We start from the raw sequence: 115,343 nt of genomic DNA, 5'->3' as shown, positions 1-115,343 counted from the left end.
CTACCCCTACGGCAACACCGTGGTAGTGAACGGCTCCGAGGCCACCCTGGTGATCGATCCGTCGCTCGAGGTCACGCACGATCCAGCCGGCGCCGATGCTGTGATGATCAGTCACGCGCACGAAGACCACATCGCCGGACTCAAGCATTTCGACTGTCCGGCCCATGTGCACACCAAAGATGTCGAGGGCGTCCGCTCACTGGCGGCGATGATCGACGGATTCGGCCAGCCGGCGCAGCAGCGCGAGGCGGTCGAACAGCACATCCTCGACCAGTTCGACCTGCCGACGGGCAGACCCGATGCCGTCGCGATCGAGGGTGATCACACTTTTGATCTCGGCGACCTCAGTGCAACACTCATCCATCTGCCCGGGCACACCGCCGGGCACTGCGGAGTCCTGATCGAACCGATCGGATTCTGCTATGTCGCCGACATCGACCTCACCTCATTCGGCCCGATGTACGGCGACCTCGGCAGCAGTCTTGACGATTACCTCACGTCGATCGAGACGGTGCGCGGTGTCGAGGCACGCTGGTACGGCACCTTTCATCAAAAAGGCGTCATCGACGGTGCAGCCGACTTCCGCCGACGCCTTGACGACTTCGCGGCGGTCATCCATCGGCGGGACGACCGGCTCCTCGAATTCCTCGCCGAACCTCGCACTCTCGGCGACATCGTCGAGCACCGGCTCGTCTACCGACCACACGTGTCGATGCCCTTCGTCGACGCGGTCGAGAAACGCACCGCAACGCTCCATCTCGAGCGGCACCTTCGTCGACATGATGTGATCGAAGTCGAACCCGGACGGTTCGTCCGCGCCGGAGGGAGGCACATCCGATGACCACAGGCGAGCAGGAACGCGTCGACAATCTACTCGACGCCCAACGCCATGCGGAGGAGCTCTTCGAGGCCGTCACAGCGCGCGGACTGATCCGGCCCGGAGTCGGCGAGCGGGCACTGTCGGACGAGATTCGCGATCTGGCGAACGAGATGTTCGGTGTGACTAAGCACTGGCACAAACGCATCGTCCGGGCCGGAGAGAACACCCTCGAAACCTTTCGCGCCAATCCGCCCGACCGCATCATCGCCGACGACGACATCCTCTTCCTCGACTTCGGTCCGATCTTCGAGGATTGGGAGGCCGATTTCGGCCGAACGTACGTGCTCGGCGAGGACCCGCTCAAACACCGTCTCGCTGCGGCACTTCCCCGTATCTGGGATGCGGGCCGCGAGTACTTCCGTGCGCATCCCGACGTCACGGGAGCCGAACTCTTCGACCATGTCGTCGAACTCAGCGAGCAGGACGGCTGGCACTTCGGGGGTGAGATAGCCGGGCATCTCGTAGGCGAGTTTCCCCACGAGAACATCTCGGGTGACGACATCGAAAGCTACGTTGCGCCCGGCTCATCGGGGCCGATGCGTCGACGCGACGCCTCGGGACGCGAGTGTCATTGGATTCTCGAGGTGCATCTCGTCGAACCGGGCCGCCAATTCGGGGGCTTCTACGAGGAGCTTCTCGACCTGCCGTGACAGGCAGGTGTTGTGTGCGGGGAATGAGACTACTTCCCCACTCTCGGTGACCTTGTGCATGCTGTATTCCCCGACAGGGTTTGCAGCGTGTCCACCGCCTCTCGACGGTAGTCACCATGTCCAGTGCCGTTCGTGGCACCACGCGTTACGACGACCGCTTCTCCACCGCTGTCACGTCGAAGAGAGACTGGCCGGTCTCTCCGCTACCGCTACCGGCGCGTGAACACCACTCGGCCTCGCGGGCTCGAGCGATGCCCTGATTCATCTTGCGGTGTCAGGGATTAGGACACTGTCACGATGTCGTCGGGAAGAGGCTTTCGCTTTTTGGATGGGAATCCACACTGGAGTTGAACCAGCAACCGGTCATTCGAGAAAATGACTGCTCTACCAATTGAGCTAGTGTGTTCAGTCGACTGAGGATGTGCTCTTCCGTGCGGTTCCGAGCCTTTTGGGATCGGAATGCCGCACACCCTCGACCTTTCGGATGTCGGTCCTACTTGATCTCTCGCGTCTCGACGAAGCCGCCACGCCCCGTCTCCACGTCCGTGGAACACGCCCTTGACTGAACAATCTCGGACTGACGTTCCTTCCCTCGCCGCAACATTCGTCGCTACTGACCACACCTGGCTGGTGTCGGGTCACCGATCGGCTCTCCCGGCTCACACCGTCAGATCGCTTCGACGTTGCCTCCGCCCTGGGGCGAAGGTTCCGGCTCGGAGTGCATGGGGTACCGGGACTGCTCCCGGCGACGGTTGTCACCCGCCTTTCACCGGATCACTCCGGCTTATGCGCCATGCCGCACAAGTTTATTCGATTCAATTGTCAAACGTCCTGCGTCCGAACGGGTGTCGGTCGACCCGCACGGCGCGAGACAACACTCTATGGACCGCAGTCGCGCCGCACAACAGGTTTTCGTCGACCATGCGCCGGTAGTGGCGACGCCGACTCAGCCCTCATAGCACCGCCCACCGACAATTCCCGAACCTGAAGACAGGTTATCCACAGGCCTCTTACCAGCGAAAATAGACCTTGAATCGAACACCTATTCGTGTATTTTGGAGTCATGACCGATTCGGTGATCAGCCCCGCCGTCGCCCACACGGATGCCGCTTTCGACACTCCCACCCTCGTTGCTGCGCTGCGTACTGCGACGGACCTGGTGCGCGAGTTACTCACCGCGCACAGCGAAGACTCAACCGTCGTCCATGGCACGGTGCGCCAGTTGGTCGAGCTGCGCAATGTGACCGATCACCAACTCGCCGCACATACCCACGCATTGGGTCAGCTCGGCGTCGATAAACGCTACGGCCGCAGCATGATCGAGGAACTGGCAGCGGTAGGCCTGGCGCCCTCGGAGACCCATCGGCTGGTGCGCATCGGCCGCGCAATCGGCAGTTTGGGAACTGTCGACGGATACGCTGCCGACGGCGCATTCTCCGCCGCACATGTCGACGCCATCGTGCGCGGATTGGCCCACATCGAACAACGCAGCGCCATTTCCGTCGATGCCGACGACCGCCGCGCGTACGCGTCAGCACTTGCCTCCCAGGCTTTCTCGGGCGCGAACCCCGCCGACATCATCGACTACGCCCGCACGCTCGGCAATGTGCGCGCCGACTCCACAGGTGGGCTGCCGCCTTCCGAAGACCGCACGATCAACTCGCTCACCGCCACCAAGGTCGACGGTCGCCTGCGGGTGAAAGCCGATCTCGACACCGTGGGCGGCGAGAAACTGTTGACCGCCATCGACAGACTCTCGGCACCCGCACCCCAACCCGATGGCTCCCGCGATCTCCGCGGGCCCGAACAGCGATATGCCGACGCCCTCGAGATCATCCTCGATCTCGCGACCGGGAGTGCAGGTGCCGAATCGTCACCGAACAGTGACGGCGACACGGTAGTCAGCACGTTGTTCACCGGCCTGGCCTCGCCTACCCAGCTCGGGTTGACCATCCCGGCGGCCACGCCTGAACTTTCATCGCTGCCGTTCATGGGGGCGGTCAGCCAAGCAACCGCACGGCGTCTCGCGTGTGACGCCGACGTCACGGTGATGATCACCGACGGCGAAGAAGTTCCACTCGCGGTCAGCCGGACCAAACGTCTGTTCACGCGACCGCAACGGCGTGCCCTCACCAAGCGCGACCGGTGCTGCATCACATGCGGAGCACCCGCGTCCTGGTGCCGGGCACACCACATCGTGCATTGGGCCGACGGCGGCGACACCGACCTTGACAACGCCGGACCATGAACCTCGACAATCTGCCGGCCGCAGCATGATTCACCATATTCCCTGACCCGTAACACCACATCTATCCCGCCATCAATCGCACACTCGCCTCGCACCCGCCAACGACATCGGGACCGCGCACGATCGTTGAGAACTTCATACCGGAGGACATGGCCCCAAGAGGTGGGGCATCCGGCCACTACGTGTTGGGTGCCCCACCGAGATCACTCGTTGAGCGGTCGGCGCCGCCCGCCAGCGCATCGAGGCGCTCCCGTGCCCGCATCTGCCCGTCGGAGGCGGATTCGAGAGCGACGACGGCGGCGTCCCGCTGGGTCACCGCTGTATCGACAACACGTTGCGCGAAGCGCAGTTCGTGTTCGGCACCCGCAAGTTCCGCGCGCAGTCGTCTGACGCGATCCGCGAGATTGGCGACGGACTGCTCGGCGTCGTCGAGGCTGCGCTGCGCTACGTCGAGTTCAGCGGTGGCCGACACTACGTCGGCAGCGAATCGATCGAGCACTGCTCGGGCTGCGGCGAGCTCCGCCTCGCGGGCCTCGCGCTCACGAACCTCCGCCGGACTTTCTCCATCGCCGGTATCTGTCAATCCGTCGCTGGTGTCATCACTTGAGTCCGCACTCTCAACCGTCCTACCGGTGATGGGCTCAGCTGAATCGGAAAGCGCAGCCGAATCCGAGGGCGCAGCGGAGTCCGTGAGCGCCACCAACCCGGCTGGGCCGAACCCGCTGTATTCCATTGCGGATACTGCTCTTCCGCGCTGCAAGAGTTGCGCCGCCTGCTCGTCGCCGATGGCAGCGCGCAGCGTCGCGATGGCTTCTCTCTCGAGAGCCGCGCTCATGGGAGCGCCGATATCGGCGGCGAACGAACGCAGTCGCGTCATCGCCTCCCGCACAACGTCTTGTCGTCGTGCAGAGAGTTCACGCAGAAGTCCTGCCGACGATCGGCGCTGGGCCTGACGAAGTTCGTCGGCGACGGTCAACACCGGGTCGAATTCTGTGGGCGATCGGCGTATCCACTGATTCAGCAACCAGGCGACCCGCGTGGGCTTTCGCGCCCGCGAGATCTCGCGGGCGAGTTCGGCATCACCCTCCGCCCGCGCGGAACGTGCCAGTTCGCGCCGTCGTGCGACGAAATCTACTGGGGCGCAACCATACAACTCGTCGAGCGCGTCGTCGAGGTCCATGCAACGCTCCTCAGATGCCGAACTCGATGATCGCCCGCTCACCGAACTTTCGGAATCCCATCCGCTGTAGCAGTGGCGATGACGTGGCGGTCTCTGCATGGACGAGTCCGAGCGAGGCACCCCGACCTCTGGCATCGTTCAATCGGGCGACGATCGAAGCCCTGTACACACCGAATCCCCGATAGGCAGGGAGCACAGCGCCACCCCACATTCGAGCGACTTCACCCTCGAGTGTGTAGCCACCCGCGCCGGCCGGCTCGGCGCGGGCGGAGGCGTAGGTGGCGGTGTGGGCAACGAACAGGCCGGGCGGGGTCTCGGCGATCGATGGATCGTTGAGGATGGGCGGCGGGAATCCCCATGCATCGAGCGATATCTGCGCGAACTCGGCGACACCGTTGTCCGTGTCGACTCGCCTTGCCTCGACGCAGGGCGGCACCGGAATCTGTGCCACGATCTCGGGCGCCGTTTTCATGGCGACGATGTCGCGAACTGCGATCGTGACGGCGTCGCGCCGGTCGAGCTCGGCATCGTCGACGCCACCGAATAGTCCCGGAGCGCGTGTGAAACGCAGGCGATTGGCGTCGAGCTTGCGACCGTGGGCTGCGGCTTGGTCGAGCACCGCAAGTGGATCGCGTTGTGCGCCGTGGTAGTTCAGCAGTGTGGCGATCCCGTCGAGCACGTAGAACTCGTATCCGTCGATGTCGACGTGGTGTGAGCCGACCGGATGCCACGAGGATGTCCACCGTATCGATTCAGCGCGCACGCGCTCTGGTGTCCACATCACCAGACCAGCGTGCCACAGCAGAGACATGCAGCTCGCGACGTCTCAGTTTGAGAGAAATCCTGAATCATTCCAGAATGCGTTGCATACTGACTCACGTGTCTCCCACGCCGGAGTACGCAGATCAACTGCGTGCAGCCGAACTTCGCGTGACCCGCCCGCGGGTCGCGGTGCTGCAGGCCGTCAACACCCATGCGCACGCCGACACGGAGACCATCTATCTCGCCACGCGTTCGACACTGCCCGACGTCTCGCGTCAGGCGGTCTACGACGTGCTCGGTGCGCTGACCGAAGCCGGACTCGTCCGACGTATCCAGCCATCGGGTCTCGTTGCGCGTTACGAGGCCCGGGTCGGCGACAACCACCACCACACCGTCTGCCGCTCGTGCGGGGCGATCGCCGACGTCGATTGCGCCGCGGGGGTCACCCCGTGCCTGACCGCATCCGACGACAACGGCTTCGTGCTCGACGAGGCCGAGGTCATCTACTGGGGCCTGTGCCCCGACTGCACATCCACACCGGGGTCACACACGTGATCACAGCCCGTATCACCCACAACCGGAAGGAAAACAGTGTCTGAAGAGAACACTGCCCAGGAGCACCCGCCCATCGGCGAGGCCCAGACCGAGCCAGCCGAATCAGGTTGCCCGATGCACATCCGGCCCCCGGTCGAGGGCGGAGGCAATCAGCAGTGGTGGCCCGAGAAGCTCAATCTGCGCGTGCTCGCACACAATCCGCAGGTGATTCGTCCGCGTGAACCCGACTTCGACTACGACGCCGCGCTCGCCGACCTCGACGTCGAGTCGCTCGTCAGTGATCTCAAGGACGTGATGAAGGACTCGAAGTCGTGGTGGCCTGCCGACTTCGGTCACTACGGACCCTTCTTCATCCGTATGTCCTGGCATGCTGCGGGCACCTACCGGGTCGAGGATGGTCGCGGCGGAGCCGGTACCGGTATGCAGCGTTTCGCTCCCCTGAACAGCTGGCCCGACAATGTCAGTCTCGACAAGGCCCGACGACTGCTGTGGCCGGTGAAGAAGAAGTACGGGAAGGCACTCTCGTGGGCTGATCTCCTGGTTCTCGCGGGCAACGTTGCACTCGAAGACATGGGCCTGCCGACCAAGGGCTTCGCGTTCGGGCGGCCCGACGAGTGGGAAGCCGACGAAGTCTACTGGGGCGCCGAGTCGGTATGGCTGGGCACCAACCTGCGCTACCAGGGCGGCAAGCGTGAGCTCGAGGAGCCGCTGGGCGCGACCACCATGGGCCTCATCTACGTCAATCCCGAAGGCCCCGAGGGTGTTCCGGACTATTTGGCGGCTGCCGCCGATATCCGCGAGACATTCGGCCGGATGGCCATGAACGACGTCGAGACCGCAGCATTGATCGTCGGCGGTCACACCTTCGGTAAGACGCACGGCAATGGCGATGCCGAACTTCTCGGACCCGAACCCGAGGCCTCGCCGCTCGAGCAGATGGGCCTCGGCTGGAAGAACCCCCAGGGCACCGGGGTCGGCAATGACGCGATCACCAGCGGCCTCGAAGTGACCTGGACACACACACCGACCAAGTGGGACAACAGCTTCCTCGAGATCCTGTACGGCAATGAGTGGGAGCTGTTCAAGAGTCCTGCCGGTGCGAACCAGTGGCGACCGAAGGATGGTGGCTGGGCCAACTCGGTACCCGTCGCGCAGGGCAATGGCAAGACCCATCCATCGATGCTCACCACCGACCTGACGATGCGTTTCGACCCGATCTACGGTGAGATCACCCGGCGCTGGCTCGACCACCCCGAAGAACTGGCCGAGGAGTTCGCCAAGGCATGGTTCAAGCTGCTGCACCGCGACATGGGCCCCGCCATCCGGTACCGCGGTCCGCTCGTTCCATCGGAGACCTACATCTGGCAGGACAACGTCCCCGCTGCCGAGGGACCGCTGATCTCCGACTCGGATGCCGACAGCCTGAAGTCCGCGATCCTCGAAACCGGTTTGAGCGTTTCGCAGCTGGTGGCGACCGCGTGGAAGGCCGCGTCGACCTTCCGTGGCAGTGACTATCGCGGCGGCGCGAACGGCGGACGACTTCGACTGCAGCCGCAGCTCGGCTGGGAGTCCAGTGAGCCTGACGAACTCGCGCAGGTGATCAGCAAGCTGGAGTTGGTCGCCGAGCAGTTCAACTCAGAGCCCGGTACCAAGGTGTCGTTCGCGGATCTGGTTGTTCTCGGCGGGGCTGCCGCGATCGAGAAGGCCGCCAAGGACGCGGGCTTCTCGGTGACCGTGCCGTTCACGCCGGGGCGGACCGACGCGACTCAGGAGCAGACCGACCAGGACTCGTTTGCCTACCTCGAACCGAAGTACGACGGGTTCCGCAACTACGAGGGCAAGGGCAACGAACTGCCCGCGGAGTACAACCTCGTCGACAAGGCCAACCTGCTGACCCTGTCTGCGCCGGAGATGACTGTTCTGGTCGGTGGCTTGCGCGTGCTCGGCGCCAACTACAAGAACTCGTCGCTCGGCGTGCTGACGACGAAGCCCGGCACCCTGACCAACGACTTCTTCGTCAACATCACCGACATGGACGTCGAGTGGTCACCGTCGTCGGCCGACGACGGGACCTATGTCGCCGTCGATCGAGAGTCGGGCGAACAGAAGTGGACGGGTTCTCGGGTCGATCTCGCGTTCGGCGCCAACTCCGATCTACGGGCGCTCGCCGAGGTGTACGCAGAGGACGACGCCAAGCAGAAGTTCGTCGACGACTTCGTCGCAGCGTGGGCCAAGGTGATGGAGCTCGACCGCTACGACCTGCACTGATTCGTTCGATCACACTGGTGTTGCACCCCGCGGAGATCGTCCGCGGGGTGCATCCCTGCTTCCAGCCGCGAGGGAGCCTTACGCTATGACCCGACACGTCGGGCAGGTCACCCGTACTCGCGCGTAGCGCAACGATTCGACACAATCGTGCGGGGCCGCTGTTTCCGCAGTCACACATGCCGCACTCACGCACGTGACGCAGACGGGGCCCACACCGCGAAGACACGTGCGTGGCACGGTCCGCAGCCAATGGCGCTGCGCACCGCGTCACGCCGGGGTCTTCGCACGGCGAGCGGGGGCGCTGCCGACGAGCAGTTCGAGAAGAGAAGGGAGTCGGTGATGTTCACGCGCATTGCCATCGTGAACCGAGGTGAGGCCGCGATGCGACTCATCCACGCCGTCCGCGGATTGTCCGCCGAGACAGGTCAGCCCATCGAGGTCGTTGCCCTGCACACCGACGTCGACCGCAACGCCACATTCGTTCGCGAAGCCGACATCGCATACAACCTGGGCGCAGCAGCCGACCGCCCCTACCTGAACTTGAAGGTGCTCGAGCACGCGCTACTCGAGACCGGCGCCGACGCTGCATGGGTCGGCTGGGGATTCGTCGCCGAGGACCCGCTCTTCGCTGAACTGTGCGACCGCATCGGCGTCACCTTCATCGGTCCATCCGCCGAAGCGATGCGCAAACTCGGCGACAAGATCGGCGCAAAGCTCATCGCCGAAGAGGTCGGCGTTCCCGTCGCCCCGTGGAGCCGCGGGGCCGTCGACACCATCGACGACGCACTCGAGGCCGCCACATCGATCGGTTACCCGCTGATGCTCAAGGCGACCGCTGGCGGTGGTGGCCGCGGCATCCGCGTCATCACCAGCGACGACGAGCTGCGTGATGCGTTCGACCGCACCCGCGACGAAGCCGCTCGCGCCTTCGGCAGCGGCGTCGTCTTCCTCGAGCGCCTCGTGACCGGCGCCCGGCACGTCGAGGTCCAGGTGATCGCCGACGGTCAGAGCACCGCATGGGCACTCGGTGTCCGCGACTGCTCGGTGCAGCGTCGTAATCAGAAGATCATCGAGGAGTCGGCCTCGCCGGTTCTCGCGCCCGAACAGGTCACCGACCTGAAGTCCTCGGCAGAGCGGCTCGCCGTCGCCGTCGGCTACCGTGGCGCCGCGACGGTCGAGTTCCTCTATCACCCGGGAGAAAAGCTCTTCGCCTTCCTCGAGGTCAATACCCGCCTGCAGGTGGAGCACCCGATCACCGAATGCACGACCGGAATCGACCTGGTCCGCGCACAACTCCACGTCGCGTCCGGTGGTCGACTCGACGGCGATCCTCCAGCCGAGCGCGGACACGCGATCGAGGCTCGCCTCAACGCAGAGGATCCCGACCGCGATTTCGCACCGGCGCCCGGTCGCATCTCGCGACTCGAACTGCCCGCCGGACCCGGCATCCGTGTCGACACCGGCGTCAGCGCGGGCGACACCATCCCCGCCGACTTCGACTCCATGATCGCCAAGATCATCGCCTACGGCGCCAATCGCAACGAGGCTCTCGGACGCCTGCGTCGCGCCATGAGCGAGACCCGCGTCGTCATCGAGGGCGGTGCGACCAACAAGAGTTTCGTTCTCGAGCTCCTCGGCCAGCCAGCGGTCATCGACGGCAGCGCCGACACCGGCTGGATCGACCGTGTACGCGCCGAGAACGGTCTGGTGGTCAACCGCCATTCGGCCATCGCACTGATCGCCGCTGCGATCGACAGCTACGAGGAAGAGGAGGCCGTCGAGCGTCAGCGTCTGCTGTCGACGGCGTCGGGCGGTCGCCCACAGGTGCAGCATGAAAGTGGTCGCCCGCTGGATCTGAAGCTGCGCGGCGTCGGGTACCGGGTTCGCGTCGCACGCATCGGTGCGAGTCGATTCCGCGTCGCCATCGAGTCCGGCACAGATACCTACACGGCAGACGTCGACATCGAGCGTTTCGACGAGCACGCCGCACAAATGGTGCTCAACGGGGTGCGCTATCGCCTCGTCACAGACACGCACGGGCCCATCCACCTCATCGACGTCGACGGCGTTGCCCATCGCGTCAGCCGCGACGAGGGCGGTGTCGTCCGCTCCCCCGCACCTGCTCTCGTCGTCGCAACGCCCCTCGCTGTCGGCGACGAGGTCGAGGCCGGAGCACCCGTGCTCGTGCTCGAGAGCATGAAGATGGAGACCGTGCTGCGTGCGCCGGTCCGCTCGCGCCTCAAGGAATGCTCGGTATCGGTCGGCTCCCAGGTCGAGACGGGCGCGACACTGATGCGGCTCGAGCCGCTCGTCGACGACGAAGACGCCGACGGCGCAGCAGAGGCGTCAGCAGAGAGCGTCGAACTGGAGTTGCCCGCGGTCCCGGGCAACATCGACTCCGACGTCAGGACCACGCGCACGCAAGAGGATCTGCGCAGTCAGCTCCTCGGATACGACGTCGACCCGCACGACCGGTCACGACTCCTCGACGACTATCTCGCCGTTCGTCGTGAGGTCCGCGCTTCGGGTCGTCGACCGATCGCCGACGAACTCGAGTTGCTCACGGTGTTCGCCGATCTCGCCGAACTGAGCCAGAAGCGTCCACCGTCGGGCTCGACCCCCGGGTTCGAGCACGTACACAGTTCGCGTGAGAACTTCCACACCTATCTGCAGAGCCTGGACGTCGAGCGCGACGGGCTGCCCGAGGCTTTTCACGAGCAGCTCCGGCACGCCCTCAGGCATTACGGGGTCACCGAACTCGACCGAACTCCCGAACTCGAGGCCGCGGTCTTCCGCATTTTCCTGACACTGCAGAATCCAGCCGCATCGGTCACCGTCATCACGACGCTGCTCCGCGAGTGGTTGGGCGAGCCGACGCCGCGCGACGAACTGCGCGAGGACATCGGCTTCGCGCTCGACCGAATCGTGGCCGCGACGCAGGTTCGCTTCCCCGCCATCGCCGACCTCGCGCGCGGCGTGATCTACGCCTGGTACGGCCAGGCGATGCTGCTGCGCGACCGCGCCCGCGTGTACACCAACGTGCGTAAGCACCTCAAGTACCTCGACGACAACCCAGACGCCGCGGATCGTGACGAGCGCATCGCCGAGATGGTGCGCAGCACCGAACCGCTTGTTCGCCTTCTGGGACAACGCATCCAGCGCAGCGGAACCGACAACACCGCCATGCTCGAGGTGCTGACCCGCCGCTACTACGGCAACAAGGGCGTCGACATCGTCTCGACGCAGACAGCGCAGGGCACAACGTTCGTCGTGGCTGCACGCGACGGCGCCAGCGTGGTCTCGGCAGCTGTTCCGTTCGCCGAACTGGCCTCGGCAGCAAGCGGACTGATCGAGCTCGCCCGTACCAATGCGTCCATCGCCGCGGACATCTATGTCAGTTGGGAAGACCAACCCGACGACTTCGATGCGATGGCGGCAGCGCTGCACGAGATCGTCGCGGCATCGCCGATGCCCGGTCAGGTGCAACGCGTCACGTTCACCGTCGCCGGTCGCGGTACCGCAGTCATGCACCACCACTTCACCTTCCGACCATCGGCCACGGGCATGGTCGAGGAACGCCTGATCCGCGGCCTGCACCCCTATATCGCGCAGCGGATGCGCATGGAGCGGCTCCGCAAGTTCGATCTGACGAGGCTTCCCTCGGCAGACGACGAGGAGATCTATCTGTTCCGCGCCGTCGCGAAGGACAACCCGGCAGACGACCGTCTGATCGCCTTCGCACAGGTCCGCGATCTCAGTTCACTGCGTGAGAACGATGGGCGGCTCCTCTCGCTGCCGACCGCGGAGACCGTATTGGCGTCGTGCGCCGACTCCATCCGCCGCGCCAAGCGCGGCCAGAAGCGTGCAGCCAACACCAACCGCATCATCATGTACGTGTGGCCACCGATCGATGCCTCGGAAGGCGATCTCGCGACCATCGCCGACCACATCAGGGGCACGACCGCCGACGTCGGACTCGAAGAGGTCCAGTTGATCGCTCGACGCCGCGACCGTGATACCGGTCAGCTGCGCAAGGTCTCGATCCGCTTCTCCGTCAACGCAACCGGCGGGTTCGACGTGGCGGTCGGCGAACCGTCGACCGAGCCGATCGAGCCCGTCGATGAGTACCGCCAGAAGGTTCTCAGCGCCGCTCGACGCAACACGGTGTACCCGTACGAGCTGACCGACCTGCTCGGCGACTTCCGCGAATATGACCTCGACGCCGAACAACGTCTGGTCCCAGTGCAGCGCCCGAAGGGCCGCAACACTGCAGCGATAGTCGCAGGCGTCGTGACGACGCCGACCGAGAAGTACCCACAGGGCATCACGCGCGTGGTGCTGCTCGGTGACCCGACGAAGTCGCTCGGTGCGCTGTCTGAACCCGAGTGTGCACGCGTGATCGCAGCGCTCGATCTCGCCGAGGAGATGAGGGTCCCCCTCGAGTGGTACGCACTGTCATCGGGCGCACGTATCTCGATGGATTCCGGCACCGAGAACATGGACTGGGTGGCGCGTGCACTGAAGCGGGTCGTCGAGTTCACACAGGACGGCGGCGAGATCAACATCGTCGTCGCGGGTATCAACGTCGGCGCCCAGCCGTACTGGAACGCCGAGGCCACCATGCTGATGCACACGAAGGGCATCCTCGTGATGACCCCTGACTCGGCCATGGTCCTGACCGGCAAGCAGTCGCTCGACTTCTCCGGTGGAGTCTCCGCGGAGGACAACTTCGGCATCGGCGGCTACGACCGGGTGATGGGCCCGAATGGCCAAGCGCAGTACTGGGCACCGAATCTCGGCGCTGCACGCGACGTGCTGATGTCCCACTACGACCACACCTACGTGATGCCGGGTGAGCAGACACCGCGTCGCCTCATCACCGCCGACCCGGTCGACAGGGACATCTCCGATTACCCCCACGTTCTCGCGGGAAGCGATTTCACCACCGTCGGAGAGATCTTCTCGAAGGAGATGAACCCCGACCGCAAGAAGCCGTTCGACATCAGGACGGTCATCCGAGCAGTCGCCGACCAGGACCACCAGGTACTCGAACGCTGGGCAGGAATGGCCGACGCCGAGACCGCGGTCGTCTCCGACGTCCACCTCGGCGGGGTACCGGTGTGCCTCGTCGGGATCGAGTCACGCGAGGTCTCCCGCCGCGGCTACACCCCGACCGATGGCCCGGACACCTATACCGCGGGCACGCTGTTTCCCCAGTCGTCGAAAAAGGTTGCCCGAGCCATCAATTCGGCGAGCGGGAACCGACCCCTTGTTGTTCTGGCGAATCTGTCCGGGTTCGACGGATCGCCGGAGTCGATGCGCAAGCTGCAGCTCGAGTACGGCGCAGAGATCGGCCGTGCGATCGTGAACTTCCGCGGCCCCATCGTCTTCTGCGTCATCTCGCGGTATCACGGTGGAGCGTTCGTCGTCTTCTCCAAGGCGCTCAACCCCAACATGACCGTGTTGGCGATCGACGGATCGTTCGCCTCCGTGCTCGGTGGCGCGCCTGCCGCCGCCGTGGTGTTCGCCGGTGACGTCAACAAGCGGGTAGACGCTGATCCGCGTGTACGAGAGATCGAGGCACGATTGGCACAGGCATCCGGCTCCGACCGATCGACACTGAGCGCCGAACTGGCCGACGTCCGCCAGTCGGTGCGAGCCGAGACAATCAATGCCGTCGCTGCCGAGTTCGACGCCGTGCACAGCATTCGTCGCGCCGTCGAGGTCGGTTCGGTCGACGCCGTGATCGACGCCGCCGAGCTGCGCCCGAGGATCATCGCAGCGATCGAGGGCAACTCCTCGTGGTCGCATCGCCGACACGAGGCCGACGACTCCGAGCAGGTTTCCACCGGCTCGGGATCGGAGAGCTAGCGCCCGGCACGCCCACCTGCTCGACGCGGGGCCGGTGGTCGGGACGATCCCGTCTACCGCCCCGCAGTCGCGCGGTGGGACTCAGGCTCCGTCTGACCCGGTCTCGCCCGCACCGGCACGCACGACGAATCGTCGAACACGCTTGCGTAGATTATCGATTCGCATGCCGCGCACCATCTCTCGCTCCTTCCCGGCGATCGCCGACGACGGCAGACGATGAACATTGCGCGAACACTCGAAATGCGAGCAGATGAGTGTGCCGAGGGTGTCTCCTCGACGACCTGCCCTGCCCACTCGACGTGCCGTGAACAACAGGACGTCATTGGGAAGCGACACGTCCTCACACAGCGCGCACAGAATTCGTGTGCGCGGCGGCACCGCGCCCGCCCGCAGGCGCAGCCCGACAAGTTGTGCCGGCGCGGCGCCCGAATCATCAGCTGGAACGTCGAGACCGTCCGCGAGGTCGACGACGAGGTAGCCGATCGACGGAGTCCTGGGATCTCGCCATCCCAGGAACTCGAGCCGATCCCAGTCGAGTGCATCGAAGTCGTCGGGCAGGCGGAGTTCCCTCCGCTCCCGCACCGACGCGTTGACGAGGGAAGTGCGCAGTTCGTTTTCGGAGATATGTCGCATGAAGAAGTCACCTGTTCGTGAGAGGCCACGCCACACCGGCGCGGAAAGCACAGTCATGTCGCGATGAATCGGCCACGCGCTCACCGGTTGGGCGAGTGCGTGGTCACAGGTGACGGCTATCTGTTGTCGGCGTACACGCCGACAACCTCCTCACGTCGCGCAGTGCGCACAGATGATGCGGACACGCTCTCGAGTGTGCCGCCCACCGACGACGGAAGTCAACGAGATAAATCGTCGACTCCCGTCGACGCATCACGTCACGACAGTGGCCTTCGTGCCCGACGGCACCGCGTGATCGCTCGCCGGGCGCCCGCCACCCATTGTGACTATGCTGGCGTTTTCCCGACGGCCGGTGCTGGCAGCGACGCCCCGACCGCCCCGCCGGGGCCGCCCGCGGAAGGAGCACCCGTGTCGATCGAGTCCGGAGCACATGCCAGACCCGCTGCGTCCGGCCGCCCGCCCGGTCATATCCGGTTGACCTCCCACAGTGGTGGCGTCGATGCCCCGCCGATCACATGGGGCGCGGCCACAGCGTCGGAGCGCGGACCTGTCATTGCCACCACCACGACCCGTGGTCATCGCAACGTCGTGGGCACCCACTCGGGCTCGTACAGCGTGTATCGCGCGCTGGCGGTGGCCGCCGGAGCACTCTCGCGCGAGCACCGCGCCGACCTGACGAATACGTCGCCCACCGATGTCGTCGGGCCCTACCCCCAGTGGAGCGACCCCGGGGCCATCGTGAGCATCGACCCGTGGGGCGCGACCATCGCCGAGTCGTTTCCCGACCTTCTGGCCGCCGGATACGACATCCGGCCCACCATCGCCATCACGAAGGCCCACGTCATCCTCCCCGAGATCGCAGAGGCGATCGCGAAGGGACGACTGGTTCCCGACGACGAGACCCTGCTGCCCAACGGTGCGGCACTGGTGACGAAGGCCGCGGTCGAACCGGTGTGGTACCTCCCGGGGGTCGCCGAGCGTTTCGGTTGCAGTGAAACCGAATTGCGTCGCGTTCTGTTCGAGGAGACCGGCGGGATGTACCCCGAGTTGGTGACGAGGTCGGATCTCGACGTGTTCCTCCCGCCCATTGGTGGGCAGACTGTCTACATCTTCGGCAACGCGCGCGACCTCGCCGACCCGACCGTTGAGCTCACCGCCCGGGTGCACGATGAATGCAACGGCTCGGACGTGTTCGGCTCCGACATCTGCACCTGCAGGCCGTATCTCACCCACGCCATCGAGGAGTGCATTCTCGGCGCACAGCGCGGCGGTGTCGGCTTGGTGGCGTACTCACGCAAGGAAGGACGCGCACTCGGCGAGGTGACGAAGTTCCTCGTCTACAACGCGCGCAAACGCCAGGTCGGCGGCGACACCGCGGATCAGTACTTCGCCCGCACGGAATGCGTTGCGGGAGTGCAGGACATGCGCTTCCAGGAGCTGATGCCCGACGTTTTGCACTGGTTCGGAATCACCAAGATCGACCGACTGGTCTCGATGAGCAACATGAAGTACGACGCCATCACGGGCTCCGGCATCGACGTCGGCGAACGCGTCGACATCCCCGACTACCTGATCCCCGACGATGCGCGCGTCGAGATCGACGCGAAGACGGCAGCGGGTTACTTCACCAGCGGCGCGGTTCCCGATGCCGACGAGCTCCGCAAGGCGAAGGGCCGGGGTCTGACCACATGACGCCGACCCACGCGAGCTCGACGAAGCCGACCGTCGATCCACTCGCTGTCCTGCGCAGCACAGACACGATCCGCCAGCGCGCCGGCACGTTACTCGCTCGAGCTCGCTCCGGTGATTCCCGCTGGTTCACCGTCGACGACAACGCGATCGGCGCAGTTGTTCGGCTCGTCGCCGACGTCACTCGCTCTCGCTACCCCGACCTCGACATTCCCTTCCACAGCAGATGGCGCCACTTCGAGGCAGCGGGCGTCGACAGAGTCGGCACGCTGGCTGAGCGCATGAGCGAGATGAGCCGAACCCAGCGGATACGCACGCGCATCGACCTCGCGGTCGTCAGTGTGTTGCTCGACGCCGGCGCCGGTCCCGAGTGGCACTACGACGAGCCGGGAACGGGCCTGCGCCTGGCCCGGTCGGAGGGTCTCGGCGTCGCAAGCTTCCACGCGTTCACGCGAGGGCTCTTCTCCGGAATGGTCGACGATCCGTTGCGCGTCGACGCCGCAGGCCTCCGCGCACTGACCTCCGATCGACTCGCCGAGGCATTTCAGGTGTCCGGCGACAATCCCCTCGTGGGTGTCGAGGGCAGGCTCGGGCTGCTCCACCGGTTGGCCGATGTACTCGGGGCGAACCCGAGCGCCTTCGGGGCAGATGGCCGTCCCGGCGGACTCGGCGACGCGCTGGCAGACGAGACCGGCGGTGTCGCAGCGGGCGATATTCTTGCCCTCCTATTGACGCACTTCGCGCCGATCTGGCCGTCCGACAACAAGATCGACGATCACCCGCTCGGGGACTGCTGGCGTCACGCCGACGTCGACGGCGTCGGCGATACCGCCGGATGGATGCCATTCCACAAACTGTCGCAATGGCTCGCCTACTCGTTGCTCGAGCCATTCGGCGACGAGGGCATCGCGCTGACCGGCGTCGACGACCTGACCGCGCTGCCCGAATACCGTAACGGCGGGCTGCTGCTCGACACCGGGGTCCTCGTTCCGCGGCCTGCGCAGTGGACAACGCGCGAGTGGCGTGTCGACGACGAGTTCATCGTCGAGTGGCGAGCGCTGACCGTCGCGCTACTCGACGAACTCGCGCCACTCGTCTGTGCGGAGCTCGGACTCGATGTGGGAAGCACTCCCCTTGCCTGCATTCTCGAGGGCGGCACGTGGGCGGCGGGCCGCGAGCTCGCCGCCCAACGGCGACAAGGACTTCCACCACTGCACATCATCAGCGACGGCACCGTATTCTGACCGACACGGACGAGAAGAGCAGACATATGAGCGGCACACTGCACCTCATCGATCACCCGCTGGTCGAGCACAAGCTGACGTTGATGCGCCAGAAGGAGACGTCGACCAACGACTTTCGACGCCTCCTCGACGAGATCTCCACCCTGATGGCCTACGACGTCCTCGCCGACATCCCGATGCACGAGATCAAGGTCGAGACCCCGATGGAGGTGACGACCGGCAGGGTCATCGACGGCAAGAAGCTGGTCTTCGCGTCGATTCTGCGTGCCGGGACATCGATTGCGGACGGAATGCTCGCCGTGGTGCCGGGCGCTCGGATCGGACACATCGGGCTGTATCGGGACCCGAAGACGCACATCGCCGTCGAGTACTACTTCAAGATGCCCAAGGAACTCTCCGAACGCGACGTCGTCGTAGTCGATCCGCTGCTGGCCACCGGACACTCCGCGATCGCGGCTGTCGACCGGATCAAGGAGTACCAACCGCGTTCGATCCGTTTCGTCTGCCTGCTCACCTGTCCCGAGGGGGTGAAAGCACTGCACGACGCTCATCCCGACGTCTCCGTGTACGCGGCCGCCATGGACCGCGAGCTCAACGACGACGGTTACATCCTTCCCGGACTCGGCGACGCCGGCGATCGGATCTTCGGCACCCAGTGAGGACTCGCCGCACCCGACCGTGAGTACGCTTTCGCGGTGAGGACAACGTTGCGGTGAGGACGTGGTTGCGGAGGACATCGTTAGAGCGCCACCAGGTCGCCATCTACCTGTGTGCGTTCGTCGCGGGCGGCCTCGCCGGAACGCTGACCTCACGAGTTCCCGCGGTGGCCGAACACCTCGTGACACCGGCGCTCGCGGCGCTGCTCTTCCTGACTTTTCTGCAGGTACCCGTGGCGGGGTTGGTGACCGCGTGGCGTGACTGGCGTTTTACCCTCGCGCTTGTCGCCATCAATTTCGTGGCCGTCCCCGCGGTGGTCGCGGTGCTTGCCCTCGCAATGCCTGAATCCGATCCCGTTCGACTCGGCATGTTGATCGTTCTGCTCTGCCCCTGCGTCGACTACGTGATCGTCTTCAGCGGACTCGCCGGCGCCCGCAGCGATCGACTGCTCGCCGCGACGCCGCTGCTGCTTGTCGCCCAATTTCTGCTGCTGCCCGTCTATCTCACGATGATCGACGGCCGGGGATCGGTCGACACCATAGACCCGACGCCTTTCGCGGTGGCCTTCGTGTCGCTGATCGTCGTACCGCTGATGTGCGCGTGGGCAGTCCAGTGGTGGGCACACAACAGCACGGCGCGGGAGGCGACGGTGCGTCGGCTCGAGATCGCCATGGTGCCTCTGATGGCGTTGGTTGTGGCACTGGTCGCCGCGTCGCAGGTGGCTCGGCTCGGCGCCGACCTCTCGACAGTCGCAGGCGCGTTGTGGATCTACGTGGTGTTCCTCGTGCTCATGCCCGCGATCGGGTGGATCATCGGACGAGCCCTCAGGCTCGACACGGGGTCGATCCGGGCCGTCGCCTTCTCCGGAGCGACACGAAACTCGTTGGTGGTGTTGCCGCTTGCGCTGTCGCTGGACGAGGGTGCCCGACTCGCGGCCACCGCGGTGGTGGCCCAGACAGCGGTCGAACTGGTCGGGATGGTGGTGTTCGTGCGGGTCATCCCGCTACTCATCCGCGCTCGCTCATATCCGCGGGAGCGGTGACCGAGCATCGCCTCTATTTATGGGGCACGTCCGCGGAAAGTCCACCGTCCATGACGAATTCGGCACCGGTCGCGTACGACGATTCGTCACTGGCGAGGAAGACCACAAAGGTCGACACCTCACTCGACTCCGCCGCGCGTCCGAGCGGCACCTTGACCATGTCCTCGGGCAAACCCTCCGTCATCGGCGTCCGGACCAGGCCTGGATGGATGGAGTTGACCCGCACGTTGTGCGGCGCGAGCTCGAGAGCCGCCGACTTGGCCAGTCCACGCACCCCCCACTTCGACGCGACATAGCCGTGCGCCCACGGACTACCACGCAGCCCCTCCACCGACGACACGTTGATGATGGAACCGCCCCCCGCGGCGATCATCGGATCAGCCACCGACTGGATACCGAGGAACGTGCCCGTCAGATTGACGTCGATGATCTGCTTCCACTTGTCCAGGCGGAACTGCTGGACCGTCGAGCCGTTGACGATGCCCGCGTTGTTGACCAGAACGTTGACCTTGCCGAAATCGTCGACAGCGGTGGCCACCGCGGCCTGCCAGTCGTCGGGCGAGGTGACATCGAGGCGCACATACCGCGCGGATTCTCCGATCTGAGCCGCCAATGCCTTGCCCTCGTCGTCGAGGATGTCACCGATGACCACCTTGCCGCCCTCGGCGACGAGCGCTCGCGCATGCTCAGCGCCCGTACCGCGGGCGCCTCCGGTAATGATTGCCACCTTGCCGTCAACACGTCCCATGGCGACACACAGTACCTGCTGAGAGCCTGAATGAGAACACGTTCTACCAAGATCTCCCCGGTCATGTTCTACTGATATGGACATCAGTCCGGACAGATGTACACCACACTTCCAGGAGGCATCGACACATGACGATCAGCGTCGCTCTCGTCGGCACCGGCAACGCGGGGAAGCTCGCGCTGACCCAACTCATCGACGACAGTCGTTTCGACCTCGTCGCCGTCTGTGTACACAACCCGGACAAGGTGGGCATCGACGCCGGGGTGCTCGCAGGTGTCGGAACCACCACAGGCATCGCCGCGGTCGACGATCTGGACTCGATCATCGCGCTGTCGCCCGATGTCGTCGTCTATTGCGCCATGGGTGACACGCGCCCGGTCGACGCCTTCAACGACGTCGTCGCGCTCGTGTCGGCGGGTATCGACGTCGTCGGCTCCGCGCCGGGCGGATTGCAGTATCCCTGGGGCGTCATGCCGGAGAAGGCGATCTCCGCGCTCGAGAACGCAGCGCGTGACAACAACGCGAGCGTCTTCGTCACCGGGGTCGACCCCGGCTTCGCCAACGACCTCGTCCCATTGGTATTCGCAGGCACATGTCAGCGAATCGACCAGGTCCGGTGCATGGAGATCGCGGACTACGCGACCTACGACGGCGCCGAGGTGATGTTCGACGTGATGGGCTTCGGCAAACCCCTCGACGAGACACCGATGCTCTTCCTCCCCGGAATACTGGGACTCGCATGGGGAACGACGATGCAGATCCTCGCCGCGGGCCTCGGGATCACCATCGACGAGATCCTCGAGCAGCACGAGAGTGAGCCTGCACCAGAAGAGTTCGAGATCGCGGCCGGGGTTGTCGAGAAAGGCACCAGGGCCGCGGTGCACTTCGAGATCATCGGCATGTCCGCGGGGCGGCAGGCGGTGGTGATCGAGCACGTCACCAGGCTGCGTGGCGACCTTCGCCCCGACTGGGCTCAGCCGTCGCAACCAGGTGGCTGCTATCGCGTCGAGATCGTCGGCGAACCGTCGTATCGCGTGGACATCATGCCGACGAGTGCCAAGGGCGACCACAACCACGCAGCCATCGTGGCCGCCATGGGACGCATTGTGAACGCGATACCCGCAGTCCACGCTGCCCCCGCGGGCATTCGCACGACCCTCGATCTGCCGCTGGTGACAGGCGACGGCGTGTTCGTCGGCGCGGGCGCCCCGAGTGACGGGGCTGCGCTCCGGTAAGTTGACCCCCATGAGCGAGCAGAGCGCCAGTGACCGTGAGTGGAAGGCCTTCGAGGTCGAGGTAGCCGACAACGTTGCCGAGGTGCGCCTCATCGGCCCGGGCAAGGGCAATGCCATGGGACCCGATTTCTGGCGCGAGCTTCCCGAGCTCGTCGAAGGACTCGACGCCGACGACGAGGTCCGCGCGATCATCATCACCGGCTCGGGCAAGAACTTCTCCTACGGCCTCGACCTTCCCGCGATGTCCGGCCTGCTGGCACCTGCTCTCGCCGATAACGCGAAAGCCAAGCCGCGCACCGACTTCCACAACACGATCCTCGACATGCAGCGGGCCATCAACGCGGTCGCCGATTCCCGCACTCCCGTCATCGCCTCGGTCAGCGGGTGGTGCATCGGCGGCGGCGTGGACCTGATCACCGCGGCCGACATCCGGTACGCGAGCGACGATGCCAAATTCAGCGTCCGCGAGGTGCGGGTGGGCATGGTGGCCGACATGGGCAGCCTCGCACGCCTCCCGGCGATCATCGGCGACGGCCACATGCGCGAGCTCGCCCTTACCGGCAAGGACATCGATGCGCGACGCGCCGCCGCCATCGGGCTGATCAACGAGGTCGCCCCGACGCCCGACGATTCGCTCGCTCTCGCGCGCACCACCGCAGCACAGATCGCGGCGAATCCTCCGCTCGTCGTCCAGGGTGTGAAAGCAGTCCTCGACCACATGCGTTCGGCGGCAGTGGCCGACAACCTGCGGTACGTCGCCGTATGGAATGCAGCGTTCCTGCCCAGCAACGATCTCACCGAGGCGATCACCGCGGTCTTCGAGAAGCGGGATCCGAAGTTCAGCGGGTCGTGACCCGGTTGATTGTCACCGCACTGCCCGACGGCGTCGCGGCCTAAGCGTGGTCGCCGGTGACCAGTGAGAACACCGGAATCAACCTGTCGGTCCGCCGTTCATAGAGGTCGAAGTTCGGCCATGTCGCGCGCAGCACCTGCCACGCCTGCGCGCGCTCGTCTCCGTCGAGTTCGTGCACCGTCGCCGTCGATGTCACGCCGGCGTGGCGCACACCAACGGTGTCGGCGGCGCGGAGGTTGTACACCCACTGCGGGGTATCGGGCCCACCGAAATACGAACCCGCTACCAACCACCCCCTCGCAGTGGGGGCGGCGAGTAGCGCCGTGGCACGCTCGACACCGCTGCGGCGTCCGCGCACGATCAGTGTGACGTGTGGGAGGCCTGCGATGTCGAGTAACCCGTAGCGCTGGCATGTGATGGCCGCAATCACCTTGTCGCACTTCACGATCTGCGGAAGATACCTCGGCATCCAGGGAATGGATCCGATCTTGATCGCCAGCGGAGTCAACAGGCCCATCCAGTCAGTGTTCCACGTCGGTCTCCCGGTGCCGTGAGGTCGTACGGTTCGGAACCCGGAGCGATCGCACGGCGCGCGTGCCAGAGATCCTCGACCTCACCTATGTCGACCTCGCCCATGTCGACGTCGCGTATGTCAATGTCGTCGTGCACACCTGTGAGCGGAGGCAAGACCCAGACGTGGGGTCGGGTCGACGATGGTCGACATGAACCACAACACCTGCACACCGCGCCCCTCAGACGAGTCCGGCAATGCCGCCGATCCGATCCCCGACATCGAGACCTTCAAGCTTCCGTTCGACACGACCGAGCAGTTGCGGCAGCGCTGGCGTGCACTCATGGGACCGCTCGGATTCAGCGAATCACGCCTCTGGGTCGGGATCGCCGACGGTGACCGTATGGCGCCCGGGGTGTTGCCCTACCTGGTTCTGCCCACCGTGCCAAGCGCCCGACTCATCGATCTGTTCATGCCCCAACTACTCGAGGCGACCGACGGGGTCACTCGCCTGTCGCTTGCCTTCCTGCTCAGTCGCCCCGGTTCCGACGGCATCACCCCTCGCGATCTGGGCTGGGCGCGGCTCCTCGTCGACGCAGCCGGACGGCTGGACGTACCCATTCATCCGACGCATCGCGCCAACGACGTCTCACTCGTGACCATTCCCGTACCCGCCGAAAGCGCCGCATGAGCGAGTAGTTTCGGGACGGGAGGTGCCATGACAACCGAACCGGGCACGCGTCGCGTCAGCATCGACGGAGGCCAGAGTGGTGCACGTATCCGCGTTGACGCCGACGGTAGGACTTCCGAGTTCGACGACGGCCCTGTCTACACTTCACGTCCGGTCGTCGAACAGGTCGCCGAGATTGCGCGTCGTGCGCTCGCGAACGCACCCGTTCGCCCGACAACGTTGGCGGTCGGGGTCTCGGGATTGACTCCCGAGCAGTCACGTCCCGAACAGTTGTTGGCCTTGACCACCGACCTCGGCGTGGATTCGGTGTTCCTGGTGCATGATTCGGTGTCGGCCTATCTGGGTGCCAACGGCTTCGACCACGGGGTGGTCACCGCCGTCGGCACCGGCGTGGTGACGTTGGGCGTCGGACAACTCGGCACCGCGCGGATCGACGGATGGGGGCACCTCATCGGCGATGCGGGCAGCGCGTACTGGATCGGACGTGCGGGACTCGACGCGGCGCTGCGCTCATTCGACGGGCGCGGCGCCGCCACCACTCTGCAACGCGCAGCGGAAGACGAGTTCGGCCCGCTCCCGGAGCTGTACATGCGTTTGCAGGCCGCACCCGACCATGTCGCCTCGATCGCGGGTTTCGCGCGCACCGTCGGCCGTGAAGCCGACGGTGGCGACCACATCGCCGCAGGCGTTCTCCGCGATGCGGCCGCAGAGCTCGCCACATCGGTGATCGCGGCACTACGGCGCACCGGATGGCACGACGGCGAGTCGGTTCGCGTGAGCTGGATGGGAGCTGTTCTCACCCGCAACGACATGATCCGGAACAACGTGAGCGACGAGATCGCTACGCGCGCACAGGGAGCCGTCGTCCGATCACCACTGGGAACCTCACTCGACGGCGTCGCACGGGTTGCGGACACTCCGCCGGGCCACCCGCTCGAGAGTGAGATCTACCGCGCCGGGTGACCGCAGGAAGACATCGTCAGCTCAGCGTGCCGCCCGACATCGCTCGCCTCACCGAGACGAAGTGAATGTGGGTTCGGCGGACGAGAGATTGACGGTTCCATCGAGGAAATCGGTATCGGTCCCGTTGCCCGGCCCCGACGACGTCGACATGAAGGTGGCCGTCCACTCGACGCTGCCGTACACCTTCACGCTCGTGAGGTCGTCGTAATCCTGACTGATGTTCAACCGGCTGATGTCGGTCGGCTTGCTCCAGCGGACACTGCCCGGAACCACAGACTGATACAGCGACTGCGAACATCCCGGCTTGTCCTGGGACGCATCCGCCTGCGTGGAGCCGGCACAGTTCGTGAAGTAAGTATCGAGGGCTGTCGCGACGGCCTTCGTGCCCTGATCGCTCAGCTCGGTCTTCAACGAGGTGAAGGACGAGTAGGTCGGACCAAGCGGGAAGTCTCGTGAGCTGTCGGCCTTCACCGAGAAATTCGGGTTGCCCGAACCCCACTCAACGGGACCCGGGAATACGTACACCTTGCTGTCCTTGCTCACGTCGACGCCGAATGCTGTCAGCTGCGGAACACGCGCGTTGTCGACGTCGATGGGAATCGTGCCATTGTCCACAGTCCACTTGCCGTCGGACTTCTTGAGCATGAAATCGATGTCGGCGTTGCGATCGCCGAACTTGTACGTGGCCTTCACGGTGGCCATCGTCGGCAGCGATGTCGAGGGTTCGCGGACGTTGATCTCCGAGATCTTGGCTGCCGCCTGCTGCTTCTTCAGTACCTCGTCGGTGAGCAACTTATCCGACGGCGGCGTACGGACGACACTCAGCGCCTTCTTGGCGTCACCGGCAGAGAGCCCCTCGAGGTAGGTCTGGACAGCGGCCTTCGGTGAGCCGCCCGGACCCGAGTCACCCGTGAACACGACGATCAACGTCGTCACGAGCGCGATGATCACCACGAGCACACCGACACCGATCCCGATGAGCAGGAGACGCTTGTTCTTCTGCTTCGCCTGTGGCGGTACTCCCCCCGCCATCGCAGGCTGGGCGCCCCATGCGCCTTCCGGTTGCTGTGCGTAACCCTGCGGTTGTCCGAACTGGGGCTGCCCGTACTGCGGCTGCCCCACCTGAGGTTGTCCGTATTGCGGCTGCCCCACCTGAGGTTGCCCGTACTGGGGCTGACCGTACTGGGGCTGACCGAACGACTGCTGGCCGCTGGACGCGTCGACCCCTTGCTGCGGTTGCCCGCCGAAGTTCACTGTGGGGTCGGCCGCACCGGTCGGTGCCGACTGCCACTGCTCGTATCCGCCCTGCCCGTATCCCGACTGCCCATACCCGGGCTGCGTCACGTTCGGTGCGGCAGCGCCCGATTGCGCGGGACCCGACTGGCTGTGGTCCGGCCGGCCGGGATCGGGGTGCGAATACTGCTGCGGCTGAGCTGGTGGCGTCGACGACCCCTGCTCGGGCGGGTGACCGGATTCGCCCGGCGAGCCCTGAGCGGCCGGCTCCCCTGGCCGAAACGGATCGTGCGGATAACTCACTGCGGCATCTCCCCTTGTCTGTGCCCGCGGGCGGCCACTGTGGCTTGTCGCTCTCGCTGTCGGGTCGTCGGAATCGGACTTACCTTAAACGAACATGAGCGACCAACAGTGGTCGGGTCGGACCAGCGAATGACGGCTACTCAGCTGTCATCGCTCAGGGTCACTACTCACGGTCACTGCTCGGGTTCACCGACTCGGTGAGCGTCGCCGCCAGCAGACGCGCGAAGTCGGCAGGGTCGTCGAGTTCGCCGCCCTCAGCGATCAACGCCATGCCGTAGACGAGCTTCGCGGTGGTGGCGAGCCGGGAGTGGTCGGCGTCGGCCTTGAACGCAGCATTGAGCCCACTGACCAGCGGATGATCGGGATTGAGTTCGAGCGCGCGTTTGGTCTTCGGCAGTTCCTGACCCGAAGCGCGATAGAGGCGCTCGAGCTGCGGCGACATCGAGTAGGTGTCGCCGACGAGACATGCAGCCGACTCGGTGAGGCGGTGCGAGAGCCGTGCCTCGCTGACGTCGGCGTCCAGCGTCTCGCCGAGCCAGCCGAGCAATTCTTCGAACTCGGTGTCGCGGGCATTCGAGGACTCCTCGGAAGTACTCGAGTCGCCGTCGATGTCGTCGAGATCCACCTCGCCCTTGGCGATCGAACGGAACGGCTTACCGTCGAACTCGACGCCACTCGACACCCACATCTCGTCGACGGGGTCGTGCAGGAAGAGCACCTCGATGCCCTTGGCCCGGAACGCCTCCATGTGCGGAGAGTTCTCGATCTGCTGACGCGACTCACCCGTGAGGTAGAAGATCGACTTCTGCGCCTCGGGCATCCGGCCGACGTAGTCGGCCAACGAGGTCAGTTCGTCTGCGCCACGGCTGGTCTCGAACGCAGATGCCTTGAGGAGGGCATCACGGTTGTCGATGTCGTTGACGAGCCCCTCCTTGAAGACCCGTCCGAAGTTGTCCCAGAAGGTGCGGTAGTCGTCAGGTCGGGAGGCGCGCATCTCGTCGACTGTCGAGATGACCTTCTTGGTGAGTCGACGACGGATCGCCCTGATCTGTCGATCCTGCTGCAGGATCTCCCGGGATACGTTGAGCGAGAGATCGGCGGCGTCGACGACGCCCTTGACGAAGCGCAGGTACTCAGGCATCAACTCGTCGCAGTCGTCCATGATGAACACGCGCTTGACGTAGAGCTGGACGCCACCCGTGCGTTCGCGCATGAACAGATCGAACGGCGCCTGCGACGGAATGAACAGCAGTGCCTGGTATTCGAACGTTCCCTCGGCTTTGAGGGTGATGATCTCGAGCGGATCGTCCCACGCGTGCGCGACGTGGCGGTAGAACTCCTTGTACTCCTCATCGGAGACCTCGTCACGCGACCGCGACCACAGGGCCTTCATCGAATTGACGGTCTCGGTCTCTGTGGTGGTCGTGGTGACCGGCTCGTCGCCCTCGTTCTCTGCGGGCGTGGTCGTCGTCTTCTCCACGTCCATACGGATCGGCCACGCGATGAAGTCGGAGTAGCGCTTGACGAGTGCTCGCAGCTTCGTCTGGTCGGTGTAGTCGTAGAGATGATTCTCGGCGTCCGCGGGCTTGAGTGTCAGCGTCACCGACGTTCCCTGCGGTGCGTCGTCGACGTCGGAGATGGTGTAGGTACCGTCGCCCGTTGACTCCCAACGGGTTCCGGTCTGCTCGCCGGCCTTGCGGGTGACGAGCGTGACCTTGTCGGCGACCATGAACGTCGAATAGAAGCCGATGCCGAACTGGCCGATCAGCTCTTCTGTCGCCGCAGAATCCGAGGCCTGCGCGAGTTTGGCACGCAACTCGGCGGTGCCAGAGCGAGCGAGTGTGCCGATGAGTCCGACGACCTCGTCGCGAGACATCCCGATGCCGTTGTCACGCACGGTGAGGGTGCGCTCGGAGCCGTCTTCGTCGCCGGCGTGTGGGTCGAGCGTGATGTGCAGATCGGAGGTGTCGACGTCGAGATCCTTGTCGACGAGCGATTCGAGCCTGAGTTTGTCGAGCGCGTCGGACGCGTTCGAGATCAGCTCCCGCAGAAAGCTGTCCTTGTCGGAGTACACCGAGTGGACCATCAGGTCCAACAACTGTCGGGTCTCTGCCTGGAACTCGCGGGTTTCCGACTGAGTGCTCATCGTTAGCCTCCGGATCAGTACGACTGTGCGTGTGTTGTCTGCCGATTCGATGCCGTCACCACCCCACACGAGGCGTGCCGCGACGACGTCAGGATTTTACCGACGGTGCGCGCAGTACCCTGAGGAGGGTCGGCACGCCTGGAGCAGTATCTCCAGGCGTCACCGACGTCAACGCCCGCCGCCCCACCGAGTCGCAGAAAGCGAAGCATGTCGACGCCGCGCATCATGTTCGTTCACGCACACCCCGACGACGAGTCGCTGTGGACGGGTGGCCTGATCGCTCGCCAGGTGGCCATGGGCGGCGAGGTGGCGGTGGTGATGTGCACGTGGGTATCGGGCACTCCACGGCACCGCGAGTTGCTCGATGCGCTCAAGGAGCTCGGTGTACCCGACGAACCGATCCTGCTCGACTACGCAGACCTGAAGGTTCCCGAGTCGGCGCCGGGCCGCGAACGGCTCTGCGATGCCTCGTTCGATTCCGAGGTCGCCGAATTGGCGTCGCACATCCGCCGATATCGCCCCGATGTCCTCGTCACCTACGACCCCTACGGGATCTATGGGCACCCCGACCACATCAGGGCCCACCGACTGACGTGCGCGGCAGCGGATGCGGCGGCGACCCCGACGCTCTACCGTGATTCGGCTCCCGCATGGCAGGTGCGCTCCCTGTACTTCGCGACCATCGCCGACTGGATGGTCGACGCACTCGCCGACGAACTGTTCCCGCGGCTGGAGCCGGGCGACTTCCCCGGAACGCCGACTCAGATGTTGGGGCTCCAACTGGATGTCTCGGAATGGATCGGGCACAAGGTGCGTGCCATCGAATCACACAGGACAGAACTCGCCAGAAGGTCGACCGTCGCGTCGTTGATGAGTCTGCCGCGCGCACAACGTGATCTGGCATTGGGCACCGAATGCTACATCCGTCGGGATCTCACCGCCGACGGCTGCGACATCTGAGACAGAGGCCGCCCGAGCCGGTCCGCTGATTCAGGCGAGTTCCCTGACCGCAGACCGCAACCCGCTCGCGCGATGTACCCGACGAGCAACGGCCTCTGCCAACACGTCTCTGGTTCCGACGATCCGGACTCGCGTGCGCGCACGCGTGATCGCGGTGTAGAGCAGTTCACGCGTCAGCAACTCCGACCCCGCGGGCGGTAGGACGATGGTCACTCCGCCGAACTGACTTCCCTGACTACGGTGAATCGTCATGGCATACGCGGGGGTGACGTCGGGAAGTTGCACCGGCGCGATGAGCCGTTCCTGCGAGCCGCGGCGGAAGGCGACCGCGAGACGGTCGGAATCGGTCTCGTCGTCGGTACGGACCACCACCCCGCAGTCACCGTTGAACGTCCCGGTCTGTCGATCGTTCGACGTCACGAGAAGCGGCTCCCCGACCGACCACGTCAACGTATCGAGATCGACCCGCGGGTGACCAGGCACCTCCGACAACCAGTCCGCGACACGTCGCTGCCACCCGCGCACACCCCAGAAGCCTTCGCGGTGGGCGCACAGCACCCGATGCGCGTCGAGCGCCGACAACGCAGCGGCGACGTCCTTGCCGGCGCTCGCGACGTGAAGGGCCCGCCCCCACGTGACGATGTCGTCGTGAACTGCCTCGAGATCGTCCGGCGCGACGAGCTGTACGTCGTCGATGTCGGACGACGTGACCAGGTCGACGACATCGTCGGCGTCGCCACGATTGACCGCATCTGCCACCCGGGAGATCTGCCCGCCGAACCGAAACCCTCGGCGCAGCGTCACCACTCCGTCACGGAGACGGGCTGAGTCATCGTCGCTCATCTCGATCGACGGATCGAGCGGGGTCGTGGGCGATCCCGGATGCGATCTTCCCTGCGAGCCGCGATCGACGAGATCGGCAAGCACCGCACCCGCCTCCACCGAGGCGAGCTGGTGGGGATCGCCGACGAGGATCAGACGGGCATCCGAGCGGACAGCGTCGATCAGTCGGCTCATAGCGGTCATCGACAGCATCGACGTCTCGTCGACGACGATCACGTCATGCGGCAGTTTGTTGGCTCGGCCGAAACGTGGCGTCGAACCCGGCCGCCAACCGAGCAGACTGTGCACCGTCACCGCCCGCACCGAGGCGGGCAACGTCGCATCGAGGTCGACCGATGCCTGCAGCTGGGCGGCCGCACGGCCGGTGGGCGCACACATGCCGATCCGGAGGTCGCCGCCTGACAGGTTGTCGAGGACGGCGAGAATCCGCGCGACAGTGTAGGTCTTGCCTGTACCGGGCCCTCCGGCGAGAATCGATGTCCAGTGCGAGGCGGAGACCTCTGCGGCGAGCCGTTGCCGGGGTTCTGAGGTGCTCTCGGCAAACACCCGGTCGACCTGCGCGCGCACGTCGTCACGGTCCACATCGGGCGCGCCGGACGCACGCTGGGCGAGGGTCTGACGAATCGACTGCTCCTGACGAAAGTACTTCTGCAGATAGACCAGCGGACCATCGTCGGAGTCCATCACCACGACGGGACGCAGGGTCGACCCGTGTGCGCCGCCGACCAGCGGGGAGCCGCGCAGATCTGTGAGCATCTCGGCTGCGTCGGGTAGACGCAGCGACTGTGCTCCGGGCAGTTCATCAACCGTGCCGAGGGCGAAGCAGGTCGATCCGAGGCGCACAGACCGTACTGCGAGCGCGGTCGCGACCCTAGCGGCGTCACCGACCGGCTCACCGCACATACGGACGATCCGCGACGTGATGTGCAGATCGGAAGCAGCGAGAAGTCCTTCAGCGTTCGCCTCGGCGAGAATGCCGTCGGCGTCGTGGACGCGCCGGGCATCGTCAGCCTGCAACAGGTCCGGGGTGTCGGCAGTCATCGATCTTCCCCTGTCTCGAAGCCCGCGAGCAGGTCGGACAACTCGGTCACCAGCCCGGTCGGGACGTTCCACTCGTACACACCGCAGCCGGCCGGGGTGTCCTCGCCGACCATCCCACGGACGAAGTGGTATTGCACCGGCCCCAAGTGTTCGGCCGGCCGGTACCCGGGCAACCGCCACCGTAGATATCGGTGCAGCGCAACGGAATAGAGCAGCGCCTGCAGCGGATAGTGCGCGCCGATCATCTCGGCGGCCATGGCATCGGCGGTGAAGTCCTCGGCACTGAGCTCGCCAGGGCGTAGCCGATTCGTCTTGTAATCCACCACCACGTAGCGGCCTTCGGGTGTCCGCAACACCGAGTCGATGCTGCCTGTGAGGTAGCCGCGAAGAGCACGGGTCGGGATCTCGGCGAGCGTTGCCGCGTAGGCGCGCAACCGATCGTGAGTGGGGAGATGACGCTCCACCAGCGCCGCGACGTCGGACAGGACTGCCGCAGCGGCGGACACCGACGAGGAGTTGCCGAGTGGGAACTCGAAGTCCAGTTCGGCCAACCGGTTTCGTGGTGTGATCGACCACAGGGTGCCCCCAAGCGACGCCAACGGTGTCGTCAGCACGGCGCGTAACGCGGTGGAGAGCTCGTCGACGTCGACGTCGAGTGCGTGTCGAGCCGCAGACGTCGCACAGAGCTCGCGTACGTGAGCGTCGATGTCGGGCGCAGCGGTGTCGACATACTCGAGTACCTCGTGAACAAGGGTTCCGAACGCCGCTCCGTAGGGCATGCCGTTCATCAGCGACGGAGTACCACCAGCAGGCTCTGGTACCGGTGCAACCGCTGAATCGGTCGCCGCGTAGGGATCGTCGGATGCGACAACGTCTGCGGGATCGGGCGGCTCGTCCGTGATCAGTCCGCTGTCGGCGACCGAACCCATGTCGGGTTCACTCCCGGTCGTCAACATCGGGTGGCGGTGCGCGACACCGGCGATCAGAGCCGAGTACGACGTGCGACGCCACTGCTGGTCGATCGTGCGGGTGAACCGCGCGACGTCGAGTTCGGGTCGCCGGGCGTCGCTGTCCGGCGGAGTCCACGGCGGGGCCGATGAGGCCTGCGCGTGCTCGACGCTGATCGAGACGGGCGGGTCTGCGGCGAGTGCGCGCAGCGTCGACACACACGTGTGATCGTCGGGCACGTTGACCGATGTGGGCAGCACTGTGGTGTCGGACCCGTGCTCTGCTCCGGCGCGCGACTGCGGGCGGCCGAAGACCAGCCGATGCAGCGGACTCTTGGAGGTGTTGAACGACGGAGCCCAGTGCACCACGACCTGCGACGCGGCGCGCGTCAATGCAACGTAGAGCAGCCGCAGGTCCTCCCCCGCCTCCTCGTCGTTGCGCCGCGCGATCCTCTCGCCCCAGCCCCGGGTTCCCTCGCCCCCCACGTCGAGATGCCGGTGACCGGTGTCGTCGTGATAGCGAAAGGTCTTCGGTTTCGAGACGCGTGCGGCATCCCACCCGAACGGCACGTACACGATGGGGAACTGCAGTCCTTTGCTCGCATGCACGGTCATGATCTGCACGACGTGGGTGTCGCGGTCGAGTCGTCGGGTCTGGTCTTCGTGACGTCGCCACTGCGAGACATCGGCAATACGGTCGGCGAGCCATTCCACCACGCCGGCCAATCCGCACTCGGTCTCGACGACATGCTTGTTCACCAGCGACGCCACCTGGAGCAGATCGGTGAGTGCGCGCTCACCGTCTTCGATACCGAGCACTCGCGCAGCGACATTCCCGCGCGCGAGGAGACGTTGGGCGAGCGCCGCGAACCCTCCGTCGGCGAACACGCGGCCGAGTTCGGCGAACGTCGACGACAACTCGGCCAGCCGGTTGTCCGAGGCTGTCGCGAGTTGCGCTGCCTCCCAACCGATCAGGGGCGTCAGAGCAGCGAGTCGAACTCGATCAGCGCGGGCCGGTTGCTCGATCGCACGAATCACCCACAACCAGTGCAGCGCACCGATCGTGCGGAAGACACTCGTCCCTGTGCCGACCACGGAAGCGATGCCCAATTCGGCCAACGCCCGCTGCAGCGGCTCGATGGTGCCGTTCGTCCGAACGAGAACGGCGATGTCGCCCGGGGTGACCGCACGAGGTCCTTCGCCGGTGTCGAGCCTGGCGTCGGACGCGAGTAACCGTGCGATGTCGTTTGCGACGTCGGCCGTGATCGCCGCTCGTACGTCGGCGACCGCCGGGAAGCCGCTCTTCCCACGGATTGTGAAATCGCTTCGGGACAGTGCACGAACCCGGAGCGCGGGCGTCCCCGAGATCCGGCTCCCGGATCGTGCCGCGCGAACCGGGTGCACCGTGATCGATCGATCTCCGAGACTCGCACCGCCATAGATGCGGTCGAGTGCGGAGACGAGGTCGGCGTCGGAACGGTGATTGGTGTCAAGGGCACGAAGTGAATCGGCAACCTCCACGGCGGTGAGGTAGCTGCGTACCTCGGCCCCGCGGAACGCGTAGATAGACTGTTTGGGGTCGCCGACGAGCACGAGGCGACGGTGGCCGTGGAAGCAGCGACGCAGGATCTCCCACTGAAACGGGTCGGTGTCCTGGAACTCATCGACGAGTACCAGCGCGAACCTGTCCCGGATGCGCTCACACGCCTGCTCACCCACTTCGGGGTCGGTGACGACACGGTAGAGGATCATCTGCAGGTCGTCGTACGTCCGTACGCGCGCGAGCCGTTTGCGACGCTCGACGCGTCGGCGCACCTGCTCGCAGAACTGCACGCGTCGGGACGCCGCCGACGGCTCGGTGCCCGCACCGTCCGCTGCGTCTGCGGGTTGCGGTGCCAACGGGACTCCCGCGCTGCGAACGGCCTCACGCGCAATCGTCATCGCCTCGCCGATGGAGAAGGGTGGGCGGTCCTGGTCACCCGCGAACCACGACAGGTACAGGTCGAGCGCCGTCTGCTCGACGATGTCGTCGGTGTCTTCGACGACGTCGTAGATCAGTTCACGTTCGCCGAGGAATCCGAGAGCCTCGAGCATCCGGTTGCAGAAGGTGTGGGTGGTCGCAATCGTCGACGCGTCGAAGTCGGAGAGCGCCTGCACGAGACGTGCGCGGCGCACCGCTATCTCGTCCGGACCGCCGGACAGCACCGCGCGCAACACCGGGTCGTCGTCGTCATCGCGATCGACGGGGGCGCGGGCCGGATCGAGTGCCGTGACGAGCTCGGCGAGCCGCGCACGCATGCGCTCGCGCAGTTCAGCGCTCGCCGAGCGACTGAAGGTGACCAGGAGTAACTCGTCGATCGGGAGGCCCTCGGCGATCTGGCGGGCCGCGACACCGACGATCGCATACGTCTTGCCCGTCCCCGCACTCGCCTCGAGAACCGTCGTACCCGTGGGCAACGGCGCTGCGACGTCGAAAGGTTGTGGCGCCGTGCCGGTTGCGGCCGACGACGTATCGGTCTCGGTGGAGGTATGTGTGTCGGTCATGTCATCGTCTCGTGGTCGAGCAGCGGATCCCAGAGCACGTGTGCGAGGACGGTGAACAGCGGCGCGTCGGGATCGACCGGCGCGGTGAACTCGGCCGGAACGCGCTCGTCGGTGACGGATCTCCGCAAAATCTCGTCGAAGGCGATCGACGACGTCACGTCGGCGCCGAACACGAACCGCAGATAGGTGTCGGTGCCCGCGCCGAACATCCCGTCGAAGCTACGTCGTGCGATCTCCAGCGCCGCATCCGGCCGCACGCCTGCACGCACCTTGGTCGCGTATTCCTCCGCGGGTTCGAGTGGCAACGGGAGCGGTGAACGGAGTCCCATATCGCGCATGCGTACGAGGTCGTAGAGCACTGCGCTCGCGTTCTCGGGCGCGGTGAGCATCGACTGCGCAACCGTTCCCGCGGTGCCGCGACCGACGACGAACGCCGAGGGCGGCGCTCCCTCGGTGGCGGACGATGCGGCCAGAAGCAGTAGTCCGAGCCACGCGGTCATACGCTGTTTGGCCCGCACCCGCGAATAGGTCGCGGTGACGGTCGTGGTGCCGAACGGCGAGTTCTCGACGATGTCGGCGATGCTCCCGTGCACACGACGACCGTCGGGCAACGTGACGACGATGTCACGGGTGACCGGCGCCTCGGTCCGGACCGAGGCCACCGCGTCGTACACCCGTGAGACCGCGGCGGAGATCTCGACCAACTCGCGACGTCCGAACTCGTAGGGCGGCAGGTTACCTCTGCGCAGTTCGGCGGCCTGACAGGAGACGAGATCGTCGCCCGCGAGCATGTGTTTCAGGAATCGGTCACCGACGCCCCATTTGTCGAGGGCGTCGAGCTCGACGTCCAATTCGTCGGCGTGCGCGCGATCGTCGTCGGGCATGCGCGCACCTAGTCGCTGGCGCACGAAACCCTCGATGGGGTTGGTCAGGAATGCGACGAGATCGCGCAGTTCGATGTCGGCGGGCTCCGGATCTGCCACCACGACGTCGGACAATCGCGCCGATGGCTCCGCGTCTGCGTCGAGGGCCTGTGCGCCCGCGAGTAAATCGGCATCGAAGCTGAAGGGACTCGAGATCGAGCCGAGTGCACCGGGAGTGAAGTTCAACCGATCGAATCCGTGCAGAGTGTGCGCGATGACGACGTCGGACGGATCATCGAGGCCACGAAGCGTCGCCACGCTCTCGGCGAGTTCGCTGACAACCACGGCGGGCGGGATGCGGCTACCGCTCACCGGATCTGCGCCGTTGTAGAAGACGAGCAGCGAATCACGGGCCGCACCGATGGCGTCGAGGAACAACTGTCTGTCCTCATCGCGTGGATTACGTTCTCCGACAAGTGGATCGCAACCGAGCACGTCGTCGCCGTCGGTGCGTTGGGCGCGAGGGAAGGTATCGGCTTCCACCCCGAGGAGCACGATCACGCGATGGGGCACCGAGCGCATCGGAACCATGGTGCACACCGTGAGTTCGCCGGTCCGGAAGTTGGCGCGAGTCGGGCGTCCCGCGACCACACCCGCCACGAGGTCGCGGATATCGGCCAGCAGCAAGTCTTGTGAGTCCGACGCGTCGTCGTCGAGGGCATCGCTGATCACGCGGACTGCCTGTGCCCGTTGCCATTCGTCGCCGGGGTCAGTGAGGGTGAGACGATCGACGACGTCGATCAGGGTGCGCTGCCATGCAGCACGGGAGGCTTTCCCGGCCATGCGGTCGACGACGGACGCGAGTCTGTCGATGAATTCGGCGAACCTGCCGACCAGGTCGATCTCGGTGCTCTCCACACCTGCCAAGGGCAGCGCGGTCCCCAGCCATTCACCGTCGGCCTCCTCGGCGACGGCCCCGAGAGCAATGCGATCGACTCCGCTGCCGAACGTGCCTTGCCGAAAACCCGACAAGCCGAATCGGGCACGCTCATTCTCGCCGAGACCCCACCGAATATTGCTGTGTGCCAGCCATTCCCGGACCATGTCGAGATCCTCGTCATCCATGGCGAAGCGTGAACGCACGGGCGAGCGGCCGAGCAGGTCGACAACGTCGCCGGCCGCCGCCCTCCCCGCGGCGAGTTCTACGACGGACGCCACGACGTCGAGGACGGGATTGGTCTGGCGCGGCCCGCGGTCGGCGAGCCGGACGCGAAGATCGAATGCCGGATGGTCGAGACCCGATTGGCCGAACGCACCGCGGATCAGCGGGGCGAACGCCTCGACGTCTGGGCACATGATCAGGACATCGCGCGGCTCGAGTGTCTCATCGTCGGCGAACAGGTGCAGCAGTCTGTCGCGCATGACCTCGACCTGGCGCTCGGCGCCGTGACAGGCGTGGATCTCCAGCGACGAGTCGGCTGCGGCACTCGCCGCGTGCACCGTGTCGTCGCGGAGACCGAGCTGCAGCTGACGGAGCAAGGACTGCGGACGAGCGTTCTCCCCGACCCCTGCCTCTTCGTCAAACGCAGCCTCGTGGTGAATGTCCTCGTCGACGATCGCGGCGATGCGCTGTTGGAGTTCCTGCACGTCGCGCGAGAGGCCTGCGAGCAGAGGATGATCGACCTCGGGAACCGGACGGTCGGCGCGTCGGAGCACCCGCTCGCCGGCTGTCCACTCGGCAACGCCCGTGCGTGCGTCCGAGCGCGCAACCGACGCCCACAGTGCGGGAGAAGGATGCGGCAGGAAAAGGTGCACGTCTCGCTCGTGTGCCAGCGCCGAGAGGATGAGCCGGAACGACTCGGTGACGCGGGTGGTACCGAACACACTCACGCGTTCCGGAAGATCGACGGAATCCGGGTCGGTGCGCACCCGTGTGCACACGTCGTCGAGGAGCAGAGCGGGGTGGTCGACGCCGATCCGTGCACGCACAGCCCTCCAGAACCGCGCCTGCCACGCCATGTCTTTTGCGAGCGCCGTCCCGGTGCCGTCTGTGTCATGCCCGGCCGCCCACGCGACCAGCATGGCCGGTCTCTGCCGGCCGTAGCGGTCGAACAGGTCGGCGAGGTGGCGGGCGGTGGCGAAGCGTCGTCCGGTGCGCAAATCGTTGTCGCTCGTCGCTGACCTGCGGGAACCGGAGGCCGTCGCGGAACGATCAGCGCCGAGGTGGCGCGCGATGATGTCGAGCGCGGGGTCGTTGATGTTCTCGTCGAGAACAGCGAGGACCTGCCACACCATGCGTGCGGGATCCCACGGGTCGTGGCGGCCGAAGGGGCCGCTGTGCGATGAAGATGTGGTCCGGACGGCATCCACGACTGCCTCACTCAGCGCTGCCGGTGACGAGAAGTCGATGTTCGCGGCGATCCCGTCGCCGCGACCGGCACCGGCTCCGAGAGTGGTTGCGAGACGCTGGGTCAGCCACCGTTCGACACCACGCGCGGGCACCGCGACGACCTCCGTCGCCATCGGATCGGCGAGCGGAACTCGCAGCACCTCGGCGAGTGCCTCGGCGAGCGTGTCGCTGCACTCGGCACGGTGAAGAGTCAGCACGGACAGCTCCCGGCGCCGCTCAGTTGGCCGGGTGCATCGGCACCGGTTGCGTGCGATGTCCCTCGAGAACGGCGCGGCCCTCGTCGGAGATGGGGCGCGGCCGACCTGTCCTCGGGTCGATCGTGACGACCGTCGTCTCGGCGACCGCGCAGACCTGGCCCGCGGGATCGGTCAAGACGCCCATGAGTGTGTACGACGACGTCCCGATCCGTGAGACGCCGGTCTCGATGGTGACCGGTTCGAAGGAGTACATGAGCACCGCGCGGAACTCGATGACCTGGCGTGCGACCAGAATCGGCAACACCGTCGAGGTTTCCTCGAACCATGTCGCGAACGTGCGCACACGACTCTCCTCGAAGAGCCGGGCGAACTGCACATTGTTGACATGTTCGTTGACATCCATGTCGCCCCAGCGGAGCTGCAGAGAGACCGCGGTGGCGCCCGAGTGCGGCACATGACCAGGACTCGTGGACACTGCCCGGTCGGTGGCGTCGGGCGAAACAGTGGTATCTGACACGTTGTGCAGCCTATCGGGCTGGTCCGACACCAGACCTGGGTGCGTCTCCTCCGCCAGACCTCGGTGCGTCTCCGCCACGCGCAGCACCCGTCTGCGAACATGACGCGTCGGGACACACCGTGACGATCTGACCCGTCGGCGGCGGCGACTCCGTAGACTCCCTCTCCGGGGAGAGACATTGCAGGGGGCCGCGACCCGCCCGGCACGCTTGTTTTTGGGGGATGTGTGAACGTTGAGACCCGCCGTCTACGACTGCGACCGGTCGAGCCGACCGACGTCGATGCGCTGGTGTATCTCGACTCCGACCCGGAGGTCATGCGGTTCGTCTCGGGCGGTCGACCGACGCCGCGCGCGCAGATCTCCGATTGGGTCATCCCCCGAGCACGAGCCGAACTGCGCACCGGGCGCGGCGGGATGTGGGTCGCCATCGATCTGCGCTACCAGTCGTTTCTTGGTTGGGTGCTGCTGCGCGCGCCACGCCACAGCCAGCGCTCGGAGATGGAGCTGAGCTACCGGTTACGCCGCGACACATGGGGCCGCGGCCTCGCCACCGAGGCATCGCGCGCAGTTGTCGGGCTCGCGTTCGACCGGTTGCACACCGAGCGCGTCTTCGCCAGCACCACGCTGCGCAACTCGGCGTCGAGACGAGTGATGGAAAAGCTGGGCATGCGGGTGTCGAGCGTCCGGGCGGGCGGAACCTCGCAGTTCTGGACACCAGGCGGCATCGACGACCTCGACCACGGAAATCGTGAACACGCGGGCGAACTCGAGTACGAACTGCTCATCCACCATTGGGCAGCGCTGATCATGCAGGCCAACGCACGTCATCACCCGCCTGTAGACCTTCCCGCATGACGGCATGGTCGTGCCCCGCGGGGACGACCGGCTGCGGAGTTCCGCACCAACCGAAGGCTCACCGCGACCTTCGACCGATCATTGACTACCGTTGAGAGGTGCGCGCGTCTGCGCGTCGTCCCAGCAATGCGCGAAGGAGATGTTCTCGATCATGAGCAGCCCCGCTCCGACAGCCCCCGCCCGTCCCCGTGTCGTCATCATCGGCTCGGGATTCGGCGGATTGTTCGCCGCGCAGCGACTCGGCAAGGCCGACGTCGACGTCACGTTGATCGCAAAGACCACACACCACCTCTTCCAGCCCATGCTCTACCAGGTCGCAACCGGCATCGTCGCCGAAGGCGAGATCGCGCCTGCGACACGCGTCGTGCTGCGTAAGCAGAACAACACCGCAGTCCTCATGGGTGATGTATTCGAGATCGACCTCAAGAATGGTGTCGTCAAGTCCCGATTGCTCGAGCGGGTCACCGAGACGCCGTTCGACAAGCTGATCATCGCCGCGGGCGCCGATCAGTCGTACTTCGGCAACGACCAGTTCGCCGAGTACGCGCCCGGTATGAAGACCATCGACGACGCCCTCGAGCTACGCGGTCGTATCCTCGGCGCATTTGAGCAGGCCGAGCTCTCCGACGACCCGGCCGAGCGTGACAAGCTACTCACGTTCGTCGTGGTAGGGGCCGGACCAACCGGCGTCGAACTCGCCGGGCAGATCGCGGAGATGAGTGACAAGACCCTCAAGGGCACCTTCCGCAACATCGACCCCACCCAGGCGAGAGTGATCCTGCTCGACGCCGCGCCCGCCGTACTCCCGCCCATGGGACCCAAGCTGGGCAAGAAGGCTGCGCAGCGCCTCGAGAAGCTCGGTGTCGAGATCCAGCTCAACGCGATGGTCGTCGACGTCGACTACGACGGTCTCGTCGTGAAGGAGAAGGACGGCACCACGCGTCGGATCGAGTCGCAGTGCAAGGTGTGGTCGGCCGGTGTGCAGGCCAGCCCCCTCGGGAAGCAACTCGCGGAGCAGTCGGGCGTCGAACTCGATCGCGCCGGACGCGTCAAAGTGCTCGCCGACCTGTCGATCCCGGGGTACCCGGATGTGTTCGTCGTCGGCGACATGATGTCGGTGGAGGGCGTGCCCGGGATGGCGCAGGGTGCGATCCAGGGCGGCAGGTACGCCGCAGACTGCATCAAGAACGAATTGAAGGGCCAGACCCCCGACCAGCGCAAGCCTTTCCACTACCACGACAAGGGTTCGATGGCGACGGTCTCTCGGTTCTCCGCTGTGATGTCGGTGCCGATTCCCGGGACAAAGAAGCGGTTCGAGACCGAGGGGTATTTCGCGTGGGTGGGCTGGCTGGCACTACACCTGGTCTACCTCGTGGGCTTCCGCAACCGCCTCAACACGCTGATCAACTGGTTCTTCGCATTCAGTACGCGCGGTCGTACGCAACTCGCCGTCACCGAGCAGCAGGTCTACGCACGCACCGCCATCGGGCACCTTTCCGAACTGGAGAACAAGCCCGTGTACGAGGTCGAAGGCGAATCAGCGGGCGAGAACGATCCTCAAGACACAGAGACACCGAGCAAGACCGACACCAAGGCCAGCTGACGGTCCGGTCACGGCGCCATCGTGACGAGTTCCAACTCGTCGACGAGGCGTCGTGTATCCGCAACGCTCGCACCCAGCGCAGTAGCGAGTGATCCTCCAGACGCCAGCGACAAGCGGGCCGCGAAGGCCTCCGGGTCGACTTCGTCGCCGCGCGTGTCGGGAAAGCGGAACACGCTGCTCGCCGCGCGCAGGCCAGAACGATGGGCGGTCGAGCCGACCCCCAGTGCCACTCGATGCCGCAGTGCCGGCATCCCATCGACGTCGACGTGCAGCCCGCCCTCCCAGCGTCCGCCTGCATCCTTGTCACCGAGATCCGCCGAGCGCCCGATCTGCACATCCTCGGCCAGCGTGAGGATAGCGTCGTCGGACATCGCGACCACTACCTGTGAACGGTGATCGGCACCCGCGGCCACAACGGTCGGTTCGGGGTGCAGGTGTAGTCGGGCACGCGCGCCGAGTTCGATGTGCCACGACATCGTCGAGTCGACACGTCGACTCGACGGTAGAGCGATGGTCGCAGCGACGCTCCCCAGGTCGAGATGTGCCCCCGCTTCGACGATCACGCGGACCTCGATATCGTCGCCGCCGAGCGGCGTTGCCGCGGTCCCGATGAGATGTGCTGCCTGCGAACCGGTTTGACGGACCGCCAAGCCGCCGGATGCCCGGTGCCGGAAGCGGCGTCCCGGCTCGACGACGATCTCGACTCGGGTGTGCACTATCCCGTCGCCACGGGTGCGGCGAGCTGGGCGCGGACCCACGCCAACACGTCGGTCGCCGCGGGATCGTCGGTGAGCGAGATCATGGCCGTCGGCCTGCCGTCGCGGACCTTCGCCGCATCGCGTCGCATCACGTCGAGGTCGGCGTTGACGCGTTCGGCGAGATCGGTCTTGTTGATCACCAGCAGGTCCGAGTACGTGACGCCCGGTCCGCCCTTACGCGGCACCTTGTCGCCACCGGCGACGTCGATGACGAAGATCTGCACATCGATCAGACCGGTGGAGAACGTCGCGGTCAGGTTGTCGCCGCCGGATTCGACGAGGATGAGATCGAGTGGGGGGTTCGCAGCGACCAGATCATCGATCGCATCGAGATTGGCGGTGATGTCGTCGCGGATAGCGGTGTGCGGGCACCCGCCGGTCTGGACCGCGGTGATCCGTTCGTCGGGCAGGACCGCGTGCCGTCGGAGGAAGTCGGCATCCTCGGTGGTGTAGATGTCGTTGGTGAGTACGGCAACCGAGAGTTCTTCGCGGAGCTGGCGACACAAAGCGGCGACCAGCGCGGTCTTTCCCGACCCGACCGGTCCGCCGACACCGATACGCAGCGCCTCACCCGGCTCACGATGGCGTCTCGGCCGATCGAGGTCGTGGCTGTGCGGTTCTCCGTCGATGAGATGCGGTGGCATGGTGTTCCTTTCGGTGAGAGATGTCCTGCTGGGCGGGGCATCGGGACAGCGACTGATCAGGACATGAACAAGGGCATCGGTTGTCGCTCATGACGTTCGGCGAAGACGTCGAGAACGGGGTCGGACAGATCGGCGAGCCCCACCGCGGCCGACGCCGCCACCCGTTCGCATTCAGGTCCGAGGTCGGCGATCATCAGCGCGACGTCGGCCGGATCGAGTGCGAGCAGTCGCTGCCCGGCAGTCGCCGAGCCGCTCATCGTGGTGTACACGAGGACCAAGGCCGTGTGGAAACCCGACAACCTGCTCGCCTGTCCCACCGAACCGCTGATGACCGGCAGATGTGTCGCAGGCGCGTGTGACGACCAATCCCGGTCGGGCCACATGCGTTTGGCCAGTCGGAGCATCCCGCGCCCCTGCGCGAGAGACGCCTTACGCGCCGCTGCCGATGGCGTCCGAGCATCGGTCTCCCGCAGCGCGGCCGCGACGTCGAGGGCGCCGTCGGCAACCGCCGCCGCGATCGACGCTGCCACCAGACCGCTCGTGGTCACGCGCCGGTGCAGGAACGACGCCAGGTCGCTGACACCCCGGATGAAGCCGTCTGCGATGGCCTGCTCGACGCCGCCCGAGTGCACGTGCCCACCAACGGGCAGTCGAGAGTCCGCCAGGGACAACATCATCGCCAACGGCGCCGTGGTGTGACGGAACTGCTCATCGGACGGTGACATGGTGTGTTCTCGATCGGTGGAGGATTGTGACGTGCTCAGAACAGGAAATAACGTTGTGCCATGGGCAGTTCGGTCACGGGCGGCGCGTCCCAGACCTCACCGTCGACAGTGACGGTGAAGGTATCGGGATCGACGGTGATCTCCGGCCTGGCGTCGTTGTTGGGCATGTCGGCCTTTCCGATGCCACGGGTGTCGGTGACCGGTACAAGTCTGCGTTGTACACCGATCCGCTCGGCGAGGCCCGGATCGCATCCCGGTGCGACGAAGCTGACCGAGGTCGCAGCGGCCAGAGACGCACTCGCCCCGAACATCGGCCGCGGCAGCACCGGCTGCGGTGTGGGTATCGACGCGTTGGCGTCGCCCATCTGCGCCCACGCGATCGCACCGCCCTTGATGACGAGATCTGGTCGGACACCAAAAAATGCCGGGTCCCAGAGGACGAGATCGGCGAGCTTGCCCGTCTCCACCGATCCGATTTCTGCGTCGAATCCGTGCGCTACCGCCGGGCAGATCGTGTACTTGGCGACATAGCGCTGGGCACGGTTGTTGTCCGCGGCACCGTCGCCCGGCAGTGAACCACGTTTGCGCTTCATCACGTGCGCGGTCTGCCAGGTGCGCAACACCACCTCTCCGATACGACCCATCGCCTGGGAATCCGAACCGATCATGGAGATCGCCCCGAGGTCGTGCAGCAGGTCCTCGGCGGCGATCGTCGACGGTCGGATGCGACTTTCGGCGAAGGCGAGATCCTCGGGAACGGTCGGGTTCAGATGGTGGCAGACCATCAGCATGTCGAGGTGCTCGTCGAGAGTGTTCACGGTGTGCGGGCGCGTTGGATTCGTCGAACTCGGAAGGACATTCGGCACCGAGGCCACCGTGATGATGTCGGGTGCGTGCCCACCGCCCGCACCCTCGGTGTGATATGCGTGGATGCTGCGCCCGGCGATGGCGCCGAGCGTCGACTCGACAAAACCCGCCTCGTTGAGAGTGTCGGAGTGCAGTGCGACCTGCACTCCGGTCTCGTCGGCGACTCGAAGGCACGCGTCGATCGCCGCGGGGGTGCTCCCCCAGTCCTCGTGAAGCTTGAATCCCGACGCGCCCGCGCGGATCTGCTCGTGCATGGCCTCCGCACTCACGGTGTTGCCCTTGCCCAGCAGCGCGATGTTCATGGGCCAGCCGTCGGTCGCGGCAAGCATCGACGCGAGGTGCCATGCGCCAGGTGACACAGTGGTCGCCTTGCTGCCCTCCGCCGGACCCGTGCCGCCGCCGATGAGTGTGGTGATGCCGTTACCGAGTGCTTCGTCCATGATCTGCGGGCAGATGAAGTGGACGTGACAGTCGATCGCACCCGCCGTGAGAATCTTGCCGTTGCCTGCAATGATCTCGGTCGACGCACCGATGACCAGATCGGGGTGAACCCCGTCCATGGTGTCGGGGTTGCCGGCCTTCCCCAGTGCGACGATGCGTCCGTCGCGAATTCCGACGTCGGCCTTGATGATTCCCCAGTGATCGAGAATCACCACACCGGTGATGACGGTGTCGGGAGCACCGTCGGCGCGCGTCGCGCGACTCTGCCCCATCGACTCGCGAATCACCTTGCCGCCGCCGAACACAGCCTCGTCGCCGGCGAGACCCGGTCCCCCGCTACGGTCTTCGGTCACCTCGATGAGCAGGTCGGTGTCCGCGAGGCGAATACGGTCGCCGACGGTCGGCCCGAACAGTTGCGCGTAACGATCGCGTCCGAGAGTTGCCATGTCAGTCAACCTTTCCCGGCGCGTCCAACGAGATTCCGTAGACCTCACGGGTTCCGCCGAGAGGAACGAGCGTCACGGTCATCTCGATGCCGGGTTCGAAGCGCACCGCGGTACCGGCGGCGATGTCGAGACGACGCCCCCGCGCAGCGGCCCTGTCGAAATCGAGCGCCGGATTGGCCTGCGGAAAGTGCACGTGACTGCCGACCTGGACCGGTCGATCACCCGTATTCACGACGGTCAGCGTCACGGGGTCCGCCCCTGCATTGAGTTCTATGGTTCCCGAGGCGGCAATAACCTCACCGGGGATCACCGCACGACTGTCGTCGGACATGGCACCTCTCGTTCCTGCAACCGCGCAGGCATCACCTGCGCGCCCGGGTAGGCGACCACGATCGTGGAAGGCCTTGCAGCCGTGGCACTTCGCGTCCCTGTGGCTCCCGAAATTCCTGTGGTTCTCGAAAGTTCTGTGATTCTCGGAGTCAACATCAACCGATCGGATGATGCACGGTGACGAGCTTTGTCCCGTCGGGGAAAGTCGCCTCCACCTGCACGTCATGGAGCATCTCGGGCACCCCGTCCATCACATCCGTGCGGGCGAGCACCTCCCGACCAGACGCCATGAGTTCGGCGACGCTGCGTCCGTCACGCGCACCCTCGAGCACGTGGTCGGTGATCACCGCCACGGCCTCGGGATGATTCAATTTCAAGCCCCTGCCCTGCCTGCGTCGGGCCAGTTCCGCGGCGTAGGAGATGAGCAAACGTTCTTGTTCATGTGGCGACAGGCGCACCTGAACCCCTCTTCACGACGATGCGGGGTCTACCCCCACTGCTGGTGTGGTCATCCTGCCACGCGCGCTCGGCGACGGCTCGGCGAAGCCGCGTCACTCGTCGAGGAGCGCGCCACCGGTGGCCCGCAACTGTGCGAGGCGGATGGCAGTGCACTGCGGCGCGAGCGCGGTGACCTCGGCCTCGGTGAACGCACCGGCGGCCAGACCACGTTCGACGACGAGCGCCAGCGACATCGCGGTGGCCGGCTCGTCGACCACGTCACCCCCGCGACGTGCGAGATAGCCCTGCAGTCGCGCCGCCGCGGGCGGCATCGCCGATCGGAAGAATCCGGTCACCGCGGCCCACCTGGTGATCAGATGACCCGGGTGCATATCCCACCCTTGGTAGTAGCCACGCTCCAGCGAACGAAGGACCAGCGAATGGTGCCGCCGCAACGCGGCCGCCACCTGCGCCTCGTCGCCGGTCGGCATGACCTGGGTCGAGCCGTCACTGAGCCACACACCGGTCTGCGCGGCCGCCGCCTGCATGACGTTCTTGGCGTGGTCGGCCACCGGATGCGCGAGAGACTGCTGCGCCGAGACGATCCCGCACGCGGCGCTGTAGTCATAGGTGCCGTAGTGCAGGCCGCGCAGACGCGGGGCACCGCGGTGGACCGCTTCTCCGACCGTTGCGCGACCATCCGGTCCGAGGATCGCCTGCGGGATCTCGATCTGCAGTTCGTATCGCAGCGAGCCCTCGGGAACCCCATGGACACGCTCGAACTCGGCGCACAGCAGATTCACGGCGTCGACCTGCCGTACGTCGCGCAGCTTCGGCACGGTGAACACGAACCCGTCGGGGATGCCGCCCGCAGCGTCGAGAACCAGCTCGAGGGTGCGCAGGCCACGTCGACGTTCGACGGCCCCGAGCCCCTTGGCCCGCACGCCCGCCGATCGAGGCGCGAACGGCCGGTGCCGCGTCCACTCCGCAAGCACTTCGCCCGCGCGTCGCGCGTCGGCATCCTCGGCGGCGTCGGCACGCCACCCGTACCCGTCTTCGAGGTCGATACGGAGGTCCTCGATCGGGTTTGTCCGTAAGCGGTCGCGCACGATCTGCACAACGTCGTCATCCGCGAGTTCCCCGAGGACAACCGAGGCGGCGTCGGCAATCCTCCGAGCCTCGTCGCCCCATGACCGCGGCGTCTGCTCCTCGGCGTCGGCAGCGCTCACGTACACCGTGTGGACCGGCTGCGGTTCGGCACGGTCTCCGGGATAGAGCGTCGCGAGATCGGCGTCGACGGGTTCGAGCAGGTCCTCGACGGACCGTCGCACGTCATCGCCCAATATGCGGCGGGACGTCACGCGTCCGCGGGCATGTCGATGTTTTGGAGTCGTACCTGCGATGTCGCGAGTACACGTCCGGCGTCGTCGACCATTTCCACCCGCCACAGTTGCTGACGGCGTCCTCGATGGATCGGTGAGGATGTCGCGGTCACGACACCGCTGCTGACCGACCGCAGGAAGTCGGTGTTGTTGTTGACCCCGACGGCCGTCTGTCCTGGTCCCTGCGTGGACAGCCACACGAAGGCACTGGTGCTTGCAACGCTTTCCGCGATCGCGCAGTACACGCCGCCGTGCACGATGCCGAACGGCTGGTGATGATGTGCCTGGATTTCCAGGGTCGCGACGACGTGGTCCTCGTCCATCTCCGTGAACTGCAGACCCAGCGTCGCGTCGAGGCCCTTGGCCAGGAACTGCCCGAGATTGTCCGTGTCAACTGTCATGCGAACAAGACTGTCACGACGATCACCGACCGGCATCGCAGACCCTCACCGCGCCAGCGATACGCCTGTGATCTTCGACGGAGCAGCACTCGGGCGTCGAACCACGGGAACCAGTAAGCCCCACATCCCGTTGGGGATGTGGGGCTTACCGCGACGTGGACCGGGGGTCTCTGCAGCCCTCAGGACTCTCGCGCGGTCCGACGTTGTCATGAATGTAGGCTAGCCTTACCAATGCTGTCAAGCGTCCCGGGGGATTACTTGGGGCCGGCATCGAGCGAACAGAGGAAACGGCAGTAAAATGCGAAAGATGAACGGATTGGGTGATCTCGAGCGCGCGGTGATGGACTCCCTCTGGGAGAGTCCGACCCCGCAGACCGTTCGACAAGTCCACGCGGACCTGTCCCGCGATCGATCGCTCGCCTACACCACGGTGATGACCGTGCTGCAACGTCTGGCGAAGAAGAACCTGGTCACCCAGATCCGCGAGGATCGCGCACACAAGTACGTGCCCACCCATCCTCGAGAAGACCTCGTCGCGTCCTTGATGGTCGATGCTCTGAGCGAGGCGCACGCACCGGGATCGCGTCACGCGGCGCTTGTCAGCTTCGTCGGTCGCGTCGGTGCGGACGAAGCCGCAGCACTGCGCCGCGCACTCGATGAACTCGAAGCCGCACGAGGACCGCAGGAGACCAGCTAGATTCACTCTTGCACGGTTGATTCACTCTCCTACACAGCCCACCGCTAGGACAGCACTCGATGACCGCACTGCTCTTCGGCATCATGACGCTGGTGTTCGTCGGCCCTGCCCCCGAGGCGTTGTCGCGAGCCCAGTGGCCGATCCGCGCACCACGCGCGGCGATGACCCTGTGGCAGGCCATTGCACTCGCCGCTGTCCTGTCCGCATTCAGCTGCGGGTTGGCCATTGCAGCCAACCTGCTCTCCCCCGGGCCAGACGGGGCGCCGACGACGCACCCTCTCCGTGAGATCGAACGTGTGGGCCTGCCGCTGTGGATCGGCTATGTCGGCGTTTTCGCTCTCACCCTGATCATCGGCGCCCGGTTGATGTTCACCGTCGTGCGGGTCGGGGTGCGCACCCGCGCGCGCCGGGCAAAACATCGGCAACTCATCGACATTCTCGATCGGTGCGACCGCTCGGATCAGACCCATCCTCTGTTCGGCCGCGACATCCGCATGATCGACGTCGAACAACCCCTCGCCTATTGCCTGCCCGGTATCCGTCAACGTGTCGTTCTGAGCGAAGGCGTGGTGTCCCGACTCTCGCGCGACGAACTCGTCGCCGTCATCGCACACGAGCGCGCGCACCTGCGTGCACGCCACGACCTCGTTCTCGAAGCCTTCATCGCCCTTCACGAGGCGTTTCCCCGCTTCGTGCGCAGTTCATCGGCCCTCGGATCGGTCGAACTCCTCGTGGAGGCACTTGCCGACGATCAGGCCGTCCGCGCCACCGCCCCCACAACCCTCGGACGAGCGCTTGTGGCGTGCGCTGATGCCGTCGCACCACGCGGCGCGATGGCCGTAGGAGGACCGACAACCCTGACGCGCGTGCACCGGCTGCGCCACGACCGCGCGCCGATCTGGCTGGTCACCATTGCCTATTCCGGCGCGATCGCGATCCTCGTCGTGCCGACGCTCGCGGTCGCGATTCCCTGGCTCACGGAGCTGAGCAGGCTCGTCGCCTCGCACTGAGGCTGAGCAGGCTCGTCGCCTCGCACTGAGGCTGAGCAGGCTCGCCCGCGTCGCAGTGAGACTCTGCGCACGGCCACCGACCTCCTCGGATCGCGCGGGTATCTGGGATCGGCCGCACGTTATGCGACACTTCGGGCACCACGGACCACAGGATGCCGTCGAGGCAATAGGCTGATGGCATGACCAACTCCGCCACATCGTCCGCGTCGTCGAAGGCCCAGATCGGAGTCACCGGCCTGGCAGTCATGGGCTCCAACATCGCCCGCAATTTCGCCCACCACGGCTACACCGTGGCGCTCCACAACCGCTCCATCGCCAAGACCGACGCCCTCATCGACGAGCACGGCGGCGAGGGCGACTTCATCCGCACCGAGACGATGCAGGAATTCGTCGACGCCCTCGAGAAACCGCGCCGCGTGCTGATCATGGTCAAGGCGGGAGATCCCACCGATGCCGTCATCTCCGAGCTGGCCGACGTGATGGAGAAGGGCGACATCATCATCGATGGCGGCAACTCTCTCTTCACCGACACGATTCGTCGCGAGGCGGCGATGGCCGAACGCGGCTTGAACTTCATCGGCGCCGGCATCTCAGGCGGCGAGGAGGGCGCGCTGAACGGTCCGTCGATCATGCCCGGCGGCCCGGCGGTGTCCTACGAATCGGTCGGCCCGATGCTCGAGAAGATCTCCGCGCATGTCGACGGCGAGCCCTGCTGTACCCACATCGGGCCCGACGGCAGCGGCCACTTCGTGAAGATGGTGCACAACGGCATCGAGTACGCCGACATGCAGCTCATCGGAGAGGCGTACGACCTGATGCGCCGAGGCCTCGGCATGGCACCTGCGGAGATCGCCGACGTCTTCGCCGAATGGAACAAGGGCGAACTCGAGAGCTACCTCGTCGAGATCACCGCGCAGGTGCTCGCACAGGTCGACGCAGAAACCGGAAAACCGCTGGTCGACGTGATCGTCGACCAGGCAGGTCAGAAGGGCACCGGCCGCTGGACGGTGAAGGCCGCGCTCGACCTCGGCATTCCGGTCACCGGTATCGCCGAGGCGGTGTTCGCCCGCGCACTGTCGAGTGCCGCTGATCAGCGCTCCGCTGCGACCTCACTCGCCTCCGGAACTCTCGCGGAGGCGCCGAAGGACAAAAAGCAGTTCATCGAGGACATTCGCCGCGCGCTCTACGCGTCGAAGATGGTCGCCTATGCACAGGGATTCGACGAAATCAGCGCCGGCAGCCAGGAATACGGATGGAATGTCGACCGCGGCGCTCTCGCCACGATCTGGCGCGGCGGGTGCATCATCCGCGCCAAGTTCCTCAACAGGATTCGGGACGCCTACGCCGACAATGCCGATCTGCCGAGCCTGTTGCTCGCGCCGTACTTCACCGACGCGGTGGAGTCGTCGCTCGACAGCTGGCGCCGCGTGGTGTCGACGGCGACTCTGATGGGCGTGCCCGTCCCCGCGTTCGCGTCGTCGATCTCCTACTACGACGGCCTGCGCAGCGAACGGCTTCCGGCAGCACTCACACAGGGCCTCCGCGACTACTTCGGTGCTCACACCTACAAGCGGATCGACAAGCCAGGTACCTTCCACACACTGTGGGGCCAGGATCGCACCGAGGTGAAGACCGACTGAACGTCGGGGGTGACGACCGATTGAACGTCGGGGGTGACGACCGACTCAACGCAACAGTCGAGGATCGGACCGGCACCGAGAACGCGTCGACGGTGCTGGTGATCTCTCCACATCTCGACGATGCGGTCTACTCCGCGGGTGCCGCATTGTCCGCAATGGACGACGTCGTCGTCGTGACCATGTTGGCCGGTCGGCCCGATCCGCCGCAATACACCGAGTGGGATCGGTCGACGGGCTTCGCGTCGTCGACCGAAGCGGTCGACGTCCGACGGGCCGAAGACGAGAAGGCTGTCGCGACTCTCGGCGCCCGGTCGGTGCATCTCGACTTCCTCGATCAGCAGTACGGTGGCGCCGACCTCGCAGCGTTGACCGCCGCCGTGTCCGATCTCGTGGAAAAGCACCAGCCGCAGGTGGTCATCGGGCCGCTCGGTGTGCGGCATGCCGACCACAAGGTCGTACGCAATGCGGTTCTCGCGGCGCACGTGCCGGTGACGTTGTGGATGTACGCCGATCTTCCCTACTGCAACGTCAGCCGCAGCGACGAGATGGCCAGTCGCGACGCCCTTCGCTGGCGCGGATGCGTGTTGACTCCCGTGCACCCGCCCACCGGTTCGATGGAGGTCAAGCGCGCGGCCGTCGAGTGCTATCCGACACAGAACACACAGTTCGATCTCGACAACATCGTTGCGCGCGAACGCTTCTGGGAAATCTCACGCGACCTGCGATGAGTCACCGGACGCGAAGCACTCGCGCGTACGTCGACGGCGATGCCGCCATACCGACCGCAGATGCCGCCGACCGCAGCTGACCGTCGGCGATCAGCGGGACGACGTCGATGAGTGAGGACCGTCGACGCGACTCGGCGATCAGCGACCGGAGCAGGTCTTCGTCACCGGAGTCGGCGTGCGCGGCGCGCATGGCCATGTGCGCCGCGGGTATGAGGACCTCTCGATATCGGAAGGCACGGGCGAGTGCCGCGGTCCGGCCCGCTGTACAGAACGCATTCCGATCGACGAGCTCGGGCACCAGTCGGGCGACCTCGTCGCCCATCGCGAAGACGTCGGCTGTGTGTGTACAGGTGACCTGCGACGTCGAATCGGGGTGCTGCCGATACCAGAGCAGCGAGTCATCGACGAGGGCGACGCGGTCGGCCCGGAGAGCGAGCCGCAAGGTTGCAGCCATGTCCTCGTATGCCCTGCGCTCGTCCCAGGGCGCGTCGCCGAGGATGTCGCGGCGGAACACTCGCGCGGGCGGGTACGCCTTTACCCTGCCCCGCAGGAGCATTCGGGCGAACTCGTCACCACTGACCGCGGAACGGCGCGCTCGTCGCCGTTCGGCAACGCCGAGCGGCCCGCCTTTCTCATCGACGAACATCGTGCGACACGACGCGAAGTCGGCGCGTTCGCGGATCAGTGCGGCGAGCATGCGTACGGTGAACGCGGGGTCGGCGAGATCGTCGCTGTCGAAGAACCAGACGACGTCACCGGTCGCGGCGCGTACACCGGCATTGCGCGCGAATCCTGCGCCGTGATTGCGATCGAGCTCGACGACGTGGTGGTCTAACCCGGCCGACGTGAGGATGCGCGTCGCAAGCCCTATCGAACCGTCGCCGCCATGGTCGTCGACCAGAACGATCTCATCAGGAGGTCGGCGCTGACCCAGGATCGATCGCAGACACGGCTCGATGTACCGAGCGCTCCGGTACACCGGGATGACCACGGATAGACGCATCCGATCGGGCGTCGACGCCACCTCGCCCACTCGCTCCCCGTTCCCAGTCACCCCACAGCCATCTCGCAGCAAAGTTAGCCTACCCTTGGACGCGGTGAAAGAGTCCGATCGTCCGACTCGCACCGCAGCGCCGACTGGCGACGGCCCGCGATCTCGTGCCCGGTACAGTGTGTGTACGTGCGCTTTCTCTCGGGACACTCACCCGCATACGACCTCACCTACGACGACGTCTTCGTCGTTCCGTCACGCAGTGACGTGATCTCCCGATTCGACGTCGATCTCGCGTCGTCGGACGGCTCCGGTACAACCATCCCGGTCGTCGTCGCGAACATGACCGCCGTCGCGGGCAAGCGTATGGCCGAAACCGTCGCCCGCCGCGGTGGCCTCGTCGTTCTGCCCCAAGACCTGCCGATCCCGGCCGTCGAGTCGAGTATCGCGTTCGTCAAGTCGCGGGATCTCGTCGCCGACACCCCGGTGACGCTGGGCCTCGACGATTCCGTCAGCGACGCGCTCGCGCTCATCACCAAGCGTGCACACGGCATCGTGGTGGTCGTCGACGCAGATGGTCGCCCCGTCGGCACCGTGGACGAGGCTGCCTGCACGGACGTCGACCGTTTCACCCGCCTCGGGGACGTCCTCGACCGCGGATTCGCGTCGGTGGCCTCGGGAACCGACGTCCGCGAGGTGTTCGAGATCCTCGACGCCGCGCACCAGCACGCTGCGATCATGCTCGACGCCGACGGCCGTCTAGCTGGCGTCGTCACCCGTACGGGCGCTCTGCGCAGCGGCATCTACCGGCCGGCCGTCGACGACGAGAACAGGCTGCGTATCGCGACGGCAGTCGGCATCAACGGCGACGTCGTCGGCAAGGCGAAGGCGCTGGTGGCTGCCGGTTCTGATCTGTTGGTCATCGACACAGCGCACGGCCACCAGGACAAGATGCTCTCGGCCCTCGACGCCGTCGCCACCGCCGACCTCGGCGTCCCGCTCGCCGCGGGCAACGTCGTGTCGGCAGCGGGCACACGCGACCTGATCAACGCAGGCGCCGACATCGTCAAGGTCGGCGTCGGGCCCGGCGCGATGTGCACCACGAGGATGATGACCGGCGTGGGGCGCCCACAGTTCTCCGCTGTCGCCGAATGTTCCACCACTGCAGCAGAGCTGGGCAAGCACGTGTGGGCTGACGGGGGTGTGCGCCACCCCCGCGACGTCGCACTGGCCATTGCCGCAGGCGCGTCGAACGTGATGATCGGTTCGTGGTTTGCGGGGACGTTCGAGTCGCCCGGCGACCTCAAGCGCGATGCGTCCGGAGCGCTGTACAAGGAGAGCTTCGGCATGGCCTCCAAACGCGCCGTTGCCGCGCGGACCTCCGCAGACAGCGCGTTCGATCAGGCCCGCAAGGCCCTGTTCGAGGAGGGCATCTCGAGTTCCCGGATCAAGCTCGACGCCGAGCGTCCGAGCGTCGAAGACCTCATCGACCACATCTGCTCGGGGGTGCGCAGCACCGCGACCTACACCGGTGCGCGCTCGCTCGGCGAACTCCGCGAGCGCGTGGTTCTCGGAGTGCAGTCGCCCGCGGGCTTCGCCGAGGGCAAGCCGCTGCCCACCGGTTGGTGAGCCGTCGCCGTTGTCGCACTTAGAATGGTCTGCGTTGCCCGCGGAGTGCACCGACTCCGCGGCGTTTGTCCCCGGCCACTCGGTGCATCATGGAGGATGGCCTGTGCCACAGGCACCGGACGTGCCCACACTCACTCGACCCCGGGGTGACTCGTGCAAGCACTGATCATCATCGGCAGCCTGATCGGGTTCATAGCGCTGACCCTGGGCACCGCGATCTTCGTCGCAGCCGAGTTCTCACTCACCGCGCTCGAGCGGTCGGCCGTCGAATCCGAGGTCGCCCAGCGCGGCGACCGCCGTTCGCGCATCGTTCAACGCGCCCACCGCACCCTGTCGTTTCAGCTTTCCGGAGCCCAGCTCGGCATCACGATCACCACGCTGATCACCGGTTACATCGCGGAGCCGGTGCTCGCACTGATCCTCGAACCCGCGTTTCGTGCGATGGGCGTCAGCGAGTCGGTGTCCTCGGTCGTCTCGCTGATCCTGGCGCTGCTCATCGCGACGTCGCTGTCGATGGTCCTTGGCGAGTTGGTGCCCAAGAACATCGCCATCGCGCGCCCGATGGCGGTGGCTCGTGCCACCGCAGCGCCGCTCGCCTACTTCTCGCTCGCATTCCGCTGGGTGATCAAGGGTCTCAACGGGGCCGCGAACTGGATCGTCCGCCGGTTGGGTATCGAACCCGCCGAGGAACTCAGATCGGCACGATCACCGTCGGAGTTCGGGTCCCTGGTGCGCAACTCGGCCAAACAGGGTTCGATCGATCCGGAGACGGCGATCCTCGTCGATCGGTCGCTGAAGTTCGGTGAACTCACCGCGGAGGATCTGATGACTCCCCGGGTCACCGTCGAGTACCTCGATCGGGACGACACCATCCGCGACCTCGTCATGGCGACATCGCGGACCGGGCACTCACGCTTCCCGATCGTCAGCGACGGCGATCTCGACGACATGATCGGCGTCGTCCACATCAAGCAGGCGTTCACGGTCGCACCCGAAGAGCAACTCTCCACCACGCTCTCGTCGATCGCCCGCTCGGTTCCGACTGTTCCCACCACACTCGACGGCGACGCGCTGATGGCGCAGATCCGCGCAGACGGCATGGAGGTCTGTGTGGTCATCGACGAGTACGGCGGCACCGCGGGCATCGTGACCACCGAGGATCTGATCGAGGAGATCCTCGGCGATGTCACCGACGAGCACGACGACGAGCGCGCCGACGTCCAGGTCGACGCCAACGGATACCTGCTGTCGGGGCTGCTGCGCATCGACGAGGTCGCAGATGCCACCGGCTATCGCGCACCCGACGGCCCCTACGACACGCTCGGCGGGTTGGTCATGAACGAACTCGGCCGCATCCCGGTGGTCGACGACTCGGTCGACCTCCCCGTGGTCGTGACATTGCGCGAGGACGACGAGGAGGACTCCGACGAGGAGTTCGATGAAACCCCGTGGAACGCGACCGTGGTCGCCATGGATGGTCGACGCGTCGACGTCGTCCGGCTGACACCGGTCAACTCCGACGACGAACCGACGGAGACTCAGGGGAGCACACGATGAACGATGCCTGGGCCGTCGTCCTCACCGTGGTGCTGCTCGCGGGCAATGCGTTCTTCGTCGGTGCGGAATTCTCCCTGATCTCGGCGCGACGCGACCGCCTCGAGGCTCTCGCCGAGAGCGGGAAGTCGCAAGCGCGCACGGTGATCCGTGCGAGCGAACACCTCTCGCTCATGCTGGCAGGCGCACAGTTGGGCATCACGATCTGCTCGATCCTGTTGGGCCGCGTGGGCGAGCCGGCCGTCGCGCACATCCTGGAGCTGCCGCTCGAGGTCGCGCACGTCCCCGACTCGCTGCTGCATCCGATCTCGTTCGCGGTGGCACTCGGCCTTGTCGCGGTGCTGCACATCCTTCTCGGCGAGATGGTGCCCAAGAACATCGCACTCGCGGGACCGGAACGGGCCGCGATGCTCCTCGTCCCCGCCCACCTCGCGTTCATCAAGGTGGTCCGACCGCTCATCGGGTTCTACAACTGGCTGGCCAACATCACGCTTCGCGCGCTGCGCGTCGAACCGAAGGACGAACTCGACTCGACCGTGTCGCCGGTCGAACTCGCGCAGATGCTCGGCGAGTCACGCGAGGAGGGGCTGATCGACGCCGAGGAGCACGAGCGATTGACCCGCGCGCTGCGGTCGGTCGCCCGCACGGTGTCGGAGGTGATGATCCCCCTCGACAAGATGCGCAGCGTCGACGTGGAAGTCGATTCGGTGAGCGGCGGGGTCGGCCCCACCCTGGGATCCGTCGAACGCGCCGTCAGTGACACCGGCTTCTCCCGCTTCCCGGTGCGCGGGCTGGACGGCACGTTCACCGGCTACCTCCATCTGAAGGACGTGCTCGACGACATCCTCGACGAGAACGTCGGCCAGGAGACGATCATCGGCGTCGACAAGATCCGCCCGCTTCCGGTGATCGGCGTCGACACGCCGCTCGACGACGCGACGCGCACGCTGCGCCGCACAAGCTCGCACCTCGGTGCCGTGGTCGACGACTCGGGACGCACAGTCGGCATCGTGGCACTCGCCGACCTGGTGGAGGAGTTCGTCGGCACCGTCCGCGACGAAACCCACCGGGTGTGACCATGCCGCGCGCAGGTCCTGACACCGAGGTCGAACTCTCCCCCGACGTCTGGCTCGCGCGCCGCGATGAGCACGCGGCCCGCGTCGAGGACCTCGTCGGCCCCTATCTGCGCGCTCGCGCGCGCGGCGAGAAGCACCCGGTCCTCGACTTCCTGTTCACCTACTACTCGGCGCGTCCCTCGCACATACGACGTTGGCATCCCGGATACGGGATCGTGCTGGCGTCGGGCGGTCGACCGAACACCACGGTCACTCGCCTCCTCGACAAGATGTCGACGCTGCGGGGCTACGCCCGAACTCCGCAGGGTGGCGTGACGGTCGACCGCGAGTTCGTCGTCAAACGTCGCGGTGCAGTGCTGGCGACCTGCGCACTCCTTGATGCGACTGCGTCGCGGCCTACCCGGCTGGGGTGCTTCGGTCTGCACGAGTGGGCGATGGTCTACCGCAGCGACAACCCGCGCCATCACGTCCCCCTGCGACTCGGTTCCGCGGCTACCGACGCCGTCGTCGAATCGATGCCACTGCGGTGCACCCACTTCGACGCATTTCGCTTCTTCACGGCTCCGGCACGGCCGCTCAACGAATCGACGCTGTCGCGCCGGACGCAGATCGACAACGAACAACCCGGCTGTCTCCACGCGACCATGGACCTCTACCGGGCATGTATCAGTCTCACGCCCCTGGTTCCCGCTGACCTCACTTTCGACGCGTTCCGACTCGCCCTCACTGCCCGCGAACTCGACATGCGGGCGAGCCCCTACGATCTGCGCGATCTCGGCTACGCACCCGTCAGGATCGAGACACCCGCCGGGCGTGCGGAGTACGTCCGGGAGCAATCCGATATCGCCGAGCGCGGCGCGCACCTACGACGCGCTCTTCGTTCCTACCTCGGCGCCCTCCTCGACGCCTCCTGACGACGCGATTTACCTCGCGAGTAACATAGAGCGAGTTCACGATCGCCCCTGTTGTCCCGATGAGGGCTGATGGCGTGCGCGGATCTCGGCACCGAATCCCGACGACACCAGCTTCCGGGCCACCGGAGAAGGAAGGCTCTTATGTCGGACCAGAATTCCCCCGCCCCAGACTCCACCGCCCGCACCGATGTGGAGGGCCTGCAGGTCGCCACCGTGCTCTACGACTTCATCAACAACGAGGCGCTGCCGGGCAGCGGTGTCGACAAGGACGCCTTCTGGAAGGGCGCTGCGGCGGTCATCACCGATCTCGCGCCCCGGAACCGGGAGCTGCTCGCCGTGCGCGACGACCTCCAGACCAAGATCGACGCATGGCACCGCGATCACAAGGGTGTCGACTTCACCGATCCCGCTGTGTTCGGTGAGTACAAGAAGTTCCTCACCGACATCGGCTACCTCGCCGAGGTTCCCGCCGACTTCCAGATCGGCACGACCAATGTCGACCGCGAGATCTCCGAGACCGCGGGCCCGCAGCTCGTCGTCCCGATCCTCAACGCACGCTTCGCACTCAACGCGTCCAACGCCCGTTGGGGTTCACTCTACGACGCCCTCTACGGCACCGATGTCATCAGCGAGGACGGCGGCGCCGACAAGGGTAAGGGCTACAACAAGGTTCGCGGCGACCAGGTGATCGCGTACGCGAAGGGCTTCCTCGACAAGGCTGTTCCGCTCGAACAGTGCAGCTACACCGACGTCACCAAGATCGCCGTGGTCGACGGCGCTGTGCAGGTCACGCTCGCCGACGGCACGACATCGACGCTCGCCGATCCCTCCGCGTTCGCCGGCTACACCGGCGACGCCGCCTCACCCTCCTCGATCCTGTTGCGCCACAACGGTTTGTATCTCGACATCGAGATCGATCCCTCGTCTCCGATCGGACAAACCGATCCGGCAGGCATCAAGGATGTCGTGATGGAGTCCGCGATCACCACGATCATGGACTTCGAGGATTCGGTGGCGGCTGTCGACGCCGACGACAAGGTCCTCGGTTACCGCAACTGGCTCGGGCTCAACAAGGGCGACCTGTCCGAAGAGGTCAGCAAGGGCGGAAAGACCTTCACCCGCGTGCTCAACCCCAACCGCACCTACACCGCGCCTGACGGCACCGGCTTCGATCTGCACGGTCGATCGCTGCTGTTCGTGCGCAATGTCGGCCATCTGATGACCAACCCCGCAGTTCTCGACGCCGACGGCAACGAGGTTCCCGAGGGCATCCTCGACGCGTTGTTCACCTCACTCGCAGGCATCCACGGCCTCAACCAGGACGGTCTGCAGAACTCGCGTACCGGATCGATCTACATCGTCAAGCCCAAGATGCATGGACCCGACGAGGTGGCGTTCACCGTCGAGTTGTTCGAGCGCGTCGAGCAGGTCCTCGGCCTGCCCGAGAACACCCTCAAGGTCGGCATCATGGACGAGGAGCGCCGCACGTCGGTCAACCTCAAGGCCTCGATCAAGGCCGCGCAGGATCGCGTGGTGTTCATCAACACCGGCTTCCTCGACCGCACCGGCGACGAGATCCACACCTCCATGGAGGCGGGCGCGATGATCCGCAAGGGTGAGATGAAAAAGGCCACCTGGATGCTCGCCTACGAGGATTCCAACGTCGATATCGGGCTGCATGCCGGTCTGCAGCACAAGGCCCAGATCGGTAAGGGCATGTGGGCCATGACCGATCTCATGCGCGACATGGTGGAGCAGAAGATCGCCCAGCCGCAGGCCGGTGCGAGCACCGCATGGGTGCCCTCGCCCACCGGCGCGACGCTGCACGCGATGCACTACCACCTCGTCGACGTGTTCGAGCGCCAGGACGAGATCGCCAAGCGCGACCCGGCGTCGGTCGACGACATCCTGACCATCCCGCTCGCACCCAAGACCGACTGGTCCGATGCGGAGAAGAAGGAAGAACTCGACAACAACTGCCAGTCCATCCTGGGCTACGTGGTGCGCTGGATCGATCACGGCGTCGGTTGTTCGAAGGTGCCCGACATCCACGACGTCGCGCTCATGGAGGATCGCGCAACCCTGCGTATCTCCAGCCAGCTCCTCGCCAACTGGATTCACCACGGGATCGTGAGCGCCGACGACGTCGTCGCCGCGCTCGAGCGGATGGCGCCGGTGGTCGACAGGCAGAACGCCGACGACCCCGACTACTCGCCGATGGCTCCGGATTTCGACACGAATATCGCATTCCAGGCCGCGAAGGAACTTATCCTCGAGGGTGCGAAGCAGCCGAGCGGCTACACCGAGCCGATCCTGCATCGCAAGCGCCGCGAGTACAAGGCTGCTGCGGCCAAGGCGTGAGCACGCGTGAGGTCCCGGACAGGCGTTCGGTCTGTCCGGGACCTCGCACGCGACAACGGAGGCAGTAGTGGCGCATCATCGGGTGACCGGTGGCGGAAACGGGATCAGACAGCGAGGGGTCAGCCGCGGGCTGGTCTTTGTGCTGCTCGCGATCGTGCTGATCGCCGCGGTGATCGTGGCATGGCAGCAACTCGGTGACCATCTCGACAGACAGGCCGACAACGCCGCCGCGTCGTGCATCGAGGGCCCGGCGACCGTCGACGTCGTCGCCGACGCCGACGTGGCCCCGGCGCTGATGGCGATCGCCCGCGAGTACGCGGCGAGCAAGCCCGTCGTCCGCGACCACTGCATCACCATCGCGGTGCGTGCGGGTGACGCCAAGACCACCCTCGACGGGTTGACCGGACGCTGGGACACCGGCTCCATGGGGGCATTCCCCGCCGCGTGGATTCCGCAGTCCTCCGTGTGGGCCGCCGAGTTGGCGCAGGCGAAGCCGTCGTCGCTCGAGGGGACGCCGTCGTCACTGGTGACCTCGCCGGTCGTTCTCGCGACGTCTACCGAACTCGGCAAAACGCTGGACGGCAAGCTCGACTGGGCGCAGGTCCCGACGCTGCAGCAGCGCGACGACAGTCTGCGCGACTTCGACATCTCGGGTTGGGGTTCGCTGCGGATGGCCATGCCACTCGGTGCACAGTCCGACGCCTCGTCGCTCGCGGCCCAGGCGGTCGCCATGCGCGTCATGCGTACCAGCTCTGCCCTGACCAGAGAGGACGCCTCGTCGTCCCGGGTCTCCTCGAGTGTCTCGGCGATGCTCGACGGCGCCCCGCAATCACCCGATGGCACCCCCACAGGTGCAGCCACTGTGATGCGCGACGCGGGTGACGCGCGAACCTCACCCATTCATGCGGTTCCGATCACCGAACAGCAGCTCTACACACTCACCCGGGAAGATACGACGGCCCGACTCGCCGAGATCGTGCCGACCGGACCCACCCCGCTCGCCGACTATCCGGTCATTCGTCTGTCCGGTGACCAGATCTCACCTGTTGCCAGTGCCGCGGTGGCCGAGTTCTTCACCTTCGCCCAGGACCCGAAGCACCTGTCGTTGTTGACGTCACAAGGGTTCCGCGGCAATGCACCGCTGCCGCCCGCGACGAAGACCGTCGACTTCCCGATCACCAAAGAGCCGATGCCACAGCCCGAGAGCTCGGCCATCGTGACGATCAACAAGCTCGTCTACGGCCGCGACTTCGGCCCCGCGAGCTGACTCACATTCGCCGACACCCCGTCTCGATCAGGGTGTCGGCGACTCAGGGCGACGAGCGGGTCAGTGCGCGAATGCTTCGATCGGCGGACACGAGCAGACAAGGTTGCGGTCACCGTAGGTGCCGTCGATGCGGCGTACGGCGGGAAAGACCTTGGCTCGCGCTCCGGCGGACGGCAGACCAAGAGGATAGACGGCCTCCTCGCGTGAGTATGCGCGATCCCATTCTCCGACAAGGCACTCCGCGGTGTGGGGTGCCCCGCGTAGCGGGTTGTCGTCGACGGTCCAGGTCCCGTCCCCTACTTTGTCGATCTCGGCGCGGATCGCGATCATCGCATCGCAAAAGGCGTCGATCTCGTCGAGGTTCTCACTCTCGGTCGGCTCCACCATCAGGGTGCCCGCCACCGGAAAACTCATCGTCGGCGCATGGAAACCGTAGTCGGCCAATCGCTTTGCGACATCGTCGACGGTCACTCCGGTCTCCTTCGTCAGGCCGCGGAGATCCAGGATGCACTCGTGAGCGACCCAGCCGCCGTCGCCTGTATAGAGCACGGGGTAGTGATCGCCGAGACGTCGGGCGATGTAGTTCGCCGAGGCGATCGCCGTCAGCGTCGCACGTCGCAGCCCCTGGGCGCCCATCATCGCGATGTAGGCGTAGGTGATCGGGAGAATCGACGCCGAGCCATACGGTGCAGCCGAAATCGTTGCCGCTCCGGGCAATTCGTCCGCGAGCGGATGTCCGGGGAGGAATTGGGCGAGATGCGAACGAACCGCGATCGGCCCCACGCCGGGACCACCGCCGCCATGCGGGATACAGAAGGTCTTGTGCAGGTTGAGATGGCTGACGTCGCCACCGAAGCGGCCCGGACGTGCGACGCCGACGAGCGCGTTCAGGTTTGCGCCGTCGATGTACACCTGACCGCCCGCATCGTGGACAGCGGCGCAGATGTCGCGGATATCGTGCTCGAACACTCCGTGCGTCGACGGGTAGGTGATCATGATCGCCGCGAGGGATTCGCCGTGTGCGTCGATCTTGTCGCGGAGGTCGTCGACGTCGACGTCACCGTTCTCGCGGCATGCCACCACCACGACACGCATGCCTGCCATCACCGCCGACGCCGCGTTGGTGCCGTGTGCACTCGAGGGGATCAGGCAGATGTCGCGGTCGGCCTCGTCACGGCTGAGGTGGTACTGACGGATGGCGAGAAGTCCTGCGAACTCGCCCTGAGAGCCGGCGTTCGGTTGCACGCTGACCCGGTCGTAACCGGTGATCGTCACCAACCACTGTTCGAGGTCCGCGATCAGTTCGCGGATACCCGCTCCGTCGCTCTCCGGCGCGAACGGATGCAGCCGGGTGAACTCGGGCCAGGTGATCGGCTCCATCTCGGTGGTCGCGTTGAGCTTCATCGTGCACGATCCGAGCGGGATCATGCTGCGGTCGAGTGCGATGTCCTTGTCCGACAGTGCACGCAGGTACCGCAGCATGGACGTCTCGCTGCGGAAACGGTTGAACGCGGGATGTGTCAGGTACTCACTCGTCCGGTTCTCGATCGGTTGCGCGAACTCGCGTGGCTCGACACCTGCGACCTCGAATGCCGTCAGCACAGCTTCGATGTCTGCCGCCGTGGTGGTCTCATCGCACGCGATGGACACCGTGTCGGCGTCCACGCAGCGCAGGTTCACTCCTGCTCGATGTGCGTCTGCCACGATGATCTCCGCCCGCCCCGGTGCCCGGACCGCGATCGTGTCGAAGAAGTGTGCGTGCGCCACACCGAATCCTGCTGCGGTCAGGCTGTTGGCGAGTGTTACCGCATGTGCGTGCACACGTCGCGCGATGGCGCGCAGCCCGGCCGGCCCGTGATAGCCGGCATACATCGCGGCGACGATCGCGAGCAGAACCTGCGCGGTGCAGATGTTGCTGGTGGCCTTCTCCCGTCGGATGTGCTGCTCGCGCGTCTGCAAAGCCAGCCGGTAGGCGAGGTTGCCGTCGGCGTCCTTGGAGACACCGACCAGTCGACCGGGGAGTTGGCGCGAATGCTTGGAGTGCACGGACAGATAGCCTGCGTGGGGCCCGCCGAAGCCCATCGGTACGCCGAATCGTTGGGTCGTTCCGAAACACACATCTGCACCCTGTTCGCCGGGCGGGGTGACGAGGGTCAACGCGAGCAGGTCTGCTCCGACCGCCACGAGTGCACCCCCCTCGTGCGCGACGTCGACGATCGGAGCAACGTCGAGAATGCGGCCCGATGCTCCCGGGGTCTGGACGACGACGCCGAAGTAGTCGTCGTCCGGAAGTCCGCAATTCGGAAGGTCCGGATGCAGCGTCGCCTCGACGACCTCGATCCCGAGTGGGAAGGCTCGAGTATCGATCACCGCTCGGGTCTGCGGGAAGAGGTCGGCGTCGACGACGAGGCGGTTCGACTTCGACTTTCCGCCGCGCCGCATCAGTGTCATCGCCTCGGCGGCCGCGGTCGCCTCGTCGAGCATCGACGCGTTCGCCACCTCCATCGCCGTGAGGTCGGAGACCATCGTCTGGAAGTTCAACAGAGCCTCGAGCCTGCCCTGGCTGATTTCCGGCTGGTACGGGGTGTAGGCGGTGTACCAGGCCGGATTCTCCACGACGTTGCGCAGAATCACGCCCGGGGTGATCGTGTCGTAGTAGCCCAGGCCGATCATCGACCGGTTCACGGTGTTGTTCGACGCCAACGCCGACAAGCGCTCGAGCGCCTCCTGTTCGGTCAGCGGGTCGTCGAGTGCCGACAATCCGTTGTCGGACAGATCGTCGAGGATCAGCGACGGCACGACGTGCTGTGCCAGGTCGTCGAGCGACTCGACGCCGAGGAACGAGAGGATCCTGGCGGTCTCCTCACCATCTGGCCCGACATGGCGGTCGACGAAGGCCGCGGACGTGAGTTCGGTGCCGGAGATCTCGGGAATCGACGCATCGGCTGATGTCATGGGGTGAACCTCTCGCGCGCACCGGCGTGGTCACCGGCGGGTCGGCCCTCCCCCTCTGTCATGCCGCGGGGCGGCGCCTGAGAGATTCAGTCATCGTGTCGGCGGCGACACGACGACCTTTCACCGTGGGCGGAGACGGCTCGGCCGTCGTCACTTTCCAGAGACGCCGTCGACAGCACGGTCCGGGTGCCTGAGAGTTTGACGAGGAGTCCTCAGGGGCCGATTCTGTGATGCCGCCGTCCGCGCGTTCTCCGGGGAAGTCGGCGATGGCTCCGGTCAACTCACGCATCGCGCCGTTCACGGCGATTCCGAACACGCCCTGTCCGCCCTGGAGCAGGTCGACGACCTCTTCGGCCGAGGTGCATTCGTACACGGTGGTGCCGTCCGAGAACAGGGTGATTCCCGCGAGGTCTTCAACGCCACGCTGGCGGAGGTGATCGACCGCCACGCGGATGTTCTGCAGCGAGATCCCGGTGTCGAGAAGACGCTTGACGATCTTGAGGACCAGGATGTCCTTGAAGGAGTAGAGCCGCTGACTCCCCGATCCCGCCGCACCGCGAATCGACGGTACTACCAGCGATGTCCTGGCCCAGTAATCGAGTTGCCGGTAGGTGATCCCGGCAATCTGGCACGCACTCGGCACGCGATAGCCCACGAGTTCGTCGGGAACGGTGTCGTTGGGGAAGAGTCCCGGCGCGATGTCGTCGAGACTGCCCTGCGTCGACCCGCGACGCGGCGGGTACCCGGCTGTCGACTGCTCGGCCCGTGCGTCGACATGCTCATCCGACGTCGTCTCGCTGTCTGACGGCTGACCATCTCCACCGTCGAACGGCACATCGCCCACTGCAGACTCCCTCGCCACGCTCGGATCGGACCGGTGCGGACCTGCGTCCACGATACGCCGCCGAACCCGATCTGCTCTTCAACACCGGGGGTGTCCCCGATGATCACCTGCGTGACGGTATGTCGCGGCCATACGCCGAATCAATGCGACGCGCCCTAAGGCTCAACCTCAACTTGAGATCGAGATGAACGGTGATCTCCGGGAGACGCAACCGTGACGTGTCGCTACGGCGGGGCAGCCGAGCCCTGTGATGTCAGGCTCCGCCGCTCGCCTTGAAGTCGTCGGGCGACACGTTGTCGAGGAACTCGCGGAACTTCTCCACCTCGTCCTCTTTCTCATCAGGCCCGTCGTCGGAGTCTTCGTCGGGGATCAGCAGACCCGCCTCGGCGAGAACTTCCTCATCGGCGATGATCGGCACCTCTGCCCGCATCGCGACCGCGATCGAATCGGACGGTCTGGCCGAGACCCGGACATCGTTCGCGAAGACCATCTCGGCGTAGAAGGTGCCCTCTTGCATGTCGACGATGCGAACCTCGACGAGTGTCTGTCCGAACTCCTCGATCAGGTTCACGATCAGATCGTGGGTGAGCGGCCGCGGCGGTTCGATACCCTTTTGTCGCAACGCAATCGACGCCGCTTCGCTCTGTCCGATCCAGATCGGCAGGTAGCGCTCACCGTCGACCTCCCGCAGCAGCAGAACCGGTTGACTCTGCGGCGGCTCGACCCGAATGCCCACCACACGCATCTCGCTCATCTCGCACCTCCCGAGCCGTCAATGATTGCTCTCGACGCTACACCGACTGGCCCGTGGACGGCGTCGTGGCGAGACACAGAACGCTGCGTGGCCGGGAACAGCGACGTGGCCCTGAATGCCGGGCGGTGGATTCAGCCGAGTAGCGGCTCAGTCGAGCACACCGCGTACGGCCTGCTTGACCAGCTGCGTGTGCAACGTCACCGAGAGTGCCGCGATCTCGCGGATGAGTTCCTCGGCACGGTCGCGCGCACCGGTGCCCTTGCCCTTGGCGATCGGATTGGCGATCTGCGCGACCAGTCCCGCCTCGCGGTCGGCAGACACCTTGAAGGCGCGGAGATGTCGGGTCTCCACGCCATAGTTCGCGAGAGCTGCGGCGGCCTCGACGAGGCGCACCGCATCCTCGTCGAAGAATCCGGCAGGTCCCGACGTGAGCAGGCCATTGCGCTGGAGTTCGGTCACGAACGCCGAATCAACCCCGGTTCGTTCGATGAGCGCATCGCGCGACACCCGACCACCCCGCGCGGAGAAATCGGTGGCAGGTGCGACGACGCTGCGCGCCGCCGACAGCACCGGGGTTCCGCCCGCCCCGAAGCCACCGTCGCCGTTATCGATGGCGTCGAGTTGCTCTTTGATGACCTTGAGCGGCAGATAGCGGTCACGTTGTGCTGTGAGCACGAAACGCAGGCGCTCGCAGTCGGACTGGCTGAATCGCCGGTAGCCCGACGGTGCGCGTTCGGGTGTGACGAGTCCCTCGGCTTCGAGGAAGCGGATCTTCGAGATCGTCACGTCGGGAAAGTCCTCGCGCAACAGCGCAAGGACCGACCCGATGGACATCGATCCTCCGCCGCGCGCATCCGCAGTCGAGGCCGGCACGGTGTCAGGCGCCGGAACCGTCGCGAGGACCGCTCAGGAAGACCAGGCGGAACTTTCCGATCTGGACCTCGTCGCCATTGCTGAGTGTCGCGCTGTCGACCGGCTCGCGATTGACGTACGTGCCGTTGAGGCTGCCGACATCGACCACCTGGAATTCGTTGTCGCCCAGGCGGAATTCGGCGTGCCGACGGCTCACGGTGACATCATCGAGAAAAATGTCGCTGTCGGGGTGCCTGCCCGCCGAGGTGGTCGGCTGGTCGAGCAGGAAACGCGACCCGGCGTTGGGACCACGCTTCACGACGAGCAGTGCGGTACCGGGCGACAGCCGCTCGACCCCCGTGTCGGTCGGCTCGCTCGAGGTCGCCGTGCCCGCGTCGAGTTCGTTGATGAACTCTTCGCGGAACACCGATGTGGTCTCCACCGGCGCCTCGTAGCCATTGTCGTTATCGCTCACCGCTTCTCCTTCGTCCTCATCCGTTCGTCACCTTGAGTGCACCCACCGTCGGCGTCCACGCTCACGCGCTGCGAGGTTTGCACCTGGTCATCCGGCATCGCCGATGCGACGTCGGTTTCCGTTGGCTAAACCGTACCGCCTGTACCGAACGCAGCGACGTGCGACTCGGCAGGACAACGACGATCATACTTTCCCGCGCCGGCGGAATGGTCAGCCTTCGATCACGGCCCGGTAGCCATCCGCATCGAGCATGTCGCCCAGTTGCGCATCGAGCGCCGAGGCGTCGTCGAGGCTGATCTCGACGAGCCACCCGGAATCGTACGGCTCCGAGTTGACCAGGTCGGGCGACGAGTCGAGCTCGTCGTTGACCTTCGAGATGGAACCGTTGAGCGGACCGAAGATGTCGGAGACGCTCTTGGTCGATTCGACCTCGGCGAACGACTCGCCCACCTCGACCTCGCTGTCGATCTCGGGGAGCTGAACGAAGACGACGTCGCCCAACTGCCCCTGCGCGTAGTCGGTGATCCCTACTCGGACCGTGGTCGGCCCGACCTTGCGTACCCACTCGTGTTCGGGCGTGTAGCTCAGCTCGGCCGGTACATTGGTATCGGTCACGTCGACCCCTTTCTAGTCCCCCGAGACTTTAGGCCATGTCCTTGCCCATCGGCACGCCAGCACGCGGCATCCGCGTGACCACTGCGATCGTCTGCGCCCAATACAGCAGGAACGACCACACATACAGTGCGACTCCCCAGATGAGGAACGCCCACCCGATCGGGTAACAGATCGTGCCGATCACCGAATCCAATTGTCCTGCAAGCAACCAGGGGAAGGCACTCATCAGCGCGAAGGTCGCCGCCTTGCCGATGTAGAGCACCGGGAGGGCAAAGAGACCCCTGCTGCGCAGCAGCGGACCCGACGCGAACAGCAGTACGTCTCGCGCGACGATGACGGCGATGATCCACCACGGGATGATCCCCCTGATTGCGAACGCAACCGGGATGATCACGATGTAGAGCCTGTCGGCCAGCGGGTCGAGGAGTTCACCGAGTCGCGACGATTGATCGAGGAGACGGGCCAGCTTGCCGTCGGCCCAGTCGGTGAAGCCTGACACCATGAGGACCCAGAACGCCCAACCGTCGGCCTTGACGTCGAGCAGCAGCCACAGGAACAGCGGTATCAGCGCGAGGCGTAGCACGCTCAGCGCGTTCGGCACCGTGACGATACGCGACCCCGACGACGATCCGGTCGACGTCGACGAGGTCGCTTGATCGGTGTGGTCGTCCACGTCAGCGGAAGATGCCGATGACGCCCTGCAGAGTCTTGGCCCCGCCCGACGCGAACAGGTTGTCGTGCACCATGTATGTCCACGTGGTCGTCGACCGGTGGAGGTCGGCCGAGCCGAGGTCGACGCCGTCGGCCGTGATTGCGACGTCACGGAAGGTCGCGCGCGCATTCTCCACCGCCTCATTGGGCAGCTCCCCGAACTCGGCCAGGATCAGGCGATGGAACTCGTCGAGCGGACTCTCCTTGCCGATCGCCCGCAGATGGATGCTCGCCCGGACGTCGGAGACGAATGCGAGATGATCAGCCCAGGCGCGGTCGAGGTGATAGAGCATGATCTCGCGCGCCGCCTGTACGAGAACCTCACGGTCGACCGGCTCTGCAGGAGGGGTCGGCGCCTGTGTCTCCTCGGCCGGATCTCCGGCCGATCCCTCTGCCGTGTCGGCGGTGTCGGCGGATTCCGACTCGTCGACATGAACCTTCGACGGGGCCTCGGCCCCGGTCAACTTCGCGTATCTCTCGGGTTCGAGCTCGGCGAGTTCATCGAGCGCGATCTCGGTGGTGAGCAGCTTCATCCGACGCGCGACGACGATCTCGCGCTGCTGATTGACCAGCTTGTTGTAGCGCCAGGTGTTGGCGTGGAGTTCGAGCATCACGCCCTCGGCCACCCGCTGTGCCTGTTCGATCAGATCGATGCCCTTCTGACCCATTGACCCGTCGGACTCCTGTGACACCGGATCGCGCTTGAACGCCAGGTTCTTGGTAACGACGGGGTCCTCGAGACTGCTGAAGAACACAGCCGAGCCGGGGTCGCCCTGTCGACCGGCGCGCCCGCGCAGCTGATTGTCGAGTCGTTCGGTGTCGTGGCGACCGGTGCCGACAACGCACAGGCCACCGAGTTCGACGACCTCGTCGCGTGCGGCGGGATCGTCGTCGGAACCGCCGAGCCGGATGTCGGTACCACGACCTGCCATCTGTGTCGAGACTGTGACGGCGCCCTTCACGCCCGCCTCTGCGATGATCTTGGCCTCTTCGATGTCGTTCTTGGCGTTGAGTACCACGCTCGGAACTCCCGCCTTGTCGAGGAAATAGGCAAGCTCCTCGGACTCGGCGACGTCGTGCGTGCCGATCAGGACGGGCTGACCCGTCTCGTGGATCTCTTTGACGTAGTTGACGATTCCCTCGACCTTGTTGGCTTTGGTGTCGTACACGCGGTCGGGTAGATCGGTACGGATGTTGGGCGTGTTCGGTGGGATCTGCGAGACTCGCAGCTCGTAGAACTGGCGGAACTGCTCGCCCGCGGCGAGCGCGGTTCCGGTCATGCCACAGACCCTTGGGTATCGACCGATCAGCGCCTGCACGGTCAACGTGTCGATGACCTCACCCGAATCCGTCTGTGCGAGACCTTCTTTGATCTCGACTGCAGCCTGCACACCGTCAGGCCACCGCTGCAACTGCGCAACCCGCCCCCTCGACGCGTTGATGAGGTGTACACCGCCGTCCCGGACGATGTAGTGGACGTCCCGCTCGAGCAGGTAGTGCGCGTGCATGGCGATGTTCACATGCACGAGGGTGGTGCCGACGTGCTCCTCGTCGTAGAGGTTGATTCCGCCGAGTTCCTCCTCGACGAAAGACGCGCCCTCGTCGGTGAGCGTGACGTTACGGCCCTCGGCGTCGATGTCGTAATGCTTGTTCTTCAGGCGCGCGACCACCTCGTGGATCGCCCGATCGGGCACCTCGGTCTCGGTGGATCCGGCGAGGACGAGAGGAATGAGGGCTTCGTCGACGAGCACCGAGTCGGCTTCGTCGATGATCGCGACGTCGGGCCGCGGCGAGACCAGCTCGTCCTGCGACTGTGCGAGTTGGTCGCGCAGGACGTCGAATCCGATTTCGTTCACCGATCCGTACGTGATGTCGCCGGAGTAGGCCCTCTTGCGTTCCTCGCGGGTCGAGTTCTCCGAGACGGCGCCCGCGACGATCCCGAATGAATCGAACAGAGGCTTCATCCACTCCGCGTCGCGGGTGGCGAGGTAGTCGTTCACCGAGATCACGTGCACCTGATGCCCGTCGAGGACGTATCCGATCGCCGCGATGGCCCCCGCGAGGGTCTTGCCCTCACCGGTCCCCATCTCGATGACGTCACCTTCGAGAAGTCGAAGTGCACCCTGTAGTTGGACGTCGAACGGCCTCAGGCCGAGCGTGCGGTCGGCGGCCTCGCGGACCAGTGCGAGGAACTTCGCCCTGTCCTTCTCGTCGGCCCCGATCTCGAGCTTCTCGGCCTCGTCGCGGAAATGCTCGGTGTCGAGCGCCGCGGCCCACTCGGTGTAGCCGTCGGCCTCTTTGATGATTCCGAGTGACTTGGACTGGTTACGTGAGGACTGTGCTCCCAGCAGCCGCCACATGCTGTTCGTCAGCTTTCCCACCGAACGATTCTCCTACCTGGTCGTTTCAGCCGAACCCCGACGTCACGGCTCGGATCGACAACCACGGTACGCGGCCCGGTGCGTCCCGATTACGACACATCCGCCCGACGCGTTCGACTACCGTGAATCGGGTGAGCATCCGAGGTCCGGTGGGTCGGCAAGGTCGGGCGGTCTCTCGTCCGACGGTTCGGTCGGTCGTCGCGTCGACCGGGGTCGCGTGTGCACTCGTGCTCGCCGCCTGTGGTGGCAGCTCCGATTCGTCATCACGGCAGGCCGATCCAGGTGTGCTCGTGGGCAAGAACTACTCGTCGACCTCTGTCACGGGTACCCAGATCCCCGGGGGTGGTCCATTGCAGGTCGCGTTCCCCGAAGCAGGACGAATCTCGGCGACTGCGGGCTGCAATCGGCACAACGGTGCGGCGACCTTCGTCGAGGACACCTTCACCACCGAGAAGCTGGCGACCACGATGATGGCGTGTCCTCCCCCGCGTGACGGCGCCGACACCTGGCTCAGCGACTTCCTCTCCGGCTCGGTGACGTGGAAACTCTCCGGGGAGACGTTGACGCTCACGCACAGTTCGACGACCGTCGTTCTCACGCAGAGCGCGGCGGGGAGCTGACGCTCACGCGCCATCGCTGACCAGCAGGGTGCACCGTCCGGCCACCGTCATCGAGACGACGTCCACCGCAACTCGACGCGCCCGACAACCAGACAGGAACTCGAAGATGACAGACACCGCCCCCGTGGTTGTCACCGTGACCGGCGCCGCAGGCAGCATCGGGTACGCCGCGGTGTTCCGCATCGCGGCAGGCGACATGCTCGGCCCGGATCGGCCGATCCGGCTCCGCCTGCTCGAACTCCCCCAGGCGATCTCGGCAGCACACGGCACGGCAATGGAGTTACAGGACGGCGCGTTCCCACTCCTCGCATCCATCGACATCTTCGACGACGCACGCGCCGCGTTCGACGGCTCCGACTTCGGACTCCTCGTGGGCGCCAAGCCTCGCACCAAGGGCATGGAACGTGCCGATCTACTGTCGGCGAACTCGGCGATCTTCGCAGAGCAGGGCGCAGTCATCAACGATGTCGCCGCCGACGACGTCCGAGTGATCGTGGTCGGCAATCCTGCGAATACGAATGCGGCAGTGGCCGCCGCGAACGCGCCCGACATACCCGCCGAGCGATTCACCGCGCTGACGCGCCTCGATCACAACCGAGCGATCGCGCAACTTGCAGCACACACCGGCGCACCCGTGCGCGACATCAGCAGAGTGAGCATCTGGGGCAATCACTCGGCGACGCAGTATCCCGACATCTTCCACGCCCGCGTCGGCGATCGTAGTGGCGCAAGCGTCGCCGAAGACACCGAATGGCTCGTTGACGACTTCATTCCGACGGTTGCCGCGAGGGGCACCGCGATCATTGAGGCGCGCGGAGCGTCGTCGGCGGCGTCGGCGGCCAATGCAGCCATCGATCACGTACGGGACTGGGTGGCCGGCACACCGGCAGATGACTGGACGTCGGCAGCAGTGAGCTCGCCGGGCGTCTACGGGGTTCCCGAGGGGCTGGTGTGTTCGTTCCCGGTGCGCGCGGTCGGCGGACGCTGGGAGATCGTCGAAGGCCTGGAGATCAACGAGTTCTCGAGGTCGCGTATCGACGCATCGGTGGCCGAGTTGCAGTCCGAACTCGACGCCGTGGCCGCGCGTTCCTGACGCGCCGACTACAGCCCCTGCAGCGGCGGACGGGGACGAGTGCACGGCAGCGCAATCACCGATTGGCTCCGTTGAGCGTTCTCTCCCGCTCACACGGCTACGGCAGCTTAAACTTCCGACATGTCGAAGAAGTCGAAGTCGGGCGGGAACAAGCCGAAGAAGATCCCCACCGACGTCTACGAAGCAGAGCTCTTCCGATTGCAGACCGAGATGGTGAAGTTGCAGGAGTGGGTGCGCGAGACGGGCGCCAGGGTGGTCGTCATTTTCGAGGGGCGCGACGCCGCAGGAAAAGGCGGCACCATCAAACGCATCACCGAATATCTCAGCCCCCGGATCGCACGCGTGGCGGCGCTGCCCGCGCCGAACGATCGCGAACGCGGACAGTGGTATTACCAGCGCTACGTCGCACAGCTGCCCGCACCCGGCGAGATCGTCCTGTTCGATCGCTCCTGGTACAACCGTGCCGGAGTCGAGAAGGTGATGGGTTTCTGCACACCGGAAGAGCACACGCGCTTCCTCAGGCAGACGCCGATCTTCGAGCAGATGCTGATCGACGACGGCATCCTCCTGCGGAAGTACTGGTTCTCGGTGTCCGACGAGGAGCAACTCCGACGATTCCGGGCCCGCATGAACGACCCTGTGCGGCAGTGGAAGCTGAGTCCGATGGATCTCGAGTCCGTCTATCGGTGGGAGGACTACTCGCGCGCCAAGGACGAGATGATGGTGCACACCGATACCGCGATGAGTCCCTGGTTCGTCGTCGAATCCGACATCAAAAAACATGCGCGACTGAACATGATGTCGCACTTTCTCTCGACGATCGATTATCACGAGGTGCCTCGTCCGCAGGTGTCGCTACCGAAGAAGCCCATCGAGAGCGGCAATTACCATCGTCCACCGCGGTCGTTGTCGAAATACGTTCCCGACCACGTCGCTGAACTCATGGGCCATGATGACTGAGTTCCGCACGCTCGACGTCGTGCGTAGCATGATCGGCGATGTGGATCGGTATCGCTGAATTCGAGTTCCTGCTCGGTGACGTGCACTCTCTCAAATCGAAACGGTCGCTGGTGCGACCGATCGTTGCCGAATGTCGCCGACGTTTCGCGGTCTCCGTGGCCGAGGTGGATCACCTCGACGCACACCGACGGACGTCGATCGGAGTGAGCCTCGTGGCGCCCGATCGAGCGCACGTCGTCGAGGTTCTCGACTCGGTGGAGCGGTTTGCCGCCGCGCGTCCAGAGGTCGAGCTGCTGTCGGTGCGTCGACGCGAACTCTCGTCGACGGACGTCTGAGGACAGTCGTCTGCCCCGACACCAAATGCGCGAGACCTCAGGATGTGCGAGATCTCAGGGTGCAAGAACACCCGCCGCCACCGCCACCTCCCGATAGGCCGCGGCGAGGCTGTCGATCGTCTCGTGTGCGTTGAGCCCACTGGGATTGGGAACCACCCAGATCCTGGTCTCGCCCCAGCGCTCGGGTTGCTCACCTGACGTCGCACGACGGTCACCGAATGCGCTGCGGTAGGCCGTGATCCCGGCGACCGCCACGACATCGGGACCGATCTGTTCGACGCGGTCGCGGAGGTGTCGACCGCCCACCACCAATTCGGTGGCGCTCAGTTCCGCGGCAGTCGCCGTCGCCCTGGCGACCACATTGGTGATGCCTATCCCGCGGCCGGTCAGGTACTCCCGGTCGGCATCACTCATTCCCGACGACGCGTCGACGAGATGGTCGGTGATACCTGCTCGATAGAGCGCCGGCCAGAATCGGTTTCCCGGGCGGGCGAAGTGGGCGCCGGTCGCCGCACTCCACAAACCCGGATTGATGCCGACGAACAGCAACCTGCAGTTCGGCCCGAGCAGGTCGGGAACCAGACGGTCGCTGCACGCAGCCAACTCGGCTCGGGTGAAACCCATCCGTCACACGGTACGCGCGGTTGACGCGCGTGACTTGAGCCCATTCGATGGACACGTGAGTGCAGACGATGATCGACCCCTCCTGGTGGTCGATGCCGCCAACGTCGTCGGATCCGTTCCCGATGGATGGTGGCGTGACCGCCGGGCCGCCACCGAGCGCCTCCTCGACAGGATCGTGGACTTGCCAACGACCGGGCTGGCTGACCTACCCGGTCCCCTCGACGTCGTCGTTGTCGTCGAGGGCGCGGCCCGCGGTGCGCGCCCGCGGCCAGGGATCCGTGTCGTCGATGCCCCCGGGTCCGGTGACGACACGATCGTCGACGTGGTGTCTTCCGACACCGGCCGAGCTGTCACAGTCGTCACCTCAGACCGCGAATTACGTTCACGCGTAGAAGAACTGGGCGCTGATGCGGTGGGACCCCGCACCATTCGATGAGGATCGCGTACACCGGCAATCCGGTGGCGGGCACCGATGACACGCATAGGATGGTCACCAGGGGAACGCTGGGGGGCGACGAGAGGATGACAATGGCCCGCTATGACCTGCCTACGCTTGACGATCTTCGCGAGCTCGGGACGCGACGAGAGAACGCGATCACGATCTACGCCGAGACCTCACCTGCACCGGATGCACGCGAAGGCAGCTACCTCACTGCGAAGAGCGCGTTCGATCGCGCAATCCGCGAGCTCCGCGAGGAGGGCATCCGGCACGCGACCGAGACCGCGCTGCGCGATCAGTGGGAGAAGGTCCGCACGGACGAGGCATGGACGCGTCTGTCGAGTTCAGTGGCCATCTTCCTCTCACCCGAGCAACTGCAGTTGTTCGTCCTGCCCAATCGGCTCGAGAACCAGATGCAGACCGGCGGACACTTCGACCTGGGGCAGATCGTTCGTGCGGTGACCACGCCGCAGAGTGCGTTCGCGTTGACGCTGTCGGCACACGGCTGGAACCTCTGGCAGGCGACGCCGACGACAGTGGCCACCGAGCTGGAGCTCCAGGGCGATCACAGCACAGATGTGGCCGACGCCACCAATAGGGCCACCATCCGCGACCGCGGTCACGTCCGCAGACTCGTCGGAGACGAAGGCAAGAAGGTTCTGCTCGAGCAGTACGCCAATCGTGTCGCCGAAGCGGTCAGCGCCGAACTCGCACTGGTCGACCGCAGCGGAGAGCGCCCACTGTTCCTCTTCGCCACCGACCCGCTACTCGACATGTTTCAGGCCGCCTACACCGACCGCACGGTGGTGCCGGTGCCCGGCGCACCCGACGAGCTCCGCGCCGACGAGATCGACACCGCGATCCGGGCCGAGCTGCCTGCGCTGAACGCCGCGCAGAACAATGCTGTCGTCGCGCGTCTGTCCGACGGAGTGAATCGCGGCCTGGTCGCCACCGACCTCGCCGAGATCAGCAAGGCCGCCTCCGCCGGCGCCGTGGCGACACTCGTCTACGATTTCACTCGCGACATCCCCGGCGACATCGACTCGGAGACAGGCGAATTGACCTATGACGACAACGGATACGACGTCATGTCGTCGATCGTGGTCACCGTGCTCGACCGCGGCGGGGAAGTGATCGCCGTCCGAGCCGACGAGATCGATTCGCCGCTGTGGAACGACACGGCCATCGCCGGCCTGCGATTCTCGCTGATCGACACCGCACAGTAGGTAGTAGTTCCACCGACCCCGCCGCACGGCCTGTAGAGCACACTGCAGATCTGCTCCGTGCGGCGGGCGTCGCCCACATCGCCGTACCACGCGCGTGAGGTTGGACGCGCGTGCCGAACAAGGAGTGTGCACCATGGCTCGAACCGTCGCCGACAACATCATCGAAACGCTCGACCAGTCAGGTGTGCACCGGGTCTATGGCATACCCGGCGACTCGCTCAACGGCTTCACCGATGCGCTTCGCCGAGACGGGCGCATCGAATGGGTGCACGCCCGCCACGAAGAGGGCGCGGCCTTCGCCGCGTCGGCGGAGGCAACGCTCACCGGAGAACTCGCGGTCTGCGTCGGAAGTTGCGGACCCGGCAACCTCCATCTGATCAATGGATTGTTCGACGCCCAGCGCAGTCGAGTCCCCGTACTCGCAATCGCCGCTCATATCCCGGAGGCCGAGATCGGCAGCGGGTACTTCCAGGAGACCCATCCCGAGCAACTCTTCGTCGAGTGCAGCGATTACTGCGAACTGGTCAGCACCGCAGAGCAACTCCCGCGGCTCCTCGACATCGCCATCCGCACCGCCGTCGAACGCCGGGGTGTCTCGGTGCTCGTCATACCCGGCGAGATCTTCCTGGCCAAGGCGCACGAGCGCCGGGCGGGTGGCGCGATCAAGGCCATCGAGAAGGTGGTGCGCCCCACCGATGCTCAGCTCCGCGAGACTGCCGGCGTGCTCAACGCCGCGGAGAAGATCACGATCCTCGGTGGCGCCGGAGTGGCGGGAGCCCACGACGCCGTCGTCGAACTCGCGGGCGCACTGCAGGCACCCATCGTGCACGCACTGCGCGGCAAGGAATTCCTCGAGTACGACAACCCGTACGACGTCGGGATGACTGGTCTGCTCGGCTTCAGTTCGGGCTACCGCGCGATTGAAAAATGCGACACGCTCCTCATGCTCGGTACCGACTTTCCATACCAACAGTTCTTTCCGTCGAAGGCGACGATCGTCCAACTCGACATCCGGGGCGAACAGATCGGTCGCCGCACACCGGTCGATCTCGGGCTGGTGGGCTCTGTTGCGGACACGATTCCCGCGCTGCTACCGCTACTCGACCGCAACCGCAGCTCGGATCATCTGCGTTCATCGCGCGAGCACTATCTCAAGGCGCGGGCGTCGCTGAACGATCTCGCCGTCGACGACGGCAAGACACCGATCCACCCTCAGTATCTGGCGAAGCTGCTCTCCGACCACGCCACCGACGACGCCGTCTTCATCCCCGATGTCGGGTCGCCCGTGGTCTGGGCCGCACGCTACCTACAGATGAACGGGTCACGACGTCTGATCGGCTCGTTCACCCACGGGTCGATGGCCAATGCCCTGTCCCAAGGGGTCGGAGCCCAAGCCGCGTTCCCCGGCCGCCAGGTGATCGCGATGGCGGGCGACGGCGGTCTGGCGATGCTGCTCGGCGAATTGCTGACGCTGACGCAGAACGCGCTCCCGGTGAAGATCGTGGTGTTCAACAACTCGTCGCTCAACTTCGTCGAGCTGGAAATGAAGGCGGCGGGTTTCGTGAACTTCGGCACCGACCTGGAGAATCCGGATTTTGCGGCGCTGGCGCGCGCGATCGGAATCAAGGGCGACCGTGTCGAGAACCCCGGCGACCTCGACTCCGCGGTACGCGAATTCCTCGCCCACGACGGACCGGCACTGCTCGACGTCGTCACCGCACGTCAGGAGTTGTCGATCCCGCCGACGGTCTCGGCGGCCCAGGCGAAGGGGTTCACCCTGTATGCGATCCGAACCGTGCTGTCCGGCCGTGGCGACGAACTGATGGATCTCGCCGAGACCAACGTGTTCCGCCGCTTGTTCGACTGACCCGCCGGGCGCTGGTCCGCGTTCGCGAGCTAGTGCGGAATCCGGCTCAGATCGGCGCGGATCAGCATCACGTTGTAGTCGCTCCACCGTGAGGCGTTGAAGAACAGTTCGGGCGTCGACCCGACGACCGCAGGCGACTGCGGTTGGATCATCGGGCCGTAGAGGACGACGGTCCCCTTCTCCACGAGGTAGGTGGGCGCACTCCACGGGCCCTCCGGCCGGTCTGCGGTACGGATGCGAATTCCGTTGTCCCCGTCGAGCATCATGTATTTGTTCAGGTAGGGACTCCACGCCACAGATAGTTCGGTGACGGGCGCCGGCACCACGATCGCCGATCCGTCGTCGGGTACGCGGGCGATGTCGTCCACCCAACCCAGCTGACGACCCGCCCAGTACTGGTATTTCCCGCGCTCGAGGATGTCGCGCGGAGCGAACCGGGAGAGAAAGCCTGCACCGAATCTCCCGTTGGGAGTGCCGAATTGATAGACGTAGTCGCTCTGCGCACCGTGGCCGCGGACGTAGGCGTTCTGTTGGAACTTGCCGTTGTTGGGGTCAGCAGCCGGCAAGCCAAACGGAAGTGCCACCGACACAGGAGAATTCACGAGAAAGGTGCTCTGGGGCGCCGTCCACGTCTGACCGTTGTCGTCGGAGTAGGCGATACCCGAATAGTTGGTCACCCAGTGCCCCGCCGAACCCCAGGAGCGTACCGACATGAAGTTGATGAACTGCCGATGACCCGAGCCCCACGGCAACGAGATCGCCGCGGTCGGGATGGTTGTCACCTCGACCGGACTGAATCCCAGTGCGGGAATCAGCTCGCGGGCATACGTCGGGCGCCCGGCGTCGACGGGACTGCCGGATTCGACATCGCCCGGCACCCCGGGTGGAACGCTCACCCCGTTGCCGAGTGTGGTGTCACGCGTTCGAAGCAGGGTGTTGTGTCGCCACTGTTGGCCTGGCGCATTGCAATCACCGAAGGTGTCGCCAAATGCCATCAGCGTCTGTCCGGACCCGTTGTCCCACGAGATGCCCAAGTCGGTGCCGCTGATCGAGTATCGACTGAAGGTGCGGTTGATGCTGCGCGGACCCGTCACCCATGCGACCGTGCGGGCGCGCGGAGTGAGGTAGACGGGTAGCGGCCCCTGGGTTCCCAGGCCCGGCCGCGTTCCCGATGAGCCCGACGACCCTGCCGATCCAGTGCCGAGCGATCCTGTGCCCAGTGAACCGGTACCGCCCAGCGACCCGGACGCACTCCCGAGATCGGGCAGTGAGCCGTTGCCCGCGTTAGCACACGGCGCTGCTGCCGCGTGTCCCCCACCCGAAACGAGCAGAGCACTCGTCGAGACCGCGACCATCCCGGCGACGAGCAGTCTGCAAGCGGCTGATCGGTGTCGGAGCATGGGTGACGGTCCTCTCGATCAGCAGGGCACAGCCTGCGTGTGACATCTGTGATAGATGTGACTTAAGAGGCCAGTGTGACCCATGCGTATTACCGTTGACCGCCGCAGACGGTCACGATCACGTCTCGGAGCGGGAGAACTCCGACGCTCGCGCCACCTGATCGGCGGTCACGACTCTTCCGGTGTACTTCTCGAACTGCGCCGCCGCCTGCAGCGCGATGACCTGTGCACCGGTGATGAGTCGCTTTCCCGCCGACTCTGCCGCGACGACCAACGGCGTCCGTTCCGGCAGCGCGACCACGTCGAACACGACCTCTGCCGCGTCGATCGCGTCAGCGTCAAACGACTGCACCATCTCATCGGCACCGCGCATTCCCAGCGGCGTGACATTGACCAGTATCGATGCGCCGGGGGCAGGCGCCGTGTCGATGCTGCGATAGTCGTAGCGGCTCGCCAGTGACTGTCCGGCCTCCGCGTTGCGTGCCCACACGGTGAGGTCGTCGAAGCCTGCTCCGCGAAACGCGGCGACCACGGCTTTGGCCATGCCGCCCGAGCCGCGCACCACGACCGGCAGCGCCGGATCGACGTCGGCGATGAGTGTGGCGACCGCCTCGTAGTCGGTGTTCGACGCCGTCAGTCGCCCGTCGTCGTTGACGATCGTGTTCACGGACTCGATCGCTTTCGCGGACGGTTCCATGTGGTCGACGAGCGGGATCACCGCCTCCTTGAACGGCATCGACACCGAGCACCCGCGGATACCCAGCGCACGAACACCGCGGATTGCGCCCTCGATGTCCGTCGTGGTGAATGCCTTGTAGATGAAGTTCAGACCGAGTTCGTCGTAGAGATAGTTGTGGAACCGCGTGCCGATGTCGGAGGGACGCGCGGCGAGCGAGATACACAACGTCATGTCTTTGTTCAGTATCGGCATGGGAGGAACATTAGGCCCCCGATGCGATGTGACAGCGGATCAGCGGAGGTCGTAGCCTCGTCGGGGTGATGAGGCAAAGTCAGGAGGTCGATCACTGTGTCGTGGAACACATATGTGGCACTTGGTGATTCGTTCACAGAGGGGGTCGGCGACCCGGATCACTCCCGCCCGAACGGGCTGCGCGGATGGGCCGATCGTGTCGCGGAACAGCTCGCGCTCGGCAACCCCTCACTGCGCTACGCGAATCTCGCGATCCGAGGGCGGCTGCTCGATCAGGTGATTGACGAACAGATCGACCGTGCCGTGGCACTCTCACCCGATCTGATCACCATCTACGCGGGTGGCAACGATCTGATGCGCGGCTCACTCGACCTCGACGCGATGATGGCACGCTACGAACAGGCCATCGCCCGTCTACGGGCGACCGGCGCGGACGTTGTCGTGTTCACCGCATACGACGCGGGATGGGCCCCGGTGTTCCGGCTCACACGAGGACGCTGCGCCATCTACAACGAACTGCTCCGCGAGATCGCGGATCGACAGGGCGTCCACATCCTCGACTTCTGGCGACTGAGAGGCTATGACGACTACCGGATGTGGGACACCGACCGACTTCACATGTCGTCGATGGGACACACGCGTATGGCAGCCGAGGTGCTGGACCTGATCGGCGCACCGCACGAGATCGACGTGCCCGCACTCGCGCCCGCGCCTACTCCGACACGCGAGGAACGTCGACGCGACAACATCGAGTGGGTGCGGACGTTCCTGTACCCGTGGGTCATGCGGCGTGTCCGAGGGGTTTCCTCGGGCGACGGGATAACCCCTCGCTGGGCCGAGCCCGTCGCGGCCGCCGAGGCACTCAGCTGAGCCGACGCCGATCGCGTAACAGCGGAAGCACGTGATCGGCGAGCAGGGGCGCCAGCGGAACTGCGGGCGCGTCGATGTCGATCCACCTCAGTTCCGCGATCTCGGCTGCTGGTGCGTCGACGAGCACATGGGGATGTTCGAACACGGTGGCCTCGACGAGGTGCCCGGCTTCGTTGGCCGCATCGGCACGGAAGACACCGAGCTCGACGAGGTCGGCGTCGACTAGGTCGACAGACAATTCTTCGCGCGATTCACGCAGCGCCGTCTCACGACGGCTCTCCCCCGACTCGGGTTTTCCGCCGGGCAGCATGAAGCGGACGGCCCCGCTCTTACGGACGGTCAACAGGCTCCCGCCATGATCAACGATGACCACCGCGGCCACCGTGATCACCGGCATGGGCGTACTGCTCGACGTCATCGGCCGCCACCCCGCCCCTGTGACCGCATGATGCGCGCCTCGGACGCTGTCACTTCCCGAAGCCGGCGTCGCGGAGAGCCTGAGCCATCGATCCGTTGAGCGGCTGGGACTCACGACGACCCCTGCCCTGACCTCCGCGTCCCTGCCCGCCACTCTTGTGGTCGCTCCCCTTCTGACCGGTGCGTTTCTGGGCACTACCCTTGTTGCCGCCGCCCGACCGTCCCCGGTCAGCCTGCGCGTTGTTTCGCCCGCGCGCCGCCCCACCAGATTCCTGGCCGTTGCGCGTGTCGGCGCGCCGCGCACCGCGGTCGGCGCCGGGGGTCCGAACCTCATCATCGAGCCGCAGACTCAAGCCGATGCGCTGACGGTCGACGTCGACCTCAACGACCTTGACCTTCACCACCTGCCCTGATTTGACCACCTCGTGGGGGTCGGACACGAAGCGGTTCGCCATGGCTGAGACGTGGACCAGACCGTCCTGATGCACCCCGACGTCGACGAACGCGCCGAAGGCCGCGACGTTGGTGACCACACCCTCCAGCACCATTCCGGGTCTGAGGTCGGCGACCTTCTCGACTCCGGCGGCGAACGTCGCGGTGGTGAACGCTGGGCGCGGGTCGCGTCCCGGCTTCTCGAGTTCGCCGAGAATATCGGTCACGGTCGGCACGCCGAACCTCTCGTCGGCGAGCTCAGCGGGCTTGAGCGACTTCAACGACCGCTCGTCGCCGATCAGCTCGGCGAGTCGGAGTCCCGTGCGGTCGAGAATGCGACGGACCACCGGATACGCCTCCGGATGCACTCCGGAGGCGTCGAGCGGGTCGTCGCCGTCGGTGATCCGCAGGAAGCCGGCACACTGTTCGAATGCCTTGGGCCCCAGTCGAGGAACCTCGAGTAGTGCACTGCGGCTGCGGAATCGACCAGCGGCATCCCGATGTCCGACGATCGCCTCGGCGAGCGCGGGCGTCACGCCCGACACCCTTGCCAACAGAGGTACCGACGCCGTGTTCAGGTCGACGCCGACGGCATTCACCGCGTCCTCGACCACCGCGTCGAGGCTCCGCGCGAGCGTTCCGGGTGTGACGTCGTGCTGATACTGGCCGACGCCGATCGACTTGGGGTCGATCTTCACCAGTTCGGCGAGCGGATCCTGCAGCCGACGAGCGATCGACACCGCACCACGCAACGAGACGTCGAGATCGGGTAGTTCACCTGACGCGTACTCCGACGCGGAATACACCGATGCCCCGGCCTCGCTCACCGTCGCCTTGACCGGCGGCTGCGCGCCGGACGCCTTGATGTCCGAGAGCAGTTCGGCAGCAAGCGAATCCGTCTCCCGCGATGCCGTTCCGTTGCCTATCGCGATCAACTCGACGCCGTGCCTCGCGACGAGCGCGGCCAGGGTGCCCTTCGCCGCGTCCCACTGCTTCTGCGGCTGGTGCGGGTAGATCGCGCAGGTGTCGAGTACCTTGCCCGTGCCGTCGACCACAGCCACCTTCACGCCGGTCCGGAACCCCGGATCGAGGCCGAGGGTGGTCCGGTTACCCGCGGGCGCCGCGAGGAGAAGGTCCTTGAGGTTCTTCGCGAACACCGCGACGGCGTCGTCCTCGGCGCGTTGACGCAAACGCACCCGCGCGTCGACCGCGGTGCTGATCATCAGTTTCGTGCGCCACGCCCACCGCACCGTCGTGGCCAACCACGTCGAGGCAGGTTCGGAACCGGAGAGGTCGACGCCGAGACTCGCCGCAACCATCGCCTGGTACCCCTCGTCGTCGCCTCCGGTGAAATCGACGGCGAGCACGCCCTCCTTCTCGCCGCGCAGCACTGCGAGAACGCGGTGCGACGGCATATCCTCCAATGGCTCGGAAAACTCGAAGTAGTCGCGGAACTTCTGTCCCGCTGCACTTTTCGCGATCTCTTCCGAGCGCGGAGCACTGGTGCACGCTCCCTGACGCCAAAAGGTCTCACGCACCTCGCCGACGAGCTGCGCATCTTCACTCGCGCGCTCGATGAGGATATGGCGGGCACCCTCGAGCGCGGCAGCGGCGTCGGTCACGGCGTCTGAGACGTATTCGGCACCGACGGCAACGGGATCGAGCGACGGATCGGCGAGCAGCCGCTCGGCGAGCGGTTCGAGCCCGGCCTCGCGGGCGATCTGAGCCTTGGTCCGCCGCTTGGGCTTGTACGGAAGGTAGATGTCCTCTACGCGCGACTTGGTCTCGGCGGTCAACAGTGCGTTGCGCAGTTCGTCGGTCAGTTTGCCCTGTTCCTCGATCGACGCGAGCACCGCGGCGCGTCGTTCGTCGAGTTCACGCAGGTAACGCAGCCTCTCGTCGAGCAGACGCAGTTGCGCATCGTCGAGCGATCCGGTCGCCTCCTTGCGGTAGCGCGCGATGAACGGGACCGTAGAGCCCTCGTCGAGGAGCCTGACCGCCGCGGCGACCTGATGCTCGCCGACCTGGAGTTCCTCGGCGAGGCGTGTGTTGACCGACTTGATCCCGGAAACCTTTTCGGATGCACTCGAAGTCACCCGGAGCACCCTACCGAAGCTCGCTGACAATGATCCGTGCGGTGGATGAGTGTGTCGGCGATCCCGTCGTGCGTGCGCATCGATTTTGGTCCCGCGTCACTGCGGCCGCCGTAAGATTCCGTGGTGGAAGATCTCGAGCCGGGGACACCACCGTCGAGACCGTTACCGAGAATCGAGCGCCATGGGATTCCTGATCGGCTTCTCCCCCTGGATCATCTACTGGATTCTGGTCGGCAACTCATCGTTTCGTGTCGCGGTGATCGTCGCACTGTGTCTGGCAGTCCTGGCCGTCGTCGTTCAGCGGCTCCGCCGACAGCCCTGGCACACCCTGGAGATCGGGGCGGTGGTGGCGTTCGCGGTCTTCGCCATACTGGCCTTCACCGTCAGCGACTCCTTTCTGGAGCGCTGGCTGCAGCCGCTCGGAAACGCTGCGATCTTCCTCATCGTTCTCGTCGGCATGCTGATCCGACGGCCTTTCGTCCGCGAATATGCACGCGCGACGGTCACCGACGACGTCGCACGCAGCGACGGGTTCCGCGTGATCACCGCCGCCATGACCTGGATGTGGTTAGCCGTGTTCGCGATCATGACCGTGGTGTCACTGATCCCACCTCTCGTGCAGGGTGACGCGACCATCCACGATGGCGCATCGACGTTGTCGATCATCTGCTACTGGGTGATCCCGTTCACGATCATGGGCGTCGCCGGGACCGTCTCCGGGGTGTTTCCGGCATGGTTCTCCTCCCACACCGATGCAATCGACAAGCGCCAGGCTTCCGCTCGCCCCGGCGAGCCGGTCGCCCAGCCCACAGCACCCCCAGACGAGCTGGATCCACGTGTCGTCGTCCACGCACCGTCGACCAGTCGCCACGACGAACCCTTCTCCATCGGCGTCGACGCACCCGGTATCGCCACGCTCGGCGTCACCGTCTCCGGTCAGGATCTCTACGGACGACTCTGGCGTTGGCAGGGCAGGCTGGCAGGCACCGGACAATCCGTCGACGACATCCTCTGCGGCATGGCATTCACGGGTGAGCCCGATCGCGCCGACCTGTTCGTACCACCGGCAGAACCATGGCAGGTGCGCATCGAAGTGAACGGCGAGCAGCACCGGACGGCGGTCACCCGGCTACGCTCGGCGACGGCCCCCGGCGTGCACGTGACCGAGGTCGACGTCGACGGACGTCCCGGCCTCCTCGCGCTACCGGTAGGCGGGCGCGCTCGTCAGGCAGTCGTCTGTTTCGGTGGATCCGAAGGCGGCTACGACTCACAGCGTGCCGCCATCTCGGCGCTGGCGTCGCGCGGCTTGGTCGCCCTCGCGTACAACTGGCTCGACGCCGACCCCGAAGCAGTCCCCGTCGCGAACATCCCGCTCGAGCGTTTCGCCACCGCGATCTCGTGGCTGGCGGCACGAACGGAGGTTGAATCGAACAAGGTTGTCGCACTTGCCATTTCACGCGGCTCCGAGGGTGTGGCGGCCACTCTCGCGCGCGAGCCCGACCTTCCGGTCAGCGCATTGATCCTGGTCAGTCCAAGCTCGGTGACCTGGCAGGCCATCGGCGCCGGCGGCGAGATACCCGACACCTCGTCGTGGACCCACCGCGGGCAGCCATGCCGGTACGCACCGCTACCCAGCGGAACCCTCATGCCTCAATTGGTCAGCAATGCATGGCATCTCTCCCGCGACATCGCACGACACGAGCCCACGCTGCTGAGACTGGCCCCCGCCTACAGTGCCGGTCTCGACGCGCTGGGACGCAGCAAGACCGCAACCGGAGCGATCATCTCTTCGGAGAACATCCCCTGCCCGATCCTGTGTGTCAGCGGGTCTGACGACCACCTCTGGCCGTCGGAGCAGATGGCCGACGCCCTCCTCGCCCGCCGACAGACGGCATCGGACACACACATCCGCTACGACGGCGCAGGCCACCTGCTCCGGCCGGGGCTCTATCCGTCCACAGTTCAGGTGGTCGGCGGCATCGACCTCGGCGGCCGGCCCCGCGAGCACGGCCTGGCGTGCCTGGCACTGACGGACGAGATCGTCGGGTTCCTAGGTTCGGTGGGCAACGTCGACGCCGTGCACTCAGCGCGGTAACCATCTCGCGCTCAGCGCGGCAACCATCTCGCGCTCAGCGCGGCAACCATCCCGCGCTCAGCGCGGCAACCATCCCGCGCTCAGCGCGGTGACCACCCGAGCGCAGGGCCGAGGTGCTGTGCCATGTCGGTGATGATCTGCTCGTAGTCCTCGGCGTCGAAACTGAACGGCAACGCGAACGCGACCTCGCTCGCTCGCTGAAATCCGGCGTGGGAAAACAGCTTTTCGGCGAGTTGTGCCGAGCTGCCGACGTAGTCCGGCGAGAACATCATCCCGCGCGGACCCTGCGGAGTGAGCGTGCGCTCGAACCGCGACGCCGCGTACGCCTCGTATTTGCGTACCTGCTCAGGCGTGGCCGAGTCCGTCGGAACGACAACGAGACCCTGCGACACCCGCGCCGATGCCGGGTCGGCGAGGTTCGCGCGATACGCGTCGATGTGTTCGGCCTGGATCGTCGCGAAATCGCGCGACGTCGTGCCCTCGGTGGTGACGACCGAGGAGGTGAGGTAGTTGAGGCCATTGCGCGCAGCCCATATCGCCGATTCGAGACCGCCGCCGTACCAGACGCGGTCGGCCAGTCCTTGCGACTGAGGCTGGACCTTGCGTGAGAACGTCTCGATACCGACAGTGCCCTCGAACGAACTGACCGGCTCGCCGCGCAGATGGGACAACAGTCGCAGCACGCGGTTCTTCGAGAAGTCCTCGAGCTCGTGGGTATCCGGGTAGAGAGAGGTCTTGAAATCGTCGTAACGCATCGGAGTCCCTACCGACACACCCGGATTGACGCGTCCGCCAGACAGCAGATCGACGGTGGCGAGGTCTTCGGCGAGACGAAAAGGGTTCTCGAGACCGAGCGGGATCACCGCCGTGCCGAGCTCGATCCGGCTCGTCCGCATCGACGCGGCTGCGAGCATCGCCACCGGCGACGAGATCCCGAACTGCAGGTGCCGATCCCGCAACCAGACGCTGTCGAATCCTAGCTCCTCTGCCGTCTCGATCGTGCGCAATGTCTCCAGATGGCCTGACCTCGGATCGGCCTCGTCGAACCGACCGATGGTGAGAAAGCCCATCTTCCGTAGTGGTTCACCCTCGCGCGGCATCGTGCCTCCCATCGTGATTCTGATCTCGTGTCAGTGATACCCCGCCCGTCCGCTCTGCGCGGCCTCGGACGTAGCCGCTGAAACGAGGTCTGGCCACGACGACGTGACCATTGCCGACTTTCGCTCACCGGTAGCGAAAAGTCTGCGCGGACAATTCCCCTCCGTTACGGTGCCGGGAATGACCAGATGTGCGACGCCCCGTTTGCGCCACCGGCTGCACCTCCTACCGACGGCGATCGCCCTCACCTGCTGCCTCGCAGTCGGCGCAGTGACCGCCCTTCTCCCGGCCCGCTCAGCAGCAGTCACCACCGACGTCTACGCACTGGCAAACAGGTGCGTTCGGCTCGTCGACCCGAATGGCAAGGAGGTAGGCGCGGTATCGGCCCCGTTCACGGCCAAGGCCGCGGGACTCGGCAACTTCCTTTTCTACGGACGGGACGGTCGTCTGCTCACCGCAGCCGCAGCGAAACCGACACTCGTATCTGCTGTCAGCCCACGCGCGCAGTGGAATGTCACCGGTGGCGGGCGTGACTTCACGTTGACACCCGCGGTCTCGGACAGCGGCGGCGCGCACAACGTCCGCCTCACTCCCGCGACAGGATGCCGGGCGTTCCCCGAACCCGAGATCGACGTGACCGGGCCTGTCATGCGCGGCACCGATCCGCACGGCAACCTCCGCGGTTTCGTCGATTCCCACGCGCACCTGCTCTCCGAGCAGTTTCTCGGCGGAGAGCTGCACTGCGGCAAGCCGTTCGACCCGCTTGGTGTGACCGTCGCACTCCGCGACTGCCCCGACCACGAGCCCGAGGGCATTCCTGCGGTGTCCGAGCAGGTGCTGTCCCGTCCCGGCCCGCACGCAACCGACGGCTGGCCGACCTTTTCGCAGTGGCCGAGGTGGGACTCACTGACCCACGAGCAGACCTACTACCGCTGGATCGAACGATCGTGGCGATCAGGTCTACGCATGATCCAGAACTACTACGTGCAGAACCGCGTCCTGTGCGAGAAGTACTGGCGCGGCGATCAGCCGTGCGACGAGATGGAATCAGTACGTATCCAACACACGCTGCTCCACCAACTCGTCGACTACATCGACGCCCAGAACGGCGGCCCGGGAAAGGGTTTTCTCCGGATTGTGTCGTCGGCCGCTGATGCGAGACGCGTCATCGCCGACGGCAAGGTCGCCGTCACGCTCGGCATCGAGATCTCCGAACCGTTCGGATGCCGTGAAGTCTCCGGGCGTGCACTGTGCTCACGCGCAGACATCGACCGCGGACTCGACGAACTGAAGTCCATGGGCGTACGCCAGGTGATCCTCACCCACAAGTTCGACAACGCGCTCGGCGGGACACGTTTTGACCAGGGCGCCACCGGAGCGGCGGTCAACACCGGCGAGCAACTCGCCACCGGTCACCCCTGGCAGGTCGAGAAGTGCCGCACCGCCGAGAAAGACAATCCGGTCCTCGGGTATCCGCGGGATCGACGGTGCGACGTGCGCGGACTCACCGACCTCGGCGCCTACGCGGTCGACGGCCTCATCGACCGCCACATGGCGATTGACATCGATCACTTCAGCGCGAAATCCGCCGAAGCGGTCCTCGACATCGTCGCCGGGCGTGACTACCCGGGAGTGATCTCGTCGCACACTTGGACCGACCCGCACAACTACCGACGCATTCTCGACGCGGGCGGGATCGTCGGACTCTTCGCAACCCCTGCCGAGGCCAGGACTGGCGAAAAGGGACGCCACGGCGATCTGCCACCCGATTTCCTGTCGGCGTGGCGGGTTCTCCGCGCGCAACGCAGCCCTGACCACTTTTTCGGCGTCGGCTTCGGTCCGGACATGGGCGGACTCGGTGCGCAGGCACACCCTCGACCGTCGGCGGCACGCAATCCGGTGCGGTATCCGTTCCGCGGCGCAGATGGGGTCACCGCGATCAGCAGGCAGGTCTCCGGGCAGCGGGTGTTCGACGTGAATGTCGACGGCACCGCCCACTACGGTTTGCTCCCTGATTGGATCGAGAGTCTGCGCGTCCAGGCAGGACCCGTCGACGGACCGCGCGTCGTCGGAGATCTGTTCGCCGCGGCCGAGGCCTATACCCGTATGTGGGAACGAATCGAGGCCTACCGTGAGTGACCGATCGAACACAGCACCCGACCCCGACACGATCGGTCGGCGAACGCTGCTGTCGTACGCGGCAGGCAGTGTCGGTACCGGCGGATTCGGCACGCTCCCAGGACTGGTACTCGCGTACTACCTGACCGATACCCTGTCCGTCGCGGCGACGGTGGCCTCGGTTGTCGTGGTCGCCCCGAAGATCATCGACGTGCTGGTCAATCCGCTCATCGGAGCCCGCTCGGACGCCCGCGCGATACGTACCGGGAGTAGACGGGCGTTCATGTTGTTCGGCGCCCTGGCCCTTGTTCCGTTGTTCATCCTGATGTTCCTCGTGCCATCGGGCGCGTCACCTGCTCTCGCCGCGGTGTGGGTGTTCGTGTTCTTCTCACTTGCCGCTATCGCCTACGGCTTTTTCCAGGTGCCCTACATAGCCCTGCCCGCCGAGATCACCCGCGATTACCACCAACGAACGCGACTCATCACCACCCGGATTGCAGTACTGGCTCTCGCGATACTTCTGGTTGGTGCGGGCGGACCCGCGGTCCGCGACGCCGCGGGCGGTGGTCACCTCGGCTACGCGGTGATGGCTGTCGTTGCGGCACTTGTCCTCTGCGCCGGGATGGTCATCGCTGGGTTCGGCGCCGCGCCGCGTGGCGGGGCCACGGACATCTCGACGCAGCAACCCCGCCATGCCCGACTGCGTGACGGGCTGACCGCGTTGAGCGAGGTACCCGACTTCCGACTCCTCGTCGCGCTGTTCGTCGTACAGGCACTCGCAAGCGCGGTGATGCTCGGAGGTGCACAGTACGTCGCGACCTATCTGCTCGGCGATGCGTCGGCGCTGACATACATGTTCGTCGCGCTGGTCGGACCGGCACTGATCGTGATGCCGCTGTGGTACCGACTGGGCCGCCGATTCGGAAAGGTAACCGGATTGGTGCTGGCATCGGCGTTGTTCGTCGCCGCGACCGCATCGTTGTCGATCGCGGTCTGGGCCCCGGGATGGTGGATGCTCGTGTCCGTGGCCGTCGCCGGCATCGGATACGCGGGGATGCAGGCGTTCCCGCTGGCGATGCTCCCCGACATCATCGACACCGATAGACGTTCGACGGGCCACGATCGGGGAGGAGCGATGTCGGGCGTGTGGACAGCGTGCGAGACCGTCGGCCTTGCCCTGGGGCCCGGGGTGTTCCTGGTGATCCTGGCATTCGGCGGGTTCGTGTCGTCGAGCGGTGATGCCGCCGTCGCGCAACCGGATTCGGCGCTGACCGCCATCGCGCTCGCCTTCTCGGTGGTCCCGTCGCTCCTCGTCGCATGCAGCCTGCTACTCCTCCGCCACTATCGCGACCACACCACCGCCGGGCTTGTCCCGGGTCGACCGACCGCAACCAGACACCTCGCACAGTGACCCGTAAGGACCGCCGCCGATGACCCCGCCCGACTCCCCCACTCCCGGCACACCCGATCCCGTGGATATCCACCATCTGACGGAGCGAGCAGACGCAGCCCTGCAGGTCCTGGCAGCGTACCGATCGGCGGATGCTCCGACGCACGGTGGGCGCGTACTGTCCTATGTCTACGACTCGGGGCTCGCCGTGCTCGATGAGGTCGCGGCGTCGGCGGCACGGATGGTCCAATCGGTCAACGGACTCGACCCGACGGTGTTCGGCTCGGTCGCCGCGATGGAACGCGACCTGATCGAATTCGGCCGCAGCGTTTTTCACGCTCCGGATGCCGTCGGTTCGGTGACGTCCGGCGGGACGGAGAGTTGCCTGCTCGCGGTGAAGACCGCCCGTGACCACGCAGGCGCGGCGCCCGGACAGGCGTCCATGGTCCTGCCAACGACCGCGCACGCGGCGTTCCTCAAAGCCGCCGAGCTGTTCGGCGTCGAAGCGATCCGGGTACCCGTACCGACGCCGTCGACCGCGGTTCGTGCCGACGACATCGCCGGCGCCATTCGCGACGACACGATCCTCGTCGTCGCATCGGCACCGAATTATCCGACCGGAGTGCTCGATCCGATCACAGAGATCGCTGAGGTCACCAGCTCGCTCGATCTCGCGTTGCACGTCGACGCATGCCTCGGAGGTTTCGCTCTGGCGTGGTGGGACGGGCTGCCGCCGTGGGACTTCCGAGTCGACGGAGTCACCAGCTTGTCGGCCGACCTGCACAAGTACGGCTACGCACCGAAGGGATCGTCACTTCTGCTGCACCGTGACCGCGAGCGGCACCGCGCCCAGTTCTTCTCGATCACGCAGTGGCCCGGCTATCCGATTGTGAACCCGACACTGCTGGGCTCCCGCTCGACCACGGGACTCGCGTCGGCATGGGCAGTCAGCCGGACGCTGGGTGCCGACGGCTACGCCGCACTCACCGCGCGGATTCGTCACGCCTTCGATGCCGTCGTGGCAGCCATCGACGGTATCGACGGGCTGAGCGTGGTCGGCGCACCGTCGGGGCCGGTGCTCGCGGTGCGCACAGATCCCGACGCAGACGAGCCCGTCGACACCCACCTGTGGGGAGCAGCAGTCACCCACCGGGGCTTTGCGCTCCAGGCACAACCGGCGTTCACGCAACCAGACGGCACCGAACTGCCCGCCACCACCCATCTGACCGTCACACCGGTCACCGCCTCGGTGCTCGACGAATTGCTCGACACACTCACCACCGCTGCCGACGAGGTTCGCGGGCAACCGTCTCCGACTGCACCGACACCTCTGCGCGAGCTGGCAGCAGCGTTCGACAGCGGAGCGGTAACCGTCGAGCAAGCGCTCGCGTTACCCAGCGCCGCAGCGGAGGAGGTCTTGGTCTCGGCCGGAATCGATCCACATAGCCACAGCGGCGGAGCGGATCTGGATATGCCCGCGATCATCGCGGCGGTCGAGTCGCTCCCACGGGAGGTCACCGCACGACTGCTCGCCGAATTCCTTGCTGCGTACTGCAATCCGTAGCTCGAGCGGATCAGAATTCCTCGTAGGTCGCGGGGTCCTGATCGTTGTTACGTCCGTCCGGGCGGCCGAGAGCCGTGATCGCGTCGACGTCCTCCTCGGATAAGGTCACCGACGGCGCCGTGAGATTTTCCACCTGCCGCTCGAGCGAGGAGGCCTTGGGCAGAGGCAGCGCGCCCCGTGCGACCTGCCACGCCAGCACGACCTGGCCTGGCGAGGCGTCGACACGCTCGGCGATGCCGGTGATGACGGGGTTCGTCAGAAGGTCGTTACCTCGTCCCAGCGGACTCCATGCTTCGGTGATGATGCCGTGTGCGCGGTCGTAGGCGAGCGTCTCTTCTTGCGGGAAGTAGGGGTGCAGTTCGATCTGATTGACAACCGGCACCACGGAGGTCTCGGCTTCCAGGCGATCGAGGTGCTCAGGCAGGAAGTTACACACACCGATCTCGCGGACCAGTCCTCGACGTCGTGCTTCGATGAGCGCGGTCCACGCCTCGACGTACTTGTCGACCTTCGGATTGGGCCAGTGGATCAGATAGAGGTCGAGATGATCGAGACCGGTGCGGTAGACACTTTCCTCGATCGTCGCCAGCGCCTCGTCGTAGGCGTGATGGCGGCCGGGCAGTTTCGATGTCACGATCACCTTGTCGCGATCCGTCGATGCACGGCGGACCGCACGTCCCACCGCTCCCTCGTTCTCATAGTTGAAGGCCGAGTCGACGAGGGTGTAGCCGGTGTCGATGGCACGCGCGATGGTCTCCGAGCCGTCGGAACCGTTGAGCTTGAACGTTCCGAAACCGCGTCGGCAATTCGAACCCGTTGGCGGCGGTGAACACGTCAGGCATGTCGTCTCATCTCGTGTCGTGGCAATCTACTTCGCTGACAACACTCCAGAGTGTCGAAACACCGGCCGATGCGCCACCACAGTCCAGCGGGAGTGGCGCGCATTGAGTCGGCGACGTGTCAGTGGGAACGTGGGAGGCGTGACCCTCACCTCGTTGCACGATGACACGCGGCGTTCCTTCGCCAGCGACAACTACGCCGGAATCCACCCCGACGTCCTCGCCGCTCTGGCAACAGCGAACGGCGGACACCAGCCGCCCTACGGTGCAGATGACTACACCCGACGACTCGGCGACGTGGTCCGCGATCATTTCGGAGACACCGCCGAGGTGTATCCACTGTTCAACGGCACGGGCGCCAACGTGGTCGCGCTGTCGGCCGTCCTCCCACGATGGGGAGCGGTCGTTGCTCCGCTCAGTGCGCATATCAACACCTCGGAAGGCGCTGCACCCGAACGTCTTTCGGGCATCAAGGTTATCGGTGTGGACACCGACGACGGCAAAGTGACTCCCGCACAGATCGAGATGGAGGCGCTTGCCCTCGGCGACGAGCAACTCGCGCAACCCCTCGCCATGAGCATCACGCAGGTGACCGAACTCGGCACCCTCTATACGGCGGTGCAGATCGCTGAACTATGCGAGACGGCGCATCGCCTCGGGATGGCTGTCCACGTCGACGGCTCACGACTCTGGAACGCGGCAGCCGCACTCCGACAACCCTTTCGGGAGTTCCTGACCGACGTCGGCGTCGACATCGTGAGCCTCGGCGGCACGAAGAACGGAACTCTCGCCGCCGAGGCCGTCGTCGTCATCAACCCGGAGCGCGCGCCGGGAGTCGGGTTTCTCCGCAAGTCGACCACGCAACTGTCAAGCAAGATGCGATTCACCTCGGCCCAGCTGCTCGCCCTGTTCGACGACGACCTCGGCATCCGGAATGCGACCCACTCCAACGCCATGGCCACGCGGCTACGCACTGCGCTGGAGAAGGGGATCGATGACGGTGCGCTTCCCGGGCTCTCGTTGACCCAGAAGACCGAATCCAACACCGTCTTCGCGCGCCTGCCCATCGAGATCGCCGACCGCATCCGCGAGACAGTGCACTTCTACGACTGGGACCGAAGCGCGGGCGAAGTGCGCTGGATGACCGCCTGGGACACCACCGTCGACGACGTCGATCGATTCGTGGAGGCGATCCGCTGGGGATTCGCGCAGCGGTGAGCGCACCGTGAGAGGCCGCTTCCCGCCCGATACACCGGTCAACCTACCTGTCACAACCGTGCCTGCTACCGCGTCGATGATGTGTGAACAGATACGAAAAGAGAAGCGGCATGGACGAGAGAGACCCCGACCTCACCATCGAGTTCGAACGTGAACGATCGCGACTGGTGCGATTGGCGGCACGCGTACTCGGCGACGACACCGAGGCACACGACCTGGTGCAGCAGGCGTGGTTGCGGATGAACTCGACGGACGCCGTCATCGAGAACCTGCCCGCATGGCTGACGACAGTGACCAGCCGACTGTGCCTGGATCGGCTGCGCGCGCGGGTTCCCGAAGCCGCGGAACCGACGGTGGACGAACGCTCCGACGACCAGGACCCGGCGGACGCCGTGGCGCTCGCCGATTCCGTGGGACTCGCGCTGACCATGGTGCTCGACCGCCTGTCCCCTGCCGAGCGTGTGGCTTTCGTGATGCACGATTCCTTCGGCTTCGAGTTCTCGACCATTGCGTCAGCACTCGACGTCACGCCGACCACAGCACGAAAACTCGCGTCGCGCGCACGCGCCAAGGTCCGTCAACCCGCCCCTGACGATGCACTCGCCGATTGGGAGGTCGTCGACGCGTTCATGGCCGCGGCCCGCGACGGTGATTTCGAGCGACTGCTCGAGTTGTTGGCGCCAAACGCCGAGGTGCGGGCCGACGATGAGGCGATAGCTGCCGGCACACCGGTCGCGATCGACGGCCGTCGCAGCATCGCAGAGTTCTTCAACGGCAGCGCAAGCGCTGCACTCCCGGTCCTTGTCGACGAACGCCCGGCAGCGGCGTGGTTCCACCGCGGCGCCGCTGCTGTTGTGTTCGATTTCGAACTCGTCGACGGTGAGGTTGCCCGCATCACCTTCCGGGCCGACCCCGCCCTTCTCTCGCGGGTTAACCGACGCGACCGGGACACGCCCCGAACCTGACCCGACGCACTTCGCCTCATGCGCCAGGAGCTCGGTAACCGCGTCACGTTTCCGGTCGCCGCGTCGTCAACAGTGTGTACCCCATCAGCAATCGGCGGCGGAGAGCCGCTGCCGCGAAAACGAGGAGCAATTCGATGAAGACCATGACCTGCATCCAGCTCGGAGGACCCTGCGACCTGGCGCATCACGGTGCCACCGCAGACGAGGTCATCAAGGCCCAGGATCAGCACCTGAAGGAAGCCGAGAAGCTCGGCGACGCCAGCCATCAGGAGGCGAGGGATGCGATGAAACGCCGGTGGCGCCACCCGCGGCAGTCACTGGGTTGGTACACGGGCATCAAGCAGACGTTTGCCGGACTACCCGAGGACTGATCACCGCGGAATCAGCCCAGCAGCTTGTGAAATACGCGATCCCGGTACACCATCGGCTCGGCCGCCGGCCTGAGCCGGGTCTCGATCACCTCGGCGAGTACCAGAGTTGACGACCCGACGGCGAGCGTCGAATCGATCACGCATCTCAGCGCCGCATGCGCGTCAGCGAGGATCGGCTCACCGGAGTCGAATCGGGTCCAGCCCTGCTCAGGAGTGAAACGAGGCGCACCGGGCCGCGCGAACGCCTGGGCGACGTCGACGTGGCGGGCGTCGAGGAGGCTGATCGCGATGCTGTCGGCAGCCAACACCGCCCCCGCGCTCCCCCGTGAACTGGTGACCGAGAACGAGACGGCGGTCGGGTCGACCGCCACGGAGGCAAGGCTTGACACCGTCAAACCCACTGGCCCCTCGGGTGTGGCCGCAGCCACGATGGCAACCCCCGCGGGGTGGAGTCGGAAGGCGGTGGTGAAGGCGGTGCGCGCGTCCACCACGTCGGACACTGGCTGCATGCCTCGACCATAAGACTTCAAGGAAGCTTGAAGTCCATTGGTGCGACGGAGATCACGCCGTGCAACGCAGTGATGTACGAGGCTGCGCGTCGTGCTTCGCTCACCGCATCGCGCTACTCGAGCACGAACACCGGGATCTGGCGATCGGTCTTGGTCTGATACTCCGCGTAATCCGGGAACGCAGCGACGGCAAGTTCCCACCAGTGCGCGCGCTCGTCGCCGTCGACCTCACGTGCGGTGAGTTCGTACACCTTGTCGCCATCCTGGGCTGTGACCTGCGGGTGTGCCTTCACGTTGTAGTACCAGGCAGGATGCTCCGGAGCACCGCCCTTGGATGCGACCATCGCATACTTGCCGTTCTCCTCGACCCGCATGAGTGGCGTGTAGCGCTTCTTGCCCGACTTGGCGCCGGTGGTGGTGAACAGCACGACAGGGCGATCACCCACCTGCACGCCGTCCGTCGTGCCCTGCTCGAGAATCTTCTTCGTCTGGTCGCGTACCCACTCGCTGGGGCTCAGTTCTGGTTGTTCACTCATGGCTCGCACAACGCGTGCGGCGCGATTCGGATTCCGCGCGACCGCAACGTTTCGATCACGAGTGGTAGGCATGAGAGTGGACCCCATGCGGAAGGACCTGTGACATGGCCATTGCCACCATCAACCCTGCAACCGGACAAACCGTTCGGGAATTCGACTCTCTCACCGAGGCGCAAGTCGACGAAGCGCTCGACCGCGCGGTGCGCGGGTTCGCGGACTACCGCACCACATCGTTCGAGCAGCGGGCCACATGGCTTCGCGCCACCGCCGACCTCCTCGAAGCCGAGGCCGACGACGTGGCTGCCATGATGACCGAGGAGATGGGAAAGACACTCGCCTCCGCGAAGGCCGAAACACTGAAGTGTGCGAAGGGATTTCGCTACTACGCCGATCACGGTGCCGAGATGCTGGCCGACGAGCCGGCCGATGCCGAGGCGGTGGGGGCCAGTCGCGCCTACATGCGCTACCAACCGCTCGGGGTTGTGCTGGCGGTGATGCCATGGAACTTTCCGCTCTGGCAGGCGGTGCGCTTCGCCGCGCCCGCACTCATGGCCGGCAACGTCGGCATCCTCAAGCACGCCTCCAACGTTCCGCAGTCCGCCCTGTATCTCGAGGACGTGCTGCGGCGTGCTGGATTCCCGGAGGGCTGTTTCCAGACGCTGCTGATCGGATCGAGCATGGTCGAATCCATCCTGCGCGACCCGCGTGTTGCCGCAGCGACGCTCACCGGCAGTGAACCCGCGGGCAGATCGGTGGCCGCCATCGCGGGTGACGAGGTCAAGCACACGGTTCTCGAACTCGGCGGGAGCGACCCCTACATCGTGATGCCCAGTGCCGACATCCCGCGGGCCGCAAAGACTGCTGTGACCGCGCGAGTACAGAACAATGGCCAGTCCTGTATCGCCGCAAAGCGTTTCATCGTCCACACCGACGCCTACGACGAGTTCGTCGACGCCTTCACCGCGGGATTCCGCTCCCTCGTCGTCGGGGATCCGACCGAGGAGGCCACCGACGTCGGGCCGCTCGCCACCGAGCAGGGACGAACAGATCTCGAAGAACTCGTCGACGATGCAGTCGGTAAGGGTGCGAAGGTCCTCATCGGCGGCAGCCGAGTCGACCGGCCCGGCTGGTTCTACGAGCCGACGATCCTCGCCGACATCACCGAGGAGATGGAGATCTACTCGGCCGAAGCCTTCGGTCCTGTGGCCGCGTTGTACCGCGTCGAGAACATCGACGACGCCATCGCGATCGCCAACGACACCACGTTCGGTCTCGGTGGCAACGCGTGGACGACAGATGCGGCCGAGCAGGAGCAGTTCATCGATCGGATCGAGTCGGGCCAGGTGTTCATCAACGGCATGACCACCTCGTACCCCGAACTCGGATTCGGCGGCATCAAGCGCTCGGGCTACGGACGCGAGCTGACATCGCACGGAATACACGAGTTCTGCAACATCAAGACCGTCTGGATCGCTTGACTCCGGCACGGGCCTGGTCCGCGGCACCTGACCGACCCACATCGGCTCGCAGCGAGATCGTAGGCTTGAGATGTGGTTGATTTCGCATATGTCATTGCCGGTTCGGAAGCGACGGGCGGCGCAGGTCTTCAGGTCGATCTGAAAACCTTCCAGGAACTCGGTGTCTACGGCGTGGGCACCATCACGTGCATCGTCTCGTTCGACCCCGGGAACGGGTGGGCACACCGGTTCGTCCCGATCGAGCCGCAGGTCATCGCCGATCAGATCGAGGCGGCCACAGCGACCCACGACCTCGACGTGGTCAAGGTCGGCATGCTCGGGACTCCCGCAACCATTGACGTCGTCGCCGACGCTCTTGCCGCGCGACAGTGGCGGCATGTCGTCGTCGACCCAGTGCTCATCTGCAAGGGCCAGGAACCGGGCGCCGCGCTCGACACCGATACGGCGTTGCGCGAGAAGATCATTCCGCTCGCGACCGTCGTCACACCGAATCTCTTCGAGGCACAGATCCTCTCCGGCATGGACGAGATCAGCAGCGTCGACGATCTCGCAGAGGCCGCCCGCCGCATCGCAGACCTCGGCCCGAAGTACGTTGTCGCCAAGGGCGGCGTCGAACTTCCCGGGGACGACGCCGTCGATGTGCTCTTCGACGGCACCGACGTGACCGTCCTCGCCGCACCCAAGGTCGGATCCGAGCGAGTCTCGGGGGCCGGATGCACACTCGCCGCGGCAATCACCGCCGAGTTGGCGAAGGGCGCCGAGATCGGTGATGCCGTCGCATTCGCCAAAGAGTTCACCACGGCAGGAATCAACGGGCGCGTCTCGGCGCACACACCATTCGACACGGTGTGGCAAGGCGCCTTCGTGGACGCGCTCGACGGCTGATCGCTTCAGCCCGCGTGGACCCCAGCGGGCTGTCCGGACCTCGGCAAGCCATCGTCCGCGAGTTCGCGGGTCTGACCGAACGCCGCGTCGGATGCGTCGGCGAACAACCGCCGGGTCTCGACGACGAACCGCCATCTCCGGACACCCAGGTCCCTGAGCGCACCACCGTGGTCGACGGCGACAAGCACGGAAACCGCCAGCGCCAGCCCACGCCAGGCCACAGCGATACCGGCGCGCTGCCACGTTGGAGTGCCCGCAAATCCCGCGCGCAGGCGATGGCACTGAAACGGCACGTGGCGTAACTCGTCGGCGAGAACCCGCTCGGCAACCTCGGTGAGAAGAGCGTCGTCACCCTCCGCGAGCGCACGGTAGTAGCGCAGCGCGATCACCTCGGCGATCGCGAGGATCATGATCTCCATGCGCAGCCCCATCGAGCGTCGGAGTCGTACGAACACGGCATCCGACCAGTGCTGATTGATTGGAACAGCGCCGGCGGCACAGAGCAGTTCCTCGAGCATTCGCGCGTGATTGCGCTCTTCTGCGACGAACAGCCGCACCGCGTGTGCGTAGTCCTTGTCGCCGGTCGAGTCCGCTTTGGCAATCAGGTGCGCACCGTCACCACTTTCCCCGACCTGGAACTTCTGCAGACTCCTGACCACCGAGCGCGGCAGTCTCGAACCGCGCGCCCAGTCGGGTTCGCCTGCGCGCACGCGTCGCGGGATGGCATCGTCGAAGTCGTTACGCCAGTATCGGGACGGGTTCATCCGGCCAGGCTAGCGACTGCTGTCCGATGCTCATTCGGGCAAACGATGCCGGCCTGGTGAGCGCGCGCACGAGGGGCTGCAGGGGCGGCCGACGCCCGAGTCAAGGGTTGGACCCAGCGGGCGTCTGTGGACATGACGGTCTACTCCTCGTCGTTGCAGTGGACGTCAGCAACGCGAACGATCCAGGGAGCATCGAATGACCCGAACAGTGTCCACATCGGCAACGTCTGCCGAAGATGGCTTCGCTGAGGAATGGCAGCAGTGGCACGCCGTCCGCGAGCGTGATCTCGCGGCTCCGCTCGGTTGGTTGTCGATCAACCGCCTCGAATGGCTCGAGACGACCCCTTCCCGCTTCGACGGTCTGCCGGGAACCTGGTGGTTCGAGGGATCGCTCGCCCGTGTTCGCCCGGGCGCCGAGGAGACCTTCGACGCACGCGCCTTCGATCTCCAACCAACGGGTCCGGGCGAGGTGATCGAGATCGATGGTGCGCATATCGAGGTCGCGCGGCGAGGTGATGGCTACCTGATCCGAGTGCACGACGCGGATGCGCCGACGGTGCGCGGTTTCCGTGGAGTTCCGGCTTTTCCCGCTGACCCGGCCTGGCTCGTGCATGCGCGGTTCGAACCGTACGACCAACCTCAGCCGGTCACGGTGGGCGCGGTCGCCGAGGGATTGGCCCACGTCTATGTCTCGCCGGGTGAGCTGGTCTTCGAGTGGAACGGAGACGAGCATCGACTCATCGCCTTCAACGGCAAGCAGGGCGGATTGAGCGTCCTGTTCACCGATGCCACATCGGGGATCACCACCTACGCGGCGAATCGAAGCCTGGCCGTCGAAGCATCCGACGAGGTCCTCCGCCACGGCGGACGAGTGGTGCTCGACTTCAATCGAGCCATCAATCTGCCGTGCGCATTCATCGACTTCGCAACGTGCCCGCTACCGCCTGCGGGGAACCACCTCGACGTCGAGGTCACCGCTGGTGAGAAGACGCCATACGAGCGCGCTGCTCAGTAGAGCCATGGGCGGTAGGCCTCGTCGGCGAAGTCCTCGTCGGGGATGTCGTCGAGACCCGCCATCACCTGCTTGGCGAGCTTCGCCGTGCTGGCAACCTTGCCGGGCTCCCACGTCTCCGGCTTCCAGAGTTCGGACCGCATGAATGCCTTGGAGCAGTGGAAAAACACCTCTTCGACGTCGACCTCGACGGCGAGGATGGGTCGTTTGCCGCGGACCGCAAGCTGGTCGAAGTACGTGCCGTCGTCGACGATGCGCGCCGAGCCGTTGACCCTGAGGGTGTCACCACGTCCCGGGATCACGGCCAGCGTGCCGATGTGCGGATTGGTGAGGATGTTCTCGTAACCGTCCACCCGTCGGTTGCCTGGCCGTTCAGGAATGGCGATGGTGCGAGAGTCGATGACGTGCACCACTTTTCCTGCGGGATCGCCTTTGGGCGAGACGTCGACGCGGCCGGAACTATCGGAGGTGGCGAGGAATAGCATCGGCGTCGCGGCAAGCCAGTCGACGTGGGCTTGCAGGAGTTGCGACCGGACCTTGTTAGCGATGATCTCCGCGGGATGCCCGACGACGTCCCTTAATTGCTCTCGCGTGGTAATCCGCATGCCCTCCATGATGCCGAGTCATCCGGCAGCGGCGGTCGGCAGCGCCAGGTCGAGTTGAAATCCCGCCGCGGTCCGTTGGGCTCGGATCGTCCCGCCGTGCGCCTCGACGATGCCCCGCACGATCGCCAATCCGAGACCGGCCCCGGTTGTCGCCGAGCCGTCCGTTTCGGACGAGCGCGCAGTGTCCGCTCGCCACCCCACGTCGAAGATCGACCCGAGGTCTTCCGACGACACGCCCTCGCCTTCGTCGATGACGCTGAGGATGAGGGTGGCGTCGTCGCACACAGCACGCACGGTGATGACGCTGTCGTCGGGCGCGTGTCGCACACTGTTGCTCAGCAGGTTCCCGATCGCTCGCGTGATCTCGCGGGGGTCTGCCCAGACGACGTGACCGTCAATGCCATCGTCGACGATCCTGATGCCTCGATCGTCCGCAAGTGCCTGAACGTCGGCGACGGCGTCACTGACGAGATCGAGGAGCACAACCGGCTCGCATCTCAGTTCGATCGAGCCGGTCTGCAACTTCGAGAGCTGAAAGAGGTCGTCGACCATTCTGTTGATCGTGTCCACCTTGGTCCGGATCGTCGTGATGTAGAGACCAGGTTCTGCCGCTGTTCCGTCTTCGAGCGCTTCGGCCATAGCGCGCATGCCGGCGAGCGGAGTCCGAAGGTCGTGAGATATCCATGCGAAGAACTGGCGACGGGCCGAATCCAGCTCGGCGATCTGCGCACCTGCCTCCGCAAGCCGTCTCGATGTTTCGGCCAATTCTGCTGAGACCTCATCGAATTCACGCAGACCCGTTGCCGAGGCGGTGACAACATCCCCGTCGCCGACACGACGGGCATCGGCAACGAGCGCATCGACGGGTGCCCGGACACCGCGTCCGGTCACCGCCCAGCCTGCGGCCATGCTCATCAACGCCGAGATGCCGATGACCCAACCGAGGACGACGGCATCATGCCCGGACAGGTACATCTCCGCGGCAACGGCCAATGTGGACGCGACGATCGACAGCAACGACCCGCCGAGGACCACAGCAAATCTCAGCGCGATGCTGCTCGGCGGCGTCAGTCGCAGGATGAGCGCAGTCACCAGGGTCACTGCGGCCGTGGCGGCAAGAGTTGTGACCGCGATCAGGAGAACTTCGTAGGGGCCCAACATCATTCGCCCCAGGCGGTGAATCGGTAGCCGGCGCCCCACTCGGTATGCAGGAACGTCGGGAAACGCGGTTCGGGTTCGATCTTCTCGCGTAGCCGGCGCACGTGAACCGTCACCGTCGACGCATCCCCGAAGGCCCACAACCACACCTCGCGCAGGATCTCCTCGCGACTGACGACACGATCCGGATGACGCACGAGATACAGCAGCAATTCGTATTCGCGTGCGGTGAGCGCGATCTCCTTGTCGTCGACCCACGCTCGCCGATGCGCGGGATCGACGCGGAAGAGTCCGACGGTGAACGTCGACGCTACGCCTCCGGCGGCGCTCCTACGCAACAGCGAGTTCACCCGCAGCTGCAGCTCTCGCAGCGCAAACGGCTTGCCCAGATAATCGTCGGCGCCTCGTTCGAGGCCGTCGATGCGATGGTCGGGCCCATCGAGTGCCGTGAGCATGATGATCGGAATCTGCGACACCGCGCGCACCCGACGACACAACTCATCACCATCGACGTGCGGGATCATCCGGTCGAGAATCAGCAGGTCGGGCATCTGGGCGCACAGCGCGGACCACGCTCGCCGGCCATCGGTGTGTATCGCGACGTCGCAGCCGGCGGCCCTGAGGTGATCGGCGACGACGGTACGGACCGCCGGATCGTCCTCGACAATCATCACCCGCGCACCTTGCTGCATGAACCGAGCGTAGCCACGCAATGGCCCGACTCCGCAACGCCAATTCTTACGATGCTGAAATCTCTGCTTACAGCCCTGAAAGGAACGCCCACTGCGCGTTCGGAAATTGCTCTACTTCCTGTCGTGCCAAGTCGGCACATTCACGACGTCAGGAGAAATACATGCGAATCAAGACCGTCCTCGCCAGCTCCGTCGCCGGTCTCGTGATCGTGGGCGCCGTCGCCGGATGCGGCGATCAAGACACGTCGTCGTCGATGAACTCGACGGCCGCCATGTCGTCGAACGGCATGTCGATGGCGAACGGCATGTCGACGGCGATGGCTCCGGCCGCCTCGATGACCTCGGCACACGGAGCGTTCTCGGGACTCAACGACAAGAAGGTGTCGGGCAACGTCGCAGTGGCCTCAGGCAAGGTGGACCTCGCGGGGTTCGCGTCGGATGAAGGGCCGGATCTACACCTCTACCTGGCCAGGGGCACGTCGGAAGCTGACGTCGACGCGGGCGTCGAGCTCGGCAAGGTCGCCTACGACAAGGCTTCTCAGTCGTTCACTGCGCCCGCAGGTGTCGACACCGCCGACTACACCGACGTGGTGGTGCATTGCGACAAGGCCAAAGCCGTCTTCGGCGCGGCCGAATTGATGAAGTGACAACAACGAGTGTGTTGATCACACGGTGGGCGGGGGTGGGGGCGGTGACATCCGCCACCCTCGCGCGCGTGGCGCTCGGTGTGCTCTGGCTACACGAGGGCATCGTGAAGTACAGGGCGGGTTTCGGACGGGCCGACATCCTTCTCGTCGTACAGAGCACCGCGAGCAACGAGCGGGTGCCGTCCTTCTATCGCGCGTTCACCCGCGAGGTGGTCGGACACATCCCCTCGGTGTTCGGTATCGGCGTACCGCTGATCGAACTCGCGCTCGGCGTTGCGCTGATCCTCGGAATCGCCACGCTCCCGGCGGCACTGCTGTCGGCGTTCGAGCTGTGCAACTACTGGGCGGCTGATCAGCTCGTCGCCCAGTATCCGGTCATGTTGGTGTTGTCTGTGGGGGTCACGGCGTTCGCGAACTGGGCGTCGCGCTACGGCCTCGGATCAGCACTCGTCACCAGAAAGCTACTCGCTGCTATCGGTAGACCACCACGAGCGGCGCGTGGTCGGACAGACGGCACTCAGGCGAGGACTCCTTGTCCACCGCCACCGACAGCGCCCGACGAGCCAGACCGGGCGTCGCGAGCTGATGATCAACACGCCACCCGACGTCCTTGGTGAACGACTCCCCTGCCCAACTCCACCAGGTGAGTGGTCCCGGCCGGTCCCCGTAGACCTGCCGCACGACGTCGACCAGTCGACGCCTACCCAGGACGGAATCGAACCATGCGCGATCTTCGGGGAGGAAGCCGTCCATCGACCTCGCTGCTCTCCAGTTGGTCACGTCGAATTCGGTGTGCGCGATGTTGAGATCGCCGAGGAGGAGAAACTCCCGACCTGCGCGCAACGCCGACAGACGGTTTCGATGCAGCTCGCGGCCGAACGCATCCAGGAATCGTTGCTTCCGCTCGTACTTGGCCCCGCCATCGGGCGCGTCGCGCATGGCTCCCGCTCGTTGACGGTGCGCGGGCAATCCGCCTTTGGGTAGGTAGAGGCATGCGACGGTGATCGGGCGATCGGCGAGGTCGACCTCCACATACCGCCCGTGGGACGCGAACTCGCGCAGACCGCGGGCGCGCGGCGGATGCGACACCCAGGTACGGCTGGCTGTCGGGCGCGTCCTCGTCAGAATCGCCACACCGTTGCGCCCGGCGACCGAGCCGACGTCGCTCGCGAGAGAGTAGCCAGGAAAGTCACCGACTTCCGATGCGGGACAACGTAGTTCCTGCAGGGCCACGACGTCGGGCGCGCGTTCGGTGAGCCAGCGGTCGAATCCTCGACGACGCGCCGCGCGAATCCCGTTGACGTTGAAGGAGACAACCGTGAGTGATTTGGGGTCGGCAAGACGCATACCGAACACTGTGCCCGACTCCGGCGGATCGCCCGCAGGTACCCGTATCAGATGCCGAACGGCTGACATGCGTGATGGATGACACCTGTTGCTGTGATGTCCACGGTTTCCCGCACCTGGTCACTGGTTTACGTCACAGCTCTGCGACTCGTCCATCCTCGACGCGCCAGCGTGTGTCGAGGCGAACGCCGTCGAGCATCCGCCGATCATGGGTGACGAGCAGCACCGCACCGTCGAAGGAGTCGAGTGCCGATTCGAGCTGTTCGATGGCGGGAAGATCGAGGTGGTTGGTCGGTTCGTCCAGCACGAGCACGTTGACTCCTCGCGCTTGCAGCAATGCCAACGCCGCACGAGTCCGTTCGCCCGGCGACAGGTCGGCGACCGGTCGGTCGACGTGATCGGCGCGCAGCCCGAATTTGGCCAACAGCGTGCGCACCTCGGCTGTCGTGAACTCCGGCACGAGCTGTTCGAAGCGCTCGGCGAGTAGCTGCGGTCCGGCGAATTGACCACGCGCCTGGTCGATTTCGCCGATCGCGACACTCGCACCGAGCTGTGCGGTGCCCTCGTCGGGCACGATGCGACCGGTCAGCACACCGAGCAGCGTCGACTTTCCCGCACCGTTCGGTCCGGTGATGCCGATGCGTTGACCGGCGTTCACCTGAAGCGAGACGGGGCCCAGAGTGAAGTCGCCGCGTCGCACCACCGCCTTCGTGAGTGTCGCGACCACCGAACTCGATCGGGGCGCTGAACCGATGGCGAACTCGAGCACCCATTCCTTGCGGGGCTCGGCGACCTCGTCGAGTCGAGCGATCCTGCTCTCCATCTGACGCACCTTCTGCGCCTGTTTCTCGCTGGATTCGCTTGCCGCCCTGCGTCGGATCTTGTCGTTGTCGGGCGCCTTGCGGATCGCGTTGCGCACGCCATGACTCGACCATTCCCGCTGAGTACGCGCCCGCGCCGCGAGATCGGCCTTCTTCTCGGCGAACTCCTCATACTCCGCGCGACGATGCTGTCGCGCGATCTCCCGCTCCTCGAGGTAGCTTTCGTATCCGCCGTTGTAGACCGTGTTGGTGCGCTGGGCGAGATCCAGTTCGACGATCCGAGTCGCGCTGCGCGCCATGAACTCTCGATCGTGACTGACAAGCACGACGCCTCCGCGCATACCGGCGACGACGTCTTCGAGGCGGGAGAGTCCGTCGAGGTCGAGGTCGTTGGTCGGTTCGTCGAGCAGCACGACGTCGAATCGTGAGCACAGCAGTGCAGCCAGTCCGACCCGTGCGGCCTGCCCACCGGAAAGACCGGTCATCAGTGCCGAGCCCGCAGCGACGTCGCCCGCCGGAAGCCCGAGGTCGGCAAGAACTGCGGGCAGACGTTCGTCGAGGTCCGCGGCGCCGCAGGCGAGCCAGCGATCAAGGGCGGTCGCGTAGGCGTCGGCCGGGTCGTCGGCCCCTGAGTGATCGTCGTCGCCGAGGGCGGCCGCCGCAGCCTCCATCGCCTGCGTCGCGGCGGCACAACCTGTTCGGCGCGCGACGTAGTGCGCCACCGTCTCGCCCTGCACGCGCTCGTGTTCCTGGGGCAACCATCCGACGAAGGCATCAGCGGGGGCGCGGGTCACAGTGCCTTCCAACGGTGCAAGCTCACCCGCGAGGACGCGCAGCAACGTCGACTTTCCCGCGCCGTTGGCGCCGAGTACCCCGACCACGTCGCCTGGAGCGACCGTCAGATCGAGGTGATCGAACAGCATGCGATGGGCATATCCACCGGCGATGTCCTTGGCGACGAGCGAGGCTGTCATGCCTCACATGGTCCCATTCACGGTGCCGTGCACTGCCGGGGAGTCGTGTTACAGCTCTCCGCCACCTGATGGATCATTCGGGCACCAATCAGAGCACCTGGGACAGAAAGGCCTTCAACCGATCGGATCTCGCGTCGGTGAACAGTTGATCCGGCGTACCGGTCTCCACCACCTCGCCGTGATCCATGAAGACCACGTTGTCGGCCACGGTGCGTGCGAACCCCATCTCGTGGGTCACCACGACCATCGTCATGCCCTGCCCGGCGAGTTCGGTCATCAGCGCCAGGATGCCCTTCACCAGTTCCGGGTCGAGTGCTGAGGTGGCCTCGTCGAAGAACATGACCTGCGGCGCCATGGCCAGCGCACGCGCGATCGCGACCCGCTGTTGCTGACCGCCGGACAGGTTGGCCGGACGGACGTCGGCTTTTGCGCGCAGCCCCACGACGTCAAGCTCATCGATCGCACGTGCTCTGGCCTCGTCCTTGGACAAACCCAGTAGCCTGCGCGGACCGAGTGCCACGTTGTCGGCCACACTCATGTGCGGGAACAAGTTGAAGTGCTGAAAGACCATGCCGATGCGTCGGCGCAGTTCGTCGGGGTTGTCTTTCAGGACCGATCGGCCGTCGAGCAGGATGTCCCCGCTGTCGGGCTCGTGCAGTCGGTTCAGGACCCGCAGCAGCGTCGACTTTCCTGAGCCGGACGGACCGATGACCGTCGTCGTGCTTCCGGCATCCACATCGAGACTGATGCCACGGAGCACGTGATTCTTGCCGAACGAGAGGTGTAGGTCTTTCCCCGTGAGAGAAACCGCGTCGCGGTGTTGTGTCGCGGCGGCACTCGAAGTGTCAGTTACGTCGGCCATGTCAGCTCTCCTGAAGGGTGCTCGCCGAGACCGGCGGCGTACTCTCGTCAATCTGTTTGCCGGTGCGCAGGCGATTGTCGACGTAGTTGACGAAGTGGGTCAGCGGAATGGTCAGACACAGGTACACGATGCCCGCGGCAACCAGTGGCGACAGATTCCCGGTCTGCGCGTTGAGATCTCGGCCGACCGCGAAGAGCTCGCGTTGGCTGGCCAGAAGACCGAGGAAGTAGATCAGCGAGCTGTCCTTGATGAGACTGATGAACTGATTGACCAATGCAGGCAGGACACGACGAACGCCCTGCGGGACGACGACCAATCGCATCGACTCGCGGTAGGAGAATCCGATGGCGCGCGATGCCTCCAATTGTCCGGCGTCGACGCTCTGAATGCCCGAGCGGAAGATCTCTCCGATGTAGGCGGCCGCGAGCAGGCCGAGTGCGAAAGCACCCAGCCAGTACGGGTTGTTGCCCGTCAGATTCTTGACCACCGGCCCTATCCCGAGGCCGACGACCAGAATCACCACCACGGCGGGCAGCCCTCGGAAGATGTCGGTGTAGATGCGGGCTGGCCAGCGCAGCCACCGGGATCGGGAGATCCCGGCGACGGCCAGTAGCATGCCGAGCACGATGCCGATCAGACCGGAAACCACCGACAGGATCAGCGTATTCGGCAGCCCCGTCTTGATCAGATCGGGGAACGCCTGCTTGTAGAGATCCCAGTCGAAGAACGTCGAGCGTAGTTGCGCGAGTGTGCTCTTCGGCTTTTCCGACGCACTCTCGTCAGACTTCTTCGCCGCATTCTGTTTGGCGATGGCCGCGAAGTCGGGTAGCTCCGGCGCCGGTGCTGCCTTGCTTCCCGGCTTCCACCCCGTGGGCAGTTCGCGTGGCACCCAGTCGGAGTACAGCTTGGCGTAGGTGCCGTCGGCGATGACGGCGTCGAGGCCCGAGTTGAGGGCGGCCACCAGTTTCGGCTTGTCAGGTGCTACCGCCCACGCGACGAAGTTGTTGACGCTGAAGGTGTTTTCGATGATGGCGGTGCCGTCGCCTGGCTTGACGGCGCCCTCGGCCTGCTGCGACGGCGCGACCCATGCATCGATCTGGCCGCTCTTGAGGTTCGCGTATGCCGTGGCGTAGTCGGGAAACTTGACGGGCTCCAGGTGCAGAGTGTTGACGACGTAATCGTCTTGCACCGTGCCCTGGACGACGCCGATTCGGGTGTTCTGACCCAGACTGCCGAAGCCCTTGATGCTGCCTCCGGTCGGGGCGACCAGCGAGAAGTATCCGAAGTCGTACCCGTTGGTGAACGCGACAGTCCTGCGTCGCTCGTCCGTGGTTGTGATCGACGACGACCCGACGTCGAAACGATGGTTGGCGACCTGTGCGAGCAGCCCGGAGAACTCGGTGCCCGAGAGCTCGATCCGGAGGCCGAGTTTCGCGGCGATCGCTCTGAGCAGTTCATTGTCGAACCCGGTGAACGTGCCCTTGCTGTTCACGCAGATGCTCGGTCCGGCGTCCGAGAGTGTGCCCACCGAGATCACCCCGGGCGTGCCCAGTCCCAGATCGTTGACGTTGATCTGATCCACTGGCGTGGTATCGGCAGTGGTGTACCGGTCCTCGCCGCCCTGCTCGGCGGCAGCGAGGTTGGTGGGTGCCGCCGACGCCGAATTCTGGCCCGGCGGTGAACAATTGTCGGCGGGTGCGGCCGACGCCAACGGTATGGGACTCAAAGCGGCTGTCATCAACGCGACGAGTGCCACGACCACTCCGAGGACGGATAGTCGGGCGGCTCGTGTCGTCGACTGCGTGGGTGCAGAACTCGTACGGCTCACCGGAGAACACTAGCCAGACAAGCGAGCAAAATCCCAAACGTTCGGCTCACGGTGAATGTAGAGGTTCTTCGGGTCGCGGCTGATGACCGGTGACGCGGTTACGCAGTGTGCGTGCCGACGTTGATCACCCGACCGTCCGACGCACGGTAGAAGAATCGGGTGACTCCCCAGGGTTCGTCGGTGAGCGGGTGCACGATGTCGACTCCGGCAGCGGTCGCGTGCGCGAACGCCTCTCGGACGTCGTCGACGAACACCGAGACGTCGGGGTTCACGGGTGCGGACGCGTCTTCGGTCATGACGCTGAGCTGATGCCCGTCGTCGTCTCCCAGGGTCACGATCCAGCCGTGATCCATGAGCACGCGCAGTCCGAGCACCTCCGAGTGCTCGGCCACGGCTCGGCGGAGATCGGCGACGGTCAGATTGGGAACCACTCGATCAACACGCATGCGTCCACTCTCCCATCGACCGGTCTCCCCTCGTCGAGTCGCGGTTCGGTCAGCGTCGGTCGTAGGTGAGCACGCGCACTCCCCCGGGCAGCAACGTCTCGTCGACCGCAGTGAACAGCGTCGGCAAGAATGGTCCATTGAACAGTGATATACCGCTGCCGATGATCGATGGGTTCACCTTGAGAATCAGCCTGTCGATCTCGGGCAGCAGCGCATGTGCCAGCGTTCCGCCGCCGACCAGCCAGATGTCCAGTCCCTCTTCGAGCTTCAGTTCACGCACCTTCACGATAGGGTCATCTCGCACGATTTCAACTGCACCAGAGGCGGTCTCGGGCAGAGTCGTCGAGAAGACCACATGCCGCAGGTGCGGATAGGCGTCGTCGAGGCCCGCATCAAGACCGACCTCGTATGAACCGCGACCCTCGACTACCGTGTCGAAAACAGTTCCCTCGCTGTCGATTCCCAAGGCGTGACGCGCTGGCGCGGGTAGCGTCTCGGGATAGTTCTCGACGACGAATCTGATGCCGTCGTCAGTGATCGGAAAGAAGTCGGAGCCGGATGGGTCGCCACCGTCGGGCCCGGCAACAAATCCGTCGAGCGTCGTTGCCACGTAGTACACGAGTCTCCGCATCGGGCAATCCTCGCATAGAGGACACCGTCGTGTTGTCGCCGCGGGCTACGAGGCGACGATGTTTTAGCGTTGATCCATGAACATGACCAAGCGGGTGGCACTGGTGACCGGCGCGACGTCGGGCATAGGACTCGGCATTGCCCGACACCTGGCGCGGGCCGGTTACCACGTGATACTGCACTCGCGGGCGTCGGTTGACGCAGGGCGGGTACTGGCTGCCGAACTGGTCGACGCCACGTATCTGCAGGCAGATCTTGCCGACGACGATCAACGGCGGCACCTCATCGACGAGAGCATCCGTGTTGCCGGACGCATGGACGTTCTCGTCAACAACGCAGGTATCAGCTCGGTGATACCGCATGCAGATCTGCAGGCAGCGTCGGCTCAGGTCTGGCGAGAGTTGTTCGAGGTGAACGCGATTGCCCCGTTTCGGCTGGTGGCCGAAGCCGAACCCCATCTACGCGCGGCGGCTGGTGATGGCAGACCGGGAGCAGTGCTGAACATCGCATCTCACGCGGGAGTACGGCCGAAGGGAGCGTCGATCCCCTACGCGGCGAGCAAAGCTGCACTGATCCACACGACCCGACTTCTGGCCCTGACACTCGCGCCTGACATCCGGGTCAACGCCGTCGCGCCCGGTCTCGTCGACACCCCGCTCACCGCAGGGTGGGCCGACAGTCACACGCTATGGCGTGAGCGAGCGCCCATGCGCAGGCCAGCAGGCGTCGACGATGTCGCGAAAACCGCACTGGCGCTTATTGATTCGGACTACATCACCGGCGAGTGCGTGGTACTCGACGGCGGGCTCGGTCTGACCTGATCAGCTACGCGGGGCCCTAGACCCCGATTCGGTTCTGCATAGCGCGAGTGATGCGTGGTGCGGTCGTGCGGGTCGTGCACGACAAGCCTGACGAGCTCGTTCCTCATGAGAATCTGAAACGCTGCTTTGAGTAACTGGGAGATGGTCCGCCGGCCGGCGGATCCTGCGCGCTACCGGCCGGCTGGTGCCACGTGCCTGGATCAGCTTTGCGTAACCCACTGCCAAGAGGTGTAGGCGTCGAGGTCCGCACTGCCGCCGAAGGCAGTGCCATTGCCAGAGTATCCAACACCGCCGAGCGGCGCCCACGCGACGGCGAGTGAGGTGACGTCATTGATGTGGATGTTTCCCGAGCGGATGTTGTCGGCAATGGCCATCGCACGTCCGGCATCGCTGGTCATGATTGAACAGGTCAGTCCGTATTCGGAGGCGTTGGCCAGGGCGATGGCCTCCTCATCGGTCTTGAAGGAAGTGATGCCCACGACCGGCGCGAAAGTTTCCTCGAGGAACAACGGGTTGTCCGCGGCGACATCGTCATAGACGTGGGCCGAGAAGTACAGGCCCTCCGGCGGATCGCCGACGAGCTTGCGTGCGCCCGCGGCCTCGGCGCGCCGGGTGAGGTCTACCGCGTGGTCGAGTTGCTTCTGGTTGACCAGCGGCCCTTGCATCGTCTCGGAGTTGGTGCGCGGGTCCACGGCTTTCACGTCCGCCGCAGCTGCCGCGATCGTCGCGGCGTACTCCTCGGCGATGTTTTCGTGCACGAGGTGTCGCCCGATGACCAGGCATCCCTGGCCGTTCGCGAAGACGGAGCAGGCCAAGCCGATGTCGACCGCAGTCTCCAGGTTTGCGTCCTCGAGCACGATGTAGGCATTGTTGCCGCCGAGTTCCAGCTGAACGGGCTTGAGGTTCTCGCTGGCGGCGCGCCCGACAGTCCTTCCGATCGCGGTCGAGCCTGTGAAGGCAATCGAGTTGATGTTCGGATCAGTGGTCAGCGCGGCACCAGTCGGCCCGTCACCGGGGACCACCTGGAGCACCCCCGCAGGCAGGCCGGCCTCCTCGAAGATGCGGGCGATGAGGACGCCACCCGACACCGGGGTCTGTGGGGCCGGCTTCAAGACGACGGCGTTCCCGAGTGCGAGCGCTGGAGCCACGTTGCGCAGGGACAACATGAAGGGCGCGTTCCACGGACCGATGACGCCGACGACGCCCCGGGGCACTCGGCGGGCATAGTTCTTCTGGCCGGGCTTCATTGGCGGCAGTATCTCGCCGCGGGGTGAGGCACACAGTGCGGCGCCCTGGCGGACGAGTTCAGTGCCGTACTGGATTTCAACGGCTGTCATGCCGGACACTGAGCCAACTTCATTCTGGATCCATTCGCGGATCTCGTCGGCGTCTCGCTCGATGATGGCGGCCGCACGGTTGAACACGGCAACGCGCTCGTCGATGCCTAGTGTCCTGAGTCATTAATTGTCATTCGGTTGTTAGGCTGGGAATGGCAACCCGGGGTCCGCGAGCAGTGGATATTGTTCTGACCGATGACGAGCGCCGTGAGCTCGAAGGGTGGGCGCGTCGGCGAACGACGGCCTCGGGTTTGGCGATGCGCTCACGAATCGTTCTCGCTGCCGCTGATGGCGGTTCGAATACTGAAGTGGCACAACGACTCGGCCTCAACCGAGGTACCGTGCGGCGCTGGCGAGGCCGGTTCGTCGAGCACCGCTGCGAGGGGTTGCTCGACGAACCCCGGCCCGGGCGACCTCGCACCGTCGGCGACGAGCAGATCAAAGACCTGATCACCGCAACTCTCGAGACCACGCCGAAGAATGCGACACACTGGTCGACGCGGTCGATGGCTGAGCATCTCGACATGTCACAGTCAACTGTTTCGCGTGTATGGAGAGCGTTCGGATTGGCTCCACACAAACAGGAGTCGTGGAAGCTGTCGAAAGATCCCCTGTTCACCGAGAAGGTCCGCGATGTCGTCGGGCTCTATATGAACCCACCCGAACGTGCCCTGGTGCTTTGCGTTGACGAGAAGACCCAGATCCAAGCGCTCGATCGCACCCAGCCGATCTTTCCCATGCTCCCGGGCACCCCGCAACGGGCCAGCCACGACTACGTGCGCAACGGCACCTCCAGCCTGTACGCGGCGTTGGACATCGCGTCGGGCAAAGTCATCGGTTCGCTTCACTCACGGCATCGCGCAACGGAATTCATCGGATTCCTCCGCAAGATCGACGCCGAAGTACCCGACGAGCTCGACGTCCACCTGGTCATGGACAACGCCTCTACCCACAAGACGCCCGCGGTCAAACGATGGCTGACCTCGCACCCACGATTCGTTGTCCACTTCACCCCGACGAGCTCATCCTGGATGAACCTCGTCGAACGCTGGTTCGCCGAACTAACCACCAAGAAACTCCAACGCTCCACCCACCGCACCGTGAGAGCACTCAACGCCGACATCAGAGCATGGATCGAGACCTGGAACGACAACCCCCGCCCCCAACGTGTGGGTCAAGACCGCTGACCAGATCCTCGACTCCATCGCCCACTACTGCACACGAATTAATGACTCAGAACACTAGGGCGTCCCACTCTCTTCCGGCGTCAGCCGCTGATTCGGCGGCGCGCGCGACGTCGCCAACGGAGGCTTCGCCCACCTCGGCAATAACCTCGCCATCGAGCGGGCTCACGATCTTGGTTGTGGCGCCGCCTTCGGCGGGAATCCACGTGCCGTTGAAGATCATCCCGGTCCAACGCTGGTTCTGGGTCATTCGCTTCTACCTTGTCCCTTCATGCGCTCGATGACGTGCTTCGCCACATCGTCGCGGTCAAGCGATCGTCGGAGTGACGGACGCCGCTTCGCATTCTTCGGGCGAGGACGCGGACGGGGAAGAACAAAAGTCACGTGGTGAATGTGATTCAGCCGAGGGTCGACACGATGTACAAGCCGTTGGGATCATCGATGCGTAGACCCAGCTCGGTGCGTGCAACCAAGCCGCGATCGCGAAGCTCTCGTAGGGTTCGGCCGACGACCTCCCGCACCGACCCGATGGCGTCAGCCATCTCCTGTTGGTCCTGCACGACAACCAACTCGCCGGATTGCTGGATCGCCAGGTCGAGCAGGTGACGGGACAGTCGGCGACGCACGGACCCGAAGACAGTCGACGACATCATGTCGATGACCTCCGTGGCAACCGATCCAACGAGTTGAGCCAACGCCCACCCGACCTCTGGCTCCGACCGGACAAACCGACGCAGTCGGTCCACGTTGAAGGAGAGAACATCCAACTCGGTGACCGCCTCGACGCTGACTGCCTGGCGATTGACGGCGC

The 115,343-nt window shown here is 65.5% G+C and carries 97 protein-coding genes, 2 pseudogenes and 1 riboswitch (1 of these 100 running past the window's edge); of the genes and pseudogenes, 48 read left to right on the top strand and 51 right to left on the bottom strand.

Going from position 1 to position 115,343, the window contains the following annotated elements; all coding sequences use genetic code 11:
- The 3 genes from GOACH_RS16445 to GOACH_RS16430 all read left to right on the top strand — a co-directional run.
- Window positions 1-841, top strand: partial view of an MBL fold metallo-hydrolase gene (locus GOACH_RS16445; protein ID WP_005177073.1) — the 3' portion only. Its footprint begins 68 nt before the window's first position; 841 of the gene's 909 nt are visible here — the last part of the coding sequence; the start codon falls outside the window, past its left edge; it ends in the stop codon at window positions 839-841.
- Window positions 838-1,530: a M24 family metallopeptidase gene (locus tag GOACH_RS16440; RefSeq protein WP_005177071.1), complete on the top strand. Its 693-nt coding sequence runs from the start codon at window positions 838-840 to the stop codon at window positions 1,528-1,530. The genes GOACH_RS16445 and GOACH_RS16440 overlap by 4 nt, the downstream gene beginning before the upstream one ends.
- 1,063 nt (window positions 1,531-2,593) lie before the next feature.
- Window positions 2,594-3,778, top strand: coding sequence for an HNH endonuclease signature motif containing protein (locus tag GOACH_RS16430; RefSeq protein WP_005177069.1), 1,185 nt, complete (start codon window positions 2,594-2,596; stop codon window positions 3,776-3,778).
- Window positions 3,779-3,956: 178 nt separating this feature from the next.
- Here the strand turns inward: GOACH_RS16430 and GOACH_RS16425 are convergent, their stop codons facing one another.
- Together GOACH_RS16425 and GOACH_RS16420 are read right to left on the bottom strand one after the other, a co-directional pair.
- On the bottom strand, window positions 3,957-4,958 hold the full coding sequence (locus tag GOACH_RS16425) for a hypothetical protein (RefSeq protein ID WP_005177067.1): 1,002 nt from the start codon (window positions 4,956-4,958) through the stop codon (window positions 3,957-3,959).
- Between the two features lie 10 nt (window positions 4,959-4,968).
- Window positions 4,969-5,739: a GNAT family N-acetyltransferase gene (locus tag GOACH_RS16420; RefSeq protein WP_157227792.1), complete on the bottom strand. Its 771-nt coding sequence runs from the start codon at window positions 5,737-5,739 to the stop codon at window positions 4,969-4,971.
- 98 nt (window positions 5,740-5,837) lie between these two features.
- Between GOACH_RS16420 and GOACH_RS16415 the strand changes: the two genes are divergently transcribed.
- The 3 genes from GOACH_RS16415 (at window position 5,838) to GOACH_RS16405 (ending at window position 14,414) form a co-directional block, all read left to right on the top strand.
- Window positions 5,838-6,275, top strand: coding sequence for a Fur family transcriptional regulator (locus GOACH_RS16415; RefSeq protein ID WP_040518979.1), 438 nt, complete (start codon window positions 5,838-5,840; stop codon window positions 6,273-6,275).
- Window positions 6,276-6,311: 36 nt separating this feature from the next.
- Window positions 6,312-8,543 (top strand): catalase/peroxidase HPI, encoded by a 2,232-nt coding sequence (gene katG / locus GOACH_RS16410; RefSeq protein WP_005177057.1) that lies wholly within the window; start codon window positions 6,312-6,314, stop codon window positions 8,541-8,543.
- A gap of 339 nt (window positions 8,544-8,882) precedes the next feature.
- Window positions 8,883-14,414: an ATP-binding protein gene (locus tag GOACH_RS16405; RefSeq protein WP_005177055.1), complete on the top strand. Its 5,532-nt coding sequence runs from the start codon at window positions 8,883-8,885 to the stop codon at window positions 14,412-14,414.
- Window positions 14,415-14,495: 81 nt separating this feature from the next.
- Here GOACH_RS16405 and GOACH_RS16400 read toward each other — a convergent pair whose 3' ends face one another.
- Window positions 14,496-15,047 (bottom strand): FBP domain-containing protein, encoded by a 552-nt coding sequence (locus GOACH_RS16400; protein ID WP_005177052.1) that lies wholly within the window; start codon window positions 15,045-15,047, stop codon window positions 14,496-14,498.
- Window positions 15,048-15,455: 408 nt separating this feature from the next.
- Here GOACH_RS16400 and GOACH_RS16395 point away from each other — a divergent pair, with 408 nt between their 5' ends.
- From GOACH_RS16395 to GOACH_RS16380, 4 genes are all read left to right on the top strand, one after another.
- Window positions 15,456-16,739: a GTP cyclohydrolase II gene (locus GOACH_RS16395; protein ID WP_052004044.1), complete on the top strand. Its 1,284-nt coding sequence runs from the start codon at window positions 15,456-15,458 to the stop codon at window positions 16,737-16,739.
- Window positions 16,736-17,980 carry a URC4/urg3 family protein gene (locus GOACH_RS16390; protein WP_005177047.1) on the top strand — a complete coding sequence of 415 codons (1,245 nt, stop codon included), beginning with the start codon at window positions 16,736-16,738 and terminating at the stop codon, window positions 17,978-17,980. The genes GOACH_RS16395 and GOACH_RS16390 overlap by 4 nt, the downstream gene beginning before the upstream one ends.
- 26 nt (window positions 17,981-18,006) lie before the next feature.
- Window positions 18,007-18,639 carry a uracil phosphoribosyltransferase gene (upp, locus tag GOACH_RS16385; protein ID WP_005177045.1) on the top strand — a complete coding sequence of 211 codons (633 nt, stop codon included), beginning with the start codon at window positions 18,007-18,009 and terminating at the stop codon, window positions 18,637-18,639.
- Between the two features lie 65 nt (window positions 18,640-18,704).
- Window positions 18,705-19,679 (top strand): bile acid:sodium symporter, encoded by a 975-nt coding sequence (locus tag GOACH_RS16380; RefSeq protein ID WP_005177043.1) that lies wholly within the window; start codon window positions 18,705-18,707, stop codon window positions 19,677-19,679.
- A gap of 13 nt (window positions 19,680-19,692) precedes the next feature.
- On the opposite strand, the gene GOACH_RS16375 is transcribed toward GOACH_RS16380, so the two are convergent.
- Window positions 19,693-20,427: a glucose 1-dehydrogenase gene (locus GOACH_RS16375; protein WP_005177041.1), complete on the bottom strand. Its 735-nt coding sequence runs from the start codon at window positions 20,425-20,427 to the stop codon at window positions 19,693-19,695.
- 128 nt (window positions 20,428-20,555) lie between these two features.
- Here GOACH_RS16375 and GOACH_RS16370 point away from each other — a divergent pair, with 128 nt between their 5' ends.
- Both GOACH_RS16370 and GOACH_RS16365 read left to right on the top strand, forming a co-directional pair.
- The gene (locus tag GOACH_RS16370) at window positions 20,556-21,662 is read left to right on the top strand and encodes an NAD(P)H-dependent amine dehydrogenase family protein (protein ID WP_005177037.1); all 1,107 of its coding nucleotides are present in this window, start codon (window positions 20,556-20,558) and stop codon (window positions 21,660-21,662) included.
- 10 nt (window positions 21,663-21,672) lie between these two features.
- The gene (locus GOACH_RS16365; protein WP_005177035.1) at window positions 21,673-22,515 is read left to right on the top strand and encodes a crotonase/enoyl-CoA hydratase family protein; all 843 of its coding nucleotides are present in this window, start codon (window positions 21,673-21,675) and stop codon (window positions 22,513-22,515) included.
- A 40-nt stretch (window positions 22,516-22,555) separates the two neighbouring features.
- On the opposite strand, the gene GOACH_RS16360 is transcribed toward GOACH_RS16365, so the two are convergent.
- Entirely contained in the window at window positions 22,556-23,032 is a 477-nt protein-coding gene (locus GOACH_RS16360; protein WP_005177033.1) for a nitroreductase family deazaflavin-dependent oxidoreductase, read from the bottom strand.
- A gap of 205 nt (window positions 23,033-23,237) precedes the next feature.
- On the opposite strand from GOACH_RS16360, the gene GOACH_RS16355 reads away from it, so the two are divergent.
- Together GOACH_RS16355 and GOACH_RS16350 are read left to right on the top strand one after the other, a co-directional pair.
- Complete coding sequence (locus GOACH_RS16355) at window positions 23,238-23,717, top strand: hypothetical protein (protein WP_245551922.1); 480 nt, start codon at window positions 23,238-23,240, stop codon at window positions 23,715-23,717.
- A 27-nt stretch (window positions 23,718-23,744) separates the two neighbouring features.
- A complete protein-coding gene (locus tag GOACH_RS16350; RefSeq protein ID WP_005177028.1) occupies window positions 23,745-24,680 on the top strand; it encodes an N-acetylglucosamine kinase in 936 nt (311 codons plus the stop codon).
- Window positions 24,681-24,728: 48 nt separating this feature from the next.
- Here the strand turns inward: GOACH_RS16350 and GOACH_RS16345 are convergent, their stop codons facing one another.
- Window positions 24,729-26,216 (bottom strand): DUF4878 domain-containing protein, encoded by a 1,488-nt coding sequence (locus GOACH_RS16345; RefSeq protein WP_005177025.1) that lies wholly within the window; start codon window positions 26,214-26,216, stop codon window positions 24,729-24,731.
- Window positions 26,217-26,379: 163 nt separating this feature from the next.
- Window positions 26,380-28,362 carry a molecular chaperone HtpG gene (gene htpG / locus GOACH_RS16340; RefSeq protein WP_005177023.1) on the bottom strand — a complete coding sequence of 661 codons (1,983 nt, stop codon included), beginning with the start codon at window positions 28,360-28,362 and terminating at the stop codon, window positions 26,380-26,382.
- A 207-nt stretch (window positions 28,363-28,569) separates the two neighbouring features.
- Here htpG and GOACH_RS16335 point away from each other — a divergent pair, with 207 nt between their 5' ends.
- Window positions 28,570-29,322, top strand: coding sequence for a PIG-L family deacetylase (locus GOACH_RS16335; RefSeq protein ID WP_005177020.1), 753 nt, complete (start codon window positions 28,570-28,572; stop codon window positions 29,320-29,322).
- A 30-nt stretch (window positions 29,323-29,352) separates the two neighbouring features.
- Here the strand turns inward: GOACH_RS16335 and recD are convergent, their stop codons facing one another.
- Genes recD through GOACH_RS16315 form a run of 4 tightly spaced genes read right to left on the bottom strand, consistent with a single transcriptional unit; the run spans window position 29,353 to window position 38,684 of the window.
- Entirely contained in the window at window positions 29,353-31,206 is a 1,854-nt protein-coding gene (gene recD, locus GOACH_RS16330; RefSeq protein WP_005177018.1) for an exodeoxyribonuclease V subunit alpha, read from the bottom strand.
- On the bottom strand, window positions 31,203-34,697 hold the full coding sequence (locus tag GOACH_RS16325) for a UvrD-helicase domain-containing protein (protein ID WP_005177013.1): 3,495 nt from the start codon (window positions 34,695-34,697) through the stop codon (window positions 31,203-31,205). Before GOACH_RS16325 ends, recD begins: the two co-directional genes overlap by 4 nt.
- Complete coding sequence (gene recC / locus GOACH_RS16320) at window positions 34,694-38,167, bottom strand: exodeoxyribonuclease V subunit gamma (protein ID WP_005177010.1); 3,474 nt, start codon at window positions 38,165-38,167, stop codon at window positions 34,694-34,696. The genes GOACH_RS16325 and recC overlap by 4 nt, the downstream gene beginning before the upstream one ends.
- 19 nt (window positions 38,168-38,186) lie before the next feature.
- Entirely contained in the window at window positions 38,187-38,684 is a 498-nt protein-coding gene (locus tag GOACH_RS16315; protein WP_157227784.1) for an acyl-CoA thioesterase, read from the bottom strand.
- Between the two features lie 225 nt (window positions 38,685-38,909).
- On the opposite strand from GOACH_RS16315, the gene GOACH_RS16310 reads away from it, so the two are divergent.
- Entirely contained in the window at window positions 38,910-39,539 is a 630-nt protein-coding gene (locus tag GOACH_RS16310) for a GNAT family N-acetyltransferase (RefSeq protein WP_005177005.1), read from the top strand.
- Between the two features lie 151 nt (window positions 39,540-39,690).
- Complete coding sequence (locus GOACH_RS16305) at window positions 39,691-41,142, top strand: NAD(P)/FAD-dependent oxidoreductase (RefSeq protein ID WP_005177002.1); 1,452 nt, start codon at window positions 39,691-39,693, stop codon at window positions 41,140-41,142.
- Window positions 41,143-41,150: 8 nt separating this feature from the next.
- Here GOACH_RS16305 and GOACH_RS16300 read toward each other — a convergent pair whose 3' ends face one another.
- The 9 genes from GOACH_RS16300 to GOACH_RS23805 all read right to left on the bottom strand — a co-directional run bounded on the left by GOACH_RS16300 (window position 41,151) and on the right by GOACH_RS23805 (window position 47,784).
- Window positions 41,151-41,858, bottom strand: a complete 708-nt coding sequence (locus GOACH_RS16300; RefSeq protein ID WP_005177000.1) for an urease accessory protein UreD — start codon at window positions 41,856-41,858, stop codon at window positions 41,151-41,153.
- A complete protein-coding gene (gene ureG / locus GOACH_RS16295; RefSeq protein ID WP_005176997.1) occupies window positions 41,858-42,544 on the bottom strand; it encodes an urease accessory protein UreG in 687 nt (228 codons plus the stop codon). The genes GOACH_RS16300 and ureG overlap by 1 nt, the downstream gene beginning before the upstream one ends.
- Before the next feature lie 56 nt (window positions 42,545-42,600).
- Window positions 42,601-43,269: an urease accessory protein UreF gene (locus GOACH_RS16290; RefSeq protein WP_005176996.1), complete on the bottom strand. Its 669-nt coding sequence runs from the start codon at window positions 43,267-43,269 to the stop codon at window positions 42,601-42,603.
- A 35-nt stretch (window positions 43,270-43,304) separates the two neighbouring features.
- The gene (locus GOACH_RS16285; protein ID WP_005176995.1) at window positions 43,305-45,023 is read right to left on the bottom strand and encodes an urease subunit alpha; all 1,719 of its coding nucleotides are present in this window, start codon (window positions 45,021-45,023) and stop codon (window positions 43,305-43,307) included.
- A 1-nt stretch (window position 45,024) separates the two neighbouring features.
- Complete coding sequence (locus GOACH_RS16280) at window positions 45,025-45,354, bottom strand: urease subunit beta (protein ID WP_005176994.1); 330 nt, start codon at window positions 45,352-45,354, stop codon at window positions 45,025-45,027.
- Between the two features lie 154 nt (window positions 45,355-45,508).
- Window positions 45,509-45,811, bottom strand: coding sequence for an urease subunit gamma (locus GOACH_RS16275; protein WP_040518977.1), 303 nt, complete (start codon window positions 45,809-45,811; stop codon window positions 45,509-45,511).
- Between the two features lie 93 nt (window positions 45,812-45,904).
- Complete coding sequence (locus GOACH_RS16270) at window positions 45,905-47,122, bottom strand: DUF6986 family protein (protein WP_005176992.1); 1,218 nt, start codon at window positions 47,120-47,122, stop codon at window positions 45,905-45,907.
- Window positions 47,123-47,148: 26 nt separating this feature from the next.
- Window positions 47,149-47,574 carry a PaaI family thioesterase gene (locus GOACH_RS16265; protein WP_005176991.1) on the bottom strand — a complete coding sequence of 142 codons (426 nt, stop codon included), beginning with the start codon at window positions 47,572-47,574 and terminating at the stop codon, window positions 47,149-47,151.
- A 45-nt stretch (window positions 47,575-47,619) separates the two neighbouring features.
- Window positions 47,620-47,784, bottom strand: a complete 165-nt coding sequence (locus GOACH_RS23805) for a hypothetical protein (RefSeq protein WP_157227781.1) — start codon at window positions 47,782-47,784, stop codon at window positions 47,620-47,622.
- Window positions 47,785-47,872: 88 nt separating this feature from the next.
- On the opposite strand from GOACH_RS23805, the gene GOACH_RS16260 reads away from it, so the two are divergent.
- The 4 genes from GOACH_RS16260 (at window position 47,873) to GOACH_RS16245 (ending at window position 51,649) form a co-directional block, all read left to right on the top strand.
- On the top strand, window positions 47,873-48,271 hold the full coding sequence (locus GOACH_RS16260) for a BlaI/MecI/CopY family transcriptional regulator (RefSeq protein WP_005176990.1): 399 nt from the start codon (window positions 47,873-47,875) through the stop codon (window positions 48,269-48,271).
- A 59-nt stretch (window positions 48,272-48,330) separates the two neighbouring features.
- A complete protein-coding gene (locus GOACH_RS16255) occupies window positions 48,331-49,281 on the top strand; it encodes a M56 family metallopeptidase (RefSeq protein WP_005176989.1) in 951 nt (316 codons plus the stop codon).
- 179 nt (window positions 49,282-49,460) lie between these two features.
- A complete protein-coding gene (gene gnd, locus GOACH_RS16250; RefSeq protein WP_005176986.1) occupies window positions 49,461-50,921 on the top strand; it encodes an NADP-dependent phosphogluconate dehydrogenase in 1,461 nt (486 codons plus the stop codon).
- A 20-nt stretch (window positions 50,922-50,941) separates the two neighbouring features.
- Window positions 50,942-51,649 carry a PIG-L deacetylase family protein gene (locus GOACH_RS16245; RefSeq protein WP_005176983.1) on the top strand — a complete coding sequence of 236 codons (708 nt, stop codon included), beginning with the start codon at window positions 50,942-50,944 and terminating at the stop codon, window positions 51,647-51,649.
- Between the two features lies 1 nt (window position 51,650).
- On the opposite strand, the gene GOACH_RS16240 is transcribed toward GOACH_RS16245, so the two are convergent.
- On the bottom strand, window positions 51,651-52,703 hold the full coding sequence (locus tag GOACH_RS16240; protein ID WP_245551921.1) for a glycosyltransferase family 2 protein: 1,053 nt from the start codon (window positions 52,701-52,703) through the stop codon (window positions 51,651-51,653).
- 126 nt (window positions 52,704-52,829) lie between these two features.
- Here GOACH_RS16240 and guaB1 point away from each other — a divergent pair, with 126 nt between their 5' ends.
- The 6 genes from guaB1 to GOACH_RS16210 all read left to right on the top strand — a co-directional run bounded on the left by guaB1 (window position 52,830) and on the right by GOACH_RS16210 (window position 61,441).
- Entirely contained in the window at window positions 52,830-54,269 is a 1,440-nt protein-coding gene (guaB1, locus tag GOACH_RS16235) for a GMP reductase (RefSeq protein WP_040518997.1), read from the top strand.
- Between the two features lie 153 nt (window positions 54,270-54,422).
- Window positions 54,423-55,826: a hemolysin family protein gene (locus tag GOACH_RS16230; RefSeq protein WP_005176969.1), complete on the top strand. Its 1,404-nt coding sequence runs from the start codon at window positions 54,423-54,425 to the stop codon at window positions 55,824-55,826.
- The gene (locus GOACH_RS16225) at window positions 55,823-56,899 is read left to right on the top strand and encodes a hemolysin family protein (protein ID WP_005176966.1); all 1,077 of its coding nucleotides are present in this window, start codon (window positions 55,823-55,825) and stop codon (window positions 56,897-56,899) included. The genes GOACH_RS16230 and GOACH_RS16225 overlap by 4 nt, the downstream gene beginning before the upstream one ends.
- A gap of 2 nt (window positions 56,900-56,901) precedes the next feature.
- Window positions 56,902-57,813 (top strand): hypothetical protein, encoded by a 912-nt coding sequence (locus GOACH_RS16220; protein ID WP_040518996.1) that lies wholly within the window; start codon window positions 56,902-56,904, stop codon window positions 57,811-57,813.
- Window positions 57,814-57,954: 141 nt separating this feature from the next.
- Window positions 57,955-60,174 (top strand): malate synthase G, encoded by a 2,220-nt coding sequence (locus GOACH_RS16215; protein WP_005176959.1) that lies wholly within the window; start codon window positions 57,955-57,957, stop codon window positions 60,172-60,174.
- Between the two features lie 67 nt (window positions 60,175-60,241).
- Window positions 60,242-61,441, top strand: coding sequence for a substrate-binding domain-containing protein (locus tag GOACH_RS16210; protein WP_005176956.1), 1,200 nt, complete (start codon window positions 60,242-60,244; stop codon window positions 61,439-61,441).
- Between the two features lie 60 nt (window positions 61,442-61,501).
- On the opposite strand, the gene gcvP is transcribed toward GOACH_RS16210, so the two are convergent.
- The 8 genes and pseudogenes from gcvP to secA2 all read right to left on the bottom strand — a co-directional run bounded on the left by gcvP (window position 61,502) and on the right by secA2 (window position 71,028).
- Window positions 61,502-64,396 carry an aminomethyl-transferring glycine dehydrogenase gene (gcvP, locus tag GOACH_RS16205; RefSeq protein ID WP_005176953.1) on the bottom strand — a complete coding sequence of 965 codons (2,895 nt, stop codon included), beginning with the start codon at window positions 64,394-64,396 and terminating at the stop codon, window positions 61,502-61,504.
- A 45-nt stretch (window positions 64,397-64,441) separates the two neighbouring features.
- Window positions 64,442-64,567: riboswitch (glycine riboswitch) on the bottom strand.
- Window positions 64,568-64,604: 37 nt separating this feature from the next.
- Window positions 64,605-65,240 (bottom strand): annotated as a pseudogene (locus GOACH_RS16200) (MerR family transcriptional regulator); the annotation flags it as partial.
- Between the two features lie 253 nt (window positions 65,241-65,493).
- On the bottom strand, window positions 65,494-65,994 hold the full coding sequence (locus GOACH_RS16195; RefSeq protein WP_005176948.1) for a bifunctional nuclease family protein: 501 nt from the start codon (window positions 65,992-65,994) through the stop codon (window positions 65,494-65,496).
- A gap of 147 nt (window positions 65,995-66,141) precedes the next feature.
- A complete protein-coding gene (gene ftsR / locus GOACH_RS16190) occupies window positions 66,142-66,828 on the bottom strand; it encodes a transcriptional regulator FtsR (protein WP_005176945.1) in 687 nt (228 codons plus the stop codon).
- 43 nt (window positions 66,829-66,871) lie between these two features.
- A complete protein-coding gene (gene garA / locus GOACH_RS16185) occupies window positions 66,872-67,321 on the bottom strand; it encodes a glycogen accumulation regulator GarA (protein ID WP_005176943.1) in 450 nt (149 codons plus the stop codon).
- Between the two features lie 210 nt (window positions 67,322-67,531).
- Entirely contained in the window at window positions 67,532-67,936 is a 405-nt protein-coding gene (gene gcvH / locus GOACH_RS16180) for a glycine cleavage system protein GcvH (protein ID WP_005176942.1), read from the bottom strand.
- Window positions 67,937-67,964: 28 nt separating this feature from the next.
- Window positions 67,965-68,609 (bottom strand): CDP-alcohol phosphatidyltransferase family protein, encoded by a 645-nt coding sequence (locus tag GOACH_RS16175; protein ID WP_005176940.1) that lies wholly within the window; start codon window positions 68,607-68,609, stop codon window positions 67,965-67,967.
- A gap of 1 nt (window position 68,610) precedes the next feature.
- Window positions 68,611-71,028 (bottom strand): accessory Sec system translocase SecA2, encoded by a 2,418-nt coding sequence (secA2, locus tag GOACH_RS16170; RefSeq protein WP_005176938.1) that lies wholly within the window; start codon window positions 71,026-71,028, stop codon window positions 68,611-68,613.
- Window positions 71,029-71,159: 131 nt separating this feature from the next.
- Here secA2 and GOACH_RS16165 point away from each other — a divergent pair, with 131 nt between their 5' ends.
- The 4 genes from GOACH_RS16165 to GOACH_RS16150 all read left to right on the top strand — a co-directional run bounded on the left by GOACH_RS16165 (window position 71,160) and on the right by GOACH_RS16150 (window position 74,036).
- Complete coding sequence (locus GOACH_RS16165) at window positions 71,160-71,648, top strand: META domain-containing protein (protein WP_245551920.1); 489 nt, start codon at window positions 71,160-71,162, stop codon at window positions 71,646-71,648.
- A gap of 106 nt (window positions 71,649-71,754) precedes the next feature.
- Complete coding sequence (locus GOACH_RS16160) at window positions 71,755-72,741, top strand: malate dehydrogenase (RefSeq protein ID WP_005176931.1); 987 nt, start codon at window positions 71,755-71,757, stop codon at window positions 72,739-72,741.
- A 120-nt stretch (window positions 72,742-72,861) separates the two neighbouring features.
- Window positions 72,862-73,701 carry a polyphosphate kinase 2 gene (gene ppk2, locus GOACH_RS16155; protein WP_005176929.1) on the top strand — a complete coding sequence of 280 codons (840 nt, stop codon included), beginning with the start codon at window positions 72,862-72,864 and terminating at the stop codon, window positions 73,699-73,701.
- 38 nt (window positions 73,702-73,739) lie between these two features.
- A complete protein-coding gene (locus GOACH_RS16150; protein ID WP_005176926.1) occupies window positions 73,740-74,036 on the top strand; it encodes a DUF503 domain-containing protein in 297 nt (98 codons plus the stop codon).
- 54 nt (window positions 74,037-74,090) lie between these two features.
- Here GOACH_RS16150 and mug read toward each other — a convergent pair whose 3' ends face one another.
- Complete coding sequence (gene mug / locus GOACH_RS16145; RefSeq protein WP_005176924.1) at window positions 74,091-74,660, bottom strand: G/U mismatch-specific DNA glycosylase; 570 nt, start codon at window positions 74,658-74,660, stop codon at window positions 74,091-74,093.
- Between the two features lie 55 nt (window positions 74,661-74,715).
- On the opposite strand from mug, the gene GOACH_RS16140 reads away from it, so the two are divergent.
- From GOACH_RS16140 to poxB, 3 genes are all read left to right on the top strand, one after another.
- Entirely contained in the window at window positions 74,716-75,096 is a 381-nt protein-coding gene (locus tag GOACH_RS16140; RefSeq protein WP_040518976.1) for a PIN domain-containing protein, read from the top strand.
- A 92-nt stretch (window positions 75,097-75,188) separates the two neighbouring features.
- Window positions 75,189-76,325, top strand: a complete 1,137-nt coding sequence (locus GOACH_RS16135; protein ID WP_040518995.1) for a baeRF11 domain-containing protein — start codon at window positions 75,189-75,191, stop codon at window positions 76,323-76,325.
- Window positions 76,326-76,458: 133 nt separating this feature from the next.
- Window positions 76,459-78,192, top strand: coding sequence for a ubiquinone-dependent pyruvate dehydrogenase (gene poxB / locus GOACH_RS16130; protein WP_005176919.1), 1,734 nt, complete (start codon window positions 76,459-76,461; stop codon window positions 78,190-78,192).
- A gap of 29 nt (window positions 78,193-78,221) precedes the next feature.
- Here the strand turns inward: poxB and GOACH_RS16125 are convergent, their stop codons facing one another.
- Together GOACH_RS16125 and GOACH_RS16120 are read right to left on the bottom strand one after the other, a co-directional pair.
- The gene (locus tag GOACH_RS16125) at window positions 78,222-79,592 is read right to left on the bottom strand and encodes a glycoside hydrolase family 183 protein (protein ID WP_040518974.1); all 1,371 of its coding nucleotides are present in this window, start codon (window positions 79,590-79,592) and stop codon (window positions 78,222-78,224) included.
- A gap of 118 nt (window positions 79,593-79,710) precedes the next feature.
- Window positions 79,711-80,523 (bottom strand): shikimate 5-dehydrogenase, encoded by an 813-nt coding sequence (locus GOACH_RS16120; RefSeq protein WP_005176916.1) that lies wholly within the window; start codon window positions 80,521-80,523, stop codon window positions 79,711-79,713.
- A gap of 96 nt (window positions 80,524-80,619) precedes the next feature.
- Between GOACH_RS16120 and GOACH_RS16115 the strand changes: the two genes are divergently transcribed.
- On the top strand, window positions 80,620-81,393 hold the full coding sequence (locus tag GOACH_RS16115; protein WP_005176914.1) for an SGNH/GDSL hydrolase family protein: 774 nt from the start codon (window positions 80,620-80,622) through the stop codon (window positions 81,391-81,393).
- Here the strand turns inward: GOACH_RS16115 and GOACH_RS16110 are convergent.
- On the bottom strand, window positions 81,386-81,811 hold the full coding sequence (locus GOACH_RS16110) for an NUDIX hydrolase (protein WP_085950622.1): 426 nt from the start codon (window positions 81,809-81,811) through the stop codon (window positions 81,386-81,388). The two genes, GOACH_RS16115 and GOACH_RS16110, sit on opposite strands and share 8 nt — an antisense overlap.
- 49 nt (window positions 81,812-81,860) lie before the next feature.
- Window positions 81,861-84,338 (bottom strand): Tex family protein, encoded by a 2,478-nt coding sequence (locus tag GOACH_RS16105; RefSeq protein WP_005176910.1) that lies wholly within the window; start codon window positions 84,336-84,338, stop codon window positions 81,861-81,863.
- Between the two features lie 181 nt (window positions 84,339-84,519).
- Here GOACH_RS16105 and GOACH_RS16100 point away from each other — a divergent pair, with 181 nt between their 5' ends.
- Entirely contained in the window at window positions 84,520-86,433 is a 1,914-nt protein-coding gene (locus GOACH_RS16100) for an acyl-CoA thioester hydrolase/BAAT C-terminal domain-containing protein (protein ID WP_005176909.1), read from the top strand.
- An 80-nt stretch (window positions 86,434-86,513) separates the two neighbouring features.
- Here GOACH_RS16100 and GOACH_RS16095 read toward each other — a convergent pair whose 3' ends face one another.
- Window positions 86,514-87,533 (bottom strand): LLM class flavin-dependent oxidoreductase, encoded by a 1,020-nt coding sequence (locus tag GOACH_RS16095; protein WP_040518994.1) that lies wholly within the window; start codon window positions 87,531-87,533, stop codon window positions 86,514-86,516.
- 178 nt (window positions 87,534-87,711) lie between these two features.
- Between GOACH_RS16095 and GOACH_RS16090 the strand changes: the two genes are divergently transcribed.
- The 3 genes from GOACH_RS16090 to GOACH_RS16080 are packed head-to-tail and all read left to right on the top strand — an operon-like array spanning window position 87,712 to window position 92,603.
- On the top strand, window positions 87,712-89,670 hold the full coding sequence (locus tag GOACH_RS16090; RefSeq protein ID WP_005176907.1) for an amidohydrolase family protein: 1,959 nt from the start codon (window positions 87,712-87,714) through the stop codon (window positions 89,668-89,670).
- Window positions 89,663-91,060: an MFS transporter gene (locus GOACH_RS16085; protein ID WP_005176903.1), complete on the top strand. Its 1,398-nt coding sequence runs from the start codon at window positions 89,663-89,665 to the stop codon at window positions 91,058-91,060. Before GOACH_RS16090 ends, GOACH_RS16085 begins: the two co-directional genes overlap by 8 nt.
- 19 nt (window positions 91,061-91,079) lie before the next feature.
- Window positions 91,080-92,603: a pyridoxal phosphate-dependent decarboxylase family protein gene (locus GOACH_RS16080; RefSeq protein WP_005176901.1), complete on the top strand. Its 1,524-nt coding sequence runs from the start codon at window positions 91,080-91,082 to the stop codon at window positions 92,601-92,603.
- Between the two features lie 10 nt (window positions 92,604-92,613).
- Here the strand turns inward: GOACH_RS16080 and GOACH_RS16075 are convergent, their stop codons facing one another.
- On the bottom strand, window positions 92,614-93,441 hold the full coding sequence (locus GOACH_RS16075; protein WP_052004039.1) for an aldo/keto reductase: 828 nt from the start codon (window positions 93,439-93,441) through the stop codon (window positions 92,614-92,616).
- A gap of 142 nt (window positions 93,442-93,583) precedes the next feature.
- Between GOACH_RS16075 and GOACH_RS16070 the strand changes: the two genes are divergently transcribed.
- From GOACH_RS16070 to GOACH_RS16060, 3 genes are all read left to right on the top strand, one after another.
- A complete protein-coding gene (locus GOACH_RS16070) occupies window positions 93,584-94,660 on the top strand; it encodes a threonine aldolase family protein (RefSeq protein WP_005176897.1) in 1,077 nt (358 codons plus the stop codon).
- Between the two features lie 110 nt (window positions 94,661-94,770).
- Window positions 94,771-95,625 (top strand): sigma-70 family RNA polymerase sigma factor, encoded by an 855-nt coding sequence (locus GOACH_RS16065; RefSeq protein ID WP_005176895.1) that lies wholly within the window; start codon window positions 94,771-94,773, stop codon window positions 95,623-95,625.
- Window positions 95,626-95,759: 134 nt separating this feature from the next.
- Window positions 95,760-95,996, top strand: a complete 237-nt coding sequence (locus tag GOACH_RS16060) for a hypothetical protein (RefSeq protein WP_005176893.1) — start codon at window positions 95,760-95,762, stop codon at window positions 95,994-95,996.
- 11 nt (window positions 95,997-96,007) lie between these two features.
- On the opposite strand, the gene GOACH_RS16055 is transcribed toward GOACH_RS16060, so the two are convergent.
- Entirely contained in the window at window positions 96,008-96,505 is a 498-nt protein-coding gene (locus tag GOACH_RS16055; protein ID WP_052004038.1) for a flavin reductase family protein, read from the bottom strand.
- Between the two features lie 113 nt (window positions 96,506-96,618).
- Window positions 96,619-97,041, bottom strand: a complete 423-nt coding sequence (locus GOACH_RS16050; protein ID WP_007236568.1) for a nitroreductase family deazaflavin-dependent oxidoreductase — start codon at window positions 97,039-97,041, stop codon at window positions 96,619-96,621.
- A 104-nt stretch (window positions 97,042-97,145) separates the two neighbouring features.
- On the opposite strand from GOACH_RS16050, the gene GOACH_RS16045 reads away from it, so the two are divergent.
- Both GOACH_RS16045 and thiD read left to right on the top strand, forming a co-directional pair.
- Entirely contained in the window at window positions 97,146-98,519 is a 1,374-nt protein-coding gene (locus tag GOACH_RS16045) for an NADP-dependent succinic semialdehyde dehydrogenase (RefSeq protein ID WP_005176889.1), read from the top strand.
- Between the two features lie 72 nt (window positions 98,520-98,591).
- Window positions 98,592-99,404 (top strand): bifunctional hydroxymethylpyrimidine kinase/phosphomethylpyrimidine kinase, encoded by an 813-nt coding sequence (thiD, locus tag GOACH_RS16040; protein WP_005176888.1) that lies wholly within the window; start codon window positions 98,592-98,594, stop codon window positions 99,402-99,404.
- Window positions 99,405-99,409: 5 nt separating this feature from the next.
- On the opposite strand, the gene GOACH_RS16035 is transcribed toward thiD, so the two are convergent.
- A complete protein-coding gene (locus GOACH_RS16035; RefSeq protein ID WP_005176887.1) occupies window positions 99,410-100,168 on the bottom strand; it encodes a ferritin-like domain-containing protein in 759 nt (252 codons plus the stop codon).
- A gap of 196 nt (window positions 100,169-100,364) precedes the next feature.
- On the opposite strand from GOACH_RS16035, the gene GOACH_RS16030 reads away from it, so the two are divergent.
- Window positions 100,365-101,183: a DUF1684 domain-containing protein gene (locus GOACH_RS16030; RefSeq protein WP_005176886.1), complete on the top strand. Its 819-nt coding sequence runs from the start codon at window positions 100,365-100,367 to the stop codon at window positions 101,181-101,183.
- Here GOACH_RS16030 and GOACH_RS16025 read toward each other — a convergent pair.
- From GOACH_RS16025 to GOACH_RS16015, 3 genes are read right to left on the bottom strand one after another with little or no spacing between them, the layout of a single operon-like run.
- The gene (locus GOACH_RS16025) at window positions 101,177-101,785 is read right to left on the bottom strand and encodes an MSMEG_1061 family FMN-dependent PPOX-type flavoprotein (protein ID WP_040518986.1); all 609 of its coding nucleotides are present in this window, start codon (window positions 101,783-101,785) and stop codon (window positions 101,177-101,179) included. The two genes, GOACH_RS16030 and GOACH_RS16025, sit on opposite strands and share 7 nt — an antisense overlap.
- Window positions 101,786-101,803: 18 nt before the next feature.
- Entirely contained in the window at window positions 101,804-102,946 is a 1,143-nt protein-coding gene (locus tag GOACH_RS16020; RefSeq protein ID WP_005176881.1) for a sensor histidine kinase, read from the bottom strand.
- The gene (locus GOACH_RS16015) at window positions 102,946-103,635 is read right to left on the bottom strand and encodes a response regulator transcription factor (protein ID WP_040518984.1); all 690 of its coding nucleotides are present in this window, start codon (window positions 103,633-103,635) and stop codon (window positions 102,946-102,948) included. Before GOACH_RS16015 ends, GOACH_RS16020 begins: the two co-directional genes overlap by 1 nt.
- Before the next feature lie 161 nt (window positions 103,636-103,796).
- Between GOACH_RS16015 and GOACH_RS16010 the strand changes: the two genes are divergently transcribed.
- Entirely contained in the window at window positions 103,797-104,282 is a 486-nt protein-coding gene (locus tag GOACH_RS16010; RefSeq protein WP_005176875.1) for a DM13 domain-containing protein, read from the top strand.
- Window positions 104,283-104,753: 471 nt separating this feature from the next.
- Here GOACH_RS16010 and GOACH_RS16005 read toward each other — a convergent pair whose 3' ends face one another.
- The 6 genes from GOACH_RS16005 to GOACH_RS15980 form a co-directional block, all read right to left on the bottom strand.
- Window positions 104,754-105,629, bottom strand: coding sequence for an exodeoxyribonuclease III (locus GOACH_RS16005; RefSeq protein ID WP_040518983.1), 876 nt, complete (start codon window positions 105,627-105,629; stop codon window positions 104,754-104,756).
- Between the two features lie 133 nt (window positions 105,630-105,762).
- Entirely contained in the window at window positions 105,763-107,424 is a 1,662-nt protein-coding gene (locus tag GOACH_RS16000) for an ABC-F family ATP-binding cassette domain-containing protein (protein ID WP_005176868.1), read from the bottom strand.
- Window positions 107,425-107,512: 88 nt separating this feature from the next.
- Window positions 107,513-108,286 carry an amino acid ABC transporter ATP-binding protein gene (locus GOACH_RS15995; protein ID WP_005176867.1) on the bottom strand — a complete coding sequence of 258 codons (774 nt, stop codon included), beginning with the start codon at window positions 108,284-108,286 and terminating at the stop codon, window positions 107,513-107,515.
- A gap of 1 nt (window position 108,287) precedes the next feature.
- The gene (locus GOACH_RS15990) at window positions 108,288-110,024 is read right to left on the bottom strand and encodes an ABC transporter substrate-binding protein/permease (RefSeq protein WP_245551923.1); all 1,737 of its coding nucleotides are present in this window, start codon (window positions 110,022-110,024) and stop codon (window positions 108,288-108,290) included.
- Window positions 110,025-110,212: 188 nt separating this feature from the next.
- The gene (locus GOACH_RS15985) at window positions 110,213-110,560 is read right to left on the bottom strand and encodes a VOC family protein (protein ID WP_005176862.1); all 348 of its coding nucleotides are present in this window, start codon (window positions 110,558-110,560) and stop codon (window positions 110,213-110,215) included.
- 49 nt (window positions 110,561-110,609) lie between these two features.
- Complete coding sequence (locus GOACH_RS15980; RefSeq protein WP_005176861.1) at window positions 110,610-111,191, bottom strand: dihydrofolate reductase family protein; 582 nt, start codon at window positions 111,189-111,191, stop codon at window positions 110,610-110,612.
- Window positions 111,192-111,267: 76 nt separating this feature from the next.
- Between GOACH_RS15980 and GOACH_RS15975 the strand changes: the two genes are divergently transcribed.
- Window positions 111,268-112,011 (top strand): SDR family NAD(P)-dependent oxidoreductase, encoded by a 744-nt coding sequence (locus tag GOACH_RS15975; RefSeq protein WP_005176859.1) that lies wholly within the window; start codon window positions 111,268-111,270, stop codon window positions 112,009-112,011.
- 200 nt (window positions 112,012-112,211) lie between these two features.
- Here GOACH_RS15975 and GOACH_RS15970 read toward each other — a convergent pair whose 3' ends face one another.
- Window positions 112,212-113,453 carry an aldehyde dehydrogenase family protein gene (locus tag GOACH_RS15970; RefSeq protein ID WP_083859085.1) on the bottom strand — a complete coding sequence of 414 codons (1,242 nt, stop codon included), beginning with the start codon at window positions 113,451-113,453 and terminating at the stop codon, window positions 112,212-112,214.
- A 47-nt stretch (window positions 113,454-113,500) separates the two neighbouring features.
- On the opposite strand from GOACH_RS15970, the pseudogene GOACH_RS15965 reads away from it, so the two are divergent.
- Window positions 113,501-114,593, top strand: a pseudogene (locus tag GOACH_RS15965) (IS630 family transposase).
- Here the strand turns inward: GOACH_RS15965 and GOACH_RS15960 are convergent.
- On the bottom strand, window positions 114,582-114,782 hold the full coding sequence (locus GOACH_RS15960) for an aldehyde dehydrogenase family protein (RefSeq protein ID WP_005176849.1): 201 nt from the start codon (window positions 114,780-114,782) through the stop codon (window positions 114,582-114,584). The pseudogene GOACH_RS15965 and the gene GOACH_RS15960 sit on opposite strands and share 12 nt — an antisense overlap.
- 148 nt (window positions 114,783-114,930) lie before the next feature.
- Window positions 114,931-115,343, bottom strand: a 413-nt coding sequence (locus GOACH_RS15955; RefSeq protein ID WP_005176847.1) for a Crp/Fnr family transcriptional regulator, incomplete at its 5' end; no start/stop codon positions are given.

Source organism: Gordonia aichiensis NBRC 108223, from assembly GCF_000332975.1.
GTDB lineage: Bacteria > Actinomycetota > Actinomycetes > Mycobacteriales > Mycobacteriaceae > Gordonia > Gordonia aichiensis.
The sequence above is the reverse complement of the archived record's forward strand: the minus strand, read 5'-3'. Positions and strand labels throughout refer to the sequence as shown.

Excerpts from the sequence above, each read along its gene's own strand:
- GOACH_RS16370 (WP_005177037.1), top strand. The coding sequence starts at position 20,556 with ATGACGATCAGCGTCGCTCTCGTCGGCACCGGCAACGCGGGGAAGCTC.
- GOACH_RS16390 (WP_005177047.1), top strand. The coding sequence starts at position 16,736 with ATGACGCCGACCCACGCGAGCTCGACGAAGCCGACCGTCGATCCACTC.
- GOACH_RS16020 (WP_005176881.1), bottom strand. The coding sequence starts at position 102,946 with ATGTTGGGCCCCTACGAAGTTCTCCTGATCGCGGTCACAACTCTTGCC.
- GOACH_RS16110 (WP_085950622.1), bottom strand. The coding sequence starts at position 81,811 with ATGACGTCGAGCAGTACGCCCATGCCGGTGATCACGGTGGCCGCGGTG.
- GOACH_RS16010 (WP_005176875.1), top strand. The coding sequence starts at position 103,797 with ATGCGAATCAAGACCGTCCTCGCCAGCTCCGTCGCCGGTCTCGTGATC.
- GOACH_RS15995 (WP_005176867.1), bottom strand. The coding sequence starts at position 108,286 with ATGGCCGACGTAACTGACACTTCGAGTGCCGCCGCGACACAACACCGC.
- GOACH_RS16225 (WP_005176966.1), top strand. The coding sequence starts at position 55,823 with ATGAACGATGCCTGGGCCGTCGTCCTCACCGTGGTGCTGCTCGCGGGC.
- GOACH_RS16285 (WP_005176995.1), bottom strand. The coding sequence starts at position 45,023 with ATGGCAACTCTCGGACGCGATCGTTACGCGCAACTGTTCGGGCCGACC.
- GOACH_RS16360 (WP_005177033.1), bottom strand. The coding sequence starts at position 23,032 with ATGGGCCTGTTGACTCCGCTGGCGATCAAGATCGGATCCATTCCCTGG.
- GOACH_RS16150 (WP_005176926.1), top strand. The coding sequence starts at position 73,740 with ATGTGGATCGGTATCGCTGAATTCGAGTTCCTGCTCGGTGACGTGCAC.
- GOACH_RS16045 (WP_005176889.1), top strand. The coding sequence starts at position 97,146 with ATGGCCATTGCCACCATCAACCCTGCAACCGGACAAACCGTTCGGGAA.
- GOACH_RS16325 (WP_005177013.1), bottom strand. The coding sequence starts at position 34,697 with ATGACCGACACACATACCTCCACCGAGACCGATACGTCGTCGGCCGCA.
- GOACH_RS16405 (WP_005177055.1), top strand. The coding sequence starts at position 8,883 with ATGTTCACGCGCATTGCCATCGTGAACCGAGGTGAGGCCGCGATGCGA.
- GOACH_RS16095 (WP_040518994.1), bottom strand. The coding sequence starts at position 87,533 with ATGCCGCGCGAGGGTGAACCACTACGGAAGATGGGCTTTCTCACCATC.
- mug (WP_005176924.1), bottom strand. The coding sequence starts at position 74,660 with ATGGGTTTCACCCGAGCCGAGTTGGCTGCGTGCAGCGACCGTCTGGTT.
- GOACH_RS16090 (WP_005176907.1), top strand. The coding sequence starts at position 87,712 with ATGACCAGATGTGCGACGCCCCGTTTGCGCCACCGGCTGCACCTCCTA.
- GOACH_RS16335 (WP_005177020.1), top strand. The coding sequence starts at position 28,570 with ATGTCGACGCCGCGCATCATGTTCGTTCACGCACACCCCGACGACGAG.
- GOACH_RS16355 (WP_245551922.1), top strand. The coding sequence starts at position 23,238 with ATGAACCACAACACCTGCACACCGCGCCCCTCAGACGAGTCCGGCAAT.
- GOACH_RS23805 (WP_157227781.1), bottom strand. The coding sequence starts at position 47,784 with ATGACAACGTCGGACCGCGCGAGAGTCCTGAGGGCTGCAGAGACCCCC.
- GOACH_RS16430 (WP_005177069.1), top strand. The coding sequence starts at position 2,594 with ATGACCGATTCGGTGATCAGCCCCGCCGTCGCCCACACGGATGCCGCT.
- GOACH_RS16365 (WP_005177035.1), top strand. The coding sequence starts at position 21,673 with ATGAGCGAGCAGAGCGCCAGTGACCGTGAGTGGAAGGCCTTCGAGGTC.
- GOACH_RS16305 (WP_005177002.1), top strand. The coding sequence starts at position 39,691 with ATGAGCAGCCCCGCTCCGACAGCCCCCGCCCGTCCCCGTGTCGTCATC.
- GOACH_RS16195 (WP_005176948.1), bottom strand. The coding sequence starts at position 65,994 with ATGAGCGAGATGCGTGTGGTGGGCATTCGGGTCGAGCCGCCGCAGAGT.
- GOACH_RS16375 (WP_005177041.1), bottom strand. The coding sequence starts at position 20,427 with ATGGGACGTGTTGACGGCAAGGTGGCAATCATTACCGGAGGCGCCCGC.
- GOACH_RS16280 (WP_005176994.1), bottom strand. The coding sequence starts at position 45,354 with ATGTCCGACGACAGTCGTGCGGTGATCCCCGGTGAGGTTATTGCCGCC.
- GOACH_RS16005 (WP_040518983.1), bottom strand. The coding sequence starts at position 105,629 with ATGCGTCTTGCCGACCCCAAATCACTCACGGTTGTCTCCTTCAACGTC.
- GOACH_RS16420 (WP_157227792.1), bottom strand. The coding sequence starts at position 5,739 with ATGTGGACACCAGAGCGCGTGCGCGCTGAATCGATACGGTGGACATCC.
- GOACH_RS16060 (WP_005176893.1), top strand. The coding sequence starts at position 95,760 with ATGAAGACCATGACCTGCATCCAGCTCGGAGGACCCTGCGACCTGGCG.
- GOACH_RS15985 (WP_005176862.1), bottom strand. The coding sequence starts at position 110,560 with ATGCGTGTTGATCGAGTGGTTCCCAATCTGACCGTCGCCGATCTCCGC.
- GOACH_RS15990 (WP_245551923.1), bottom strand. The coding sequence starts at position 110,024 with ATGACAGCCGCTTTGAGTCCCATACCGTTGGCGTCGGCCGCACCCGCC.
- gcvP (WP_005176953.1), bottom strand. The coding sequence starts at position 64,396 with ATGACATCAGCCGATGCGTCGATTCCCGAGATCTCCGGCACCGAACTC.
- GOACH_RS16425 (WP_005177067.1), bottom strand. The coding sequence starts at position 4,958 with ATGGACCTCGACGACGCGCTCGACGAGTTGTATGGTTGCGCCCCAGTA.
- GOACH_RS16135 (WP_040518995.1), top strand. The coding sequence starts at position 75,189 with ATGGCCCGCTATGACCTGCCTACGCTTGACGATCTTCGCGAGCTCGGG.
- ppk2 (WP_005176929.1), top strand. The coding sequence starts at position 72,862 with ATGTCGAAGAAGTCGAAGTCGGGCGGGAACAAGCCGAAGAAGATCCCC.
- GOACH_RS16080 (WP_005176901.1), top strand. The coding sequence starts at position 91,080 with ATGACCCCGCCCGACTCCCCCACTCCCGGCACACCCGATCCCGTGGAT.
- recD (WP_005177018.1), bottom strand. The coding sequence starts at position 31,206 with ATGACTGCCGACACCCCGGACCTGTTGCAGGCTGACGATGCCCGGCGC.
- GOACH_RS16255 (WP_005176989.1), top strand. The coding sequence starts at position 48,331 with ATGACCGCACTGCTCTTCGGCATCATGACGCTGGTGTTCGTCGGCCCT.
- GOACH_RS16035 (WP_005176887.1), bottom strand. The coding sequence starts at position 100,168 with ATGAACCCGTCCCGATACTGGCGTAACGACTTCGACGATGCCATCCCG.
- GOACH_RS15980 (WP_005176861.1), bottom strand. The coding sequence starts at position 111,191 with ATGCGGAGACTCGTGTACTACGTGGCAACGACGCTCGACGGATTTGTT.
- GOACH_RS16000 (WP_005176868.1), bottom strand. The coding sequence starts at position 107,424 with ATGACAGCCTCGCTCGTCGCCAAGGACATCGCCGGTGGATATGCCCAT.
- GOACH_RS15960 (WP_005176849.1), bottom strand. The coding sequence starts at position 114,782 with ATGACCCAGAACCAGCGTTGGACCGGGATGATCTTCAACGGCACGTGG.
- GOACH_RS16220 (WP_040518996.1), top strand. The coding sequence starts at position 56,902 with ATGCCGCGCGCAGGTCCTGACACCGAGGTCGAACTCTCCCCCGACGTC.
- GOACH_RS16030 (WP_005176886.1), top strand. The coding sequence starts at position 100,365 with ATGACCCGAACAGTGTCCACATCGGCAACGTCTGCCGAAGATGGCTTC.
- GOACH_RS16440 (WP_005177071.1), top strand. The coding sequence starts at position 838 with ATGACCACAGGCGAGCAGGAACGCGTCGACAATCTACTCGACGCCCAA.
- GOACH_RS16400 (WP_005177052.1), bottom strand. The coding sequence starts at position 15,047 with ATGCGACATATCTCCGAAAACGAACTGCGCACTTCCCTCGTCAACGCG.
- GOACH_RS16120 (WP_005176916.1), bottom strand. The coding sequence starts at position 80,523 with ATGCCGATACTGAACAAAGACATGACGTTGTGTATCTCGCTCGCCGCG.
- ureG (WP_005176997.1), bottom strand. The coding sequence starts at position 42,544 with ATGCCACCGCATCTCATCGACGGAGAACCGCACAGCCACGACCTCGAT.
- GOACH_RS16055 (WP_052004038.1), bottom strand. The coding sequence starts at position 96,505 with ATGCAGCCAGTGTCCGACGTGGTGGACGCGCGCACCGCCTTCACCACC.
- GOACH_RS16100 (WP_005176909.1), top strand. The coding sequence starts at position 84,520 with ATGGGATTCCTGATCGGCTTCTCCCCCTGGATCATCTACTGGATTCTG.
- gnd (WP_005176986.1), top strand. The coding sequence starts at position 49,461 with ATGACCAACTCCGCCACATCGTCCGCGTCGTCGAAGGCCCAGATCGGA.
- GOACH_RS16015 (WP_040518984.1), bottom strand. The coding sequence starts at position 103,635 with ATGCAGCAAGGTGCGCGGGTGATGATTGTCGAGGACGATCCGGCGGTC.
- GOACH_RS16050 (WP_007236568.1), bottom strand. The coding sequence starts at position 97,041 with ATGAGTGAACAACCAGAACTGAGCCCCAGCGAGTGGGTACGCGACCAG.
- GOACH_RS16160 (WP_005176931.1), top strand. The coding sequence starts at position 71,755 with ATGACAGACACCGCCCCCGTGGTTGTCACCGTGACCGGCGCCGCAGGC.
- GOACH_RS16290 (WP_005176996.1), bottom strand. The coding sequence starts at position 43,269 with ATGTCACCGTCCGATGAGCAGTTCCGTCACACCACGGCGCCGTTGGCG.
- GOACH_RS16065 (WP_005176895.1), top strand. The coding sequence starts at position 94,771 with ATGGACGAGAGAGACCCCGACCTCACCATCGAGTTCGAACGTGAACGA.
- GOACH_RS16125 (WP_040518974.1), bottom strand. The coding sequence starts at position 79,592 with ATGCTCCGACACCGATCAGCCGCTTGCAGACTGCTCGTCGCCGGGATG.
- ftsR (WP_005176945.1), bottom strand. The coding sequence starts at position 66,828 with ATGTCCATCGGGTCGGTCCTTGCGCTGTTGCGCGAGGACTTTCCCGAC.
- GOACH_RS16215 (WP_005176959.1), top strand. The coding sequence starts at position 57,955 with ATGTCGGACCAGAATTCCCCCGCCCCAGACTCCACCGCCCGCACCGAT.
- GOACH_RS16350 (WP_005177028.1), top strand. The coding sequence starts at position 23,745 with ATGACAACCGAACCGGGCACGCGTCGCGTCAGCATCGACGGAGGCCAG.
- GOACH_RS15975 (WP_005176859.1), top strand. The coding sequence starts at position 111,268 with ATGAACATGACCAAGCGGGTGGCACTGGTGACCGGCGCGACGTCGGGC.
- upp (WP_005177045.1), top strand. The coding sequence starts at position 18,007 with ATGAGCGGCACACTGCACCTCATCGATCACCCGCTGGTCGAGCACAAG.
- GOACH_RS16025 (WP_040518986.1), bottom strand. The coding sequence starts at position 101,785 with ATGCGGATTACCACGCGAGAGCAATTAAGGGACGTCGTCGGGCATCCC.
- htpG (WP_005177023.1), bottom strand. The coding sequence starts at position 28,362 with ATGAGCACTCAGTCGGAAACCCGCGAGTTCCAGGCAGAGACCCGACAG.
- poxB (WP_005176919.1), top strand. The coding sequence starts at position 76,459 with ATGGCTCGAACCGTCGCCGACAACATCATCGAAACGCTCGACCAGTCA.
- GOACH_RS16265 (WP_005176991.1), bottom strand. The coding sequence starts at position 47,574 with ATGACAGTTGACACGGACAATCTCGGGCAGTTCCTGGCCAAGGGCCTC.
- GOACH_RS16260 (WP_005176990.1), top strand. The coding sequence starts at position 47,873 with ATGCGAAAGATGAACGGATTGGGTGATCTCGAGCGCGCGGTGATGGAC.